Origin of the sequence: Vibrio sp. YT-16 (assembly GCF_033337405.1) — a bacterium.
Taxonomy (GTDB): Bacteria; Pseudomonadota; Gammaproteobacteria; order Enterobacterales; family Vibrionaceae; genus Vibrio; species Vibrio alginolyticus.
The window spans coordinates 288,358-403,700 of sequence record NZ_JAWOQQ010000004.1; the positions used below are offsets into that span (position 1 = coordinate 288,358).

At 44.4% G+C, this 115,343-nt stretch carries 101 protein-coding genes (2 of these 101 only partly in view); 47 read left to right on the forward strand and 54 right to left on the reverse strand.

All coding sequences use genetic code 11. From position 1 onward, the window contains the following. Together R7F07_RS09700 and R7F07_RS09705 are read right to left on the reverse strand one after the other, a co-directional pair. On the reverse strand, window positions 1–309 hold the beginning of the coding sequence (locus R7F07_RS09700; protein WP_005378028.1) for an aspartate:alanine antiporter. Its footprint begins 1,374 nt before the window's first position; the window shows 309 of its 1,683 coding nt (coding positions 1–309); its start codon is at window positions 307–309; its stop codon lies off the left edge, out of view. A gap of 175 nt (window positions 310–484) precedes the next feature. After that, window positions 485–751, reverse strand: coding sequence for a GrxA family glutaredoxin (locus R7F07_RS09705; RefSeq protein WP_005378026.1), 267 nt, complete (start codon window positions 749–751; stop codon window positions 485–487). Between the two features lie 377 nt (window positions 752–1,128). On the opposite strand from R7F07_RS09705, the gene R7F07_RS09710 reads away from it, so the two are divergent. Further along, complete coding sequence (locus R7F07_RS09710; RefSeq protein WP_054576427.1) at window positions 1,129–2,373, forward strand: iron-containing alcohol dehydrogenase; 1,245 nt, start codon at window positions 1,129–1,131, stop codon at window positions 2,371–2,373. A gap of 76 nt (window positions 2,374–2,449) precedes the next feature. On the opposite strand, the gene R7F07_RS09715 is transcribed toward R7F07_RS09710, so the two are convergent. From R7F07_RS09715 to R7F07_RS09735, 5 genes are all read right to left on the reverse strand, one after another. Beyond that, window positions 2,450–3,304, reverse strand: a complete 855-nt coding sequence (locus R7F07_RS09715) for a MurR/RpiR family transcriptional regulator (protein ID WP_005378021.1) — start codon at window positions 3,302–3,304, stop codon at window positions 2,450–2,452. A 311-nt stretch (window positions 3,305–3,615) separates the two neighbouring features. Beyond that, entirely contained in the window at window positions 3,616–5,262 is a 1,647-nt protein-coding gene (panP, locus tag R7F07_RS09720; RefSeq protein WP_033905124.1) for a pyridoxal-dependent aspartate 1-decarboxylase PanP, read from the reverse strand. Between the two features lie 211 nt (window positions 5,263–5,473). Further along, window positions 5,474–5,986, reverse strand: a complete 513-nt coding sequence (locus R7F07_RS09725) for a hypothetical protein (protein WP_025766848.1) — start codon at window positions 5,984–5,986, stop codon at window positions 5,474–5,476. Between the two features lie 208 nt (window positions 5,987–6,194). Further along, window positions 6,195–7,100 (reverse strand): lysine exporter LysO family protein, encoded by a 906-nt coding sequence (locus R7F07_RS09730; protein WP_005378011.1) that lies wholly within the window; start codon window positions 7,098–7,100, stop codon window positions 6,195–6,197. A 146-nt stretch (window positions 7,101–7,246) separates the two neighbouring features. Further along, window positions 7,247–8,167, reverse strand: coding sequence for an HDOD domain-containing protein (locus R7F07_RS09735; protein ID WP_025766846.1), 921 nt, complete (start codon window positions 8,165–8,167; stop codon window positions 7,247–7,249). 369 nt (window positions 8,168–8,536) lie between these two features. Between R7F07_RS09735 and R7F07_RS09740 the strand changes: the two genes are divergently transcribed. Next, window positions 8,537–9,124 (forward strand): TfoX/Sxy family DNA transformation protein, encoded by a 588-nt coding sequence (locus tag R7F07_RS09740; RefSeq protein WP_005378007.1) that lies wholly within the window; start codon window positions 8,537–8,539, stop codon window positions 9,122–9,124. A gap of 193 nt (window positions 9,125–9,317) precedes the next feature. Here R7F07_RS09740 and R7F07_RS09745 read toward each other — a convergent pair whose 3' ends face one another. The 3 genes from R7F07_RS09745 to R7F07_RS09755 all read right to left on the reverse strand — a co-directional run bounded on the left by R7F07_RS09745 (window position 9,318) and on the right by R7F07_RS09755 (window position 12,592). Then, window positions 9,318–9,866 (reverse strand): hypothetical protein, encoded by a 549-nt coding sequence (locus tag R7F07_RS09745; protein ID WP_005378006.1) that lies wholly within the window; start codon window positions 9,864–9,866, stop codon window positions 9,318–9,320. Window positions 9,867–10,157: 291 nt separating this feature from the next. Next, window positions 10,158–10,655, reverse strand: coding sequence for a response regulator (locus R7F07_RS09750; RefSeq protein WP_047100727.1), 498 nt, complete (start codon window positions 10,653–10,655; stop codon window positions 10,158–10,160). Continuing rightward, window positions 10,652–12,592, reverse strand: coding sequence for an ATP-binding protein (locus R7F07_RS09755; RefSeq protein ID WP_064376435.1), 1,941 nt, complete (start codon window positions 12,590–12,592; stop codon window positions 10,652–10,654). Before R7F07_RS09755 ends, R7F07_RS09750 begins: the two co-directional genes overlap by 4 nt. Before the next feature lie 186 nt (window positions 12,593–12,778). Between R7F07_RS09755 and R7F07_RS09760 the strand changes: the two genes are divergently transcribed. The 3 genes from R7F07_RS09760 (at window position 12,779) to R7F07_RS09770 (ending at window position 16,694) form a co-directional block, all read left to right on the forward strand. Beyond that, entirely contained in the window at window positions 12,779–14,047 is a 1,269-nt protein-coding gene (locus R7F07_RS09760; RefSeq protein ID WP_064376425.1) for a DUF945 family protein, read from the forward strand. Between the two features lie 137 nt (window positions 14,048–14,184). Beyond that, the gene (serC, locus tag R7F07_RS09765) at window positions 14,185–15,279 is read left to right on the forward strand and encodes a 3-phosphoserine/phosphohydroxythreonine transaminase (protein ID WP_005378000.1); all 1,095 of its coding nucleotides are present in this window, start codon (window positions 14,185–14,187) and stop codon (window positions 15,277–15,279) included. An 83-nt stretch (window positions 15,280–15,362) separates the two neighbouring features. Further along, window positions 15,363–16,694 (forward strand): D-serine ammonia-lyase, encoded by a 1,332-nt coding sequence (locus R7F07_RS09770; protein ID WP_171342720.1) that lies wholly within the window; start codon window positions 15,363–15,365, stop codon window positions 16,692–16,694. A gap of 98 nt (window positions 16,695–16,792) precedes the next feature. Here R7F07_RS09770 and cydC read toward each other — a convergent pair whose 3' ends face one another. From cydC to trxB, 3 genes are all read right to left on the reverse strand, one after another. Continuing rightward, window positions 16,793–18,514 (reverse strand): heme ABC transporter ATP-binding protein/permease CydC, encoded by a 1,722-nt coding sequence (gene cydC / locus R7F07_RS09775; RefSeq protein WP_171342719.1) that lies wholly within the window; start codon window positions 18,512–18,514, stop codon window positions 16,793–16,795. Further along, complete coding sequence (cydD, locus tag R7F07_RS09780; RefSeq protein ID WP_042521981.1) at window positions 18,507–20,294, reverse strand: heme ABC transporter permease/ATP-binding protein CydD; 1,788 nt, start codon at window positions 20,292–20,294, stop codon at window positions 18,507–18,509. Before cydD ends, cydC begins: the two co-directional genes overlap by 8 nt. A gap of 103 nt (window positions 20,295–20,397) precedes the next feature. Beyond that, the gene (gene trxB, locus R7F07_RS09785; RefSeq protein WP_005377991.1) at window positions 20,398–21,357 is read right to left on the reverse strand and encodes a thioredoxin-disulfide reductase; all 960 of its coding nucleotides are present in this window, start codon (window positions 21,355–21,357) and stop codon (window positions 20,398–20,400) included. 359 nt (window positions 21,358–21,716) lie between these two features. Here trxB and R7F07_RS09790 point away from each other — a divergent pair, with 359 nt between their 5' ends. Together R7F07_RS09790 and R7F07_RS09795 are read left to right on the forward strand one after the other, a co-directional pair. Continuing rightward, complete coding sequence (locus R7F07_RS09790; protein ID WP_318110488.1) at window positions 21,717–22,373, forward strand: 2OG-Fe dioxygenase family protein; 657 nt, start codon at window positions 21,717–21,719, stop codon at window positions 22,371–22,373. Beyond that, a complete protein-coding gene (locus R7F07_RS09795) occupies window positions 22,357–23,592 on the forward strand; it encodes a cysteine desulfurase-like protein (RefSeq protein ID WP_054576433.1) in 1,236 nt (411 codons plus the stop codon). The genes R7F07_RS09790 and R7F07_RS09795 overlap by 17 nt, the downstream gene beginning before the upstream one ends. Before the next feature lie 90 nt (window positions 23,593–23,682). On the opposite strand, the gene R7F07_RS09800 is transcribed toward R7F07_RS09795, so the two are convergent. Next, window positions 23,683–24,507, reverse strand: a complete 825-nt coding sequence (locus R7F07_RS09800; RefSeq protein ID WP_005377984.1) for a DUF2797 domain-containing protein — start codon at window positions 24,505–24,507, stop codon at window positions 23,683–23,685. Window positions 24,508–24,843: 336 nt separating this feature from the next. On the opposite strand from R7F07_RS09800, the gene R7F07_RS09805 reads away from it, so the two are divergent. Next, window positions 24,844–26,181, forward strand: coding sequence for a GGDEF domain-containing protein (locus tag R7F07_RS09805; RefSeq protein WP_047100723.1), 1,338 nt, complete (start codon window positions 24,844–24,846; stop codon window positions 26,179–26,181). A gap of 142 nt (window positions 26,182–26,323) precedes the next feature. Here R7F07_RS09805 and R7F07_RS09810 read toward each other — a convergent pair whose 3' ends face one another. From R7F07_RS09810 to R7F07_RS09820, 3 genes are all read right to left on the reverse strand, one after another. After that, complete coding sequence (locus tag R7F07_RS09810; protein WP_017634863.1) at window positions 26,324–27,694, reverse strand: SLC13 family permease; 1,371 nt, start codon at window positions 27,692–27,694, stop codon at window positions 26,324–26,326. Window positions 27,695–27,913: 219 nt separating this feature from the next. After that, window positions 27,914–28,648, reverse strand: coding sequence for a vancomycin high temperature exclusion protein (locus R7F07_RS09815; protein ID WP_047100722.1), 735 nt, complete (start codon window positions 28,646–28,648; stop codon window positions 27,914–27,916). A 154-nt stretch (window positions 28,649–28,802) separates the two neighbouring features. Next, a complete protein-coding gene (locus R7F07_RS09820) occupies window positions 28,803–30,491 on the reverse strand; it encodes an NAD-dependent malic enzyme (RefSeq protein WP_171342718.1) in 1,689 nt (562 codons plus the stop codon). A gap of 213 nt (window positions 30,492–30,704) precedes the next feature. On the opposite strand from R7F07_RS09820, the gene R7F07_RS09825 reads away from it, so the two are divergent. The 3 genes from R7F07_RS09825 to R7F07_RS09835 all read left to right on the forward strand — a co-directional run bounded on the left by R7F07_RS09825 (window position 30,705) and on the right by R7F07_RS09835 (window position 35,727). Then, window positions 30,705–33,059, forward strand: a complete 2,355-nt coding sequence (locus tag R7F07_RS09825) for a helicase-related protein (RefSeq protein ID WP_025766837.1) — start codon at window positions 30,705–30,707, stop codon at window positions 33,057–33,059. A 288-nt stretch (window positions 33,060–33,347) separates the two neighbouring features. Beyond that, window positions 33,348–33,725: a hypothetical protein gene (locus R7F07_RS09830; RefSeq protein ID WP_025766836.1), complete on the forward strand. Its 378-nt coding sequence runs from the start codon at window positions 33,348–33,350 to the stop codon at window positions 33,723–33,725. Window positions 33,726–34,053: 328 nt separating this feature from the next. Continuing rightward, a complete protein-coding gene (locus R7F07_RS09835) occupies window positions 34,054–35,727 on the forward strand; it encodes an alkaline phosphatase D family protein (RefSeq protein WP_171342717.1) in 1,674 nt (557 codons plus the stop codon). A gap of 78 nt (window positions 35,728–35,805) precedes the next feature. On the opposite strand, the gene R7F07_RS09840 is transcribed toward R7F07_RS09835, so the two are convergent. The 7 genes from R7F07_RS09840 to R7F07_RS09870 form a co-directional block, all read right to left on the reverse strand. Beyond that, window positions 35,806–36,909, reverse strand: a complete 1,104-nt coding sequence (locus R7F07_RS09840; RefSeq protein WP_025766834.1) for a phosphoribosylaminoimidazolesuccinocarboxamide synthase — start codon at window positions 36,907–36,909, stop codon at window positions 35,806–35,808. A 203-nt stretch (window positions 36,910–37,112) separates the two neighbouring features. Next, window positions 37,113–37,505, reverse strand: a complete 393-nt coding sequence (locus R7F07_RS09845; protein WP_171342716.1) for a SulA-like leucine-rich domain-containing protein — start codon at window positions 37,503–37,505, stop codon at window positions 37,113–37,115. A 411-nt stretch (window positions 37,506–37,916) separates the two neighbouring features. Next, window positions 37,917–38,099 carry a hypothetical protein gene (locus tag R7F07_RS09850; RefSeq protein WP_005377960.1) on the reverse strand — a complete coding sequence of 61 codons (183 nt, stop codon included), beginning with the start codon at window positions 38,097–38,099 and terminating at the stop codon, window positions 37,917–37,919. A 177-nt stretch (window positions 38,100–38,276) separates the two neighbouring features. Further along, window positions 38,277–39,251 (reverse strand): molecular chaperone DnaJ, encoded by a 975-nt coding sequence (locus tag R7F07_RS09855; RefSeq protein WP_017634859.1) that lies wholly within the window; start codon window positions 39,249–39,251, stop codon window positions 38,277–38,279. Between the two features lie 76 nt (window positions 39,252–39,327). Continuing rightward, the gene (locus tag R7F07_RS09860) at window positions 39,328–39,987 is read right to left on the reverse strand and encodes an OmpA family protein (protein ID WP_005377956.1); all 660 of its coding nucleotides are present in this window, start codon (window positions 39,985–39,987) and stop codon (window positions 39,328–39,330) included. A 217-nt stretch (window positions 39,988–40,204) separates the two neighbouring features. Further along, entirely contained in the window at window positions 40,205–40,900 is a 696-nt protein-coding gene (locus tag R7F07_RS09865) for a DUF2786 domain-containing protein (protein ID WP_005377954.1), read from the reverse strand. A 208-nt stretch (window positions 40,901–41,108) separates the two neighbouring features. Beyond that, a complete protein-coding gene (locus R7F07_RS09870) occupies window positions 41,109–41,789 on the reverse strand; it encodes a DUF3334 family protein (protein WP_005388843.1) in 681 nt (226 codons plus the stop codon). Between the two features lie 263 nt (window positions 41,790–42,052). On the opposite strand from R7F07_RS09870, the gene R7F07_RS09875 reads away from it, so the two are divergent. Together R7F07_RS09875 and R7F07_RS09880 are read left to right on the forward strand one after the other, a co-directional pair. Continuing rightward, a complete protein-coding gene (locus R7F07_RS09875; RefSeq protein WP_171342715.1) occupies window positions 42,053–45,088 on the forward strand; it encodes an FAD-binding and (Fe-S)-binding domain-containing protein in 3,036 nt (1,011 codons plus the stop codon). 73 nt (window positions 45,089–45,161) lie between these two features. Further along, on the forward strand, window positions 45,162–45,623 hold the full coding sequence (locus tag R7F07_RS09880; protein ID WP_053306949.1) for a methyltransferase family protein: 462 nt from the start codon (window positions 45,162–45,164) through the stop codon (window positions 45,621–45,623). A 110-nt stretch (window positions 45,624–45,733) separates the two neighbouring features. Here R7F07_RS09880 and R7F07_RS09885 read toward each other — a convergent pair whose 3' ends face one another. From R7F07_RS09885 to hutC, 6 genes are all read right to left on the reverse strand, one after another. Continuing rightward, entirely contained in the window at window positions 45,734–46,459 is a 726-nt protein-coding gene (locus R7F07_RS09885; protein WP_017821813.1) for a DUF3581 domain-containing protein, read from the reverse strand. A gap of 335 nt (window positions 46,460–46,794) precedes the next feature. Then, window positions 46,795–48,330, reverse strand: coding sequence for a histidine ammonia-lyase (gene hutH / locus R7F07_RS09890; RefSeq protein WP_171342714.1), 1,536 nt, complete (start codon window positions 48,328–48,330; stop codon window positions 46,795–46,797). Window positions 48,331–48,341: 11 nt separating this feature from the next. Next, window positions 48,342–50,039, reverse strand: coding sequence for a urocanate hydratase (gene hutU / locus R7F07_RS09895; RefSeq protein WP_054578031.1), 1,698 nt, complete (start codon window positions 50,037–50,039; stop codon window positions 48,342–48,344). Between the two features lie 73 nt (window positions 50,040–50,112). Then, on the reverse strand, window positions 50,113–51,123 hold the full coding sequence (gene hutG / locus R7F07_RS09900) for a formimidoylglutamase (protein WP_171342713.1): 1,011 nt from the start codon (window positions 51,121–51,123) through the stop codon (window positions 50,113–50,115). Window position 51,124: 1 nt separating this feature from the next. After that, window positions 51,125–52,375, reverse strand: coding sequence for an imidazolonepropionase (hutI, locus tag R7F07_RS09905; protein WP_005377945.1), 1,251 nt, complete (start codon window positions 52,373–52,375; stop codon window positions 51,125–51,127). Between the two features lie 129 nt (window positions 52,376–52,504). Continuing rightward, window positions 52,505–53,212, reverse strand: a complete 708-nt coding sequence (gene hutC, locus R7F07_RS09910) for a histidine utilization repressor (RefSeq protein ID WP_171342712.1) — start codon at window positions 53,210–53,212, stop codon at window positions 52,505–52,507. Window positions 53,213–53,459: 247 nt separating this feature from the next. On the opposite strand from hutC, the gene R7F07_RS09915 reads away from it, so the two are divergent. Next, window positions 53,460–54,203 carry a sporulation protein gene (locus R7F07_RS09915; RefSeq protein WP_171342711.1) on the forward strand — a complete coding sequence of 248 codons (744 nt, stop codon included), beginning with the start codon at window positions 53,460–53,462 and terminating at the stop codon, window positions 54,201–54,203. A gap of 6 nt (window positions 54,204–54,209) precedes the next feature. Here R7F07_RS09915 and R7F07_RS09920 read toward each other — a convergent pair whose 3' ends face one another. Continuing rightward, entirely contained in the window at window positions 54,210–55,187 is a 978-nt protein-coding gene (locus tag R7F07_RS09920) for a DUF3187 family protein (protein ID WP_171342710.1), read from the reverse strand. Window positions 55,188–55,589: 402 nt separating this feature from the next. Here R7F07_RS09920 and thrS point away from each other — a divergent pair, with 402 nt between their 5' ends. The 6 genes from thrS (at window position 55,590) to R7F07_RS09950 (ending at window position 60,466) form a co-directional block, all read left to right on the forward strand. Further along, window positions 55,590–57,518 (forward strand): threonine--tRNA ligase, encoded by a 1,929-nt coding sequence (gene thrS, locus R7F07_RS09925; protein ID WP_005395892.1) that lies wholly within the window; start codon window positions 55,590–55,592, stop codon window positions 57,516–57,518. Window positions 57,519–57,521: 3 nt separating this feature from the next. Continuing rightward, window positions 57,522–58,073 carry a translation initiation factor IF-3 gene (gene infC, locus R7F07_RS09930; protein WP_080276913.1) on the forward strand — a complete coding sequence of 184 codons (552 nt, stop codon included), beginning with the start codon at window positions 57,522–57,524 and terminating at the stop codon, window positions 58,071–58,073. Window positions 58,074–58,193: 120 nt separating this feature from the next. Next, window positions 58,194–58,388: a 50S ribosomal protein L35 gene (gene rpmI, locus R7F07_RS09935; protein ID WP_005377932.1), complete on the forward strand. Its 195-nt coding sequence runs from the start codon at window positions 58,194–58,196 to the stop codon at window positions 58,386–58,388. A 40-nt stretch (window positions 58,389–58,428) separates the two neighbouring features. After that, window positions 58,429–58,782, forward strand: coding sequence for a 50S ribosomal protein L20 (gene rplT, locus R7F07_RS09940; protein ID WP_004727974.1), 354 nt, complete (start codon window positions 58,429–58,431; stop codon window positions 58,780–58,782). Between the two features lie 189 nt (window positions 58,783–58,971). After that, window positions 58,972–59,289, forward strand: coding sequence for a heavy metal-binding domain-containing protein (locus R7F07_RS09945; protein ID WP_130546017.1), 318 nt, complete (start codon window positions 58,972–58,974; stop codon window positions 59,287–59,289). A 367-nt stretch (window positions 59,290–59,656) separates the two neighbouring features. Beyond that, entirely contained in the window at window positions 59,657–60,466 is an 810-nt protein-coding gene (locus tag R7F07_RS09950) for a helix-turn-helix domain-containing protein (RefSeq protein ID WP_005377917.1), read from the forward strand. Here R7F07_RS09950 and R7F07_RS09955 read toward each other — a convergent pair. Next, a complete protein-coding gene (locus tag R7F07_RS09955) occupies window positions 60,459–60,644 on the reverse strand; it encodes a hypothetical protein (protein ID WP_005377915.1) in 186 nt (61 codons plus the stop codon). The two genes, R7F07_RS09950 and R7F07_RS09955, sit on opposite strands and share 8 nt — an antisense overlap. A gap of 270 nt (window positions 60,645–60,914) precedes the next feature. Here R7F07_RS09955 and R7F07_RS09960 point away from each other — a divergent pair, with 270 nt between their 5' ends. From R7F07_RS09960 to pheT, 6 genes are all read left to right on the forward strand, one after another. Then, a complete protein-coding gene (locus R7F07_RS09960; RefSeq protein ID WP_005377913.1) occupies window positions 60,915–61,703 on the forward strand; it encodes a TetR/AcrR family transcriptional regulator in 789 nt (262 codons plus the stop codon). 249 nt (window positions 61,704–61,952) lie between these two features. Then, window positions 61,953–64,331 carry an efflux RND transporter permease subunit gene (locus R7F07_RS09965; protein ID WP_158173819.1) on the forward strand — a complete coding sequence of 793 codons (2,379 nt, stop codon included), beginning with the start codon at window positions 61,953–61,955 and terminating at the stop codon, window positions 64,329–64,331. Between the two features lie 18 nt (window positions 64,332–64,349). After that, complete coding sequence (locus tag R7F07_RS09970) at window positions 64,350–65,141, forward strand: outer membrane lipoprotein-sorting protein (RefSeq protein WP_025766823.1); 792 nt, start codon at window positions 64,350–64,352, stop codon at window positions 65,139–65,141. 10 nt (window positions 65,142–65,151) lie between these two features. Then, window positions 65,152–66,327, forward strand: coding sequence for a hypothetical protein (locus R7F07_RS09975; RefSeq protein WP_158173820.1), 1,176 nt, complete (start codon window positions 65,152–65,154; stop codon window positions 66,325–66,327). 191 nt (window positions 66,328–66,518) lie between these two features. After that, complete coding sequence (gene pheS / locus R7F07_RS09980) at window positions 66,519–67,502, forward strand: phenylalanine--tRNA ligase subunit alpha (RefSeq protein WP_005385470.1); 984 nt, start codon at window positions 66,519–66,521, stop codon at window positions 67,500–67,502. 18 nt (window positions 67,503–67,520) lie between these two features. Continuing rightward, a complete protein-coding gene (pheT, locus tag R7F07_RS09985) occupies window positions 67,521–69,926 on the forward strand; it encodes a phenylalanine--tRNA ligase subunit beta (RefSeq protein ID WP_158173821.1) in 2,406 nt (801 codons plus the stop codon). A gap of 213 nt (window positions 69,927–70,139) precedes the next feature. Here the strand turns inward: pheT and R7F07_RS09990 are convergent, their stop codons facing one another. Further along, the gene (locus R7F07_RS09990) at window positions 70,140–71,021 is read right to left on the reverse strand and encodes an AEC family transporter (protein ID WP_171342709.1); all 882 of its coding nucleotides are present in this window, start codon (window positions 71,019–71,021) and stop codon (window positions 70,140–70,142) included. A 534-nt stretch (window positions 71,022–71,555) separates the two neighbouring features. Between R7F07_RS09990 and ihfA the strand changes: the two genes are divergently transcribed. Next, on the forward strand, window positions 71,556–71,852 hold the full coding sequence (ihfA, locus tag R7F07_RS09995; RefSeq protein ID WP_005377899.1) for an integration host factor subunit alpha: 297 nt from the start codon (window positions 71,556–71,558) through the stop codon (window positions 71,850–71,852). Window positions 71,853–71,974: 122 nt separating this feature from the next. Here ihfA and R7F07_RS10000 read toward each other — a convergent pair whose 3' ends face one another. Further along, complete coding sequence (locus R7F07_RS10000; RefSeq protein WP_017821825.1) at window positions 71,975–72,754, reverse strand: phosphoribosylglycinamide formyltransferase; 780 nt, start codon at window positions 72,752–72,754, stop codon at window positions 71,975–71,977. Window positions 72,755–73,069: 315 nt separating this feature from the next. Between R7F07_RS10000 and R7F07_RS10005 the strand changes: the two genes are divergently transcribed. Next, a complete protein-coding gene (locus R7F07_RS10005; protein ID WP_021707633.1) occupies window positions 73,070–73,720 on the forward strand; it encodes a thiopurine S-methyltransferase in 651 nt (216 codons plus the stop codon). 72 nt (window positions 73,721–73,792) lie between these two features. Here R7F07_RS10005 and purT read toward each other — a convergent pair whose 3' ends face one another. The 7 genes from purT to R7F07_RS10040 form a co-directional block, all read right to left on the reverse strand. Then, window positions 73,793–74,968, reverse strand: coding sequence for a formate-dependent phosphoribosylglycinamide formyltransferase (gene purT / locus R7F07_RS10010; RefSeq protein WP_171342708.1), 1,176 nt, complete (start codon window positions 74,966–74,968; stop codon window positions 73,793–73,795). Window positions 74,969–75,111: 143 nt separating this feature from the next. Further along, entirely contained in the window at window positions 75,112–75,999 is an 888-nt protein-coding gene (cdd, locus tag R7F07_RS10015) for a cytidine deaminase (protein WP_017633940.1), read from the reverse strand. A gap of 430 nt (window positions 76,000–76,429) precedes the next feature. Continuing rightward, on the reverse strand, window positions 76,430–77,107 hold the full coding sequence (locus R7F07_RS10020) for an LrgB family protein (RefSeq protein ID WP_005377888.1): 678 nt from the start codon (window positions 77,105–77,107) through the stop codon (window positions 76,430–76,432). 1 nt (window position 77,108) lies between these two features. Beyond that, on the reverse strand, window positions 77,109–77,483 hold the full coding sequence (locus tag R7F07_RS10025) for a CidA/LrgA family protein (protein WP_171342707.1): 375 nt from the start codon (window positions 77,481–77,483) through the stop codon (window positions 77,109–77,111). 55 nt (window positions 77,484–77,538) lie between these two features. Further along, entirely contained in the window at window positions 77,539–78,960 is a 1,422-nt protein-coding gene (gene sbcB / locus R7F07_RS10030) for an exodeoxyribonuclease I (RefSeq protein ID WP_053303162.1), read from the reverse strand. 157 nt (window positions 78,961–79,117) lie between these two features. Then, window positions 79,118–80,491 (reverse strand): L-cystine transporter, encoded by a 1,374-nt coding sequence (locus R7F07_RS10035; protein ID WP_169628426.1) that lies wholly within the window; start codon window positions 80,489–80,491, stop codon window positions 79,118–79,120. 200 nt (window positions 80,492–80,691) lie between these two features. Next, window positions 80,692–81,381, reverse strand: a complete 690-nt coding sequence (locus R7F07_RS10040) for an NAD(P)H-binding protein (protein ID WP_025766774.1) — start codon at window positions 81,379–81,381, stop codon at window positions 80,692–80,694. A 248-nt stretch (window positions 81,382–81,629) separates the two neighbouring features. Between R7F07_RS10040 and cobT the strand changes: the two genes are divergently transcribed. The 8 genes from cobT (at window position 81,630) to btuD (ending at window position 89,695) form a co-directional block, all read left to right on the forward strand. After that, complete coding sequence (gene cobT, locus R7F07_RS10045) at window positions 81,630–82,673, forward strand: nicotinate-nucleotide--dimethylbenzimidazole phosphoribosyltransferase (protein ID WP_085569560.1); 1,044 nt, start codon at window positions 81,630–81,632, stop codon at window positions 82,671–82,673. Between the two features lie 29 nt (window positions 82,674–82,702). Beyond that, the gene (locus R7F07_RS10050; RefSeq protein ID WP_171342761.1) at window positions 82,703–83,479 is read left to right on the forward strand and encodes an adenosylcobinamide-GDP ribazoletransferase; all 777 of its coding nucleotides are present in this window, start codon (window positions 82,703–82,705) and stop codon (window positions 83,477–83,479) included. Then, window positions 83,476–84,009, forward strand: coding sequence for a bifunctional adenosylcobinamide kinase/adenosylcobinamide-phosphate guanylyltransferase (gene cobU / locus R7F07_RS10055; RefSeq protein ID WP_171342706.1), 534 nt, complete (start codon window positions 83,476–83,478; stop codon window positions 84,007–84,009). Before R7F07_RS10050 ends, cobU begins: the two co-directional genes overlap by 4 nt. Before the next feature lie 11 nt (window positions 84,010–84,020). Next, on the forward strand, window positions 84,021–84,635 hold the full coding sequence (gene cobC, locus R7F07_RS10060; protein ID WP_171342705.1) for an alpha-ribazole phosphatase: 615 nt from the start codon (window positions 84,021–84,023) through the stop codon (window positions 84,633–84,635). Window positions 84,636–84,763: 128 nt separating this feature from the next. After that, on the forward strand, window positions 84,764–86,560 hold the full coding sequence (locus R7F07_RS10065; protein WP_171342704.1) for a M3 family oligoendopeptidase: 1,797 nt from the start codon (window positions 84,764–84,766) through the stop codon (window positions 86,558–86,560). A gap of 274 nt (window positions 86,561–86,834) precedes the next feature. Then, window positions 86,835–87,863, forward strand: coding sequence for a succinylglutamate desuccinylase (locus R7F07_RS10070; RefSeq protein ID WP_171342703.1), 1,029 nt, complete (start codon window positions 86,835–86,837; stop codon window positions 87,861–87,863). A gap of 82 nt (window positions 87,864–87,945) precedes the next feature. Beyond that, window positions 87,946–88,941 carry a vitamin B12 ABC transporter permease BtuC gene (gene btuC / locus R7F07_RS10075; RefSeq protein WP_171342702.1) on the forward strand — a complete coding sequence of 332 codons (996 nt, stop codon included), beginning with the start codon at window positions 87,946–87,948 and terminating at the stop codon, window positions 88,939–88,941. After that, entirely contained in the window at window positions 88,928–89,695 is a 768-nt protein-coding gene (btuD, locus tag R7F07_RS10080) for a vitamin B12 ABC transporter ATP-binding protein BtuD (protein ID WP_017820884.1), read from the forward strand. The genes btuC and btuD overlap by 14 nt, the downstream gene beginning before the upstream one ends. Window positions 89,696–89,764: 69 nt before the next feature. Here btuD and R7F07_RS10085 read toward each other — a convergent pair whose 3' ends face one another. The 3 genes from R7F07_RS10085 to R7F07_RS10095 all read right to left on the reverse strand — a co-directional run bounded on the left by R7F07_RS10085 (window position 89,765) and on the right by R7F07_RS10095 (window position 92,335). Further along, a complete protein-coding gene (locus R7F07_RS10085) occupies window positions 89,765–90,340 on the reverse strand; it encodes a nucleoside triphosphate pyrophosphohydrolase family protein (RefSeq protein WP_005377875.1) in 576 nt (191 codons plus the stop codon). Between the two features lie 109 nt (window positions 90,341–90,449). Beyond that, window positions 90,450–91,022 (reverse strand): DUF1415 domain-containing protein, encoded by a 573-nt coding sequence (locus tag R7F07_RS10090; protein ID WP_053306933.1) that lies wholly within the window; start codon window positions 91,020–91,022, stop codon window positions 90,450–90,452. A gap of 89 nt (window positions 91,023–91,111) precedes the next feature. Next, a complete protein-coding gene (locus R7F07_RS10095) occupies window positions 91,112–92,335 on the reverse strand; it encodes an MFS transporter (protein WP_053306932.1) in 1,224 nt (407 codons plus the stop codon). A 106-nt stretch (window positions 92,336–92,441) separates the two neighbouring features. Between R7F07_RS10095 and R7F07_RS10100 the strand changes: the two genes are divergently transcribed. Then, window positions 92,442–93,311, forward strand: a complete 870-nt coding sequence (locus R7F07_RS10100; protein WP_005389786.1) for a LysR family transcriptional regulator — start codon at window positions 92,442–92,444, stop codon at window positions 93,309–93,311. Window positions 93,312–93,338: 27 nt separating this feature from the next. Here R7F07_RS10100 and R7F07_RS10105 read toward each other — a convergent pair whose 3' ends face one another. Beyond that, a complete protein-coding gene (locus R7F07_RS10105; RefSeq protein WP_005377871.1) occupies window positions 93,339–93,569 on the reverse strand; it encodes a glutaredoxin family protein in 231 nt (76 codons plus the stop codon). 138 nt (window positions 93,570–93,707) lie between these two features. On the opposite strand from R7F07_RS10105, the gene R7F07_RS10110 reads away from it, so the two are divergent. Next, window positions 93,708–94,223 (forward strand): M48 family metallopeptidase, encoded by a 516-nt coding sequence (locus tag R7F07_RS10110; RefSeq protein WP_047100699.1) that lies wholly within the window; start codon window positions 93,708–93,710, stop codon window positions 94,221–94,223. Then, window positions 94,210–95,337 (forward strand): 23S rRNA (adenine(1618)-N(6))-methyltransferase RlmF, encoded by a 1,128-nt coding sequence (rlmF, locus tag R7F07_RS10115; RefSeq protein ID WP_170893855.1) that lies wholly within the window; start codon window positions 94,210–94,212, stop codon window positions 95,335–95,337. Before R7F07_RS10110 ends, rlmF begins: the two co-directional genes overlap by 14 nt. A gap of 71 nt (window positions 95,338–95,408) precedes the next feature. Here the strand turns inward: rlmF and R7F07_RS10120 are convergent, their stop codons facing one another. The 6 genes from R7F07_RS10120 to R7F07_RS10145 form a co-directional block, all read right to left on the reverse strand. Next, window positions 95,409–95,729: a hypothetical protein gene (locus tag R7F07_RS10120; protein WP_052484232.1), complete on the reverse strand. Its 321-nt coding sequence runs from the start codon at window positions 95,727–95,729 to the stop codon at window positions 95,409–95,411. Between the two features lie 70 nt (window positions 95,730–95,799). After that, window positions 95,800–97,395, reverse strand: coding sequence for a S41 family peptidase (locus R7F07_RS10125; RefSeq protein WP_025766760.1), 1,596 nt, complete (start codon window positions 97,393–97,395; stop codon window positions 95,800–95,802). 365 nt (window positions 97,396–97,760) lie between these two features. Beyond that, on the reverse strand, window positions 97,761–98,525 hold the full coding sequence (locus tag R7F07_RS10130) for a hypothetical protein (protein ID WP_005377865.1): 765 nt from the start codon (window positions 98,523–98,525) through the stop codon (window positions 97,761–97,763). Between the two features lie 30 nt (window positions 98,526–98,555). Continuing rightward, window positions 98,556–99,230 carry a GntR family transcriptional regulator gene (locus R7F07_RS10135; RefSeq protein ID WP_005377862.1) on the reverse strand — a complete coding sequence of 225 codons (675 nt, stop codon included), beginning with the start codon at window positions 99,228–99,230 and terminating at the stop codon, window positions 98,556–98,558. A gap of 152 nt (window positions 99,231–99,382) precedes the next feature. Beyond that, window positions 99,383–100,915 carry an aldehyde dehydrogenase (NADP(+)) gene (locus tag R7F07_RS10140; protein WP_171342760.1) on the reverse strand — a complete coding sequence of 511 codons (1,533 nt, stop codon included), beginning with the start codon at window positions 100,913–100,915 and terminating at the stop codon, window positions 99,383–99,385. Between the two features lie 21 nt (window positions 100,916–100,936). Continuing rightward, a complete protein-coding gene (locus R7F07_RS10145; RefSeq protein ID WP_171342701.1) occupies window positions 100,937–101,938 on the reverse strand; it encodes a 4-hydroxyproline epimerase in 1,002 nt (333 codons plus the stop codon). 109 nt (window positions 101,939–102,047) lie between these two features. Between R7F07_RS10145 and R7F07_RS10150 the strand changes: the two genes are divergently transcribed. From R7F07_RS10150 to R7F07_RS10180, 7 genes are all read left to right on the forward strand, one after another. Beyond that, window positions 102,048–103,304: an NAD(P)/FAD-dependent oxidoreductase gene (locus R7F07_RS10150; RefSeq protein WP_171342700.1), complete on the forward strand. Its 1,257-nt coding sequence runs from the start codon at window positions 102,048–102,050 to the stop codon at window positions 103,302–103,304. A 123-nt stretch (window positions 103,305–103,427) separates the two neighbouring features. Beyond that, window positions 103,428–104,501 carry a polyamine ABC transporter substrate-binding protein gene (locus R7F07_RS10155; protein ID WP_005377854.1) on the forward strand — a complete coding sequence of 358 codons (1,074 nt, stop codon included), beginning with the start codon at window positions 103,428–103,430 and terminating at the stop codon, window positions 104,499–104,501. Window positions 104,502–104,588: 87 nt separating this feature from the next. Beyond that, entirely contained in the window at window positions 104,589–105,563 is a 975-nt protein-coding gene (locus tag R7F07_RS10160; RefSeq protein ID WP_054577903.1) for an ornithine cyclodeaminase family protein, read from the forward strand. 56 nt (window positions 105,564–105,619) lie between these two features. Beyond that, window positions 105,620–106,534, forward strand: a complete 915-nt coding sequence (locus R7F07_RS10165; RefSeq protein WP_318110489.1) for a dihydrodipicolinate synthase family protein — start codon at window positions 105,620–105,622, stop codon at window positions 106,532–106,534. A gap of 74 nt (window positions 106,535–106,608) precedes the next feature. Continuing rightward, entirely contained in the window at window positions 106,609–107,730 is a 1,122-nt protein-coding gene (locus R7F07_RS10170; RefSeq protein ID WP_054866064.1) for an ABC transporter ATP-binding protein, read from the forward strand. Then, entirely contained in the window at window positions 107,727–109,007 is a 1,281-nt protein-coding gene (locus R7F07_RS10175; protein ID WP_145474128.1) for an ABC transporter permease, read from the forward strand. Before R7F07_RS10170 ends, R7F07_RS10175 begins: the two co-directional genes overlap by 4 nt. A gap of 2 nt (window positions 109,008–109,009) precedes the next feature. Next, the gene (locus R7F07_RS10180) at window positions 109,010–109,858 is read left to right on the forward strand and encodes an ABC transporter permease (RefSeq protein ID WP_006741629.1); all 849 of its coding nucleotides are present in this window, start codon (window positions 109,010–109,012) and stop codon (window positions 109,856–109,858) included. Window positions 109,859–109,978: 120 nt separating this feature from the next. Here R7F07_RS10180 and R7F07_RS10185 read toward each other — a convergent pair whose 3' ends face one another. Next, on the reverse strand, window positions 109,979–110,413 hold the full coding sequence (locus tag R7F07_RS10185) for a hypothetical protein (protein ID WP_171342699.1): 435 nt from the start codon (window positions 110,411–110,413) through the stop codon (window positions 109,979–109,981). 302 nt (window positions 110,414–110,715) lie between these two features. Here R7F07_RS10185 and R7F07_RS10190 point away from each other — a divergent pair, with 302 nt between their 5' ends. Further along, window positions 110,716–113,160 carry a collagenase gene (locus tag R7F07_RS10190; RefSeq protein ID WP_171342698.1) on the forward strand — a complete coding sequence of 815 codons (2,445 nt, stop codon included), beginning with the start codon at window positions 110,716–110,718 and terminating at the stop codon, window positions 113,158–113,160. A 161-nt stretch (window positions 113,161–113,321) separates the two neighbouring features. On the opposite strand, the gene R7F07_RS10195 is transcribed toward R7F07_RS10190, so the two are convergent. Next, the gene (locus R7F07_RS10195) at window positions 113,322–115,118 is read right to left on the reverse strand and encodes an aminopeptidase P family protein (protein WP_151514720.1); all 1,797 of its coding nucleotides are present in this window, start codon (window positions 115,116–115,118) and stop codon (window positions 113,322–113,324) included. After that, window positions 115,118–115,343 carry the 3' end of an ABC transporter ATP-binding protein gene (locus R7F07_RS10200; RefSeq protein WP_171342697.1) on the reverse strand. Its footprint extends 767 nt past the window's final position, so 226 of the gene's 993 nt are visible here — the last part of the coding sequence; the start codon falls outside the window, past its right edge; its stop codon occupies window positions 115,118–115,120. Before R7F07_RS10200 ends, R7F07_RS10195 begins: the two co-directional genes overlap by 1 nt.

The window sequence follows — 115,343 nt, forward strand, 5'->3', positions numbered from 1 at the left end:
CGCAGACACGAGAACAGTCATGCTTAAAATAAAATAATGCTTACCATCTCTGAAGAATATACCAAAAAAGTTTGGTCCAGCTTCAATGCCAACGCAGTAGATAAACAGCATAAAGCCAATGGTTAAAGCTTCTGCATTAAATGAGAAACCAAGGTGGCCCATTACCAAAGAGGTAATAAGAACGCCAATAGAGTTGCCTAATTGTAATTTGCCAAATCGAATTTTTCCGATGGCAAGGCCAATGGCTAATACGACGAAGATTAGAAGGATAGGGTTTTGCTCAAGAAGGTATACGACGTCTATGTTCACTGTGTGGCTCGGTAGAGTGTGTGCCAAAAAAGATTAAGAACTGTGAATTGTAACTAAATATAGCAAAAAGATAAGTGAATTTTTTTAGGTTTTACCATTAGTTGACTTAACGTAATAACCAGCTGAAAAATAATAAAAAAGCCGCATGAAGCGGCTTTTTTGAAAACAGTCTTTATTACTCGTCAAATAGACCTAGGTGCTCTTTCGCGTATGCTTCGAATTCGTCGCAGCCACCGATGTGCTCTTGGTCGATAAAGATCTGGGGAACGGTTTCAACTGGTTTACCAACTGTTTTCTCAAGATCTGCTTTAGAAATACCCTCAGCGTGAATATCAACGTAACGGTAGTTGAAGTCATCACGTTTTGCTTTTAGCGTTTCTGCGTGCTCTTTTGCACGAACACAGAAAGGACATGCAGGGCGACCAAAGATAACAACGAACATAATCTTATTTCTCCTAAATCTATTCTTTTTTGAAAGCGTACAAAACATAGCGGCTGAGTGCGCTTTCTTTTGTTGGAGTAACTATGCCCGATCCAGATACGGAAATAAAGCGGCAATTACCTCTTGGTTCTATAGGTGAAATCTATCGAATAAAAACTAAACGCGCGTGCTTATTTTACGGCTCTGAAGTATGTGAAGTGACGCATAAAAAACATACATTCTAAAGGGTTAATGATGGCAAGGTGGAATTGGTCAATTTTTTTTGTTTAAAAAAATAGCAATCTATTTTGGCTATACGCAAATAACTTCAACTCTTACATAAGTGTTAAATCAGAGGGCGAGAGGTTATTTGGGTATATTCTTTTGGGAGGGTGTGTATGTTTCAGTTTATGACTGCAACAAGGATTATATTTGGTGAAGGTGCACTTCAATCTTCATTGTCCGTTATTAACCAATTTGGCTACAGTGTTTTGCTGGTTACTGGGCAGGATACCCAACGAGCCGCCCCCATTATCCAATATCTTAAAGCTCAAAATATGCGTTACCAGCACGTAGCTATCGTTGGTGAACCATACATCACGATGGTAGAAGAGACCGCAGTGCTCGGTAGAAAATTCCAACCTGATATGGTGGTTGCGATAGGTGGTGGCAGCGTCATCGATATGGGCAAAGCCTTAGCTGCCATTATTCCCAATCAAGGCAATGTTTACGATTACGTAGAAGTGGTAGGAAGAAGCGTCCCTTTAAAAGCAAAGCCTCTTCATTTTATTGCAATTCCTACGACAGCAAGCACCGGTTCAGAAGTGACCAGAAATGCTGTGCTGAAATCTGGACAAGATAAAGTGAAAGTGAGTCTTCGAAGCCCTGATATGCTCGCAGACGTTGCCATTGTAGACCCGACACTTACTTACGGGACCGACCAATACACATCTGGACGTGGCGCAATGGATGCGTTCACTCATTTAATGGAAGCGTATGTGTGTGGTGAGCCAAACCCTCTTACTGATATGGTCTGCGAAGAGGGGCTACGCCGTTTAAGCCGTTCAGTGATTGCCGCTTGTAAGCAAGATAATCATAAGGCGCGCTCTGATTTATCGTTCGCTGCATTGCTTGGTGGTATGGCGATTACTAATGCCAAATTAGGTGCTGCTCATGGGTTAGCATCGGCGTTAGGAGGCAAGTTAGACGCCCCCCATAGCGTTATTACGGCTCGCCTAGCTCCGCACGTGATGCAGGAGAACATTAACGCTGCTAAACTCGCGGGTAGGAATGATGTGATAAGTCGTTATCGTAAGCTGGCCCAATTAGTCACTGAGCGAGTAAATGCTAACGAACACGATGGAATTCTTTGGGTAAATATGGTGCTAGATAAGTTAGCGTTACCGCTACTGGCTCAATTTGGAGTATGCCAAACCTCTTTTGAGCAAGTGGCGAATGATGCGCTTAAATCAATGGCAATCAAAGGGAATCCTTTACCTCTTAATCAGGAACGTTTGATACACATATTGCAGCAAGTCTGTGATTGTAGTGGAGAGTGTGTAGCAGAGAGTGCACAACATGTCAGTTCTGTTGAAGTACTGGAATCAAGAACGGACTTATCGAGTGTCAACGACTTAGGGTGATTGCTCCCTTAGCAGCATTAAAACAAAAGGGGAGCCTTGAGCTCCCCTAGATAAAGTATTGACTAAGCTTTAGTGCTTAGTACTGGCTTAATTTGTCATAGCGACTGTCTTTCAACGCATCTTTTACGCGTTTTAGGTTCTCACGGAAACCTGTACCACGGCGAAGAGTGAAGCCAGTTGCTAGCACATCAATCACTGTCATTTGTACAACTCGGCTTGCCATTGGCATGTAAACGTCGGTATCTTCTGGAATATCGAGCGTGATGGCCAGCGAGCTTGCCTTTTCTAGAGGAGAATCCTTCGCTGTAATCGCAATAACCGTTGCGCCATTTTCACGAGCAAGGTTCGCTATTTCTACCTGACTCTTTGTTCGACCGGTATGAGAAATAAGAACCACAACATCATTATCACTGCAGTTGATACAACTCATGCGCTGCATAACAATATCTTCAAAACAAGTAATTGGAATATTAAAGCGAATAAACTTGTTTTGTGCGTCTCGGGCAACAGAAGATGATGCACCAAGGCCAAAGAATGAAATGCGCTTCGCTTGCGTTAGCAAATCGACCGCACGGTTCACTTGCATTGGATCTAGGCTATTTTTAGCGACATCTAAACACGCCATCGTCGATTCGAAAATCTTATGGGTGTACGCGTCTGGGCCATCGTCTTCTTCCACATTACGGTTAACGTAAGGGGTGCCGTTGGCTAGGCTCTGTGCCAAGTGAAGCTTAAAATCTGGAAAGCCCTTGGTGTCCAGACGACGACAGAAGCGGTTTACAGTGGGCTCACTAACGTCGGCCATTTTAGCCAGCGTTGCAATGCTTGAATGAATTGCAGTTTGTGGAGACGCCATAATTACTTCCGCAACTTTGCGCTCTGACTTACTGAAATTCTCCAGGTTTTTTTGAATTTTTTCTAATGTATTCATAGTGTTCACGAGGGTATAGAGAACAACTCGCTGGCTCTGCTAACGAAAGGAAACACGAAGATTCCGGAGTAGAGTGGGGCGTTAACGAAAACAACCAGCGCCATAGAATCAGTATAAACCTGATCTTCAATCAGTCTAAACCAATAACGGGTACTATTTAGTGAGAATTTGACAGGCCTCAAACAAAATGTTGTAAAAACTACAGAATTGGATGTGTAAACGAAGTTTTGTTGCGCTAGTCGCACGATAATGATGTTTGAGTTACATCAAAACGAAAAAAAATTTCAAATTGATGTAACTCGATCTGGCTGTTAAGACGATTGAATATCAACAACCAGCTGTTGAATTCTTTTCATCAAATTTGGTGCTTGCTTGGCGATTTCGCGTTGTTCATCAAGCACTGAGCTCAAAATTTCTTTTGTGGTCAGTGGATTTGCCAAAACCACTCTAAACACTATCGTATTCATGCGTTGCCATTGGTCTGGGTTCAGTCTTGTACGTGAAACGAACGATTTGCCCGTTTCGCGCTGACGCTTTTGAATAAACTGTGTTAACTCATTGATCAGCTCATTCAGTTGTTCTTTTTGTGAGCCTTCTGCTTGTGCTAATGCTTCACGGATGAATGGCGGCAAATAACGGTATGTGAGCAGACAAAGCTCTGGTTCAGAAACTAACTCGAAATCATCTTGCTGTTTGATTAAATCCGCAAAGTATCGAGCTTTTTCAATGCTTTGGTCAATCAGAAGCTCGTAACCTGGGCGACTTATGATGTGCATTGCGGCGTAGACCAACATCGCCATGCCCGAACGTGAGCCTTCTAATGTATGGCTGCCTAGGTCTTTTGAACCTTTTCGCAATATATATTGAGCGTGATGCTCTATGGATTTCATTGCGTCAGGGTCTTTGAACAGAACCATACCAGCGCCCATCGGGATATAGAGCTGCTTGTGTGCATCAATAGTTACTGAGTCTGCCATTTCCACACCTTTAAGAAGATGACGGTGATGGTTAGACATCAGTGTTGCGCCACCCCATGCGGCATCCACATGGAAGTGACAGCCGTGAGCTTGGCAGACTTCAGCGATTTCAGGCAATGGATCAACATTACCTGTCTCTGTTGTGCCAGCCACACCAATAACAGCAATAGGCTTGATATTTTGTTTTTCGAGCTCAACAATTTTCGCTTTAAGGTCGTCGATAATAATACGGTTGTTGGTATCGGTTTTAACCGCAACCAAGCCTTCTTGGCCTAGCCCTAATACATCGGCCGCTTTCTTAAGGGAGTAGTGACCACGCTCAGACACTAGCACCGCTAAGCCATCATAGCCATAGTGCTTCATGGCTTTAAAAAGGCCTTCCTTTTCCACGCCTTTAAATGAGCCATTGGCTCTTAACGCTTTGTTACGTGCTACCCAAAGCGCAGTGATATTGGCAATGGTGCCGCCGGAACAAAATGCGCCTAATGAGTGGTTTGCACTGTGCATCCACTGATTGTAAAAAGTATCATTCTGACCATATATCAAGCGATGCAGCATACCCAAAACTTGACGCTCAAGTGGCGTAAAGGCTTTGGAAGTCTCTATTTTTACCAGGTTTTGGTTTAAGGCGATCATGATCTTTGACAGTGGCATCAAGAAATAAGGCAGTGCCGATGTCATATGACCAATGAAGCTTGGTGAAGATGTGTGAACTGAGTGCGACACCAAAGTGTCGAGTAAGTGCTCTGTATGATCTGACACGAACTCTGGCTGCTCAGGAATCTGAGCAGAAGAAAAGTCTTTTTCGATTTCGCGTAAAGGCTTTTCTTCTGCCACGATGTGTTCACGAAGAAATTGATTTAGATTTCGCGAGAGGCTCTCGTCAATTTTAGTTAACGTTGAGTCCGGACCTTCTGGGACAGTGAAGATCTTTAGCAAGCTCTCAAAGCTAACATCAGCGGTTTTTTGTTCCTTAACCATAGCAAAGAATCTTTGTAGTTATTTTGGTAATGCGAGCGGCACAATCTAAACTAAAACGGGCGCAAAGTCCCGTTTTAATTGTTGAAACCCAAGTTGTAGAAATGAAAATTTTAGGTGAAGGTTACGATATTCACATTAAAAAATTCTAGATTGAGCACGTTAAAACATTCTAGTGTTTTCGAATGCTAATCAACGACTAATGCGAGCAACCTTAGTCACATTTCTGCTTTTCAATCTTTTCTATTGACTGATTGTACTTATTAAGTGCGGTATCAATTTGTTGGGGATGACTAAGCAGATCAGCGAATGCTGAACGAAGCTCGTAGTTTTTTGGGTGGTTAGTTGATTGACGGTCGCTAAATGTCTGTTTTGCAACTTCACCTAACTTATCGCTTCGGGTCGCTAACTGCTTAACGTCATGTTGCTCTAGTTTTAACCATGCTTCGATTGGCTGTTCCGTCGCAACGCGGCTAGGGTCGTTCTCTAGAAAGTAGTGAACCGCTTCGCGGTTTAATTCAAAGTGATGTTTACGTCCATCCAAGAACCATTGGCTAACTTCTTTCAGATCTGGATATTGGGTAACCGTCAAATCAACAAGATCTTGATACCACTGTAGTGAGGCATCGACGTAGCCATCGTATTTGCTAGCAAGACATTGTTGATCTGCGGCAATCGTAAAAGTTGAGCTTGTAGCGAGGAGCGCTGCAACGACAAAGCGTTTCATTCTTCTTCCTTCTGGTTGTTATCCCTTTATTAACGCAATGCACATCAGTTGATGTTTCTCCCTTCTTTCTATTTGGTCGTGACAAATCGTTGGGCTGAATGACGAAAAGAAAGAGGGGTCTTGCCAAAAAATATTGACCACTTTGACGTTAACTGGGTATTTAAATTTTTGCCGTATTGTAATGGATGTTAAAGCGAAAACCTGAGATCTAGCTAGCAAGTGATACAAAGAAAAGCATCATAACTGGTACCAATAAACTCAAAATAAAGCCGCTAACGATAGCAACAGGAACACAACGCACACCACCGGTAGTTTGAATAACGGGTAGGGTGAAGTCCATTGCTGTTGCACCGGCATAACCAATTGCGGTGCACGGATAGCTACGAATAAAGAGAGGAATGGCAACCAGTGCGACTAACTCTCTCATCAATTCAATCAAGAACGACGCGCCACCAAATACCGGACCAAAAGCGTCACCCATTAAAATACCTGCGAGTGAATACCAGCCAAAACCTGAAGCCATTGCGAGTGCTTGATAAAGAGGAAGATCCAAAAGCACCGCTGCAAGAACGCCACCAAGCATACATGTTGCGATGACAACAGCCGCAATGGCCATTCCTTGTTTATTTAATAGGATTTGACGCAGAGTAAGTCCACTATTGCGCAGCTGAATACCAATAAAAAATAGAAGTAGAAAGAGTATCCATTCGCTTGCTGTATCTACCCAACTCAAATCAATGGGTAACAGCAGGCCAACCACTAACCCTCCGCCAACGACCACGATAAGCTTAACAGACTCTAAAGCCATCGAAGATAACGGTAGTTTCTTTTGATTCTGATTGGTCTGGAGTGGAATAATTTTATCAATAATAGGCAGAGCCAACAGGTTGCAGGCACTTAGACACAAAAAAAACGTACTCGCATAGAGGAGAATACTTTGTAAGTTGCTACTTAAATTATCGAGCGCCGCTAAGCTAAGACCCATCAACGACAAAATGACGTAAATAAGGTAGGACGTTGACTGATTGATCTTCTCCAATAACGAAGATCGAGATATAGGAATTAGATACCCCACCACAAGCGGAGCGAAAATAAATAGCATCCCTGAAAACATAAAGCTCAATGATTCCTTTTTGAGATAACATCAACACGCATAAATCAAATTATCTATCGGTTGAAATTAAAGACATTTCACCACACACAGCTCAGCCTTGAGCGAATCGTTTTATCACGGATAAGGTATTATCAGAAAGCGATAAATTACAAACCGCTAGCATTGAGTACAGCACGGATTTGATCATTGAAGTCAGTATCACTCATGTTACTAAGTTCATACAAGACTTCTGCACCAGTTAAGTTGAATTCAACTTCATGTTCGTCAATGCGTTCATCGTGATTGCGGAACATCAATAAATGATGCGCAATTCTAGCGATGTCGAGATAACTCACTTCTGGTCGCGTTAACTCGTATTTTTCATTTGAGGATACTTCTCTGAAGTCGTTGTCAAACCCCCAACGCTCAAGTACCAGTTTACTTGTGGCAGAACAACGTGTTTGGAAGATCTGCAATGCAATATCTGGGTCTAAGTAATTACCCCTATCTAAGTACAAGTGGTACTCATTAATTAGGCAAAATAACCCTATATCGGCTAATAGACCGACCAATAACGCCTTTTCTTGCTCTAGATGACCATAAGTGCCTGGCTCGTGGCTACGAAACGATTGAACCAACATCACCATGACGGCACCGAGCTCACGAGATATCGCCGCACTCTTCACCAAGATGGCATTGCATTCTTTAGTGAGATTAACTGAGTGTTTAAGTTGCTCGATCGCTTGTGCGGTAACAATATCACGTACACGAAGTATTCCGAGACGAGATACCGCTGTAGTTAAGTCGTTGCAGGTGATATTTCTGCGATTGAAAATCACAGAGTTAGCGACTCGTAAAACGACCGCTGCTAATCCGGGATCTTCCAATAAACAGTTAGCAACATCGGCAATCGTGGTGTGTTCTTCGACACATAACTGCTGAATTTTAAGCACGACATCAGGAATAGGAGGTAACGAAATCTTACCCGTGGAGATGGACTGTTCTACCAGCTGAGCAAACTCGGATTCCAGTGCGTTTATAAGCTTATCTTTATTATTTGGCAGCCAAAAAAATGATAAATGTTCCATTGTGACGCTGTACTTGAGATCTTTCGTACAGTGTACCCTTACAGCGTATTCTTTATCAATTAAATGCGTATTATGTGCCCGTAATTGCCAGCGAGATCATAATGATGGCGCGTTTTAGGCATGCTATGCGTCAAAAAAATATCACCACACGAACAATAAGTGTGAAACTAATCACGTATGCAGAATTTATACTTTTTTATATGTGACCTATGTCCTAACTTATTTTTCAACGTTAAGTATGATTAAGCAAGTTGGTGAGCACAACTCACAAAAATATCGCCAACAAATCGACATTTATAATTCGCTATAAGCTGCTGTTTATCTGGTGACATCGCTAATCGGGGTAATTTATTCAGATTAAAGAGGTCAATGGACATGACAGACCAAGCTTTTTTTAAATATGTACGCACCTTCAGTGAGTACCAAAAACGTTCTATGTTCGGTGGTATTGGTTTATTCACCGATGATGCTATGTTTGCGCTTGTCAGCAATGATTGCTGCTACTTACGTGGTGGTAATGGGCTAGATGAAGTGTTTACTCAACTGAGCTGTGAGAAGTATAAGCACGTCAAAAAACAGACGACGGCAACCGTAAATTATTATGATGTAACCGATTTATTCGAATCCGGATATGTAGGGCTTGATGAACTGGTACAGAAATCAATTGAATACTCAATTAAGGAACGGAAATATCAAAAGTCCTCTGCCAGTAGACGCTTAAGAGACTTACCCAACATGCAACTAACCCTTGAACGTATGGTCAAGAAAGCCGGTGTTGATGACGTAGAAACCTTTTTAGAACTTGGACCTGTAAAAGTCTTCAACAAAGTTAAAACGGCTTACGGTAATGATGTTGATGTAAAGCTACTGTGGAAATTTGCTGGTGCAACTGATGGCGTACATTGGAAACTGATCCAAGAGCCGCGTAAAAAACAGTTATTGGCACTGTGTGACTAAGCGAAGCTGATCGCACAATGATTGACTCGTTTCGATGGAGTTAGCGGGTCGTAAAGGCAAGTGTGAAAAGCGGAAAAAGGACGTTGAAGTTTTTTACCACTTCATTGAGTTAGTCATTAAATTAGACAAAAAAACCGAGGCAGAGACCTCGGTTTTTGTTTTTTTAATTTGCTCTTTTCTTACAGCACAAATCTTAAAACTTAAAACGCGTAGTGAACATTACCTGATCACCGTAAAAATCGTTGATACGTGCTTCAGCACCCAAAGAGAAAAGCTCTGTTGAGTGGAATCGAGCGTAGGCAGAGCCAGTCCAATCGTCATCGTTATCGATAGAAACGTAGCCGACTTTGCCGCCTACTTCTAATTGAGGGCCCAACCATTGACGAACACCTAAGTTAAGCTCCATACCAACATCTGTGCTGCTCTCATTCGAAGGTTGCACAACGCGCATTAGCATTTCACCAGTAAGATCTGCCCAGTTGTTTAGCGGAGAATGGAAGCCAAAGCCTGCAGCTGAGTCAAAATCACTTTCAAACTCAGAGTCAATACGAGCAATCACATGCGCGTTCGGGTGAATTGATTTGCTGAATCCAGCACCAAATGTCACAGGACTTGCGCCAATACGTGCTTCGAAATAGTCGTAGCTAAAGTTGCTCATAGTTGCTGGCGCATTGCGATCGTTTGCAGCTAGGGCATGGCTTGATGCCACTAGTAAGGCAGCGGCTAATAGTGTTTTACGCATAACTAACGATAAACCTTGTTCATTATTTCCATGGATTCAAGCAACCACTTGAACCGTAATCTGATTTGTCCGACATCATAATAAAAAGGAAGGTCGACGACCAACAAAAATGTGTCGATGTTTTGTCAATTAACTTAATAGTTCCTTGGTTTAAGCAAAAACTACGCCATATACGTAGTGTCCGAGAATTTCACTCGGACAAGTAACGATGTTTTTCTAACCTCGTTCGACTATGCGAGGTTAGGTGGTGCAATGAGCATCGTTGAGTTCAAGTTAGAACCAAACACTTTATTACTCGCCAAAGCTTGCTCTTCTTTCTGCCATGGCGTTGAGGATTGCCTCAGAATCAAGGGTTTGAGTCCAGGATAGCAGGTTATCATCATTCTCAATCACAAACGCGGTAAGCTGAGACACGATTGCCTTTCTCAATGCTTCGCCTTTCCAAGGTTTGGCAATGTAATAATCGAGACTCGCGTTATTTACGGCTTCTACGGTGTCTTCCAAACCGGCTTGTCCTGTGAGTAAAACTTTGCGCGCTGCTTTTGTGTCACCATTTTGACTGAGTTCGATTAAGAAGCTGATCCCAGTTTGTTCCGGCATAATGTGGTCACATAAAATGAGCGCAAGCTGAACTTCTTCTTCCGCCATTTCCTCGATCACTTGCCTTGCTTCAGTGACTGATTCCGCTCCCTCGACAATAAAATGTTCCTCAAAGGGAGCGAGATCCTGGAGCACGCTATCCAAGACTTCTCGTTCGTCATCGACACATAAAATTAAATACTTGGTCATATTTCATCTCCTTTTTCGATGACTGGTAACCAGACTGTCATTCGTGTGAACTTGTCGAGCTCTGATTCGACGTCAATCCATCCCTTATGTGCTGTCACGATTTGCTGGCAGATGGACAGCCCAATGCCTAAGCCAAAATTACCTTCTTTTTTTGTGGTGAAGTTCAGCTCGAAAATGGCGTCTCTTTGCGACTCAGGAATACCATATCCATTATCTTCAAATGAGATAACGGCATAATGTGTATGCTCTTTTTCTACAAGGCGTGTTTGTATGTTTAACACACCTTTCTCAGGAAATGCGTCAATGGCGTTAGAGACCAAGTTCGTCCACACCTGTTGGAGTGCGATCGGTTGACAAAGGATGGAAGGCAAGTTTGCATAGTCGGTTGAAACTTGGTGCATTTTTAATTTGTTCTCGAAAATCACCAAGGTGTCTTCAATACCCTCATGAATATCGGCATAGTGCAGGGTTTCATCATTTGACCGAGCATATCCTTTCAGGCTTTTTACCATATCAGCAATTCGTGCTGCACAGACATTAATTGAGCGAAGTGTGGAACCTGCTTTGTGGTATTGCTCAAGTGTATTGAGGGCATGATAAGACGCTTGCTGCTTTCTCGTTAGTTGGGTAAGTAGCTCGTGATCGGATTCTAAACCAAGGCTCACCACTTTCTTAGCTAGTGCTCTGTCTGGAAGTGTATGGCTAAGCGCTTTTACGCGTGATCTGAGCTCGGCGGTTGAAGCGGGTTTTGAGGTTTGCGCTTTGCTCAGTAATTCAATGCCTTTGCTTTGTATATCGGAACTGGGCGCATCGTTAAGTAATCGTTCTAGCGTATGCGTTAAATTCTCTACGCCCCTTAATATCGCGGCTACTGGATTGTTTAGTTCGTGTGCCACTCCCGCAACCAATTGACCAAGCATCGCCATTTTTTCTCTTTCAATGAGCTGCTGGTGGGCTGATTCTAAAGATTCGAGCGTTTTTTGAAGTTGCAGTTTGGTGTTGATGCTTCTTTGCAATCGGCGGTTGAAGTGGCGTAAGAGCAAGTTTGTAAAAAGAGGCAGTAAGTTTGAGTCGCTTTGCATCACTTTATTGAATACGTTGCGATCGAGTTTGATAACTTCTGTTTTGGTTAGTGTCAGAGCTGTCGAGAAAGAACATTCCCCAGTAACAAACGACATGCCTCCGACAATATTCCCTTTGTTATGGCGTACAACCTCTCGCTGCATGCCTTGCTCATCGCGCTTGTACAGAGCCACTTCACCTTCGGTGATAAACCACAAAAAGCAATTTGGCTCGCCTTCCACGGTTAATAAGTGTTCAGGTGAGTATGTACGGCACGCTCTTGTTTCGTCATTATCTTTAAAAAATTGCTGGAGAGCGGAGATCACTTGCTCGGCTAACTCGGCATCAGACATCGAGTGGTAGTCGTGTAAGAATCCGGCTTGATAATGGCTCATCTGGTTATTGATGTGCGCTCGCAACAAGCTGTGATGATCCAATATCTGACTGTAACTTAGCAGGTCTTCTTTGCCATTTCGCAAGATAAATTGGGTCAGCTCTTTTTGCACTGTGTTAAATAAGACGTGATCTGGCAAAGGTTTAGTGAGGCAGTGGTCGAGCCTGCCCTCATTAACGGCAGTGAGAATTGCCTCTATATCAGACGAGCAGCTAATAAGAATTTTTCTTGCTTGCTCGGTATGTGGCATCCGGTCTAAACCAATAAGAAAATCCACGCCGTTAAAATGAGCGTGATGGCTCGCTATAACTAAAGCAACAGTCTGTTCTCTTTCTTCTAGATACTCTAAAGCGCTTTGAGCCTCTTCTATCGATTCGACAGAAAAAATATCAAACTTACTTGAGAAGGCAGACAGCTCCAATCGAAACTGTTCAGCACTGATTGGGTTGTTGTCGAGACACAACACAGCATAACGATTCACAGATGTTTTAGCTCCGGTTAAAACTTCGCCACGCAAACTTTAACAATAAAAGGACATGATGAGTGGGAGCCAAGTATGATTCCTGATTAATGGACTAGAATAAGCATCAATAGTCTGATTTGTCTCAATGTTTTCTCCGCAGGTGGTTTGGGGTAGACTGACCGAAAATATCTAATAAGTGACGTTATGCAAAATCTTAAAAAAATCGGCGCCATTGGTGGTGCTATCTCATTAGCACTGTGTTGGCCATTGGCTGTCGGACAAATTGGTCAGTCCATCATTGAAGATGGTATTACCAATATGAATGATGAAATGATTAAAGGCGAAGTGGTCGAGTATCAGCGTGGCTATTTGTCTTCAGTCGTGCTGACTCGTTATTCAGTTGTTGATCCTGAGCTTAAAACGCAGTTAGAGCGTGATGGTATGCCAACGACGTTTGACGTAACCAGTGATGTTAGCCACGGTCTAACAAGCCTAACAGCAGATTCAAAATTGGTGGACAATGACTTTTTGCCTCTCACGATGCATAGCCAGACTCAACTAAATGGCAATACAGCATTTATCCTCGACCTAAACAGTTGGCATTATCGTAACGAAGCGCAAGGTGTTTCTGTTTCTACAAGCCCTGCAAAAGTAACAGGTGATGTTACGGTATTGGGTGATCTCAATTACCAAGTTTCCGTTCCTTCTGTTCAAGTGGATTTTGAAAACGGTGAAGAGCTTCATCTGAATGCATTGACAGGGCAAGGTAAAGGAAAGCAAGCAAAAGGCTACTGGTTAGGCGAGCAATCTTTCTCTCTAGAGAAGCTAGATGTGGTTGATGCGAACTTAACGCCTGTCTTTTTGATTGAAAATGCGAGCTACCGTGGTAACACTACGATGAGTGAGTCTGGTGATAAGCTGAACAGTCAATTAAACCTAGATGCTAAGAAACTACGTTTAACTGATGGGACGGATGTCGATAACTTTAAGTTGGATTTCTCAATTGCAGATGTGGATAGCCAGTCTTTTGATCAAATTATGTCTATCTATCAAAGCTCTCCTATGTTAGATGAGCAGGAAATTGCGAATTTATTGCCGCATGTCGATACGCTGTTTAGCAAAGGTTTTGATTTATCCGTGAACGAGCTTTCACTCGCGTTCGGTGACGGCAAGTTCCACAACGAGTGGCAACTATCCATCCCTGAAGGTACTAAGCATATTACTCAAGATCCAATGAAGTTGGTGACGGCCACTACTGGTGAACTTAGCACTTACTTCTCTGATGAATTAGTAACGCATTACCCATTTATTCAAGAAGGGATTGATGAGCTCCTTATTATGGAGTTGATCGAAAAAGTAGAGGGCGGTTATCAATTAAAAGCAGAAATTGGTGAAGGCAAATTGAAGTTCGAAAATGGGCATGAGTTCCCATTGGTGGCTCTACTTATGCCTGCTTTGATGCAGCAACAGTAATTCGTGTTGTTGCGAATTTGTTCCAATTCAACGCTTAGTCTTTAAAAAGAGGTCGTAAGACCTCTTTTCTTGTTTTTATCACTGCAAAAACGTGATATTAATTTCGTAATATTTACATAGCAGGAGCAATGAGCATCATGGAACAAAATACGGACAACGTATTTAACTTCAGTGCAGGACCAGCAGGTCTGCCTAAAGCAGTTATGCAGCAAGCACAACAGGAACTAATCGATTGGCAAGGCCTTGGTACTTCGGTCATGGAAATCAGCCACCGAAGCAAAGAGTTCATCAAAGTTGCAGAAGAAGCCGAGCAGGATTTACGTGATCTTCTGAATATTCCGGACAACTATAAAGTGCTGTTCTGCCAAGGTGGTGCTCGTGCTCAGTTTGCTGCTGTTCCTCTAAACTTACTTGGTGATGCCGATACGGCAACTTACATCGATGGTGGTTATTGGGCTGAAAGCGCGGTAGCTGAAGCGAAAAAATACTGCGAACCAGACGTGTTTGATGCAAAAACAGAAATCAACGGGAAAGTCGCGGTTCTACCTGCAAGTGAATGGAAAATTGCTCCAGAAGCGGCTTACGTTCACTTCTGTCCAAATGAGACCATTGATGGTATTGAGATTAACGATCTTCCTATCACCGACAAACCGATTGTTGCTGACATGTCTTCGACAATTCTTTCTCGTGAAATCGATGTGTCTAAATACGGTGTGATTTACGCGGGCGCTCAGAAAAATATTGGTCCTTCCGGCATTGCTATTGCTATCGTGCGCGATGATTTATTAGGTATGGCGAAGCAGGTACTACCAAGTATTTTGGATTACACTGTTTTGGCAGAAAAAGAATCAATGTTCAACACGCCACCAACATTTGCATGGTACTTGTCTGGTCTTGTTTTCAAATGGCTGAAGGCACAGGGTGGAGTAAAAGCGATTGAGCAAGTGAACCGCGCTAAAGCCGCGCTACTGTATGATTACATCGATCAGTCTGATTTCTACCGTAATGGCGTGCACTCAGCAAACCGTTCTTTGATGAACGTGCCATTTCAACTTGCTAAGCCTGAACTGGATGCAACCTTCCTTGAGCTAGCAGACTCTAAAGGGCTGAAAGCGCTAAAAGGTCACCGAGCAGTTGGTGGTATGCGAGCATCCATTTATAACGCAATGCCGCTTGAAGGCGTTCAAGCGTTAGTAGACTTCATGCAAGAGTTTGAGAAAAACTACGCGTAAGCTCAAACTGATAGTTGTTCTCCAAAGCGTCGCTATTGCGGCGCTTTTGTTTATCTCAACTCACATCATTCCAGGAAGGTAAAATGACCAAGGCAAATATTGAAGCGCTGACTAAGCAGTTCCCACTCTTGGCAGCACTTATTGATCTTGAAGAGGTTTGTTGGTTTAACCCCCATATCACTTCCTTGGAGGAAGGCTTACCTCATGTCGGGTTAGATGAAAAAGATATTCAAGCGGCGAGTGAACGGCTAGCACGATTTGCGCCCTATTTGATGAAAGCGTTTCCCGAAACGGAAACGTCGCGTGGCGTTATTGAGTCCGCAGTGGTGGATATTCCCAATATGAAAGTGCGTTTGGAGCAGCAATACGACACACCAATATTGGGCCATTTAATGCTCAAAAAAGACAGTCATTTGCCAATTTCTGGTTCGATCAAAGCGAGAGGTGGTATTTATGAAGTGCTCACTCATGCAGAAAAGTTGGCGTTTGAAGCCGGCTTGCTCTGTGAAAGCGATGATTACAGCAAATTGTTCAGCAATGAGTTTCGGCAGTTTTTTAAGCAGTACAGTATTGCAGTTGGCTCAACCGGCAATCTTGGTATGTCCATCGGTATCATGAGTGCGAAGCTGGGTTTTTCAGTTTCAGTCCACATGTCTGCGGATGCGCGGGAATGGAAGAAAAATAAGCTCCGGTCACATGGTGTTAATGTCGTAGAGCACCAAGAAGATTATGGTATTGCTGTCGCGCAAGGTCGTAAAGAGGCAGAAAAAGATCCCAACTGTTTCTTTATCGATGATGAAAACTCACGGACGCTGTTTCTAGGTTACTCTGTTGCGGGTGAGCGTCTTAAGCAGCAATTTGATGACTTGGGAATCGTTGTTGATGAGCATCATCCATTGTTTGTTTATCTTCCTTGTGGTGTTGGCGGCGGGCCTGGTGGCGTGGCATTTGGCTTGAAGGTAGCGTTTGGCGAGCATGTCCATTGTATTTTCGCGGAGCCAACGCACTCCCCGTGCATGCTGTTGGGCGTACATACAGGCTTGCATGACGATATTTCGGTACAAGATTTGGGTATCGATAACATCACCGCCGCTGATGGCTTGGCAGTCGGGCGTGCCTCGGGATTTGTCGGAAGAGCGATGGAAAGGCTACTTGATGGTTTTTACACCATTGATGACGCTCGTATGTATCACCACTTGGGTGAGTTAAGTGAACTGGAAGGTATTAATCTAGAGCCTTCTGCATTAGCCGGTATGATTGGGGCAGTGCACGTCTCGAATAACCATGCTTATCAGTCTCAAATGAAATTTGACGAAGAAAAACTCAAAAACGTAACACATCTTGTTTGGGCAACTGGTGGGGGCATGGTTCCGGAAGATGAAATGGCGGCTTATCTCAAAAAATCTGGTCGGTAAATCAGCACTGTATACGTGCTTAATTAGGTAACTAATTAATACAGGAATAACAAAAGGGCTCATCGTTTGATGAGCCCTTCTCGTCACTGAAAATCGAATTATAGAGATTGTAATAGCTGGTAGTAACGACCTTTTTGAGCGAGTAGCGTTGGATGGTCGCCTTGTTCGATGATCTCACCTTGTTCCATCAAACAGATGCTATCCATACTTTCTAACTCTATCAGTCGGTGTGTAATGAATACTACTGTCTTATTAGCAAAGTGTTCATTGAAAAGCGCCATCACTTTTTGTTCCGTACGCTTATCGAGGCCTTCAGTCGGTTCATCTAAGAGTAGGATTGGGGCATCACGTAGCAATGCTCGAGCAATGCCGATTCGACGTTTCTCACCGCCAGATAACTGACGACCGCCGTCGCCTAACCAAGCGTCTAACCCCGGCTCTTCAAGAAGTCCGCCAAGCTCGACTTTTTGTAAAATAGTAGACAGTTGCTCATCACTTGCATCCGGAGCGGCCATGAGTAAGTTGTCACGTAGTGTCCCGTTTAGTACATCTACGCGTTGACTGATCACAGTCATTGCTGATCGCAGGTCCGACTCGCTCCAATCTTGCAGTTTTGTACCACCGATTCGAACTTCACCTTGGTTAACATCCCAGTAGCGGCAAAGAAGCTGAATCAGTGTTGATTTACCTGAACCTGTTTGACCTACAATTGCAGTTTTAGTGCCCAACGGTAGTGAGAGTGACAAGTCTTTCAGCACCTTTTGCTGACCGTCAGGGTAAGTAAAATCTATGTTGTCGAATTCAATGTCTAACGTTGTGTCTTTATGTTTCGACTGCTCAGGGAAGACAACGTCAGGTTCAGCCAAAATTACTTCATTTAAACGACGAGCAGAGGTCAACGTTTGACCGAGATACTGGAATGCGCCCGCGATAGGCATCAGAATCTCAAAGCTCGCCATGGTTGCAAACGCAAACAGCGCAATCCAAGGATCGGGAGCACGACCACCTACGCCGTCTGCAGCAAACCAAAGCATCACAACCAGTGTAATGCCGTTCACCAGCATAAGCAGGCCTGAAGCCATGCCCGTTAAGTTCGCGTTCACAAATTGGTTAGACAGCAACTGCTTCTGCTTCTCTAGAATGAGATTACGATAACGTTCTTCTGCTCCAAAGATACTCAGTTCGCTGTAGCCTTGAAGCCAGTCCAGTGTCGCCACTCGCAATTGCGCTTTATGATGAGTGAGATTCTCGCCATTGTTTTTACCCAGTTTATAGAACAGCACTGGCCATACAAACAACATGACGGTAAGAATCGAGCCAAGCAGTAGGGCGAGATGCCAATCAAAGAACGCTAGGACAGCCGTTAAACTCATTATGCCAAAAATACCAATCACGACAGGGCTGATAAGTCGAAGGTATACGTGATCCATCGCATCTACGTCCGCTACTAGACGGTTGAGCAGATCGGCATCACGCATCGTAGAAACACGACCCGGAATCAGTGGTGCAAGTTTCTTAAAGAAGAAGATACGTAGATCGGTAAGCAGCTTGAACGTTGCATTGTGGCTAACGACACGTTCTCCCCATCGACCTGCGGTTCGAGCCATTGCAGCGCCGCGTACCCCGGCACCTGGTAACATGTAGTTGAAGGTCTCACGAGCAACCGTCAAGCCTGCCACCGCTGCGGCTGAAATAAACCAACCTGATAGCGTTAATAAGCCAATAGATGCCGCTAAGGTCAGAAATGCCAGTAGCATACCTAGCGAAAGACCAAACCAGTGTTTCTTATAGAGTTTTAGATAAGGGAGTAAATCACGCATCTAAGTTCCCCTTGTCTGTTTCACGTTGTGCGAGGTTCGCTTCCAACATGTCTTTAAATAAGCCATCTTCTGTCGACAGTGTGGCGTAATCACCACGTTGAACAATCTGGCCGTCCTGCATAACAAGAATTTGCGATACGTTTTGTAAAGGCGCAAGTTGGTGAGTAATCATCAAATTCGTTGTGGCATGCGCATACTTGTTAATGCCTTCCATCACGAGTTTTTCACTGCGAGCATCTAAGCTTGCGGTTGGTTCATCTAATAACCAAAAACGACCATTTTGTAGCATGGCGCGAGCCAGTGCTAAACGCTGCGCTTGGCCGACAGATAAACCACCAGAACGATCAGATATCGGATAATCCAACCCATGCATTTCAACAAATTCAGCAGCGTGAGAGTCATTCAACACAGAATGTACGTCTGCATCCTGAACATTGTGCTTACCTAGTGTGATGTTATCTCGAATGCTACCGTGTAATAGCATCGGGTTTTGACCAATCCAGCTTACTGCCTCTCGCCATGTGGCTAGATCAAGTTGCGACAATTCACAACCATTAATCTTCAAGCTACCTTGATAAGGCATGAAACCGAGGATGGTGTTTACCAAGCTTGTTTTACCTGCGCCACTTGGTCCAACTAAAGCCGTACTTTTGTTGGCTTCAAGAGAGAAGGATAGGGGACCTGCGAGCTGCTTACCTTCCGGACTAAAAATGGTTAACTGGTTCGCTTCAATATGGATAGGGCTGTTTTTATCTAACGCTTGGGTACCATCTTTGATTTGATCGACTTCCAAATCCAGAAACTCGACAATGCTTTCTGCTGCCCCAACCGCTTGCTGTTTCGCATGATAGAACGTGCCCAAATCACGTAATGGCTGATAAAACTCTGGAGCAAGAATCAGAATGAACAAACCAGCAAAGAGCGTAACACCTGTGCCGTAGTAGCCGAAGTCCAGCTCCCCGATATAACTAAAGCCAAAGTAGACAGCGGTAATTGCGATAGAAATGGAAGTGAAAAACTCTAACACCGCAGAAGACAGAAACGCGATTTTCAGAACGTCCATGGTACGAGTACGAAAGACTTCTGAAGCACCCTTTAGCGTCTCAGTTTCAGATTTTGTTCTATCGAATAAGCGAATGGTTGTCATTGCTTGCAAGCGGTCATAAAAGTGACCCGACAAACGCTGCATCGCTTTAAAGTTTTTACGGTTTGCTTCTGCGGCTTTCATCCCAACCAGTGCCATGAAAATAGGCACTAGTGGTGCAGTGACCAGGAAGATCAAGCCTGCTGCCCAGTTTACTGGGAATACGACAACCAAAATGATGAAAGGCACTAGTACCGATAATGACATTTGAGGCAAGTAGCGTGAGAAGAAATCTTGCATATCTTCTACCTGCTCTAAGATGAGCGTTGCCCAACTGCCAGCAGGTTTGCCTTTGATGTAAGCTGGCCCAAGCTTATGAACTTTATCTAAAATGAGTTGGCGAATATAAACTCGAATTTGCTCCCCGCAACGGTAACCGGCAAGCTCTCGACCCCAGGTACAAGCAGCTCGACCGATAACCGTGCCACCGAGCCCAACAAAATGCCAAATGAGCTCGGCTTTGTCGACTTGGTCAATGATTAACTGGTGCAGAATGGAGGCGAGCAGGGCTGCTTGAGCCAATAAAAACACGCTTGAAAGTACGCCTAGGCCTATCGCAATCATAAGCCAGCGCTTGGCTAACTTACTTTGTTGCTTCAGCCACTTATTCAAGCTGCTTTGCTTTTTCTTATCCATCGTGAAGGCTTAATGATAATTGTTTTAATGAGGCGGTAGTATACAAAAGAAAACCCAGCGGGAATACCGCTGGGCTTTAAGGATATGACACAAATGTGAAAAGTTATTTGTCACCAAGTGAGTCTAAGAAACGTTCAGCATCTAATGCAGCCATACAACCTGTACCTGCAGAGGTGATCGCTTGACGGTAGTTGTGGTCCATTACGTCGCCAGCTGCAAATACACCTTCGATACTAGTTTGTGTTGCGTTGCCTTCAAGACCTGATTGAACGATGATGTAGCCATCTTTCATGTCTACTTGGCCTTCAAAGATTTGTGTGTTTGGCTGGTGACCAATTGCGATGAATGCACCCATTACATCGATATCTTCTGTCGCACCGCTGTTCACGTCTTTAATGCGGACGCCCGTTACGCCCATATCGTCACCCAGTACTTCATCGAGAGTGCGATCGGTATGAAGAACGATATTACCGCTTTCAACTTTATCCATCAGACGTTTCACAAGGATCTTCTCTGCGCGGAATGAATCGCGGCGGTGGATCAGGTGAACTTCTGACGCAATGTTAGATAGGTATAGCGCTTCTTCAACAGCCGTGTTACCACCGCCCACAACTGCAACTTTCTGATTACGGTAGAAGAAACCGTCACAGGTTGCACAAGCAGAAACGCCGCGACCTTTAAATGCTTCTTCAGACTCAAGGCCAAGGTATTTTGCTGATGCGCCGGTAGATATGATTAAGGCATCACAAGTGTACTCACCTGAGTCGCCTTTTAAACGAAATGGGCGTTGTGATAGCTCTACTTCATTGATGTGATCAAATACGATTTCAGTTTCGAAACGCTCGGCGTGTTCTTTCATGCGATCCATCAATGCTGGACCTGTCAGTCCCTCAGCATCGCCTGGCCAGTTTTCAACTTCAGTTGTGGTGGTTAGCTGACCACCTTGTTGCATTCCCGTCACAAGCACAGGGTTTAAGTTTGCACGCGCTGCGTAGACGGCAGCTGTGTATCCTGCAGGACCAGAACCAAGAATTAATAATTTACAGTGTTTTACGTCGCTCATTATGGCTCCAAAAAGGGCGTAACATTTCCCTCGATTGTATGGAAATTCTTAGTGCTTTAAAAGCATAAACAACGATTGTGATCGAATAATTGGTTATAGATTAGAACCCACTAAATATTGATAGAGAACGTTGACTTCTAGCATAAAATTCTATTCGTAGTAGAGAAGTCTAGTTTCAAATATTGTCAAAGCGTAAAACTGAAACATGACTCTGTTTTTGTGGTTTAATTTGGTTTTTTATGTTGTTTTAGTCGTTTTGTTGAAGCTATCAACGTTAAAAGCTGGTAATTGCAGAATATTTGCGTAACCTAGTGTGTAAATTAAATGTTAATTAATGTGCCTCATTAAAGGAGCAAATGATGTTACATTCACGTGAGAATACTCTACATTTAACACAGCTCAGCATGGCAGCAATTGAGCAGCTTTCCCCATCGTTTGAAGAACTGCCTCGTACCGAACATGCAGATGGTCAGTATCGACTACGACGTTATTCTGTGGTTGGTTTTGATAACGGCAAAGTCATCGACTTAAATAAAAATAGCTTTGTTCAATCCTCTGATATCAACCGATTTCAAGGTGATGTTGTAAGACAATTCGAGCCAATTGAGAAGGATATTCTTACCAGCGATGGCTTTCGAGAAATGTGTGAATTGTTTGTCAATGCGAATCATCTGCCAAACGGTCAAGAAATAGAAATTCACCAAATCCGTATCAGGGCACTGGAAGAAGAAACCCAAGTAGCACCTGAAGGTGTGCACCAAGACGGTTTTGATCACATTGCAATGGTTGGTGTGGGACGCCATAACATCATCGGTGGCGACATCATGCTGTACAGCTGCCATAACCAAGCCCCATTTTTCCGTAAAGTGCTAGAAACCGGAGAGGTCGCAATCTTGGCTGATAGCAAGCTGTGGCATAACGCGTGCCCAATCCGCTCTGTTATTGATGACGAAGCGGGCCATATGGATGTATTTGTACTCACTGCTACGGATAAGCGTAATGAACTTCAATCTTAATCAGATCAGAGAGCAATTTCCGGCGTTGGCTCAATACCACAACGACAAGCCCGTGACGTTTTTTGATGGTCCAGGTGGCTCACAAGTGCCTCAATCAGTACTAGACAGCATGGTAGGGTATTTAGGTCGTTTCAACGCTAACTTAGGCGGGCATTATTTTTCTAGCCAAGTGACCGTTGACGTAATGCAAAATGCGCGTGAGTCGGCTCAGGTTCTACTTAATGCCCCTTCATCTGGCAATATTGTCTTCGGTGCCAATATGACCTCACTAACCTTTCAGCTTAGTCGCGCGATTAGTCGAGATTGGCAAGCAGGAGATGAGATCATTGTTTCCGCTTTGGATCACTATTCAAATGTATCCAGCTGGCAGCAAGCGGCAGAAGATAAAGGCGTTACGGTTCATCAAGTTCGTATCAACGAAGAAGATTGTACGCTGGATATGGAGCATTTAAGCCGCCTTCTTTCTGATAAAACGCGCCTTGTCGCTGTGACTTATGCATCGAACACGACGGGCTCTATTGTGGATGTACAGCAAGTAGTCAGCATGGCGCACAATGTTGGGGCACAAGTTTATGTGGATGCCGTCCATTATGCGCCTCATCATTTGGTTGATGTTCAAGCGTTAGGTTGTGACTTTTTAGCTTGCTCAGCTTACAAGTTTTTCGGACCACACGTTGGTATTGCTTACATAGCCGATCAGTGGCTCCACAGTATTCGCCCTTACAAAGTCGAGCCTGCCACTAATATAGGCCCTGGTCGATTTGAAACAGGAACGCAAAGTTTTGAAGGTCTTGCTGGTGTCGTTTCTGCGGTTGAGTATCTGGCTCAATTTGGTGAAGTCGGTTTACCTCTTCGCCAACGATTGGAGCAAAGCTACCAACTGTATGAACAACATGAGCAGCGCTTGAGTGAGCGTTTCTTGCAGCGTTTGAATGCATTAGATGGTGTCAATCTATTCGGTATCGCAAAGGAAGATAGCCAACTCCGCACGCCAACTTTTGCGCTAACGTTTGACCGATATTCTCCAGAGTTCATCGCGAAAACACTGGGTGAACATAACATTTGTGTATGGAATGGTCACTTTTATGCGTTGGGCTTAGTTCGTCAACTTGGTTTAGAAGAATCGGGTGGTGTAGTGCGAATTGGTTGTATGCATTACAACACAATAGAAGAAGTCGATATGTTATTCGATGTGCTAGAAAGCATCCTTGACGCATAACTAACGATTTCTTCCTAATAGAAAAACAAAAGCTCGAGTCAAACTCGAGCTTTTTTCATTTTTATTTGAATCAACGCGTTCTGCAAGCGATTACTCACTAACTTCAACTTCATAGGAAGTGAATTTTCTTACATTAATAACGCCGGTATCAAAGATGAGGTATTGACCTTTGATGCCTTGCAAAGTGCCAGTAACAACCGGGTTTTTATCGAAGTTATGCGAAGTGATCTTCGTTGGGTGCTGTTGTACCGGGTAGCTAAGGTCGGTAATGCTTTCGTTTAATACTTCAATGGCATCTTCGCCGAATTGCTGTTTTATCTCGGCAATTTTCTCTTCGACTAAAGGCAATAGCTCAGCAAAACGGTCCTGCAATGCCATAGGTTCACCGTCACCTTTTAGCAGTGTGCGCCAATTGGTCTTGTCTGCGATATGTTTCGCCAGTTCAACTTCAATTAAACCGGAGATATGGCGAGTTTTTACTTTAAAAATTGGCAAGCCCTGAGTCGCGCCTTGGTCAATCCAACGAGTCGGGATTTGAGTATGACGAGTAATACCAACTTTTAAGCTGGATGTGTTGGACAGGTAGACAAAGTGATCCACCATGCAATTCTCTTCACCCCATTGTGGTTCGCGACAAGTCCCTTGATCGTAGTGGCAGGTCTCTGGCTTCATGATACACATGTCGCAGCTTGCTAGCTTTTTCATGCATACAAAACAGTGGCCTTGCGAATAACTCTTTTTCGTTTTCTTTCCACATGAGCAACAAAAAATATTGCCAGTGTGAGTCAGTGTGAGCGTTTTACCCAGAAACGGAGTTAAGTCGATCTCTTCCTCACCGACAGGAAGACGGTAGTTGACGGCACCGTCCAGAGAAGCACGCATTTTGTTTAGCGTGCCAGTTGCAATTAATGACATGACATTACTCATTATTGTGTTTTTGCACAGTATATACTGAAGTGGAGAAGAGATGCAGGGTTGACAGGAGCTTTAAAGTAAATGTCTTGCACTAAATTATTATGCATCGTGTTTTATTTTCTAAAAGTTATGGCTGTGAAATGCTTCGCAAATAGAAGTTGGGCTGCATTTTTTAGAAATTTTAAAACGTGATAACGGTTCAAAATCCGTTACTATGTGTCGAAACTAAGAATTGAATGAAAAAGTGATTTTATTTCTTGATAAATCACCTTTATTTCATTTTTTGAAATTATTGAACCTCACGTATTGTATATAATCTCAGCAGGTCACTTGCCCATGAAGTGGATCCATAACTTTATCTTTGCTCTTTCTATTTGCACTATCAGTTTGGTTGCCCTTTATAGTGTGCTTGGCGATACGCGAAAGCTGACCATTACACCTGAGCATTTCAATATCTATGCAACTAAAGATGTCAGTGAAGGAGGTGCGAGTGAGGCAGATATCACATACGATCGGCAAAGCCTAGTTCTTAGCTGTGAACTAAAGCAGAGCTCGTATGCTTGGCCTTATTGCGGAATCTCGGTTTATACCGATTCAGCAACGCCAACACAGGGTATTGACCTTTCCAACTACCATACGATTCGATTGAAGGTGCGATATGAAGAGGCAGGAATAGGGGCTAACCCTAGCCACGACCTACGTTTGTATCTTCGCAATTATAATTCTGAGTATTCCAAGCCGGACGACGAGTACACCATTAAATATAATGGCATGCAGTTTTCTCCGTCGGGTTCGAGCGATATTGTCGAAATTCCGATTAAAAATCTTCAGGTGATGACCTGGTGGTTAGCAGATAACGGAGTCGCGATTGAACACTCTGCACCTGAATTTTCAAACATCACACGTATTGATATTGCAACTGGGTCTGGTGCGGCACTTGGTAAACATAGAATTGTGATTGATAAAATTGAGTTTGAAGGCGCTTACCTTGCGCAAGAAACATTGTTGTATGCATTATTAATCTCTTGGATGGCGCTTGGACTGGCTTTTTCTCTGCATGAGTTACGAAAAAATAGAGTGGCTTATGAAAAAGCGCAAAAGCGTCACCGTCATTTGGAAAAGGTGAATAATACTTTGCGAGCTCAAAACTATGAGTTTGCAGAGTTAGCGCATCGAGATGCTTTGACGGGCGCGATGAACCGATATGCTGTGCAACACTGGCTGGAACAACAATCTCGTCAGGTTCGCTGGGGGCATAACACCTTCAGTATTCTCTATTTGGACTTGGATAAGTTTAAAAAGGTGAACGACAAATTTGGGCACCAAATGGGGGATGACATATTGCGCGAATTTGTCATGGTGGTAGCGACTTCTATTTACTCAGACGATCGACTCGTTCGTTGGGGCGGCGAAGAGTTTGTCGTATTTTGCCCTGATACCAATATTGAACAAGCGTTAGAGAAGGCAGAAATGATTCGCAAAAATGTGGAGGATCATTTGTGGGTGCACGGTGAATCATTAACTTGCAGTATTGGCGTTGCCCAAATGCAGAATGAACGCGTCTCAGAAACCATGGCGAGAGCTGACGAAGTGTTGTATCAGGCGAAGCGCAATGGTCGCAACCGAGTGGAAGCTCATTATGGTTTACTTGCTTGCGAAAAGAAGCAAGCCTGATAGCCGTTCACTAAAAGGAAAGAAAAAAGGTGGCCAACTGGCCACCAAGAGGGAAACTGCTGAACACCACTTAGGGGGGAAGTTTGGGTTATCGATACGATTACCGTGAGCAGCAGTGTAGTGCTAATCGAACTTGCTATTTTTACCAGAACAACCAAGCGAAAAGCGTTAGTGCAGCAATACAGGCAATGTTTAATACGAAACCAATTCGCATCATTTCTTTTTGCTTGATATGACCCGTACCGAACACAATCGCGTTTGGAGGTGTTGCAACAGGTAACATAAATGCACAAGATGCAGCGACGGCAATCAGTGCAGAGAGAATAACCGGAGACATGCCTAAGGCTTCTGCAATGGTCGCAAATACAGGGACAAGTAGCGCAGCACTGGCGGTGTTACTCGCAAACTCAGTTAAGAAGACAACAAAAGCAACCACTGCAAGAATCGTTAAGAGAATACCGGCTTGCTCAAGGAAGCCTGACAAGCTATGAGCTAAAAATACGCTTGTTCCGGTTGCTTTTAGGACGTTACTCAGACAGATACCACCACCAAATAGGATTAACACACCCCAGTCGGTTGTTTTCTCAATATCTTTCCACTCGACGGCGCGAGAAGCACCAAGTAGAAGGATGGCGCCAATAGCTACAAGAGTATCGAACTTCGCGAAGCCACCCAGCATAGCGTTAATAGGCTTACTGAATATCCACAACGTCACGGTCAGTAAGAAAATCGCCAACGTAATCATTTTGCCGTTTGTCCATTCGACTGGTTGATGGTCAAGGTCAAACTTGTGGCTAAGGTCAGGCTTAGTCATCGTGTACAATACGAGGATAGCGATTGGCATTAATACTAGGGAAATAGGTACACCAAACTTCATCCATTCAGTGAAGCTAAGGCCAACTTCAGCTGCTGCAATTGCGTTTGGTGGGCTACCAACCAGTGTTGCAATACCACCAATTGAAGCACTGTAAGCGATACCGAGTAGAACAAACAAAAAGGTGTTGTGGTTTTTCTTAGCGTCTAGCTTTGTCATCACACCCAGCACAAGCGGTAACATCATCGCGGCGGTGGCGGTGTTTGAAATCCACATTGACAGGCCAGCACTCACACCAAATAGCATGAATACAGCGACAGACATTTTTCCTCTTGCCAGCAATAGTACTTTATCTGCAATAGCTTGATCTAACTTTTGTTTATGTAGAGCCGCAGCTAGTGCAAAACCACCCAAAAATAGAAAAATGATGGAGTTGGAAAAGTTATTCAGTGCGGCTTGAGTGTTGAACACACCCAAAAATACCGCAAGTAGTGGTATGAGCAGCGCAGTAATGCTGACGTGAATCGCTTCGGTTAGCCACAAAATAGCAACAAAAACTAAGATGCTCAGGCCGGTTACTACTTGTGGCTCAAAGGGTAAGGTATTAAACAAGATAATGAACAATAGGATATTCGCGTTCAAAATCATGCTGTTGCGAGTGAAGAACCAATTCTTCAATGTCACAGCGAGTGCGGTCATGGGTAGTGCTCCTTTTGCATTGCCTTTTGTCGGTTTTTTTATGGCAAAGTAACTGACTTGTAGTTATTTATTGATGAAATGTTACTTTGAATGCGAAAAAGAGTTTTGCCTGAATCGTAGAGCAAATTAGAAAGTGTGATGTTGAGAATTGGAAATGGGTAGAAAACTACCCATTTGTTTTATAGAAATGTTACTAGGCTTGTGAGCCACGTTATTCCTCTATTCGACGGGGACTTGAAGAGGCTCGTTAGCTGCTTTATTTGGCTCTTTTACTGCGACGATAGGTTCTTGAGGGCCAAGAAACTTAGGCTGCGTATTGATAATATACAGGTCTAAAAACGCTTTCACACGGGCTAGCAGTTCTCGAACACGCATCGATGTTTTTTGCTTGTTGGCCGTCGGCCCTGCTACCGCGAGACACTGCGCATCAATGCTGTAAGCATTAGCGATGAACAGTGCGCGTTCACAGTGAAAGCGCTGAGTCACAATCAGAAATCGCTCCGAAGCAAAAATTTTTTTCGCTCGTACAATCGAATCTAAGGTACGAAAGCCAGCATAATCAAGGTGAATCACTTCTTCAGGCACGCCTGCTTTAAGTAAGTCGCGTTTCATTGTCCACGGTTCGTTGTATGAACGGTGGGCGTTATCACCACTCAATAAAAACTGTTTTACTTTGCCTTGGTTGTAAAGCTCAATCGCCGCATTAATGCGATGAGTGTAGTAAGTGTTGAGGATCTTTCCGATGTATTTACTGGTACCAAGAACTACGGCAACCTCATGTTGAGGGATTTGCTCGTATTCAGTGAAAATGCTCTCTTTGGCTTGTAAAACCACCCATCGGTCGATGGCAATAACAGAAACAAGCAGACTAAGTGCAGAGATCGACAAAATCAAAGCAAATCGCTTCCAGGAAAATTTCAGCTTCCACTTTGATCTTATGCGAGAAAACAACAAAACGTTTTATATCCTTAACTAAAAATGTAGTTCTCATCATATCTGATAGAAACAAAAAGAGAGAAGCCCATTTATGCCAAAATCTGGTTAGGATGATAAAAAAATAAAAGCCCCTACATGGTAGGGGCTAATTATTAAACGAATTGTCTCAAGCTTAGAACGCAGTGCGTTTGTAGCGGCGGTAAACAGGTTGCCAGAACGACTGTTCAATCGCCACGTTCAATGCTTCATCAGTAATTTCTAATGCGACACCTTGTTCAATTGCCTTTTTACCAACGGCAAATGCGATTTTTTTCGATACTAAGTGGATCTCTTCCAGTGGTGGAAGTAGTGCCCCACGACCGTTGATTGCTAGAGGAGAACATGTTGCTAGCGCGCGGCTTGATTCCATTAGCATCTCGTCAGTGACACGTTTTGCATTGACAGCAAGTACACCAAGGCCAATGCCTGGGAAGATGTAGCTGTTGTTACATTGTGCAATAGGGTAAGTGCGACCTTCATGAACCACTGGCTCAAATGGGCTACCTGTTGCAACCAGTGCTTCACCATTTGTCCAACGAATGATGTCGTTCGGTGTCGCTTCCACGCGGCTTGTTGGGTTCGACAGTGGGAAGACAATCGGACGCTTACAGTGTTTATGCATTTCTTCGATGATTTCTTGGCTAAATAGGCCAGGCGCACCAGAAACACCAATTAATACCGTTGGCTTGGCGTTACGCATAACATCGAGTAGTGAGAAGCCATTTCCTTCATTTTCCCACTCTTTCGTATTGGTATGCTTTTGCACCAAGCGTTGTTGGAAATCAAGAAGGTTAGGCATGCCTTCTTGTAACAGACCCCAACGGTCAACCATGTAAACTTGTGAGCGAGCTTGCTCGTCAGAAATTCCTTCCGATACCATTTGTGCGATGATCGCTTCTGCGATACCACAACCAGCAGACCCTGCGCCTAGGAAGGTAATACGTTGTTTAGAAAGCTGAGTTCCTGCTGCTTTACAAGCTGCAAGTAGGGAACCAACAGTAACAGCTGCAGTACCCTGAATATCATCATTGAAGCAACACACGCGGTCTTTGTAACGCTCTAGAAGAGGCATCGCATTTTTCTGAGCAAAGTCTTCGAACTGGATCAAAGCATCAGGCCAACGGCGCTGTACCGCTTGGATAAACTCTTCTACAAATGCATCGTATTCTGCACCCGTAATACGAGGATGACGCCAACCCATGTACATCGGATCAGCTAAGCGTTGCGGGTTATTGGTACCCACATCAAGAACGATTGGTAGCGTGTAAGCAGGGCTGATACCACCACACGCGGTATATAGTGACAGTTTACCGATTGGAATACCCATGCCGCCGATACCTTGGTCACCCAAGCCAAGGATACGTTCGCCATCTGTCACAACAATCACTTTAACGTTGTGGTTTGCTGCGTTGTTCAGCAAGTCGTCAATACGGTCACGGTTCGGGTATGAAATGAACAGACCGCGACCACGACGGTAAATGTTAGAGAAGTTTTCACATGCTGCGCCAACAGTCGGCGTGTAGATGATAGGCATCATCTCAGAAATGTGATTTTGCACTAGGCGGTAATACAATGTTTCGTTGGTGTCTTGGATGTTACGCAGATAAATGTGCTTATCCATATCGCTTTCGAAACTTTTGTATTGCTGGTAGGCACGTTCCACCTGCTCTTGGATAGTTTCGGTCGACTCTGGAAGCAGACCTTCTAAGTTGAATGAACTACGTTCTTCAGCAGAGAATGCACTGCCTTTGTTCAAAAGAGGGGTTGCTAAAAGAGCCGGACCCGCATATGGAATATATAGTGGGCGTTTATCGTTGTTCATTGGGTGCCTTATGTAGGGTTGAAGGATGCGCACCAAATTTTAACGGGTTCACTATTTAGTTGTAAACATGCGTTGATGCACATCAATGTAATGTCGCAAAAAAATTCAGATACCGACGAAAATATCGGCAATATTGGTTGTTTAGAGACACCTAAAGCAGGATTTTTTTACTTGGGTATAATGTTTTGCATCATCAAATCAAATCCAATTTCTATGTTTCAACTACCTATCGACAGCCTGCAAGCCGAGTTTGACCATCATGTAAGCCTTAACCATCTTGTGGTGGAAGCCGAAACCGGGTCGGGTAAATCTACCCGCTTGCCCATGTGGGCGGCAAAACACGGACGCGTTCTGGTTATTGAACCACGTCGAATTGCTTGTACCTCGCTGGCTGAATTTCTTGCGGAGCAATCTGGAGGGCCAATAGGTCGCAAAGTCGGTTACGCGATCAAGCTTCATGCCTACTTTGATGAAAAAACCGAAGTTGTATTTGTGACTCCGGGGGTTGCACTGCGTTGGTTTTCGGAAAACAAGCTAGCAGACTTTGATGTCGTGATAGTGGACGAATTTCACGAGCGACGCTGGGATATTGATCTATTAACCGCCATTTTGAAGCAAGAAAATCAACATCGATTGATCGTCACTTCCGCTACCTTAGAAGGCGAAAAGCTTGCTCGTTACCTGAATGCTAAGCGCCTGAGTTCGGAGGGACGTTGCTTTCCAGTCACGGTGACACATCGTTCCACAGACAGCCGCTATTTACCGAACAAAAAGGGATGTGAACAGGAAGTTGTCGGAGCGGTAAAAGAAGCACTGGAAGATGAAGATGGCGATATTCTTGTTTTTCTCCCAGGACGTAAAGAGATCGCCCAATGCGCGCAGATGCTACAAAGTAGCAGTGATGTCATGGTGGTTAAACTTCATGCCTCGGTCAGTGATGAAGAACGACATCGTGCGCTGACGGTACAAAAGCAACGGAAAGTCGTATTGGCAACCAACGTCGCGGAAACCTCTCTGACCATTCCTAATATCCGTGTGGTAATCGATAGTGGTTTAGAGCGCAGAACTGTACAACGAAATGGACGTACGGCACTGACATTAACCAACATTTCTAAGGCCAGTGCCGCGCAGCGAATGGGGCGAGCAGGTCGCGTTACCGAAGGGGCTTGTATTCGTCTATATGGTGAGCACGCGCCTTTAGAGTTGGTGACACCTCCAGAATTACACAGAGAAGAGCTCGTCGAGCCCATGCTGGCAGCGGCTTGTTGTGGGTACCGTCTTTCAACACTCGATTTTCTCGACTCAATTCCTCCAAAGTCGCTAGAGGCATCTCATTCGACGTTGTTATCTATGGAAGCGATTGATGAGGATGGCAATGTCACGCAGCATGGTAGAAAAGTATATCCACTACCCATTGATGCACTGTTTGCCGATCTCGTTACCAGAATTCAAGCGAAGCCAGAGAAGGAAGCAATGATTGATTTGGCTGCCGCTTTATCTGTGCCTGCGCAGCTCTATCAGCGACAAAGTGGTGAAGTTGCTGAGCTTCTATCTCAAGAGGAGCCATACGGATGTGATGTCTCTTTGTTGATCCGTTTGGTTCGGGGGGAGCGACTTCCGGGCATTGTCATTGATGCCAGCGCACTCGAAGAGGCACAAGGTTTAGCGAAACAAATGCGAGAAGTATTTGAATTACCGGAACTTGACGTTGCCTCTCGATATAAACGTGAAGCGCTCTTTTTCTCCATCGCCTCATTGCACCCTGAGCTTGTGTTTGTCCGACGAGCTCGTCGAAGGGATGCTCTAGGAAATGGCGTAGTCGAGATGCTGGTTGGGCGTAACAGCCGCTTTCCTGACAAAGAAGAAGCGGCAATCGTGCTAGATAGCCATAGCGTGCCAGGACGAGGCGTTAAGCAAACACTGAACCTCGCATCGGTTATGATGCCTATCCCGCTGACATTATTACGCGAACTTGAATTTGGGGAGTGGCAACAAGGTGAGACGAATTATGAAGAAGAGACGCCAAGAGCAACAATGCACTTGGTCTACGCCGGGCGAACAATCTGTACTGAACATCAAGCGTTAAAAGGTGATGTTGCTGTTCAGTCTATTGTCGAAATGATAGAAGACGAGACACTGTTACCAGGTTTTGCTTCTCAAAGAAAACAGCAAATCCAACACTGGAAACTCTACAACGCATTGGGCCTTAATGTCGAAGGAGAAGAGGTTAACGACTTGGCCTCCTTGACATTTTCTAGCTGGTTAAAGGATCAGTTGGAAACATTAGGCGTTGAAAACATCGATGATATGGCGTTGTTTGAACCAGAAGACTTAACATTTAACGGTGTTCCAGAATGGGAATACGACGATTTCGCGGAGCAGTACCCTTTAGAACTTTCGCTGCCAGAACTCCAACTAGATGTCGAGTATTACGCGTCTCGCAAGCTGGTACAGGTCGTTTATCGAGAGGGAAACCGAAAGGGAGACCCGAAGCGTTGGGAGCTGCCACGTTGGGCGGGTTGGAAGATACAGTATAAAAAGGCCAGTCGAGTGATTGATGTGAAGTAGGTCGGCGGATGACGTTGTGACAAGAATTGATATTTTCTTGGTGAATCTATAATGATTTCATATTGATAGCGTTACTTGCGTGTTGTTTTTAGTTTCTTAATTGAAATATTAATCAATTGAATGCTTATATATGGCGAAGCTGTACATCAGTTGTTACAAAGCTGGTTTTAATATTTCCTTTTGTATGTAAATTAGGGCATAAAAGACGAATGTTTTATATCCCATTGCTATATCAAAACAGTTGAACGATATTTGGTATATCTCATTTTCGAGTGTCGGGGGCATAGAATGGATCAACAAGGAAAGACGTGCATTGAATTCGACTACACTAGCTTTTTAGGAGCGACAGGTAGTAAAAAATGGACCTTTTTAGAGGCATTTGCCACCATAGCGCCTATTTTCGGTTTGATGTGGAAGCAGAACATTGCGGAATTGAGCAAGCCTGAAGATCGGTTGTGGGATGCCGCATTAAAATCGATGTCTTCTCGTAAAAGTGATGAATCCAATTTGCTCCGCTTAACTCAGCTAGCTAAACATGAAGGGATCAATGAATTGCGAGTCGTTATGCCATATTCGCTCGATGTTCAGCAAATCGAGTACATAGAATCTCGCAGTCAGTTGAAGGTGGATACGTCAGAACAAGATGTCCTTAACATCAAGTTTTAGGCTGAGCATTTCCACTTCATCGATGTACCACTTAACAATAGTGCAATGAAAAGCGACCTCAAAGTAGGTCGCTTTTTTATTTTGAGGTTTTTGTCACAGGTCTTGGAAGTGTGATGAATATAGAGTATTTGCACTTAAATTAACAAAAATGTAACGTTTGGAAATGCAATTGTCATAACTAGCTTCTAACTTTGTGTTTTTAGGACAAATTACCGACTAAGTGGTTGGTCTGTAAGTTCGAATTAACGTCCCTTATTGGCACACAAGGATGATTGAGTCACCACGTCATTTGGGCATAAAAACAAACACAATAAGAAAGGAAGTCAATATGTCTTTGTCTCGTCGAGACTTTATGAAAGCTGCCTCTTCAACGGCGATTGTTACCGGGCTGGTGGGCTGTGGTAGCGATGCTAGTGAATCTGTTGCGGTTACCTTTGAGCACGGAGTGGCGAGTGGAGATCCTACTCAAACACAAGTAATCATTTGGACTCGTGTTACAACCTCAGCGAGCTACGCAGATGTAAGCTGGCAAGTTTCTTCTAATGAAAATTTTACTGATATCGTACAAAGTGGCACTTTTGCCACGGACACGAGCCGAGATTTCACGGTAAAAGTCGATGTTCAAAATCTCAACGCAAATTCTCACTATTACTATCGATTCATGGTTGGAGATGTCACTAGTGAAGTCGGGCAAACTCAAACATTACCAGAGGGTGGTGTAGAAAAGGCATCCATGGCGGTTGTTTCTTGCGCAAACTATCCTGCTGGTTACTTCCATGTGTATCGAGAGATCTTAAATCAACATGAGCAAGAACCGTTTGATGTGGTACTTCATCTCGGTGATTACATTTATGAGTATGGGGCTGGTGGCTACGCTAGTGAAGATGCTGAGGCACTAGGGCGAGAGCCAAGCAAAGGCACTGAATGCATTACCTTAGATGATTACCGAAAACGGTATGCGCAATATCGCCAAGATGCTGATCTGCAAGCGTTACATGCGAGCCTACCAATGATTGCAGTCTGGGATGACCATGAGCTTGCAAATGATAGTTGGAAAAAGGGTGCGGAAAACCATCAAGAAGAGGAAGGCAGCTTTAATGATCGTCGTGCAGCTGCGGCTGCCGCGTGGACAGAATGGTTGCCCGTTCGTGAAAACACTTTCTCAAACATGCTGATTTACCGTCAGTTTTCGTTTGGAAGTTTAGTCAATTTGATGATGCTCGACACGCGACTTGTGGGGCGTGATAAACCGTTGGATTATTTCTCGCTCAGCTCACCAACGATGGAAGCTATTGGCGGTTTAGTTGCTCAGTCGCGCAGTCAAGACCGAGAGCTGTTAGGCGGTGACCAACTCGCTTGGCTGATGGATGCGTTCAGTACGCACGACGCAACTTGGAATGTGCTAGGGCAACAAGTGTTAATGTCTCGTATGGAGTTGCCAAGTTCGGTTATGACAGCGATGTTTCAATTGTTTACTGCCACTGAAGAACAAAAAACAGAGGCGTTATTAGCGGTAAACTCTGCGATTACGGGTTATCTCTCTGACCCAAGTTTAGATACCATTGCTTTGCCATATAACCTAGATGCATGGGATGGTTACTACGTTGAGCGAGAGAACGTTTATCAACTGGCCAAAGCCAGCAGTGGTAACTTTGTCTGTTTGGCAGGAGATACGCACAATGCATGGGCAAGTGAGCTTAAAGACGTATCTAAGCATCCTATCGGGGTAGAGTTTGCGACAAGCTCTGTGAGTTCCCCTGGGTTAGAAGCCTACCTCGCGTTAGACCCTGTTGCGATCACTCAAATGGAATACACGTTGCCTCACTTAGTGTCAGAATTACAGTGGGCAGACATCAAACAGCGTGGCTTTATGCGCGTTACTTTTACGCCCGACAAGGCAGAGTCGACCTGGTATTTCGTATCAACGATTAAAGACAAAACATATCAGGTGACGGCCAAGTCAGCCTCTACAACAGATGGCACTACGTTAAATATCGGCTAAGGTGAGCCTAATACGAAAAAAGTCCGCAGGCTAGTGCGGACTTTTTATTGGAAAGCGTTTAGCAATCTAGCGACAGTGCTAGTCAATCAATCCGTATTCTTTGCTCAGAACCTCGATGATTTCCGCTTTCGGATTCTCACTCAAATGAATCGGCTTGCCTGTAATCTTCTCGGCAATACCAATGTAAGTGCTCGAAATCGCCATCAAAGATTCGACGGGCAAAGCATTATCACGAGCGAGAGCTTCGCGCTCAGGCATACGTTCTTTGTTTAGCAAGATATCTGGGTCAGGGAAGTGGTTAAGTAGGAACTGGCGGAAACCTTCTTTTGAGTTCTCTACGATGTGACCTGCTTGGTACTCTTTAGCATCCCATATACGAGACGAGTCTGGTGTACCCACTTCATCCATGTAAATCAGCTTTTCATTGCCAGCAGCATCATGAACATAACCAAATTCGAATTTGGTATCGACAAAGATTTGGTCGATTTCTTCTAACGCTTGGCTGATAACGTTAAAGCCTTCTTTCAGCAATTTTTCGTAGAGTGCGATATCGTCAGCGCTTGAGAAGTTAAATGCTTCGTAGTTGTCTACGATGTTTTGACGAGTAATATTCACGTCATCCGCTTCTGGCACACCGGGAATGCCTTTTAGAATGCCTTTTGTGGATGGGGTCATTAGCAACTCTGGCAGTGCTTTGTCTTTTTCTAACCCTTCAGGAAGTTGGATTCCACAAAACTCGCGCTCGCCATTTGCGTAAGCGCGCCACATCGAACCCGTGATGTATTTGCGGCAGATGGCTTCGATTTTTGCCGGTTTGGCTTTTTGTACAATCCAAACAAATGGGTGAGGAATGTCTAGAATATGGCTATCTGCTAAGCCATTTTCTTTGAACAGTTTGAACCAGTGGTTAGAAATCGCATTAAGCGCAGCCCCTTTACCCGGGACACCATTAAGACCACCTTCAGCATGCCAAATACAATCGAACGCAGAGATTCGGTCGCTAATCACCATGATAGCCAAAGGCGCATCTGGCGCGACATTGTATCCTTTTTCTTTGATCAGTCGGGCGCTGTCTTCATCAGTTAACCAGTAAACTGAACGAACTTTTCCACTATGAACGGGTTTATGGGTGCGAATTGGCAGGTCGTCATTGACGGCAAGTACTTGATTAGCAAGGCTCATTGCGACATTCCTATCATCTTAATCAAACGTCAGAAAGAGAAGATATTCAGCAAAATGTGGGCGCTGAATAAATCGAATGTGGGCATCATACCAGAACTATTTTAACTCGCTAGAGAAAAAGCAAACGTTTGCCTATTTTCTTTAATACAAAAAAAGCCCCCTTAAAAAGGAGGCGAGATGCAGGATGGATAACGTCGAACTTATTAGTGGTACTTATTAACTCTGCCTTCGACGAAAAAGACTTCACACTGATAGCGCTGCGCCATGTCGCGCAACATCGATTGATTCATAAGTGCAATTTTATTGGATGCGACAACAGCACTGGCATTGCCTGAGTGGATGGCTTTTATCACGATCTCGACTTCTGAAAGCTGTTGAGAGGGCTTCATTTGAATAACGTTTTTACAGCAAATATTAGAAGCAGTGAGTTGTTCAAAGTCTGGACGAGGGCAGTCTGCTGTAAACAAAATCCATTGTTTCTGCTGCGATAAAACAGCCAGCTTAGATAGAAGCTGATCCGAAACGGCCATGGGCTTAGTTGCTTGTGCCAATACGTTGTAACGAGAGTATGTATGAGATTGACTTTGTAACTGCATCTTACTGTTCCTTTATACATGCTGTATGTGTATACAGTAGTTTGTTTTGGTGACCTGATCAACCAGTTTCTCAAAAGTTATTTGCGGTTTTTTGAGAAGGAAATAAAAGGATTTGATTCTAAGTAATTGAATTTATGTGGTTGTTTTTCATTTTTGATATGTCTAACATCAATTTAAAAATGTGAGGTGAGTAGAAAACTGGACGAGATACATACAGGGGTTTACTACTGTATATACAGGTGTTGTTTCATGGACAGTGGTTTGTATACAGTAAGAGAGGGCTGATAACCGATGCGACGTGCTATGTAGGATAGGAGGGAATACGAGATAGAAATTGGAAATAGTCTTGGCCGATCAAAAAAGCGCCTTAAAAGGCGCCTTTGAAAATCAGTTCCATTGATTCCGTCTTGCTTAGCTCGCTCGTTGCAAGCGTTCGCGCATTTGCAATTCGCCTTGGTTAAATAGGCGCACGTCGATTTTTGCCATGTCGTAACAAGCTTTACATGAGTAATGGTGCTTGCCATCTAAATAATCGTGACGAGTTACAAGACTAGGTTTTTTACACCAATCACAGGTGCCTTCTTCAGTGAACATTGATTTTCTCCCCACCTAGATTAATTTGAGTCGTTAGGTGTTATTTTGCGCCGGGCATTATGGCATAAAAGCGCGACTTAAGTTAAATGTCTGTTAATTTGTTTGAGAGGGAGATCGATTGCGGCGCTTGATTATATAGGTCTAAAAGCATGCTAGCCAAAGTATCCTGACCTATTTTTACTGTTTTGTAACATTTTGTGAGACGAGCTTAAAGGCATGATTGAGTCGCTTCATTTCTTCTTCACTGCCTCTTGTGTCAGGATGATAAAGCTTTGATAGCTGTCTATAGCGTAGCTTGATTGCTTGTAAATCAGGGATGTGTTGTGGTGTGTAGCCAAACATAGCACACGCGACGCTTAGCTTATGGTTCTCTGCCTGGGTTTTGGATTTCTTAAATTCTTTGAATACTTTCTCTAGCTGGCGTTTCAGTTGCTTGTTCGTAAACTCTAGCTCTTTTATTTTTTTCGCCATTCGTTGATTTTGGCTTTCCTCTTTGGCTTCAAGCGCTTTTCTATTCTGCTTAAGTTTCTTGATTACGAGAAAACTTAAGCCGCTGATGATGAGTATCGCCGCTAGCCAGATCAGCCATAAAAACTGCGAGTGTTCTACTTTGGGGTTTGCAACTGTGCTTTTCTCTTCCTGTGCTTGCTCAGCCTTTTTATCGAGCGACTTTATTTGCGAGACTTGTTTAGCTCGCAGTTGGTTGAAGCGCTGCTCTAACAGTTGATTATAAGCTTGTTCTGCTGCTGGATTATGCTGAGAAGCCATTTGATACAAGGCTTCAGTCAATTGAGAAGTTGTGACCTTATCTGGATTGCGCTGAATAAAATCGGCGAGAAGAAAGCCACGATCGGTTGGGTCATTGAGTGCGATAGAGGTTAGCCAATATAACGCTTGTGTTTCATTTTTTTCGCCATTTATCCCTTTAGCAAAGTCGTTCGCGAGCTGTTTTTGTGCAGGGAGGTAACCTTGGTTGGCGGATTGCTCTAGCCAGTAGCGCGTTTCTGGTGAGGCTTCAGCTTCGTTTGATGCCAATAATTGTTGTGCGTACTCGTATTGTTCGATGGGGTCATTTGGAGCTTGAGAGGCAAGTGAGTAGCCAGAAAAGCTGAGGCTAAATAAGCAGAGTAGGGCAGACGTTTTGACAGACATTAATATGTCAGGCCTAACGATAATGGTTAGGCCTGCTCCGGTAATTTTTTATTATTACCGTTATGGTGCAACCAAATTACTTCAGTGGCAAGATCTGGATTTCAACACGACGGTTGCACGCACGACCTTCAGAAGTTTGGTTTGAGCAAATTGGGTTACGTTCGCCGTAGCCGCGTGCAATTGCACGACCAGGTGCAACGTTTTGAGATACTAGGAATTGACGTACGGACTCTGCACGGCGCTCTGACAACGTTTGGTTGTATGACTCACTACCTGTGCTATCCGTGTAACCGTCAATAACGAGACTGGTATCTGGGTACTCAACTAGGATGCGAGCAACACCGCGTAGAGTATTATGGATACTAGCATCAAGCTGGTAAGAGCTTGAAGAGAAGCCGATACCATTTTCCATACGCAGTAAAAGCTGGTTCTCACCAACACGCTGAACTTGTACACCAGAGTTTAGCAAAGCGCGACGCAATTCTGCTTCTTGTTGGTCAAAGTAGTAACCAACGCCAGCGCCAGTCGCTCCGCCTGCGGCCGCACCAATGAGTGCATGCTGACGACGTTCTTTAGCGTCATCGCCCGTTGCTAGACCGATTGCTGCACCAGCGATAGCACCAATAAGCGCGCCTTGCGTGGTTGAGTTAGTTTCGTATTCACCCGTTGTTGCATTTTGGCGTTGAGTGGCTTGACAGCCAGTAAGAGCTAGCACTAGAGCTAGTGCAATAGGCATCTTTTTCAAGGGAAAATCTCCGTATAAAACTGAGGCGAAACCATGCCTCATAATGGGATGCGAATTATGAATAAGTAAGCATTGATATTTGTTATGAGAAAGTAAGATTGATAAGAGTTTCTGTAAGAAAATTCCTATCAATACTGCCAAAGCTCTCAAAGTAAGCCCCATCGACATCGAAGTCATTGCTGCTTATGTGAATCCTTTACTATTCTGGCTATTTCGATGAATCGCCCAACATTTTGCGTGCTTGTTCGCCGCCCACTCCACGATTAACTGAAACCTTTCTACCTTTCTTTAAGCCCACTTCGTAGTCTTCAGTTAGGTTTTTCATCGCTTCTTTCAATTGCTTCTTGAACGTTTCGCGGTCAATGTTTTGGAATTCTTTATCAATATAGTCATTAATTTTATTGGCCGACTCTTCATCTGGAGAAATAATTGGCAATTTTTCAATCGCGCCTTCCACCCAGCCAGATACAAATGAGTTCACACGGCGAGTCACTTCCTGAGAAGAGGTGCCGGTGCCAGCAAAGCTGTTTCGGAATTGTCCGGTACTTTCGTTCATCTCGCGATAAACAATATCGAAAGCAAATGCAGCAAAAATAGCGCGATCTGCTTCACCGATAAATTCGACACGTTTGAGCCCTTTGTGATTCAACAATACTGCTTCGACACCGAATTTTGTGTTAATGCCGCGAATCACTCGCAATATGGTAGAACTGATGTTCGCTGGTAGCAGATGAGAAGATTGTGTTTTTCCCATTCTGATGAACTCAATATCGTCTTTATCGAGACCATATTTAAGCATGAGGCGATGTGCCATTTTGATAGCATTGGCAGCCTCATTAACATTAGCGGAATTGCCCAGTTCTAAGCACTTGGCGATTTTTTTCAGAGCTTTTTGTTTATCCATCGACAACCAGTAACGAAAGCAGAAAATTTATGAAGTCAGACATATTACCTTTTTTGACATAAAAACGAAATACAAGGTGGGACTGAAGATAATTTCTGCACATAAAAATAAGCCTCGCATTAAGCGAGGCTGGCGTTTTAGTTCGTCGTAATCAGTATGAAGTCGTACTTGTGTCTAAGAAGCCATTCTTCATTAAGATTCGTTAGAATTACAACCCGAGCTGGTTGAGCAAGTCATCGGCATCATCGTTTGATCCCGACGATTTAGATTCTTTCTCAGCCAACTGTTTACGTGTTGCCTCTAAAATGTCGTCTGGGTTTTCGTCTTCAGCAACTTCAAACTCTTCCAGTTGGATGAACTCAGTTTTATCCATTGCTAGTTCGAGATAGAAAATATTGTTGTTTTCGGTGGAGAACGTCACTCTGCGCGCTTGAGGGCGGTCAAGGTTGGTATCAACTTGTAAGATAACTTGCTTATTCAGCGCTAGCATTTTTGGTTGGTTTTGTGTGATGTTCGTTTGCAGGTCTTTACGAATTTTATTAGTGAAGTCTCCGACCAGTTGATTCATGAGTTCACCCAGAACATCGCCTACCTCGTCAGAAGTATGAGATATTGCCAGTTCTTCTTCTGGCATGCCCATATTACGCATGTAGTTGGTGTAGATCTCCAGTGCGGCTTTTGCCGTAAAATTAATCACAACTAGCCCGGTAAATCCGCCATCAAACAGAACAAAACAACCAAAATCTGGTTTGAGGCTAGTCTTGTGGATTTTTTGCACCATTGCTGAATAATTTACTTGAGAAGATGTCGCCGAAGTAAGTACGCCAGAAACAGACTGGCAAAGTTTGAGAAGGATATCTTCAGTGGTCACAATTTTATTTTTTTTCATTCTGAAAACTCATCTAGAAACGCGATTCGTTCCCCAATGTAAGGCATCAAGCGTGAAAAAATAAAGCATAAGTTTAATTATTGTATCGAGATTCTGATTTGCTCGTCTTTTTAAATGTTGTAAAGTGACGAAATTCAAAGAATATTACTTCACTAACTCTTTTGTGGTGTTTTTTTTCGCTTAGCGCCAATTTGTATGAGAAGTGAGCAAATAATTACACAACCCGCAGCTGATCGGATCAGCGTCGTAGGGGCAGGAAGCAAATGTTACCAAGATTACACTCGCAAACTGATGTCGATCCTCTTGTTCTTAGTTTTCTGAAAGAGCTTGAGCACGCCGGATTCACTGGTGATATCGAAAGCCAATATTCAAGCCGACTAGCGGTTGCCACTGACAACAGTGTTTACCAGCAACTTCCTCAGTCTGTCGTTCATCCCAAAACGACAGAAGATGTTTCTCTCCTCGGGAAACTGAGCAATAAAGAAAAGTACGAACGAATTACCTTTTCACCTCGTGGTGGCGGCACAGGGACCAATGGTCAGTCGCTAACCAAAGGTATTGTGGTGGATATGTCTCGTCACATGAACAAAGTGCTTGAGATTAATGAGGAAGAAGGCTGGGTTCGTGTACAAACTGGTGTAGTGAAAGACCAGTTAAATGACGCAGTTCGCCCTTATGGCTACTTCTTCTCTCCAGACTTATCTACCAGTAACCGTGCAACGATTGGCGGCATGGTCAACACCGATGCTTCTGGTCAAGGTTCTCTGAAATACGGAAAAACATCCGATCATGTTTTGTCGCTACAAGCGGTGTTTGCTGATGGCTCAGTTTTAGAATCAGACCTGTCCAACGGCTACCCAAAAGAAGACGAGTTTGCTGCCAAGGCGCTACGTGTAACGGAATCCGTATGTCGTGAAAAACGCCAGCAGATCGTAGATAAGTTTCCTCCTCTTAACCGCTTTTTAACGGGCTACGATTTAAAAAATGCCTTGAATGAAGACGGTGACCGTTTCGATATCACACGAGTACTGTGCGGCGCGGAAGGTTCATTGGCATTTATTACCGAAGCAAAGCTGAACCTGACGCCAATTCCGAAAGCACGTACTTTGGTTAACGTTAAATACAACAGCTTTGATTCTGCACTGCGTAATGCACCGTTTATGGTAGAGGCGAAAGCGCTGTCTGTAGAAACCGTTGACTCAAAAGTGCTTAATCTCGCGAAGCAAGATATCGTTTGGCACACCGTGAGCGATTTACTTACCGATGTTCCAAATAAAGAGATGCTTGGCATCAATATGGTGGAATACGCAGGTCTGGACGAAGAGGAAGTTGCTGCTCAGGTTGCAGCGTTGACCGCCAAGCTCGATACCATGTTGGAAACAGAAGAAGCGGGCATTATCGGCTACCAAGTTTGTAACGATGTAGCGAGCATTGGGCGTATTTACAACATGCGTAAAAAAGCGGTGGGTTTGTTAGGCGCAGCAAAAGGTCGTGCTAAACCGGTCGCATTCGCTGAAGATACCTGTGTGCCACCAGAAAACCTGGCGGACTTCATTGTAGAGTTTCGAGAACTGTTAGACAGCAAGTCTCTGAATTATGGCATGTTTGGTCACGTCGATGCCGGGGTGCTTCACGTACGTCCTGCGTTGGATTTGTGTGACCCGCATCAAGAAGCATTGATGCACGAAGTTTCTGATGAAGTGGTCAAGCTGGTGGCGAAATACGGCGGTTTGATGTGGGGTGAACACGGCAAAGGTTTCCGTTCAGAATATGGCCCTGAGTTTTTCGGCGACGAGTTGTTTACTGAACTGAGACGTGTGAAAGCGGCATTCGATCCACACAACAAAATGAACCCGGGCAAAATCTGTACACCGCTGGATAGTGATGCAGAGCTTGTCAAAGTTACCGATACCAAACGTGGTTACTATGACCGTCAGATTGACGTTCAAGTACGTGACAGCTTTAAACAAGCGATGGAATGTAACGGTAACGGTTTGTGTTTTAACTACGATACTAGCTCGCCAATGTGTCCATCGATGAAAGTAACAGCCGATCGTCGTCATTCACCAAAAGGTCGTGCAGGTTTGGTTCGTGAGTGGTTGCGTCAGCTTACTGAGCAAGGCATTGATATTCTTGACTTAGAAAAGCAAACACTAGAAAACAAAACATCAATCAAAACCATGATTGACCGCGTACGTCATTCTATCAATCGTCGTCACGAGTATGACTTCTCTCACGAAGTGTATGAAGCGATGAATGGTTGTTTGGCGTGTAAAGCGTGTGCGAGTCAGTGTCCGATTAAAGTCGATGTTCCGAGCTTTCGCTCACGCTTTTTAAACATCTATCACTCTCGTTATCAACGTCCTGCAAAAGACTATCTGGTTGCGAACATTGAAACTATGCTGCCGATGATGGCAAAAGCGCCAGGTGTCGTAAATGGTGTTTTGAAGCAGTCGTGGGTGAAAAATTTAACGGCATCTACGGTCGGGTATGTCGATGCGCCGTTGTTATCAGTACCCACCTTGAAACAACGAGTAGAGTCGCTGACAACGCCTTATGATCTGCAAGCGCTCAGTGGTTTGTCTTCGTCTGAAAAGAGCAAGCATGTTTTAATTGTTCAAGACCCATTCACTAGCTACTACGACGCTGATGTCGTTGAAGACTTCGTTAAGTTATTGAAAAAGCTGGGTATGAATCCGGTACTTCTGCCGTTTAAGCCGAATGGTAAAGCACAACACATTAAAGGGTTTTTACGTCAGTTTAAGGACACAGCAGCCGACACTGCGAAGTTCTTGGCGATGGTAGCGGATTTGGATATCCCATTAGTTGGCGTCGATCCTGCTTTGGTGCTGTGTTATCGAGATGAATACGCTGAAGTGCTTGGCAGTAAGCGAGGTAATTTCGATGTACTAACAGCCCACGAATGGCTTTACCCAAGACTAGAAGCGTTTGAAAGCGGAGAGCATAAGGCGCAGGAACCTTGGTATCTGTTTGCGCACTGTACTGAAAAAACCAAAATGCCAAATGCGGAAAAAGAGTGGGGCGCTATTTTTGCTCACTTTGGTGCAGTTTTGAATACGGTACCTGTTGGTTGTTGTGGTATGGCGGGTACGTTTGGTCATGAGGTTGATAAGTTGTCGATGTCGAAAGATATTTACAATTTAAGCTGGAAGCCAAGCTTAGATAAGTTGGATAACGAGAGATGTTTGATTACAGGCTATTCTTGCCGCAGCCAAGTTAAACGCTTTGAAGGAACGAAGCCCAAGCATCCCGTTCAGGCATTGTTAACTTTGTTGTAATCGGACTAAATCAAGCCCAGTTTTACTGGGCTTTTTAGAAACCGTATTTAGACCCTTTCAAAGGATATGAATCTTGAAAAAACTTGAACTCAAAGTCCCACCTGTTGTGGTGTTTTTGTTGGTCATACTTTTGATGTACGGACTTAAAGTTTTGACGCCGAGCATGAACATTCGAGTACCCTTTGTTGAATTTGTAGTAGGTGTATTAACTTTGTTGTCTGGCTACATGGGCATTGCTGGCGTGTATGAATTTCGCAAGGTAAAAACCACAGTGAACCCAGTGAAACCTGAAGCGGCATCTTCTGTTGTAAGAACTGGTGTGTTTGCCTTTTCACGCAACCCTATGTACACGGCATTATTGCTTCTAATCATAGCAACTGGTTTGTGGTGGCAGCACTTGAGTGTGGTGCTTTGTGGCGTGATATTTGTCAGTTATATGAATCGGTTTCAAATCAAGCCTGAGGAACGCGTTTTAGAGCGATTGTTTGGTGAAGAGTATGTGGATTATAAAAACCATGTTCGTCGTTGGCTCTAAGCATTGCGTTTAGTTTTGTTTGGATGAGACATAAAAAGAAAGCCCAACGGTCGACGTTGGGCTTTCTTTTAGTAAACACTTTTTTTGTGCGCTTCTGATAGGGCAGTCGACTAGGCTGCCTTAACGAACTTTGCTAGGAATGCATCCTTACGTTCATTAAAGCGGCGTACAAGGTCGTCAACCGCTTCTTGGTCATATGGCTTCAAGCCACTTGCAACCATGCGCTTAATACCTTTACCAACGACTTCACCGTCTTCTTTAAACGCAAAGTTTAAGGTGACTACACCTCGTTTTCCTTCTACGTCGAATGTTGCGCCAGTGAAATCCACCTCTGGATGCGTAAGGTCTAAGCGTGAAAATTCGACTTCCATGCTTTCATAAATAACTAATGGACGCTGGCAGTTAATCATCATTTGCTTCTCTTCCATAAGAGGAACCATGATGTGAGGGAAGTTCATACCAGAAAATTGCACGTAATTTGTCACTACATGCTCAATAAATGCCGGATCGTGGTTAGTTTCACCTTCACGGGACATGTGTAAGTATTCTTTACCTGCCTCGTCAACAACAGCGCTTTCTTTGTCACACTTATTTTCAATATGAAGTGCTACACCATCGTTTACCATGCCAGAGAAGTTAAAACGCATCTTTTGGCTAACGCCTTCTTTACTAAGAAGCACAGCGAAAAGTAAATCTCCAGGGACACAAAAGCGTTTGTTGTCTTCATCATGAATTGGGTTGTAGTCACCTGCGACACGTTTTGCAAAGTGGCTTGCTTGTTCGCGAGTGAACTGAAACTGGTGATTAGTGTTTGAAAAATAAGGTGTTAGAAACATAATTTTTACGTAGTAACCAAAACTGTGTGGGATTATATGCGAATATCTGCGTAGCAATGGTCCATCCAGTGAAAACTTCACCGTATCCTAACAATAAGACACTATTTCGGCGGATAAACCGTTAAAAACGCATACTTTAGCAACGCTTTTATTTGTGAAAACAATAAACAACGACCTTTTCGCTCGCCTATCTTTTAAAGTATAGCCATCAAAGTAGACAGGCGTTCATAAATAGTGCCATCAACATGTTTAATCGTATGTAAAAAGGCTCCACGCTGAACGTAGAGCCTTCAAGTCATTATCTGTTTATTCGATGAAATGCCAGTTATGCTTGGTTATTGAACACTTGGTAACAAGCTCTCTGGCATGAGCGTGTTGTGGATAGCCAGCTTAAGCAGAGTATTTGCCTGTTCAATGTCTGGAGCAAAGTAGCGATCTTTATCGTAGAACGATACTTTTTCACGCAACATTTGTTTCGCAATCTCAATACGCTCAGAGGACTTGTTTGGTGCTCTAAAGTCTAGGCCTTGTGCTGCTGAGAGGTATTCTACCGCCAGAATACCGCGAGTGTTTTCGCCCATTTCTTTCAATCTGCGAGCCGCGAATGTTGCCATTGACACGTGATCTTCTTGGTTTGCAGATGTTGGCAAGCTGTCTACTGACGCTGGGTGAGCGAGTGTTTTGTTTTCACTTGCTAACGCAGCAGAGGTAACCTGAGCAATCATGAAACCAGAGTTCACACCACCATTGTCGACTAAGAACGGTGGTAGTTTTGATAGCGCGCTATCGATAAGTAATGCCATACGACGTTCAGACAAGCTACCGATCTCGGCAATCGCAAGTGCTAGGTTGTCGGCTGCCATTGCAACAGGCTCCGCGTGGAAGTTACCGCCAGAGATGATGTCACCATCTTCAGCAAACACCAACGGATTATCTGATACGGAGTTCGCTTCTACTTGTAATACTTCCGCCGCATTGCGGATTTGCTGTAAACACGCGCCCATCACTTGAGGCTGACAGCGCAAAGAATACGGGTCTTGTACTTTTTCACAGTTAGTGTGCGAATCACCTATTTCACTCGATGTGTCTAACAAATGACGGTATGCGAGTGCTGCGTCCATTTGGCTGCGATGACCACGTACACGGTGAATGCGCGGATCGAATGGACGTCGGCTGCCGAGAGCGGCTTCAACAGACATTGCACCACAAACGGTTGCTGACGCGAAAAGGTCTTCCGCGATAAACAGGCCTTCCAATGCGAACGCTGTGGATGCCTGAGTCCCATTTAGTAGCGCTAAGCCTTCTTTTGGCGCCAGAGTGATAGGCTCTAGACCTGCGATTTTTAATGCTTCTTGCCCGGAAATGATTTTACCGTTGTGGCGAGCTTGTCCTTCTCCCAGTAATACAGTGCTCATATGGGCTAGAGGAGCTAAGTCACCTGATGCGCCAACAGAGCCCTTTTTAGGTACACAAGGGTAAACTTGTGCGTTGACTAGGTCGGTCAGCATATTAATGACTTTTAGGCGAATCCCAGAAAAGCCACGAGACAGACTATTGATTTTTAATACCATCATCAGACGAACCGTTTCATCTGACATAAACTCACCGATACCTGCCGCATGAGAAAGAACGATACTGCGTTGCAGTGTTTCTAAATCTTCTGGTGCTATTCGTGTGTTAGCCAATAGCCCAAAACCAGTGTTAATTCCGTAAACCGTTCGATCTTCCGCGATGACTCGGTCTACGACCTGTGTGCTTTCTTCAATGGCCGGAATGGCTTCAGGATCCAAAATAAGGTTGACTGGTGAACGGCTCACTTGGCGTAGTTCGTTTAAGCTAATATGACCTGGCTTTAGCGTTAAATTTAACATCTCTTTCATCCTTACTTGAGCTTCTTCAGTTCTTCGTTGAGCATTGGCAAATCTAGCCCTTGCTCTGCTGCACATTGTTTAGCGATATCGTATCCCGCATCAGCATGACGCATCACGCCTGTTGCTGGGTCGTTATGCAGCACGCGGGCAATACGTTGTGAGGCATCTTCACTGCCGTCACAGCAGATAACCATACCTGAGTGTTGCGAGAAGCCCATACCTACGCCACCGCCGTGGTGCAGTGAAACCCAAGTTGCGCCGCCCGCCGTGTTGAGTAGCGCGTTTAATAATGGCCAGTCTGATACGGCGTCAGAACCGTCCATCATACCTTCGGTTTCACGGTTCGGGCTTGCTACAGAGCCAGAGTCTAAGTGATCTCGACCAATGACAACGGGCGCTTTAAGTTCGCCATTTTTCACCATTTCGTTGAATGCTTGACCAAGACGCTCACGATCTTTAAGACCAACCCAGCAAATACGCGCAGGTAAACCTTGGAACTGGATGCGTTCGCGAGCCATATCTAGCCAGTTATGTAAGTGCGGATTATCTGGAATTAGCTCTTTTACTTTTTGGTCGGTTTTATAAATGTCCTCAGGATCGCCAGAGAGAGCAGCCCAACGGAAAGGACCGATACCTTCACAGAATAGAGGACGAATGTAGGCTGGAACGAAGCCAGGGAAATCAAATGCGTTTTCTACGCCTTCTTCCAAGGCCATCTGGCGGATGTTGTTACCGTAGTCGAGTGTTGCGGCGCCGCGATTTTGCAGCTCTAACATCGCTTGAACTTGCACAGCCATGGATTTTTTCGCTGCTTTTACGACCATTGCTTCATCTTGCAAACGCATTTCTGCTGCGTGAGACATGCTCCAGCCTTGTGGTAAATAGCCATTGAGCGGGTCGTGTGCAGACGTTTGGTCTGTTACTACATCAGGCGTGATATTACGTTCTACCAGCTCAGAGAAAACGTCTGCTGCATTACCTAGTAGACCAACCGATACTGGTGTGTCTGACTCTTTAATGATAGCTAGCGCTTCATCTAAAGAAGTCGCTTTCTTATCGACATAGCCTGTACGTAGGCGGTAATCGATACGTGACTCATCACACTCTACTGCAATCATGGAGAAGCCCGCCATTGTACCAGCGAGAGGTTGAGCACCACCCATGCCACCGAGACCACCTGTTAGAATCCAACGGCCCTTTGCTTCACCGTCAAAGTGTTTTTTTGCAACAGATACGAACGTTTCGTATGTGCCTTGTACGATACCTTGCGAGCCAATGTATATCCAGCTGCCAGCGGTCATTTGGCCGTACATCATCAAGCCTTGTTTATCGAGCTCGTTGAAGTGTTCCCAGTTTGCCCAATGCGGAACAAGGTTTGAGTTTGCGATAAGCACGCGTGGAGCATTTTTATGAGTAGGGAAAACACCAACAGGCTTGCCTGATTGAACTAAAAGCGTTTGGTCATCTTCGAGTCTTTCAAGTACTTCAACAATCTTGTCGTAACATTCCCAGTTTCGCGCTGCTCGGCCAATGCCGCCATATACAACCAGTGAATGTGGATGTTCTGCAACATCAGGATCAAGGTTGTTCATCAGCATACGAAGAGGGGCTTCGGTTAGCCAAGATTTTGCGCGCAGTTTATCTCCGTGAGGTGCACGAATTGTTCTGCTTGTATCAAGTCGTGGATCTTGTCCCTGGCGCTGTGTCATTTCAGACTCCTTTAGTTTCTCGTGATGACCAAGTACTTGCTTGGTCGTAATAATCAGTGGCATCTGGGATGCATTATGGTTTGTGCTGTTTTTCCGCCATCGCGTTGGCGATATCCCAACACAAACGGGCAGCTAATCGTGCAGTTTGACTATCGACGTCATAATTTGGGTTGTATTCGGCGATATCAGCCAGCATTAGCTTATTTTTGTAATGAAGAATTCGATCTAAAAAGGGTGCAATAGTGTCGTAACTCACTCCCCGAGCAGCTGGTGCGCTGACTCCAGGTGCGGTTGCAGCAGGGAATACATCCAGATCAATAGTCAAATAGAGGTAGTCACAGTCGTCAATAAAATGCTGAAGCTGAGTTAAGTGATAACTGTGGTTTAAGTAGCAGAGCTGATTGTCCTCTACATACCAAACATTTAGCGCATCTGCTTTTTCAAATAGCGCTTTAGTGTTGCTACTACGGCTTACACCAATACAAGCGTAATGAAAGTCCCAATCGTTACGTTGGCAAAAATGATGAATTTGGTTGAAGGGGGTGCCAGAGCTTGGTCTTATGTCGGTGAGGTTGCTCTCAAATGCGCGCAAATCGAAATGCGCATCGAAATTAATAATGCCGATTTTAGGCTTCTTCTCTGGATGGTGCGCTTTAAAATATTCCGCTAAGCCGGAAAACGAGGCCCACGCAATCTCATGCCCACCACCTAGCACGATGACTGGCGTATGGGGCAGTGCGCTTGAAATGGTTGCTGCACATAGAGCTTGGCTCTCTTCCAGTAAGTCGTCTTCACACGCCACAGTACCTAAGTCATATAGTGGGGCGTCTTGGTGCCATGCTAAATTAGCGAGTGCTCGTCGGATTAAGTCTGGCGCTTTTTTCGCGCCAATGCGTCCTTTGTTTCTCGCAACGCCAGCGTCGGTAGCAAAACCGAGTAATGAGACGCCATGCGCAACGGCACGCAACTCATCTGCTTTTTGGCGTTGAACAACGTGATGAATTCGCTGACCAAGCTTGCCGTCCTCGGCATCATGACGGCCTTGCCAATGAAATAGGGGAGAGTGTAGGTCGAATTGAGACATATTATTGGCCTCCGTGTGAAATGTATTCACCATTTACTATACGACCTACCAGACGTTTTGCTCCGACTTGATAGCTTAAATCCGCAGGGCTTTCGATATCCCAGATAGAGAAGTCCGCATCAAACCCTACTTTGATTTCGCCACGTGAGTTTTGATAACCCAGAGCTTTGGCTGCATGTTGCGTTACACCACGCAGTGCTTCTTGCGGTGTAAGGCGAAATAGCGTGCACGCCATATTCAGCATGAGTGTGAGATCAGAAAATGGTGATGTACCTGGGTTGACGTCCGTAGCAATTGCCATCGGCACGTTATGCTCTCTCAACAACTCAATCGGTGGTAACTGAGTTTCTCTTAGAAAATAAAAAGCGCCAGGCAATAGAGTGGCGACGGTGTTTGATCGAGCAAGTGCTTTAACACCTTGCTCATCTAAAAACTCGATGTGATCCGCTGACAGACCGTTGTATTGCGCAGTGAGGGCTGTACCACCGAGATTAGAAAGTTGCTCAGTATGCCCTTTAACCTTTAAGCCGTGGCGTTTTGCAGCTACAAACACTTTTTCTGTTTGTTCAAGATTGAAACCAATCGATTCACAAAAAACATCGACACTCGTAGCTAATTCTTCCTTTGCGACAACAGGGATTATGTCCTGACAAATGTGCTCAATATAATCATCTGCACGACCTTGGAACTCTGGCGGAATGGCGTGAGCGGCGAGAAGTGTAGTGGTGATTTTAACTTTGCGCTCTTGTTCAAGCATTTTGGCTGCACGGAGCATTTTTACTTCATCATTCAGTGTCAATCCGTAGCCTGATTTCACTTCGACAGAAGTGACGCCGCTCGCGAGTAGCCCGTCTAAACGTGGCAACGCTAACTCAACTAATTGCGCTTCGGTTGCTGAACGCGTCGCATGCACCGTTGAAAGTATCCCACCGCCTTGTTTGGAAATTTCTTGATATGGCACGCCGTTTAAGCGCATTTCAAATTCGTTGGCACGATTGCCCGCGTAAATAAGATGAGTGTGGCAGTCGATCAAACCTGGCAGAACTAACTTGCCTTGAAGGTCGATACTCTGAGCGTAATGTTGGGCAGACAGCAGAGACTCGGTTTGCGGTGCGTCTTCACCAATGGCACAAGTACTGATCGCAACGATTTTTCCAGATTGAATACCAATGCGCGCTGGAGGCGTTGGAAGGTATCCGCATTCTCCCGATTGCATGGTAACTAGACGTGCGTTTTCAATCAGCAAATCCATGTTTGTGTCCCTGTGTTTATTTGTATCATTAAATGTATATACAAATAAATAGAGCAAAATAAGAACACTGACAAGATTGATGTTGCTAAAATGTGATCAAAACGTAGATCTAGAGGACAAATCTTGTCCTTAAATGAGCACTTTTGAGCTCAGCTTATATTTGTTACCAGGGTGATAAAGTAGGGCGGTACTGACTAACTTATCTTGGCTCCACGTTCTGCGATTCAAGAGAAGGCAAGGTTCATTGGCTTGCATTTTTAAGTCTTGCTTAATACGGCTTTCAGGCACAATTGCCTCTACAGTATGTTCTATCGCGCTGAGTGGGCAATTATCTGACAGGTATTGATTTGGAGTGATTTGTGTGAAGTCTTGATTTAAATAACTCGGGGCATATTGGCTATTCACCCAGCGGAGCTCCAATTGAATCGGCGTTTGGTCTTCATAGTGAATAATTTCACTGTAAAACACCGTTGTGCCAAGCATGACGCCGAGTTTTGTCGCAATGCTGTCATCTGCTTTTATGGCAACTTGTTTGAGCACTTTACTGCTATATTGTCGCCCTCGGTCGCTGACTTCTTCGGCAATGTTTCGAATGTCTAACAGAGGAGATTCTGACTTTTCACCAGGATCACACACAAACGTACCTAAGCGTGGGCGACGTTGTAATCGGCCCTCATTAACTAAGTCCCGAATTGCTTTGTTCACTGTCATTCTACTGACACCAAATTGCTCGGTAAGCTCAATCTCTGTGGCGATACGATGACCAACTATCCACTCTCCAGCATCAATTTTATCGAGGATAAATTGTTTGATTTGAATGTAGAGTGGTGCAGACATAATGATTCCCTTTTATTTGACTATACAAATACTGCTTAATTTAGGTACAAATTGCAAACATTTCTCGACAAATGCAGCACTTAGTGACAGAACAATCCTATTGTGGGGCTGAATGATTCTTGCTGTTGAGCATTATTTGGATTGATGATGGAATTCGAACATTTTCTTGTGGTCTATTGCTTGCAGAGTATAAAACAATTGTGTAAACAAACGATTATGAGAAGAAAAGTCGCTAAAAAGGAAAAACATGTTTAAAAAATTGAAAGCATCACTGGGGATCGGTTCTGCAAAAGTAGATACGATTTTAAACGAAATGAGCGTGTTTCAAGGAGCGACGCTGAAAGGGCATGTTCATATCAAAGGCGGAGACGTCGAACAACAAATTGATGCTATTACGATTAAATTGAACACAGAGATGAAAGTCGAAGTGGATGATAGCGTAAGTTACCAAACGTTCACTATTGATCAGCTGAAGGCGGTAGACCCCTTTGTGATTCAACCGAATGAAGAGAAGCAGGTTCCGTTTGAGCTAAAACTGCATGATGAAACGCCAATTACTGCGGTTAGCGCACTTAAGAATCAATGCCATGTTTGGGTTGAAACGACGTTAGACATTGATTTTGCGATTGACCCGCGTGACCGTGACTATATTGAAGTGAAACCACTACCAGTAGCATCTCGCGTTATTCAAGCGATCGAGCAAGCTGGTTTCACTATGGTTAAAGCCGATGTTGAAAAAGGCTTTTTGCGCGGTGGCTCGTTTGCTTCTCGCTCTGGAATTTATCAAGAGCTAGAGTTCCGAAATAACGGCTTTATCTCATCAAAAGAAATTGAGCTTTCTTTTATTCTGGAAGGGCAGGTCATGCATTGTTTGGCGGAGATTGACCGTTCGCTCAGCTTGGTTGGTGACCAATATCGCTCGTTTACGTTGCCGATCAATGCAACTGATGCTCAAGTCGCTGCCGCGGTTGCACCAACGCTAAATCTATAGTTCTCATCAACTTGATGAGAATATGTACCGATATCCTATTGTGAAAGCGATATCGGTACTGTTATCCATGTTTCGTGCGTTCTCTACGGCTAAAAACTCAAGCGCGGAGTTTTCCATTAGATATCGATAGCCTAATACCAGTTCATTAGAGGCATCAGCAAACTCTGCGGGTCCTTCTGTCGATCCTTGATACCAATGGTATTCAAACATCAGGTGGTGGTTATCTTCCAATGCATAACGGTACCCAGCTGCAACGGCAATCGTATTATGCCGATAGGGTAGATCCAGCAAGGCGCGATCATCTGAGCGAAAAGTCATGCCAACCGTCGAGTAAAATGCATGGGCGTCACTCAAATAACTGTAATTTATTTGGAAGCCTTGCTCGAAATTACTGCCTTGAAAAGTCCCGTGAGCAACATCATTAAAATATAAGCTGCCACCAATAGATAGGCCGTGATGTTCATTCTGAAACACTTGATATTGCAAATAAGTAGATAAGTTGTTGGCAAGCGTTTGTCCTTCGAAATCATCTTCTAGCACATCATATTGCGGCATTGAAATGTAAAAACGATCTCTGTCTACTTTGTCTCGGCCATTCTGTCCGATACCGAAAAGGTTATGGAAGCTTTTAGTCAGTCCATCTAAATGGTTATCAGCGGCAAAAACCCACCGATAATTGAGTTCCCATTGCCAACTGCTATTGATTTGCCACTTGCTGCCAATTTCGATTTGGTTGTGGTAATAATCCAGTGCGTATTCATCAGTATGAGCCCAAACACTTGCCACGGTTCCCGAACCATAGGCTTCGACAAAACCAGAGGGCAGACTGTGTCCTGAACGTAGTATGTTGGTGTGACTAACCACTTGCATTGGGGATTGTGCGTAAGAACGCAGCGGGCCATATAAGTCATTTGATGCGAAGGCTTGCAAAGAACATATCGAGGTGCTTAGAAGCACCATAAAGCGCGATTTGAAATAGACCATGATGAATACCTACATACAAACTACTCTATAAAACAACTATATACCTAAATCGCACGTTGAGCTCTCGCCCAGCGTGTTAGGCTTTGTATCGGTTCACACGTAATAGGGGATATTGTAATTTGTTGTGTAAGTTCATTGAGGGGCAATTCCATTCATCAGCTATGCGGTCTCTTAAAAAAGCATGATCAGTTGTCGTGATGGGTCTGCGGTTAAGTTCTTATGACAAAACAAAATCGCGCTTTGCATTCTAAATGTGAGCTAGGTACAATCCCATTTTCGATAACGGTCCGGTATTCGTGTTACCGAGAGGCCTTTATTGACTCTCAACTATTTTCAACAAATAGCTTCTAATTTGAATAACATGTGTTGCTTGGTGTGCAACACCACTGTAAAGGACATAGCATGCCTATTATTACTCTTCCTGACGGCAGTCAGCGTCAATTTGACAACCCAGTATCTACTATGGAAGTTGCGCAATCGATCGGTCCCGGTCTTGCAAAAGCAACTATCGCTGGTCGTGTAAACGGTAACCGCGTTGATGCGTGTGACCTAATTGAAGAAGACGCAAGCCTTGAAATCATCACAGTTAAAGATGAAGTAGACGGTCTAGAAATCGTTCGTCACTCTTGTGCTCACCTTCTTGGTCACGCTCTTAAGCAGCTTTACCCTCAAGCTAAAATGGCGATCGGTCCAACCATCGACAATGGCTTCTACTACGATATCGACTTAGACGAATCTCTAACGCAAGAAGATCTTGAAAAGATTGAAAAGCGTATGAAAGAGCTAGCGAAAACCAAGTACGAAGTGGTTAAGAAAAAAGTAAGCTGGCAGGAAGCGCGTGATACGTTTGAATCACGTGGCGAACCATACAAAGTGGAAATCCTAGACGAAAACGTATCTCGTGATGATCGTCCAGGCCTTTACCACCATGAAGAATACATCGACATGTGTCGTGGTCCTCACGTTCCTAACATGAGCTTCTGTCAACACTTCACTTTGCTGAATGTTGCAGGTGCTTACTGGCGTGGTAACAGCGACAACAAAATGCTTCAACGTATCTACGGTACGGCTTTCCACGACAAGAAAGCACTGAAAGCGCACCTAACTCGCCTAGAAGAAGCGGCGAAGCGTGATCACCGTAAGATTGGTAAGCAACTAGACCTATTCCACATGCAGCAAGAAGCACCGGGTATGGTGTTCTGGCATCACAATGGTTGGTCTATCTTCCGTGATCTAGAAGTATTCATCCGCGCTAAGCTAGATGAGTACGGTTACCAAGAAGTGAAAGGTCCACTTATGATGGACCGTGTTCTTTGGGAGCGCTCAGGTCACTGGGATAAATACGCTGATGCAATGTTCACAACTTCTTCTGAGAACCGTGAATACGCAATTAAGCCAATGAACTGTCCAGGTCACGTACAGATCTTCAACCAAGGTCTAAAATCGTACCGCGACCTACCGCTACGTATGGCTGAGTTTGGCTCATGTCACCGTAACGAACCATCTGGTGCATTACACGGTATTATGCGTGTACGTGGCTTTACTCAGGATGACGCTCACATTTTCTGTACTGAGAGCCAAATTCAAGAAGAAGTAACAAACTGTATCAAGATGGTGTACGATACGTACCAAACATTTGGTTTCGACAACATCGTAGTGAAACTGTCTACTCGTCCAGAGAAACGTGTAGGTTCAGATGAAATCTGGGATCAATCTGAAGAAGCATTGAAGCAGTCTCTTGAATCGATGGATATCCCATACGAAATTCAAGAAGGCGAGGGTGCGTTCTACGGTCCTAAGATTGAATTCACACTATACGATTGTCTAGACCGTGCGTGGCAGTGTGGTACTGTCCAGCTAGACTTCAACCTACCAGGTCGCTTGGGTGCAACTTATGTAGGTGAAAACAATGAACGTCTTGTACCGGTAATGATTCACCGTGCGATTCTAGGTTCACTAGAGCGCTTCATCGGTATCCTTATCGAAGAATATGCTGGTTTCTTCCCAACTTGGTTGGCGCCAGAACAAGCAGTTCTTATGAACATTACTGATAAACAGTCAGGTTATGTTCAAGAAATAGTACAAAAACTACAAAAAAGTGGAATTAGAGCTAAAGCGGACTTGAGAAATGAGAAGATTGGCTTTAAAATCCGCGAACATACTTTGAAGCGTGTACCGTATATGCTTGTTGTTGGTGACCAAGAAATGGAAGCTGGCGAAATTGCAGTGCGTACTCGTAAAGGTAAAGATCTTGGTAAATTTAAAGTGGATGATTTTATTGCATACATCCAAGACGAGATCTCTAGCCGTAAGCTCAATCTGGAGGAATAAGCTATTAAAGGCGGAAGACGTGGCCAACAGCCGGTAAAACAAAACCCGCACCGTATCAACGGTGAAATTCGTGGTATTCGTGAAGTTCGACTAACAGGCGCTGACGGTGAATCAGTTGGTGTTGTATCGATTCAAGAAGCCATTGCAGCTGCTGAAGAAGCTGGTATGGATCTCGTTGAGATCAGTCCTAACGCCGAGCCACCTGTTTGTCGTGTGATGGACTATGGTAAGTTCCTCTTCGAGAAGAGCAAAACTGCTAAAGAGCAGAAGAAGAAGCAAAAGCAGGTCCAGATCAAGGAAGTAAAATTCCGTCCTGGAACTGATATTGGAGACTATCAGGTAAAACTACGCAACCTGACGCGTTTCCTTGAAGAAGGCAACAAAGTGAAAGTAACAATTCGCTTCCGTGGCCGAGAGATGGCACACCAAGACATCGGTGTTGACGTTCTAAATCGTCTTAAGGAAGATACTGCAGAAATTGCTGTAGTTGAATCTTTCCCTAAGAAGATTGAAGGTCGCCAGATGATCATGGTGCTAGCCCCTAAAAAGAAGTAATTAACGGCTCATCAAGTAATTAAAACCTAGCCGCTTTCCTTTATATAAAGGCATATGGCTGGGTTTTGTTCGCCCTAATTACGTTGTTTATTAAACCTACTCAATGCGGAGTTATTCATCATGCCTAAGATGAAAACCAACAAAGGTGCTGCTAAGCGTTTTAAGAAAACTGCTGGTGGTATTAAGTACAAGCACGCTACAAAACGTCACATCCTGACTAAGCGTACTACTAAGAACAAGCGTCAACTACGTCCGAATGCAATCCTTCCAAAATGTGAAGTGGCTGCAGTAATCCGTATGTTGCCATACGCTTAATTCTTTTTAGTTATCAATCGTTTAGTTTAGGAGAAGCATAATGCCTCGCGTAAAACGTGGTGTACAAGCTCGTGCACGTCATAAGAAAGTTCTAAAACAAGCTAAAGGTTACTACGGTGCGCGTTCACGCGTTTACCGCGTAGCTTTCCAAGCAGTTACTAAAGCTGGTCAATACGCTTACCGTGACCGTCGCGCTAAGAAACGTCAATTCCGTCAACTATGGATTGCACGTATCAATGCGGCATCTCGTCAAAATGGTCTATCTTACAGCCGTTTCATCAACGGTCTTAAGAAAGCATCTATCGAGATCGACCGTAAGATCCTTGCGGACATCGCAGTATTCGACAAAGCTGCATTTGCAGTTCTAGTTGAAAAAGCGAAAGCTGCTCTTTAATTAGCAGTTTAGGATTAAGAGAAGGAGAGCATTAGCTCTCCTTTTTTATTGCTAAAATTTATACCCAAATGACTTTTAGCTTGGCTATTTAGAGTATTGTTTATCAGTCTTCTCAATTTATTGGTTAGCATCTTATGTTAGTTATAAGGTAGCTTGGGTATAAATTTTTACGTTTATAAGGGATTAAAAATGATCTACACAACGACCGAAAGCATTCCTGGCAAGCAGATCTCTGAAATCAGAGGGGTTGTAACTGGTAATGTTGTTCAATCAAAACATATTGGCCGTGACCTCATGGCGGGTATCAAGAGCATTGTTGGCGGCGAAATTCGAGGTTACACGGAAATGATGACCGACGCGCGTGATATTGCTATACAACGCATGGTGGCGGACGCTGAGTCTAAAGGTGCCGATGCAATTGTAGGGATTCGATTTACCACAAGCTCAATCGTAGATGGTTCTTCGGAAATTTTGGCATTTGGTACTGCGGTGAAATTAGCGAACTAGTCTACTTGAATAGCATTGCAAAAATGCCAATAGAGAGCGGTGAATTATTATGCATTTACCGTTCTGTTCCTTTTAGGTTAATTATTCTAGATTTTTGTAGAGCGAATAGGTTTATATTCTCAACTTTACGTTACTATTAAAATTAATCACGACAATTTAGAGTGATTGCTTTACTTTTGTTTTGCATATTATTTTTATATCTATAATGAAATTGAATTCATATTGAATTTTTCATTTGTTGTGTGAATTCTCCTTTCAGTATATTAATTCATGTTTTTCTTATAAAAATATGAACTTATACCTTGCCAAGCGTTTCTAAATTGTTACAAATACTATACAGCTGTAACATTGCCAAAAGGAATTGTAGATGAGAGATCTGACTCCCGAATACTTGCTAGCCGCATTACGCCAAGCGATTAAAACAAAAGGGCTAACATATCGAGAGCTATCTGAGAAAATGGGTATGCCACTGTCTACCTTTAAGAGACATCTTACAAGCACGAATCTCGCTTTAGATAAGTTGCTGGAATATTGTAGAGCGGTTGATTGCACGTTAGATGAACTACAAAAGCTCGCAAATCAATTGCAAGGTGAAGACGAGGATTACTTTAGTCGTACGCAGGATGAGGTATTCTTTCAATTCCCTCACCTTTACGACTTTTATCGTGAATTGAGAATGTTACGAGGTAAAGACGGCTATTCTATTTTAAAGAAAAAGTATGACTTGTCTGAGCAGAGCATGTCCGATTACTTAAAAGCATTAGAGTTGTTGGATCTCGTTTACGTTGATGAAGATAAAAATATAACGCTGCACGGACCTTTATATTATAGCTATGCAGAAAACTCCAAGCTCAACGACAAATATACAGAAATCATAAAAGAGCAGACGACTACCCACGATAAGTGTGTTCGCGTTGCTTTGGCGCGTATGAAAATTACCGAAGAACAGCTTTTGTTACTGGAAGATCAAGTCGCAAAGACCGTCATCGATTTTCATTCCAAAAATGTTGTAGCAGAGAACTTTAATGTTTCTGATTTTACTAATATTGTTCTACTTGCTGGGCCACATCAGCCAGTCACATTCTCTGACGGCATTATTGAGACAGAGGGGCGATTTATTGATGATATTCGTTATGCCATCGCATCTGCAGGTGATAAGCCAAGCCTATCTATATAGATTTTGAGCCTTTTTTGAAGAGAGTTTCTGAAAGGGCGTTGCAAAAGAAAAAGCCTAAGACAGCAAATACTTTGTAAGTAGGGCATTCAGCGGTGTTTGCTCTTAATTCAGATTTAAAGTGTTTTGGGCTTATTTCGAATAATACCTGTTCAGCATCTACTTTCGTTATTTTTAACATGCTGATTTCCTTCGTTGTTCCTCCCAAAGCCTCTCTCGCTTCCTATACAAAGAAACCATTCTCGTTGAACCAAGCATCCTGTAGCTACTTGGGTATGAATAATTGGTAGCTATTTATCTTCTAATTATAAATTTATACTTGAAATGTTTGTTTTTTGATCTATTATGACGAAGTGTCATTTATGACGGTTCGTCAACTTTAGTTGCGTTCCTGTATTAAAGAATCGTGTTACAATTATTGGGAGTGTGTTGGTATACGGATCAAAGGATTATGTTTAACTTTCGCTGTAAAAAATATAGCAAGCAAGACGGATGTCGTGTGTCTTCAGGGCTAACAAAAAAGCAACAGGCGATTGCTGATCGTGAGATAGAGCTTATTCAATTGGCTAAGTCTTTAGTTCAAGAGCAAGGCTTTGCCAACTTAACGATGGACAAGCTTACAGCGTCAAGCCCTTATTCTAAAGGGACGATCTACAATCATTTTTGCAGCAAAGAAGATGTGATTCTTGCGCTTTGTATTCATTCGCTGAAAAGCGAAGCAATATTTTTCGAACGTACCGCCAAATTTAATGGCAATACCAGAGAAAAAATCATTGCGATGCATGTAGGTTATCGTATTTACGCTCGTATGGAGCCAGTACTATCAACTTGTGCGATTGTTGCAAAGACGCCTTGGGTTCTAGAGAAGGCTTCGCCTAAACGTGTGAATGAACTGAATAACTTGGAAGAACAAGTAATAGATGGTGCTGATGCGCTGGTGAACAATGCGGTAGAATGTGGTGATCTTAAGTTTTCTCCCGCAATTGGTTCTGATGCTATTGTATTCGCCAACTGGTCTATTGCATTCGGTTCAAACGCTTTGGCGCAAAATGCATCGAACAGTCGATGTATTCAGCGAATTCAAGACCCATTCTCAGTACTGCACAACGCGAATATGTTACTTGATGGTTTAGGTTGGTCGCCTTTATCTACAGAATGGGACTACCGTAAAACCTGGCGTCGAGTGGAGCAGGAGTTATTTAGTGAAGAGCTTGCTTATTTAGAGTCAGTGAATCGCTAATAAACTGGAAAGGCCAATCTGACGTTATGGTTGGCTTTTTTATCGCACTATTGTGACGAATCGTCATTAAATCTCGAAGGTTGGCGTTCAGCCAATGATCACGAGAAGCATAGGAAGTTACTAAAAACTAACTTATGTAGCCAAATTCATTCGATCTAAAGTTTGCATGTCGAGTTTGTCTGGTTATTTACAGCATTTGCTGTTTTTTTAGTTTTTAAATTTGACGAAACGTCACAAAAGGAGAGTGTGATGCCACATCACAACGTTCAACAATACGCCCGTTCAGGGTGGGGTAAGCTACCAACGAATTACAGTGTATTGGTGATGCTTGCTACCGTTTTATTGATTGTCATAGCAACTATTGGAGGAAAAAATCTTTACTTTAGAGGAGATTACGACATCTTCTTTGATGGAACAAATGAGCAGTTACTTGCGTTTGATGAAATTCAAACCACCTTTGCAAAATCTGACAGTCTTGCTTTGGTTATAGCGCCAAAGAGCGGCACTGTTTTTACTCCTAGCACATTATCTCTTATTCAGCAGATCACTGACGAGGCGTGGCAAGTTCCATACTCGACCCGCGTTGATTCCCTCGCCAACTACCAGCATACCGAAGCGTTTGAAGATGATCTTCTTGTCGAAGATTTACTGTATAGCGAATATGAATTGACACCTCAACGAATAGAGAAAGTCAAAAGTATTGCGTTGAGTGAGCCGGTTTTGAAAAGTTCACTGATTTCTGAAAAAGGAGATGTCACGGTCGTAAACATTACGGTCCAACTCCCTGAAATAGATAAAACTGCTGAAGTACGAGAGGTGGTTGCTTACATAAACGGAATGATTGAGCGTTATCAGCAAGTGTACCCAGACACGGAATTCCACAAGGCTGGTATTATTGCAATGAACTACGCGTTTATGACCGCAGCCCAAGATGATAGCGCAACATTAGTGCCTACTATGTTACTAGTGATATTGGTGTTTCTGACCATCATGTTGCGCTCATTGCTTAGCGTCATCGCGACGCTCATCGTTATTATCGGCTCGGTTATGGTGACAATGGGCTTGTCAGGATGGGCTGGTATGTTCTTAAGCACGGCGACCGTTAATGTGCCTACCTTGGTGATGACGCTTGCCGTCGCAGACTGTGTACACATCATCGCGACAATGCGTCAGTCTATGCAAAACGGCTTTAGTAAAGCCCACTCTATTGAGCGAAGTATTGCGCTCAATTTCATGCCTATCTTGATTACCTCCATTACCACCGCGATCGGCTTTTTAATGATGAATATGTCGGATTCTCCAATCCTGCGAGATTTCGGCAACCTATCAGCTCTTGGCGTCATGGTTGCTTGTTTCCTTTCCATCACGTTACTTCCCGCCTTGCTTAATATCCTTCCGGTTACGGTGAAGTCGGATACTTCTGATGAAAGAAAGCACTTTATGGATCATTTAGGAGATTTCGTGGTGTCAAAGCGACATGCTTTATTGCCGTTGTCGGTGCTTGTTATTGTCGCGAGTGCGAGCTTGATTCCGCTGAACAAAGTCAATGATGAATCCGTCGAGTACTTTGGCCATAGCAATGAATTTCGCCGAGCGGCTGATTTTATGGAAGAGCGAATCAGTGGCATGGCGAACATCAGTATCGCGATAAAAACCAACGAATCGCAGGGCATTGCCGATCCTAATTTTCTCAATTCCGTGGGTAAATTTACTGACTGGCTAAGGTTGCAGCCAGAAACGGACCATGTTGCGACCTTGAGCGATGTTTATAAGCGCCTAAACAAGAACATGCATGGAGATGATCAGGCTTATTACTCGCTCCCTCAAGACAGAGAATTAGCGGCTCAATATCTGCTGCTTTATGAAATGTCACTACCGTATGGTTTAGATTTGAACAACCAAATCAATGTAGATAAGTCGTCGATCAAGATGGTTCTCACCGTGGAGAACTTGGGCAGCGTCGAGCTTGTTGATTTGGAAAATCGCATTTACCAATGGTTTAACGAAAACGCGCCTCAATATGATGTTGTTGCTTCTAGTCCTTCATTGATGTTTGCGCATATTGGTGAAACGAATATGGCCAGCATGCTGTCAACCTTGCCCATTACTCTTGTCTTAATCTCTGCATTACTGATCTTTGCCTTGCGTTCGTTCAAGCTTGGCTTAATTAGTCTTGTCCCGAATATTGCTCCTGCGCTTATTGGTTTTGGTATTTGGGCGCTGGTTTCTGGCGAGATTAACTTGGGATTGTCTGTCGTTGTGACATTAACGCTTGGTGTTGTTGTTGATGACGCCGTTCACTTTCTTTCTAAATATCAACACGCTCGTAAAGATGGCCACAGTGCGGAGCAAGCGGTTCGCTACGCCTTTCGTACCGTGGGGCGCGCACTTTGGATTACGACGGTCGTGCTTGTTGCTGGTTTCTCTGTTCTGGCGATGTCGAGCTTCCGCTTAAATGCCGATATGGGACAGCTGAGTGCCATTGTCATCTTTATTGCCCTTGTTGTGGATTTCATCTTCCTACCGACTCTACTGATGTTGTTTGACAAAGGCGTTTACGACGAGGTGGAGCGCCGAAATAAGCTTAAATCAACTGACTCTCAAACCAAGACTGTTACTCAGTCATAACGAATTAAAGGATCGAACATGAATTTAGTAAAAAATGCCTTAAAAGTATCAGTACTTTCTGTCTCGCTTATTATGAGTCATGCGGTGTTGGCGGATGAAGCCAAAGGACTAGAAATTGCCCAAGAGCGCAAAGCCCGTGATGAAGGGTGGGGGGATTCTGTTGCTACGATGCAAATGATTCTGCGAAACGCGCAAGGAGAAAGCAGCACACGTTTAATGCGCTTACAATCACTCGAAGTTGATGGCGATGGTGACAAAGGGCTCACGATATTTGATGAACCGAGAGATGTAAAAGGCACGGCGTTTCTTAACCATTCTCATACGGTGGGTGCCGATGACCAATGGCTTTACCTTCCTGCACTGAAACGTGTGAAACGTATTTCCTCGCGTAACAAATCAGGTCCTTTTATGGGCAGTGAATTCGCGTATGAGGATCTCAGTTCCTTTGAGATTGAAAAATACCGTTTCAACTACCTAAAAGATGACAGCATAAACGGGCAAGATGTTTTCGTCGTAGAGCAAATTCCGACCGATAAGAACTCAGGTTATACCAAGCAAACGGTATGGTTAGATAAAGCGCATTATCGTCCACTTAAAGTTGAGTTTTACGACCGCAAAGGCTCTTTGTTAAAAACGCTTTCTTTTTCCGATTACAAGCAATATCTCAACCAATATTGGCGAGCGCACACTATGGCGATGACAAATCATCAAACAGGAAAAAGTACTGAGCTAACGACTAGCGAAATGCGTTTTAACACTGGATTGCAAGACAATGACTTTCATAAGAATGTGTTGAAGCGAGTGAGGTAGTGGAGGAAAAATGAAGCGATTAAATGCTGGGTTGTTGCTTAGTGCAGCAGCCTTTTTTTACTCGATGCCTCTGACTGCCGTCGAGCTTGCAGGACAAGTCAATATTGAGCATCGTCAGTTTTTTAAAACGGGCTCTCAGGGTCAGAGCAAAGCGCAAACGTCATTGGTTTTGCAGCCAGAATTTTACTGGGAGATGCAAAATGGTGATGCAAACTTTACTTTCACACCTTTCTATCGTCTGGATGGTCTAGACGATGAGCGAAGTCATGGTGACATACGAGAGGCACTTTATCTGACTTATTGGGATGATTATGAGCTTCGAGTTGGGATTAGTAAGGTCTTTTGGGGAGTGACTGAATCAGCCCATTTAGTTGATGTAGTAAACCAAACAGATGCCATTGAAGCCGTCGATGGTGAAGATAAACTCGGTCAGCCGATGTTACATTTTACCTCTTTCAAAGACTGGGGCACCGTCCACGCAATGTTGTTACCTTACTTTAGGGAACGAACGTTTGCGGGTACAGATGGCCGCTTGCGAACCGACCCCGTTGTCTCTGATGATGCTATCTATGAATCAAGCAGAGAAGAGAAGCACGTAGATGTGGCTTTTCGATATTCGAAAATGCTTGGCGATTGGGACGTAGGCCTGAGCTATTTATATGGAACAAACCGGGATCCTTACTTTCGTTTTGAATACGGAGAATTAAAGTCTTACTACGCTCTGATGAGTCATGTCGGTCTGGATGTGCAAGGAACCGTTGGCGATTGGTTATGGAAACTGGAAAGTATTTATCGAGATAGTGCTGATAATCATGTCGGTCTTGTGACGGGTTTTGAGTATACCTTCGTCGGTGCATTTGACACGGTTTGGGATGTGGGGGTTATTGGTGAGTACCTCTATGACAGTCGTGGGAACAACGCACAAACTATCGGTCAAAATGATGTGTTTGCAGGTATTCGTTGGGCGCTCAATGATGAGGACGGAACGGAAGTATTGACGGGAATTACGAAGGATTTAGATAACGATGATGTTTACAATGCTAAGTTAGAAGCATCGAGCCGAATATCGAATCACGTTAAGTGGCAAATTGATGCTTGGTTGTTTAAAAATGAAACACCAAATGATTTGCTCTACTTCGCTAGAGATGACGATTTTATCGAGCTATCTATTCAATACTATTTCTAAAACAAAAGGGCACAACTAAACGGCAGATTAACTAAAGATGACATTTTTGACGTTTTTGTGCTCTTTTTATTCAATAACCTCTTCTTTTCGTAATTCAATTTGGCATTGGTGCCCGGTTTGGCTACTATGTACAGCTATCAAAAAACCAATCACTCCCTTATGGACACTACCTACAGGTAGATGAGGAAACGATGCAACATCTAGAAGAGATCATTGCTAGCGCGAGCACTGCAATTGAAGCTGCCGAATCGCTAGTCGCACTTGATGAAGTGCGTGTTCAGTATCTGGGTAAAAAAGGTGAGCTAACTGCTCAACTTCAAAGCCTAGGCAAACTACCACCAGAAGAACGCCGTGAAGCTGGTCAAGAGATCAACAAAGCGAAAGGCGTAGTTCAGCAAGCTATCGCAGCTCGTAAAGATGCACTACAACGTGCTGAGCTTGAAGCGAAACTAGCAGCAGAAACAATCGACGTAACACTACCAGGTCGTCGTATTGAAAACGGTGGTTTACACCCAGTAACTCGTACTGTAGAGCGTATTGAGAAGTTCTTTGGCGAACTTGGTTTTAACACCGAGGCTGGCCCAGAGATCGAAGATGCATTCCACAACTTCGATGCGCTAAACATCGCAGCTGATCACCCAGCGCGTACTGACCACGATACTTTCTTCTTCAACCCAGACTTGATGCTTCGTACTCATACGTCAGGCGTACAGATCCGTACGATGGAAAATGGTAAACCACCATTCCGTTTCATCGCACCAGGCCGTGTATACCGTAACGACTACGACCAAACGCACACGCCAATGTTCCACCAAGTGGAAGGCATGCTGGTTGATGAGAACGTAAACTTTGCTCAGCTGAAAGGCATCCTGCACGATTTCCTATGTAACTTCTTCGAAGAAGAAGTAGAAGTACGTTTCCGTCCATCTTACTTCCCATTCACTGAGCCTTCAGCTGAAGTAGACGTGAAAGGCAAAAACGGTAAATGGTTAGAAGTACTAGGCTGCGGTATGGTTCACCCGAACGTGCTACGTAGCGTAGGTATCGATCCTGAAAAATACTCTGGTTTCGCATTCGGTATGGGTGTTGAGCGTCTAACAATGCTTCGTTACGGCGTGAACGACCTACGTGCGTTCTTCGAGAACGATCTTCGTTTCCTAAAACAGTTCAAGTAATCCAGAGGGTTCATCAACATGAAATTCAGCGAATCATGGCTTCGTGAGTGGGTAAACCCTGCGGTTACTACTGACGAGCTAACTCACCAAATTACAATGGCCGGCCTAGAGGTAGACGACGTTCTTCCTGTTGCTGGTTCTTTTACTGGCGTTAAAGTCGGTCACGTTGTTGAATGTGGCCAACACCCAGATGCAGACAAACTGCGCGTAACTAAAGTTGACGTGGGTGAAGAAGAGCTTCTAGACATTGTTTGTGGCGCACCTAACTGTCGCCAAGGTCTGAAAGTAGCAGTCGCAACAGTTGGTGCTGTTCTTCCAGGTGATTTCAAAATCAAAAAAGCGAAACTACGTGGCCAGCCATCTCACGGCATGCTTTGTTCGTTCACTGAACTAGGTATCGACGTTGAGTCAGACGGCATCATGGAACTAGCAGAAGACGCAGTAATCGGTACTGATTTCCGTGAATTCCTAGGTCTAGACGACGTAACAGTAGACGTAGACCTAACAGCAAACCGCGCTGACTGTTTCAGCATTCGTGGTCTAGCTCGTGAAGTTGGCGTACTAAACCGTGCTGACGTGACAGAGCCATTAGTAGAAGCAGTTGCCCCTTCAATCGACGATAAAGTGTCTATCGAAGTGAAAGCGCCAGCTGCGTGTCCACGTTACCTAGGTCGTGTAGTTAAGAACGTAAACGTTCAAGCTGAAACGCCACTATGGATGCAAGAGAAACTGCGTCGTTGTGGTATTCGCTCTATCGACCCTGTGGTAGATATCACTAACTACGTTCTTCTAGAGCAAGGCCAACCAATGCACGCATTCGATCTAGCGAAGATCGAAGGTGGCATCGTAGTTCGTATGGCTGAGCAAGGTGAGAAGCTAACACTTCTTGACGGCAGCGAAGCAGAACTAAACGCAGATACACTAGTAGTAGCGGACCACAACAAAGCACTTGCAATCGCAGGTATCTTTGGTGGTGAAGAGTCAGGTGTAACAACTGAGACTAAAGACGTTTTACTAGAGTGTGCATTCTTTGCACCTGACCACATCCGTGGTCGCGCTCGTAGCTACGGTCTGCACACTGATTCTTCAATGCGTTTCGAGCGTGGTGTGGATTACGCACTACAAGTGAGCGCAATGGAGCGTGCAACTCAGCTTCTAGTTGAGATCTGTGGTGGTGAAGTAGCACCTGTTGTTGCAGTAGAGTCTGAAGCAGACCTACCTAAGCCAAACAAAGTTGCTCTACGTCGTACTAAACTAGACAACCTACTAGGTCACCACATCGCTGATGCTGACGTAGTAGAAATCCTAGAGCGCCTAGGTTTGACTGTTGAAGCTTCTGAAGAAGGTTGGGTGGCAGTAGCGCCAACATGGCGTTTCGATATCGCTATCGAGCAAGACCTGATTGAAGAAGTTGGCCGTATCTACGGTTATGACAACATTCCTAACCAACACCCAGCAGCAGCACTTAAGATGCACAACCACGTTGAAGCGGATCTTCCACTGAAACGCGTTCGTGATCTTCTTGTTGACCGTGGTTACCACGAAGCAATTACATACAGCTTCGTTGAGCCTGAGCAGCAAAAGCTAGTTGTACCTGGTGTTGAGCCTCTCGTACTTCCAAACCCAATTTCTGCAGACATGTCAGCAATGCGTCTTGGTCTTATCCAAGGTCTGTTGAACACGGTTGTTCACAACCAGAAGCGTCAACAGCCACGCGTTCGTCTATTCGAATATGGCCTACGTTTCATCCCATGTGAATCTGCAGAAAACGGCATGCGTCAAGAGCCTATGCTTGCAGGTGTTATTGCTGGTACTCGTGGTGAAGAGCACTGGGATATCGAAACCAACACTGTTGATTTCTTCGACCTTAAGGGCGATCTAGAAGCGATTCTAGAGCTATCTGCGAACGAAAAAGCGTACTCTTTCGCTGCACTGTCACCTGAAAGCAAAAAAGCTAACCCAGCACTTCACCCAGGTCAATCTGCGGCAATCATCGTAGACGGCAAAGAAGTGGGCGTGATCGGTACAGTTCACCCTGAGCTTGAGCGTAAGTTCGGTCTAAACGGTCGTACTATCGTATTCGAAATCGAATGGTCTGCAATCAACAGCAAAGTGATCCCAGAAGCGGTAGCACTTTCTAAATTCCCTTCAAACCGTCGTGATATCGCGGTAGTAGTGGATGAAGCTGTTGCATCTGGTGACATTGTTAACGCTTGTCTAGAGCAAGGTGGCGAGTTCCTTAAAGATGCGAAACTGTTCGACGTTTACGTAGGTAAAGGCGTTGAAGATGGTAAGAAGAGCCTAGCAATCGCTCTGACTCTACAGTCACTTGAGCGTACGCTTGAAGATGCAGATATCGCTGGTGCGGTTGACGCTATCGTTGCTCACGTTTCTGAGAAGTTTGGTGCGTCTCTGCGTGACTAATCTCGCGTAACGTATCTTCTTAAGAAATGAAAACCCTGCCAGTTTGGCAGGGTTTTTTATTTTTAGGATTACCTTATCGTTGTTCAAGTTCCTTACTGCTCGCACCATCCCTCATTACTTTAAAATACTAGACCAAACTAGGGATGGCCCTTACCCGAGATTAGGAACGTATTGTTTTTCAGCTAATACACGCTAACGATAGCTTGTTGGCGGTTAGGCAGCGAGTGAGAGGGTATAGCTAAGCAGAAGAGGTAGCGTAAGAATGCTGAAAAAGTTGCCAAATAGTACCATTGACGCCACTTTCATGGGTTCTATATTCAGCCTTTCCGCAAATAGGTAATTCATGACGGCTGGCGGCAGCATTGTGAAGAGCACCATCATTTGCAATTGCATCGTTGGAAGGGGAATTAACCAATAAATAAGTGCAAAAGCGACAGCACCAGTTGCCAGTGACTGCACGGTACACAACACACCAATCTTTAAACCGTCCAACCTTAAATGACACATTTGTGCCCCCAGAGATAAAAGCATCACGGGTACGGCCGCTTGCCCAAGTAGAGCCGTGGCTTCGTATAAAGGCGCCCATGCACCCACATTTGACACGTTGAGAAACAGAGCCAGCGACGCTGCTAAAAAGATTGGCATCTTGACTATTTGCTTAAAAGGGTTGCCATGACTAAGCAGCATTACGCCTAAGCTGATATGCAAGCATGCTGACACGACAAATAAAAGCACTGCTGACGACAGCGCAATTTCTCCAAACGTATAGGTAAACAAAGGAATAGCTAGATTTCCGCTATTGCGAAACATATGTGGTGGCGCCCAGGCTTTAAACGAGAGTGACGTCCATCGACATACCGGGATCATGAGTAGTGCGGGAATTAAAACCGCGACAATTGCCGCCAAAAGAAGCGGCCCCTGATTTGAATCGAGCGGCATGCTAACGAGTGACGAAAATACCAGTGCTGGCGTAAATACCTCAATATTAATGCGGTTTATTGGGCGAAAGTCAGGCTTGATGTAACGACCGACCAAATAGCCAACTCCGACAAGAGCAAAAACAGGGAAAAGAATATTTATGATTTGATTAATCATGGTCGCCTAGAAGCAGTGTAAGAAGCTAATGAGGAAATACACGAACTTCCACATTATCAATCTTTATATATGGCGTCATCGTTAAACAGCGAGAAGCGTGGGTTTAATCAAGCTTTCTAAGCACAGTTGCAAAGTACAGGTGGTCATACCTTTTAATCTAATTGTTACGTATCGAGTTACATACAAATCACTGAATTTACGACAAGTTCTATGTCAAGTGTCTGTTAAATAACCAATATCTGATATTTTTATTAAATAGTGTTTAATGTTGATATTTAAACTACTTTTAGTTTTATAATCTGGATGTTTTTCCTGATAAAGATGAAACAAAAACAAAAATATCAAATTCCTGGCGTTTAACAATAATTTACGTAGTGCTATTCCTTTTGTTCGCCAAGAAAAAAGTTGGCGAAAATCATAAGCTTGTCATACACTTCCTGATGTAACCCCGATATGTTGTTGAATTGGTAGGGTAAAACTGCTCTGGCGCTACACTAACGTAGCATTGTTTAACATAGCTTTGAGGAAAGTTTTATGGCGCTCACAAAAGCCGAACTGGCAGAAAACCTGTTTGATAAATTAGGATTTAGTAAGCGGGACGCCAAGGAAACGGTGGAAGTGTTCTTTGAAGAGATTCGTAAGGCACTGGAAAGTGGCGAACAGGTAAAACTGTCAGGTTTTGGTAACTTTGATCTTCGTGACAAGAATGAACGACCTGGTCGTAACCCGAAAACTGGTGAAGATATTCCAATTACTGCTCGACGTGTAGTGACTTTTCGCCCGGGTCAGAAGTTAAAAGCTCGTGTAGAAAACCTGAAGAAAGTACAGTAAGCCGAATAAATGGATCACGCTAAGGCGTGGTCTTTTTTTTGCGTAAAATTCGTGTGCATACAAATGAAAACCACCGCAATGCGGTGGTTTTTCTGTTTATGAGAGACGCCTAATGATATCGGTTACGCCGCTTCTAGATGCGTTGTTAAGTATGGTTGCCATGCTTGTTGGTACAAGTTCTTAGACTGTGTACGCATGTTGCGAATAGAAGCAAGCTCTATTTCGCTTAGCTCACGTTTTTCCAACATCGCTTGACGTTCTAGTTTCTGGATTTTTTCGTATAGGTCGTGTTCGGGACCGCTTTTTACATCTGCGATTGCTTTCAAGTGCAGTTGAACTTCGGCTACTAGGTTTGTTTTTGGTAAACGAACGAGCAAGTTCAAGTCTCTATATCCTGAAGGGCCAGGTTTTTTGAATCGATTTTTTACTTTCACAATCGTTGTTTCACGCTCTAACGTTTCATAAATGGAGACTAAGCTGGCGACGTCTTCAGCTACAATCGTTGCACGTGCTAGGTCAGTAATACGTTCAACTTTCCCACCTAATTCTAAAGCTATCTTTTCTTCTGCTCGTTGTTTGGATTTTACACCTGCGAAGTATGGCTGAGCGTCATTAAGAAGTGCGGTACTTTTACAGATAGTTTCAAGTTCAAATTGTGCTTGGTGTGCTTTGCTGTAAAGAATGTCGAAGTCAGAATATGGCTGAGTTGGCGTGGTGTCGATTGACTGAATGCCGTATAAACCGCTAAGGCTGTGTTTAAAAAGTTTCGAACAAACTTCGTTTTGGCTGGTTGAACGATTTTGTTCGCCACTAGGTGCAGGGGTAATTGGAAGTGCGGCAAATGCCGGTGCACGGCTAAGTACCAAAAGCATCAATGCTGTAGTACGAAGAAATAAGCTCATTCACTCTCCTTAACTTGCTTGTACTTAGAAAATAGGGAACATAAAGGTCGCTAAGTTCGGCAAATCAGGTACTAACTTATAAATGGGGCCATTACGAAAGATTCCAAGGTTTCAGTTTTATCTTGAAGTAGAATCGTGCGTTAGATCACCATTTCTCTTTTCTTTATTCTGATTATCAGATAAAGGCGCGTCTCCTATGAGACCGATTACATCCTATCACCGCAGTATTAACCAAAGATGAACGGCATAGACAAATTGAAAAAAAACGTTAGTCTTACCTCTCAAAATGAAAACAGCCGACAAGTAGAAAGTAAAATGAGAGACCAAGAATTTTGGCATAACAAATGGGCCAGCAATCAAATCGGATTTCACTTGGAAGATGTAAACCCGCTATTACCAGTATATTGGAAACACACTAATCCAAAGCGTGAAGATAAAGTGTTAGTTCCTTTATGTGGAAAGTCAGAAGACTTGATTTGGCTAGCGATGAAGCATGATTCGGTTGAAGGTGTTGAGCTAAGCCATATTGCTGTGCGTGCCTTTTTTGCTGAACATTTTTACACGCCAACGGTAACGCCTCTTAATGGCATGCACGAGCTTTATCAATTTGATGAGCTCTCTATTTATACTGGGGACTTTTTCACTGCACCAGTATCTCAAGCCGATATCATTTATGATCGCGCCGCGTTGGTTGCTTTACCGCAAGATATGCGAGAGGAGTATGTAGAGCGTCTCAAGCAACTGCTGAACCCAGGCGGTCGTATTTTGCTTGTCACACTCAACTATCCTCAAGAAGAGATGGCGGGGCCTCCATTTAGCGTGCCGGTCGAAGAGATAGAGCAGTTATTTTCAGGTTACAAAGTTACTTGTTTGAACGTAGATGAAGCTGACGAGAATCATCCTAAAATTGCGAAAAAAGGCTTAAGTCGCTTCTCTGAAGAAGTGTACTTAATCGAGAGTGAATAGGCTCTCTTCGGTTTGGAACACGAAATAGCGCAGCAATTTGAGCTGCGCTATTTTTGTATGAGTGGTTCGTATTTAATAAATGATATTCACTTTTGAAGCACTTTCAACAGCATCTTGAACGGCTTCTTCGGTGGTTTTTCGTCGCGTAAGGACAACACCTAAACGGCGGCGACCATCGATTTCTGGCTTACCGAATAGACGAACTTGTGTTTGAGGTTGAGCTAAAGCTTTGCTTAGGTTTTCAAAGCGAATGTTTGTGGAAGTCCCTTGTCCAAGAATAACAGCAGACGCAGATGGGCCATATTGCACAATATTATTAATTGGCATTCCGGTAAACGCGCGCACGTGGAGAGCAAACTCAGACATTTCCTGTGAAATCATTGTAACCATACCCGTATCGTGAGGGCGAGGAGAGACCTCATTGAAAATGACTTTATCGCCTTTAACAAATAGCTCTACACCAAAGATGCCGTAGCCACCGAGCGCGTTTACCACTTTCTCAGCCGTGTATTCAGCTGCTTTTACTGCGTTTTCTGACATAGTTTGCGGTTGCCATGATTCGCGGTAGTCGCCATCTTCCTGACGATGACCAATTGGAGCACAGAAATGCACACCGTCAACGGTTCTGATGGTCAATAAAGTGATTTCGTAATCGAAGTCGATAAAACCTTCCACGATAACGCGACCTGCACCCGTACGCCCGCCTTCCTGAGCGTAATCCCATGCTTTTGTAACGTCGTCTTCGGTCTTGATAACACTTTGCCCTTTACCTGAAGAGCTCATCACAGGCTTCACCACGCACGGAATACCCACATGCTCAACCGCGGCTTTGAAGTCTTCAAAGTTATCTGCAAAACGATAAGGTGAAGTCGTCAATTCCAGTTCTTCTGCTGCCAAACGTCGGATACCTTCACGATTCATTGTTAGCCTGGTTGCCTTAGCGGTTGGAACAACATTCAGTCCTTTCTCTTCAAGCTCTACCAGTTTGCCGGTTGCGATGGCTTCAATTTCTGGTACGACGTAAGTAGGTTGTTCCTTCGTAATAACTTCTTCTAAGGCGTTCCCATCTAACATGTCGATAACATAACTACGGTGAGCGACTTGCATCGCTGGAGCATTGGCATAGCGATCACAAGCAATCACTTCTAAACCAAGTCTCTGGCATTCAATGGCGACTTCTTTACCGAGTTCGCCAGAGCCTAAAAGTAATACACGGGTAGCATTTGCGCTAGTTGCAGTGCCAAACATAGTGTTCCCTTACAAAATAGAGTGATGAGACAGAAATTGCAGGAGATCATACTGAAGTTTTATGACAAAGCAAACGTTTGCTTTTGGTTTTTAGGTAATAAAAAAGCTCTACATGTTGTAGAGCTCTTTGTTGAATTTGTCGTTTATACGTTGACAAAACTAAGCGGAATATCTGGATTCAACGCTTCCAACGTTGATTGCGTATCGGCTAAATGACTGATCTTACCTTCTGAGTTCTCTACCAATGCAGCGGCTTTGATGCTGTCAAAGGTTTCACCCGCAAGTAAAACTTGGATTAGCGCAACTTGTAACGGCGGCAAGCTAGGATTGAACGCTGCATTTTCTGCATAAGCGCCTTGGAATACACGGCCGCTAGTCATCTCTAATGCTAAACCACTCAAGTTGTTGGTGTATGGTGAGTGGCTCATGTTCATCGCTTCAACTGCACTTTGGATGAGTGCGCCTTCATCATCACATGAGAACTGGTGTTTAACTTCTGCCATTAAGCCGGACTCGATACCGAGATCGTTTGGTCCAAAGGCTTCAGGCAGGTATTCATGAAGTGACTTTTCTTCGCGTTCTGGGAGCTGGATTTTAAGCTCGTTTGCGGTAGATAACTCATTCATGAACTGGCGGCAGTGACCACATGGGCTGAAGTTGATAGTGATATCCTTAACACCACGTTCGCCTTTCATCCAAGCATGGCTAATCGCAGACTGCTCTGCGTGAACCGTTTGACCCAACTGTACACCAAAGAATTCCATGTTGGCACCGAAGTAAAGGCGACCTGAAAGACCACGAACGATAGCGCCGACATAAAAGTCAGAAAGGGGAGCATAGGAGTACGCTGCGGCAAAAGGAAGTAGCGCAACACGAAGCTCTTTGTCTGATAGACCGGTAGCTGAAAGCAACTGCTCAAATTGTTGAACTGAAAGCGTAGCATCAAAATCATCAGCTTGGATGATAGGAGCAAGTTGTTTGGAAAGTGCTTCTGGAGCGCCTGCTAGCGCCTGTTCAATGCGACTTTTCATGTTGAATCCTTGTTATTGCATGGACAGTTATTCTATGTGAAAGATAGAAATGTTCCGTGCGTTAGATCACGATAAATAATGCAATTGATAATTCTGTTACATAATTAGAGTGAGCTCACACATGTATTCGATTGCACAGGTGTGAAGCGTTATCTCCGTCTCACAATTAACCATATCAGTATATATTCATATGACCAAGGAGCAGGAGTATGTTACTAACGCGACTTTTACCGCTATGCTATTTTATACCTACGTAATCTAGAGCGAGTGGTAGCACCTAGAATGCTAACGCTATGAATGTATATCTCGATCAAGTCCCTTCACGATATTACTGGGTGAGGTTGATAGATAAGATAGGGTTTTGAAAAGGGTAAGGAAGAAGCGGAAAGGCTACGGCCTGCCGGAAGGAGGGCAGACCGAGAGCGCTTAACTATTGATATAGCCAGACAGCCAAAGCAAAAAAGCTTGGAGCCAAAATAGAAGTTATGATCCCACATAAAACCAATGCGAGTGATGAGAACGCGGCATCTATGGGCTGTTTCTCTGCACAAGTAGCGGTGCCTAAGGCATGAGAGACTGTACCCATTGTCAGACCACGTGCAATCGGGTGTTTAATTCCAATCAAATTGTAAATTGGGTATGCCAAAATTGCGCCCAATAAACCGACAATCAGAACCAAGATCGCTGCAACGGCGGCTTCACCACCGAGGTGACTCGATATTTCCATCGCTATTGGTGTAGTGACGGACTTACCCACTAGACTCGCGATTAAACTGATATCCGCTTTGAAAGCGACTGCGATCAAGGTGGTTGTCATCATCGACATCACACTGCCTACTGTGCAAGCAAAAGTGATGATTCGCCAGTTTGCTTTAATTTGTGGTAGTTGTTCATATAGTGGATAAGCCAGAGCAACTACGGCTGGTTGAAGTAAAAAACTGATCCCTTCGTTATCCGCATAATACGTTTCAAACGGTACATTTAAGTAAGTAAGCAAAGGAATGAGCACTGCAATACTGATCAGCAAAGGATTTGCTAGAGGATTATTCACTTTGATTGCAATTTGGCGCGCGACAAGAAAAACCGCAATGGTAACAACTAACCACATATCAGTGCTTCTCCTTTAAAAAGTAGTCCAGCAGCCAAGCGAGGCTGACTAGTACAATGAGTGAGCCTCCAACTGCGCTAGCAATGATAGGGAGGGCATTAGCGAGTAGCATATCGAAATGTTGCATTAATCCCACGCTAATAGGAACGAACAATAAGATCATATAGCGGATAAATAGCGTGGCGCCCGGTTTGACCCAGTCGACTTTTACAAGCCCAAGAGTCATGGAGAAAAACAGTACGAGCATACCGATGACACTTCCTGGAACGGAAACGCCAGTGAACTTTTGAATGGTAATTCCGATGCCAAGTGCTCCCATGATGAGGAAGATTGAAATGAGCAGTTGGATCAGTTGTAAGAATCGTTCTTTAATCATTTTGACAGTATATAAACAACAAGCACACCATAAGGTGCGCTTGTATTAGGAGGAGTTAGGAAGCTAAGCTCTCTACATAACGGTACACGGATTTTAATATCGCAATCTTCTTTTCGTCACTTTCATGTTCGTGAACTAAGTTTTCTAAATTCAGCATGTACTCTTCAATTTGGCTTTCAAACACTTCTCGACAGTGTAATGCCCAGCGTCTTTGTTCTTGCTCGTCTAATGTGCCTGGGAAGTTACGCGCACGATAGCGGAACAATAGAGGTTTAATGCGCTTGTCATCAAATTCAATGTCCAATGCGGCAAGATTGTTCGGGTCGGTTTCCCGAATGATATCCATGGCTGCGCGATCGGCCGGAGAGAAGAATCCGTCGTAAAGTTGAGTGTCCACATCATCGCTTTTTTCAAATTGACGTTCGATAGAGAACAAGCCGATTAGTTTTTCTCGAATCTCAGGGTGCTGGCGAAGTAGTGCCAAATTATCGAGACACTTCTGACGATCAATGCCGATGTTTTCTGCGTTTTCCGCCGTTAACGTTTTTGCAGGGGCGAGAATAGGGCATTTGTTCAAATGAACTAGTTTAACTGGCACTGGTAGCAATTCACCAAGATCTTCGCGCTTAGTGTAGAGTCTTTCGTGCAGCTCTTCTGCGGATAGCTCAAGAATAGGTTGAGGGTCTTTCGCTAAATCGATGGTGATAACAGCGTTATTATTGGTTGGATGCCAAGCAACAGGCACAATCCAGCTAGTGTACTGACATTCGCGCCCTAGCATGCCTGAAACGTGCATCAACGGTGTCATGTTGACGATGTCGACTAAATCATTGAGCTTGCGCTTTTGGCGCATAGAAAAAAAGTAATCAAACAATTTTGGTTGCGCTGCTTTTACTTTCTTTGCCATTTCGATAGTCGCAACCACATCTGCCATGGCATCGTGCGCGTTACTATGTTCTATGCCGTTAGCCACGGACAAATGTTCTAATTTAAAGCTAGTGAAGCCATCTTCGTTCTCTGGCCATTCTACGCCTTCTGGGCGAAGGGCATGGCACGCGCGTAGTACATCGAGTAAATCCCAACGTGAGTTACCGTTTTGCCAACTCCATGCGTATGGATCGATAAAGTTGCGATAACAAGTATAACGGGTCACTTCGTCATCAAAGCGAATGCTGTTGTAGCCTAAACTGGTGGTATTTGGTCTCGCGAGTTCAGTGTGAATCTTAGCGATAAACTCTGGCTCAGAAAGGCCTTCTTGAACCGTTTTTTGCGGAGTAATACCAGTAATAAGCGCAGCTTCAGGAGACGGAAGATAATCAGCCGGTGGTTGACAGTACATGACTAAAGGCTCGCCGATGATATTAAAGTTTTCATCTGTACGAACACCAGCAAACTGGCTTGGGCGATCTTTCGCGGGGTTGGTTCCCCATGTCTCATAGTCAAAGAAGAAAAAAGTGGGCTGATTATCTTGGTGCATTCTGCTTACCGTTTACAAAACCGATGGCAGTATTAGACCATTCAACGCCTTGACTAGCAACGAAAGATGCAAGTTGAATTTTTGAAAATGAAAAAAGCCGATGGCGAACCATCGGCTTGATATTTTACGTTTTATCGCTTTGGAAGGAATTTGAGTTCTATGCTCGTGTTTCTTCCAATGTTGCTTCACTTCCTGGTGACTTCAGCACTCGGCTAGCAATTGTACCCGCAGTCATTGAACCTGAAACGTTTAGTGCGGTACGTGCCATGTCAATCAGTGGTTCAATAGAGATAAGCAGTGCCGCGATGGTTACAGGCAAGCCCATTGCAGGAAGAACAATCAAGGCTGCAAACGTCGCACCGCCGCCGACACCTGCAATACCAAATGAGCTGATGGTGATAATCGCAATCAATGACAGGATAAAGTGAAGATCCAGAGGGTTGATACCCATTGTCGGAGCTACCATCACTGCAAGCATTGCAGGATAGATACCCGCACAGCCGTTTTGGCCGATAGTGGCACCAAACGATGCTGATAGGTTTGCAATCGCTGGTGGAACGTTAAGCTTGGTGATTTGCGCTTCTACGTTTAGTGGGATCGTTGCTGCTGAGCTACGAGATGTAAACGCGAAGGTCAGTACAGGCCAGATTTTCTTAAAGTATTCCGCAGGGCTAACGCCGACAAAAGAGACTAATACGCCATGAACAACAAACATCAGTGCGATAGCAACATAAGACGCCACAATAAAGCCAAGTAGGTTTAGGATGTCGCCTGCGCTTGATGTCGCTACCACTTTTGCCATCAGTGCTGCGATGCCGTATGGCGTTAGGGCCATGATCATCTTCACTAATCGCATAACGATAGATTGAGCTGCTTCTACGAAAGTACGAATCGGTGATTCCAACTCTGCTTTTTCCATCATCACTTTACGAGCGGCGATACCAGTTAACACGCCGAAAATCACAACAGCGATAATTGATGTCGAACGAGCACCTGTTAGATCAGCAAATGGGTTGGTTGGAATGAAGCTAACTAGCATTTGAGGAATAGTTAAGTCACTTACTGTACCGGCACGGCTTTCTAAAACGGCGATACGAGCGGTTTCACGCGCACCTTCAGTTAACCCTTCTGCTGACAGGCCAAATGTCGTTGTCACCAAAATACCGATAAGTGCAGCAATTGCAGTCGTTACTAGAAGAACAGAGATGGTCAGGCCAGAAATTTTACCTAATGATCCACCTTTCTCCAATTTAACAACTGCAGAGATCATCGATACCAACACCAGTGGCATGATGACCATTTTCAGTAGACCAACGTAGCCACTGCCTACAATGCCTACCCATTCAAGTGTTTGAGCAATAGCGCTGTTGCCTTCACCGTGAATGAGTTGCAAAGCAAGACCAAAAAGAGAACCGGTAACAAGACCGATCAAAACGAGACGTGAAAGAGTGTGTTTCTTTTGTTGTTGGTTAAATAGAAAGAACAATATGCCAACAAAGACGGCTAGAGAGGCTATCACTGCAAAATTCATAATTTGACCTTATCAACCAGCCGAAGTGGCGGTTGTTTTTTATACGGGGTTTTATACGGATTTATTTATGGAGCGTAAGATAACGCTCGTGATATAACTTTAAAAATGACAAACGGGTATTAGCTAGATCTAAAATGAATATAAAAACGAGATCTAAGTCGCGTGAGAGTGTGAATTAGCACGTTAATTGTACAAAATGGTTATTCGTAGTGATGCAGTAAGTCACGCATTTCTTTCCTTTGTAAGTAAACCACCGAGTCTTCTTGATAACTGAAAAGTTGATAAATCATCGCTTTGGCGACATCTTCTGCTCGAATCGGTAAAAAGTTGGACAGTTTGCCTAGCATAAGTGGGCGAATTACCTTAAACAGAGTTTGTACTAACTTCTCGTCCATTCTTGGGTTTTGACGTTGACCAACAAGCGGGCCTGGGCGAACAAATACGATTTCCTCAAAATCCATAGCTTCGATTCGTTGTTCCATTTGTCCTTTACAAGCTAAGTAATGGGATGGCGATTTACTATTTGCACCGAGGCTAGAAACAACCGCAAGGCGTTTGACTCCGATTGTTTTCATTTGTTGGGCGACTTTGCACACCAGATCAACATCTACTCTACGCAAATTATCCTTACTGCCTGCTTGCTTAAGGGTCGTGCCTAAACAGATAAAGCCGATGGTTGGTGTTGGTTGGTTCTCATCCCATTGGTGGATAGAAAGGTCTGCATCAATGAGAGGAATAAGCTTGTTGTCCACATCTAGGACGCCATCGAGTGTGCGGCGAGAAAGATAATATAATGTTCCAACACCTGATTGATTTATGAGGTTTGCAATGACTTTTGAGCCTACTAAGCCAGTTGCACCGGCGATGATTGCGCAGGTGTTGTTATCCATATCTTTTCTCCTATATGGGAACATAGTCTAAGCTATTGTAGCGGATTTCAACGAGTTACTTATAATCTCGTGCAAGAAAGGTGAGACGCTCTGCGAACTCGGCAGACTATCCTGAGATAAACTTGATTAGCGCTGCCCCAATTGGATGCAAGTGTATACAATAGTGGGCGCGCAAAAACTGTCGCTGAACAAGACCTCTTGAACAACAGAACACCTCTCACCCAGACAACATCAAAGGAACGTAAAAAATGGATGACTCTTTTGCTGCGGAGATACAAGCACGCATAGATAACAAAACCAAACCCGTCGGTTCTTTAGGCTTATTGGAAAAGGTGGCACTGCAGTTAGCTCTTATTCAAAGTCAGGATAAACCTCAGCCAGTTGATTCCATCGCTATCTGCAAACCGAGCATGCTGGTATTTGCTGGAGATCACGGCGTTGCAGAGGAGGGTGTGAGCATTGCGCCAAGCGAAGTCACTCAGCAAATGGTGGCTAACTTTCTCGCTGGCGGCGCAGCCATCAACTGTTTTTGCGACATTAATGGCATTCAACTCAAAGTAATAGATTGCGGCATGTTGGCTCCTATTGATGTGCTGGTTCCAGAATTTAAATCCCATCCCAACTTGGTTGAACAACGGTTGGGTAACGGTACGGCTAATTTTTCTAAACAATCCGCGATGTCCCCAGAACAAGTGGCGTTAGGTTTAGAATATGGTGCGAAGATTGCTGAGCATACCATTTTGCATGGTTCAAACCTCTTAATGTTCGGCGAGATGGGCATCGGTAATACCAGTTCGGCCTCAGCACTGTTATCGGCGCTGAGCTCATTAGATATTGATTATTGTGTTGGCGTTGGCACCGGAATCAATCAACAGCAGTTGAGCCGCAAATATAAACTGGTAGCACAGGGGGTAAACCGATGTCGAGGTCTTGATACCAAAGCGATTCTCGCACAGGTTGGGGGCTTTGAAATCGTACAAATGGTGGGCGCTTTTTTAGAAGCCAAGCGGCTTAAAACTCCAGTTTTAGTGGATGGGTTTATCGTATCGGTAGCGGCTTATATTGCGACGTTGTTAGACGAAGAAACGCGTGAATACATGTTGTTTGCCCATCGCTCTGAAGAAAATGGACATAAATTTGTATTGGAACATCTAAAAGCAGAACCTCTGCTCGACCTTGGTTTACGGCTAGGGGAGGGAACAGGAGCCGCTCTTGCCTTGCCTCTGTTAAAAGCTGCTGCCCAGTTTTACAACAAAATGGCGAGCTTTGAGAGTGCAGGAGTTACAGTTTAGTGTCAGTCCCTGATAATTCTGAGAAAGTCATGCCGTCATCGTTAAGATACCAGTGGGAGTTATTTCTATTAGCTACCAGTTTTTTTAGCCGCTTACCCGTGCCCCAAGCGTTGCCTTACAGTGAAGAACGCATGAATCAGGCAGGCCGTTACTTCGCGTTAGTTGGTCTCGTGCTTGGAGCGCTTTGCGCTTTGGTATTCTCGCTCACCTCAATTCTTTTCCCTGAGTCGGTTGCCATAGTATTAACGATGGTGTTTAGCTTATTGTTAACTGGGGCTTTTCACGAAGACGGCTTGACCGATATGGCGGATGGCATTGGCGGTGGCATGACCGTAGAGCGACGCCTCTCTATTATGAAAGACAGTCGTATTGGCACTTATGGTGCCGCCACTCTCATTATGGCGTTATTGGCTAAGTATGTTTTTTGGAGTGAACTGGCTAACTTGCCGCACTTTTGGTTGGTCATTGTCGTCGCTTACACCGTAAGCCGAGCACTAGCTGCGACGCTTATTTATGACATGCCTTATGTCAGTGACAGTGATACGTCGAAAAGTAAACCGCTAGCAAGTCGCCAGTCTTCTCTAGAAGTCTCCATTTTGTTGTTTACTGGTGGCGTAACATTGCTTGTGCTTGGTATCGCGGATGCGATCTTGATATCGCTTGTTCTCGTGGTATTTCGTTTGATGTTCAAACGTTGGTTAACCAAGAGAATTGGCGGCTTTACGGGGGATTGCCTTGGCGCAGCGCAACAGTTGTCGGAACTGCTTATTTATCTCACTATGATTGGGTTGTATCACTCCTCATGAAGCAATTGATACTCGGTGGCGCGCGCTCTGGGAAGTCGCATTTGGCAGAAAAAACAGCTAAGCAATTATCGGTCGCTTCTCATCGATCATTACACTATGTTGCAACCGCGCTGCCATTTGACCAAGAAATGCGAGAGCGAATAGCGCATCATCAAAAGCAACGCGGGGGCGAGTGGCAAGAGCATGAATGCCCCCTTCATTTATCTGAGTTACTGACAAATTTCGCTACCACCGATGTTGTATTGGTCGACTGTTTAACCTTGTGGCTCAACAATTGGATATTTGAGTTAGGTGATGAATGTTCCAATGAGAAGCTAGAAGCAGAAATTGAAAAGCTTATAAAGATGGTACGTGGCTCAGATGCGACGTTAATATTCGTCTCTAACGAGGTTGGAATGGGCATTGTACCTTTGGGGGCGGTTAGTCGTTATTTTGTGGATAATGCAGGACGGATGAATCAAAAACTAGCCAGTGTTTGCCATCGCGTTACCTTTGTTGCTGCTGGTTTGCCGTTGGTTCTTAAAGAGTAGGATGGAACAAAATGAAAACACTCAATATCTATCTTGTGCGTCATGGAAAAGTAGACGCTCCACTAGGACTCCATGGCCAAACAGATGTAAAAGTTACGCCTGCTGATCAAGAGAGTATTGCTCGGGCTTGGGCCGAGAGTGGACGAGGTGTGGGTGGAATAATTTCTTCTCCGCTTTCACGCTGTCAAGAACTGGCAAACATCATTGCTGAACAGCAATTATTACCAGTAATGACGGATGAGTCTTTACAAGAGATGGCATTTGGTGATTTTGATGGTATGCCTTTTGATATGCTCACTAAGCAGTGGAAAAAGCTAGATGCTTTTTGGCAATCGCCAGCACAACATACGTTGCCGAATGCTGAGAGCTTAAGCACATTTTCTGAGCGCATATGTCGCGTTTGGTCTCAAATCATCAACGATATCAATGACAATCTACTTATCGTCACGCATGGTGGCGTCATTCGTATGATTCTTGCTCATGTATTGGAGTTAGATTGGCGTAACCCAAAGTGGTATTCGACGTTGTCGATAGGAAACGCTTCTGTCACGCATGTAACAATTACCATAGATGAGCAAATTTACGCCTCGGTGCGTTCGATTGGCGTACCTCTTTTAACTCGTTAATTTATAAATATTAAAATGCCCAGAACGATATTGCTTACGGGCATAGTCACGGAAGATGTCAGTGGAAGCCCATCTGCTAGGTGCAGGAAGCGAAAATTGACTCAGTTACATAAAAAGGAAATATAGAAATGACAACGCCGAGTTGGGATTTGTCCATCGTTTATAACGACCTTTCTGACCCACGAATTCAAGACGATATTGCTCTTGTGGAACAATGTATTGATCTTTTGAATAAACAATCAGCAGATTGTGGCAACGTAGAGATCATGCAAAATGCGATTTTGACCAATGAAGCCGCGAGTCGTTTAGCGGGTACAGTTGCAAATTTTGCGAGTTGTTATGCTTCTGTTGATGCAACAAACGCCGAAGCGAAATCGTTACTTGGTAAAATGACCCGCATCTTTTCGGAGCTTTCCCAAGCGTTCAGTCCCTTTGATTTGACACTAACGCATGCCGACGAAGAGTTTATCTTGCGCGTGTTAGACCATGAGAATCCTGATATCAGTGGGCAAGCTTTTTCTATCTTGAATTCTAGAAAGTTGGCGGATACTCGTCTTAGCAACGCAGAAGAACAGTTACTGGCTGCGATGAGTGTGGATGGCAAATCGGCTTGGGGTAACCTATACGATAACCTGACTGGCTCATTGAAAGTGAAGCTTGAGTACACAGATGGTAATAGTGAAGAGCTTGGGTTTTCTCAAGCGGCAAGCATTCTTTATGGTTCTGAATTCGAGCGTCAAGAAGCCGCGTGGCGAGGCGTACAAGATGCAATGCAAACGCACCAAGAATCATTCGCTGCGATTTTGAATGCGTTAGCAGGATGGCGCTTAACTGAAAACAAAAAGCGTTCTACGAAGTGTGAAGTTCACTTCCTAGAGCCGAGTTTGCATGGTAGCCGAATCCAAGCTGAAACTTTAAATGCGATGATGACAGTCGCCAAAGACAGTCGAGCTATTGGTCAGAAAGCAGGTTTATTGATGGCGCAAGTACATGGTCTGGATGAGATGAAACCTTGGAATCATCTGGCGGCTATGCCTGCTTTGAGCGGTGAAGCGAAGGTTTACGACTTTGATGAAGCGATTGATGTTATTTGTGAAGCATTTGAAACAGTAAACCCTGAGATGTCGGAATTTGTCCGTTTGATGGTACAAAATGGTTGGATTGATGCCGCGCCAAATGCTAACAAGCGTCTTGGCGCATACTGCACCAAACTGCCAGCAACGCGAACACCACTTGTGTTTATGACTTGGAGTGGCAGCCGTTCAGACCTTATGACTCTGGCACATGAACTTGGCCATGCGTTCCATAACTGGGTTATTCGTGATTTGCCACTTTGCCAAACTTACTACCCAATGACGTTAGCAGAAACCGCCTCTATCTTTGCAGAAAACATCGTTCGTGATCATTTGATTTCGAAAGCTGAGAGCGTTGATGAAAAGCTCGAGATGTTGTGGGAAGAGTTGTCATCTGCGCTAGCTTTAATGATCAACATTCCGGTTCGCTACGAGTTTGAAAAATCGTTTTATGAACGCCGCCAGGATGGAGAGTTAACCGCAGATGAATTCTGTGAGTTGATGTCAGAAACTTGGAAAGAATGGTATGGCGACGTAATGAGCGAACCGGATCCGTACTTCTGGGCAAGCAAGCTGCACTTTTCTATTGATAGCGTGAGCTTTTATAACTACCCATACCTATTTGGTTTCTTGTTTAGCAAGGGTATCTATGCACAGCGAGAAACCAAAGGCGAAGCGTTTTACACCGATTACATCAATTTGCTGCGCGATACAGGCTGCATGATGGCGGAAGATGTCGTCGAAAAGCATCTGTCGATGGATTTAACCCAGCCAACGTTTTGGCAGCAGAGTGTTGAGCTAGTGCGTGAAAAAGTCGATGAGTTTGAGCGTTTGCTCGCACAGCGCGGCTAAGTTTTTCGCAGTGTTGATGCATAATCTGCTTTATAGCTACAAAAATTTGATCAAATCATAATGATCTTAATCAGGGCTGTGGTAAAGTTCACAGCCCTAACACTTTGTAATTGTTTGAAAATTAAACGCCTCAATGCTTGATTTGAGTGCCTGGCGCGAAAAGGCATCGGATTTTCGAGGGAAATAGTGATTTCTACTCATAAGTGAGATCGCAGCAACAAAAATCCTTTGTACAATTTATTAACATATCCGCCGTGCTATTAAGGAGTAACGCATGACGAAGTCTCTCTTTCGCCAATCGTTTTTAACTGACACGTTAGATGTTCATATTGATGTTGCACCAGCGGAGCAGGTGCTTTCTAGCGGTGTAAAACTTAAACTCTATCAGCGTGGTGTATTAGAAGTAATCCCTGCGAATTATACTCAGGATACGAAGAACATCATCATCTCTTGTGGGGTTCACGGAGATGAAACCGCACCGATGGAGCTGGTGGATTCCATTATTCAAGACATAGAATCTGGGTTCCAGACGGTCGATACCCGTTGTCTGTTCATTATCGCTCACCCAGAATCCACTCTGGCGCACACGCGATTCCTTGAAGAAAACCTCAACCGTCTGTTTGACGAAAAAGAACACAAACAGACAAAAGAGCTTGTTATCGCCGATACGCTTAAGCTGCTTGTTCGAGATTTTTATCAGGATACCGACCCGATAACACGCTGGCACCTTGATTTACACTGCGCGATTAGAGGCTCGAAGCACTATACGTTTGCAGTAAGTCCTAAGACTCGTCATCCTGTGCGCAGCAAGGCATTGATCGATTTCTTGGACAGTGCACACATTGAAGCTGTGCTCCTGTCAAACTCACCATCGAGTACGTTTAGCTGGTACAGTGCCGAGAACTTTGGTGCGCAGGCTCTCACGATGGAGCTTGGACGCGTGGCTCGTATTGGTGAAAATGACCTCGATAAACTGACCGCGTTTGATTTGTCTTTACGTAATTTGATTGCGGAAACGAAGCCAGAACACCTACCAAAACCATGCATTAAGTATCGCGTAAGTCGCACAATCGTTCGTTTGAACGAAGACTTTGGCTTTATGTTCGACGACAATGTTGAAAACTTCACCTCATTTGTTCACGGCGAAGTGTTTGGTCATGATGGCGACAAACCATTAATGGCGAAGAATGAAAACGAAGCGATTGTCTTCCCGAACCGCCACGTCGCAATAGGTCAACGTGCAGCTCTGATGGTTTGTGAAGTGAAAACCCGTTTTGAAGAGGGTGAGTTGGTTTACGATTAATCCAACATTGCTTTGAGAAGTTAATTGCAATTTACCGAGGCTTAACTGTAAGGTTAAGCCTCGTTTGTTTTTATCGGTCGCTATGGATTTTCAACAACTTATCCTGAACAAGGAACGACGCTGGCAACGTAACCTGATGGTTATGTCGATCGTCCTCGCTGTACTCTCTGCCATTCACTTGATGGTCGGAGAAATTTTCCTTTCTCCTTTTCAATCCTTATCTGCATTTGAACAGAAGCTATTGGTGGACTTGCGTTTACCGAGGTTAGTGTCCGCGGCAATTATTGGTGCTGCGTTAGCGGTATCTGGCGCGACGTTACAAGTGTTGCTTGGGAACGTGTTGGCTGAACCTGGCGTGCTCGGTATATCTGGTGGTGCAAGCTTAGCAATGGTCTTAATCATGTTCGCGTCACCTGTTCTTCCTACCCCGATTGTTTTTATGTTGGCAGCGATTGCAGGCTCGATGGTCTTCACGTTTGTTTTGGTGGCGATAGCAAGGGCAATGCACCTGACGACGGCTCGATTGCTTTTGGTTGGGGTCGCATTGGGTATTTTATCGAGCGCGATTGTGACGTGGGCTTTTTACTTTAGTGATGATCTTAGCTTACGCCAACTGATGTATTGGTTAATGGGCAGTATTGGCGGTGCGAGTTGGTATCAACATACCGTTACCTTGGTGATGTTACCGGTGCTTACCTGGTTATGTTGTAAAGGCAAATCGCTTGATAGATTGATGCTGGGTGAGATTCATGCGACCCAATTGGGTGTCGATGTGCATCAAATGCGTTGGAAACTGATCCTCGCCATTTCTGTTTTGGTGGGTAGTTCAGTCGCTTTGGGTGGCATCATCAGTTTTGTTGGTTTGGTGGTGCCGCACTTGTTGCGTTTGGCTTTTGGTACGGAAAACCGTTATTTATTGCCACTTTCTGCAATATCTGGTGCTGCGTTGCTTGTATTTGCTGACATCGGCGCAAGACTGTTATTGGACTCCGCAGAGTTACCTTTAGGTGTCATGACAACATCGATTGGCGCACCTATTTTCATCTGGATGCTGGTGAAGAGTCATGATGCACGTTAAACATATGTCGGTTGGTAGTCGATTATTGCCTCTTTCTTTTGAATGCAAAGCTGGCGAAATCGTACATATCGTTGGGCCTAATGGTTCCGGTAAGAGTACTTTATTGGCTGCGATTTCTGGTACGTTAAGTCACCGAGACGGTATGAGTGGTGAAGTGTACGTTGGCAACAAAAACTTGCTTACTTTACCGTTGTCAGAGCAAGCTCATGTTCGAGGTTATTTGTGTCAGCAATCGCGCCCAGCGTTTAATGTTGATGTGTTTCAGTATCTCGCTTTATCTCTGCCAAGTGGTGCTGAGATTGCGGATATCAAAGTGCGTGATGCCGTCAATATGGTGGTGGAGCTGGTACAACTGCAAGATAAGCTTCATCGCAGTATTCAAACATTATCCGGTGGTGAGTGGCAGCGTGTCCGATTAGCAGGTGTATGTTTGCAGGTGTGGCGTACCATTAATCCTTTTTCGCAGTTTTTAATTTTGGATGAGCCAGCAGCACCGTTAGATATTGCGCAAGAGGGTCTGCTCTATCAATTGATTAACGCTATGGCGGCGCAGGGAATTGGAGTATTGGTTGCTAATCACGATCTCAATCGCACATTAAAGCACGCAGATAAAGTATTGCTGCTTAACAACGGTGTGCTGCACTCATCAGGAAGTGCCGATACTGTGCTAACGGAAGAAGCTCTCGGGGAAGTGTTCAATACTCAAGTCAAAAAGGTCATCGTAGATGAGCAACCTTATTTAATCTTTGATTAGTATTTAGGGACAATAAAAAAACGACCTACTTGAGGTCGTTTTTTTAATCGAGAAAGCCAAACTCAACGCTTACTGAGTTAGCGGTTTTAGATCTGCTGGGCGGTAGTAAACAGATTTGAGTACTTTGCCTTTACGAATGGTTTTACCTTCCGATACGAAATCTTCGGCGCATTTCGCGATGATGTATTCACCTTTCTGCACCGCCATCAACTTGATGCCTTGTTCCGCGTAGAATGCTTCTGTTTCTGAGTACTCTTGCTCGTTACGGCATACTTTGCTCATGTTGCTTGAATGTACTTCATCCCAGCAAGGAATAAACTCGATACCACGGTTTACCGCAACGTTTAATAGAAGATCAATTAAGTAGCTGATCGCCAGGTTGTCTTCTACTTTGCTGTGGCCAAGATGAACGAGACGGCCCATTAATACATACACGCTGTCTACGATGGCATCTGCTTGCTCAGTTTTACAATCTGCTTCTGCTAGCTCTGTTAGCTCTTCGATCGCCAAAGAGGTGTGTAGTGTGTCTGCTTGCGTATCAAGGCTTGCAGCGTCTGCGACTGGTAAGTCGAACGTACTACGGAACTCGGTGATATCACGGTATAAGTGATCAAAAATCTCTTGGGTTAGCTTTGACAGTTGCATTCTAATTTCCATTGAATCGATTGAAGCGGCAATGATACCAAACCGCACTTTGAACCCCAAGGGCATTGCATCTAACTGGTGATAAATCTGCCTTTGGGAATGGTGGTGCTTAACGAAATAGGTAAGGGAACAGCTTTTTACGTTCTTCCTCTGAAAGGGAGGAAACACGAGCGATGTTTGTATCGGGAATGGATTCAGGATCAGGATAGTGTTTTAGTACCTTTTCCATACTCTCTTCGCGAATCAAATGGAAGATTGGGTAAGGAGAACGATTGGTCAGGTTTTCGTCGTCTTCAGGCCTTGCGCCGCCAAAACAGTAATCCGGATGGAAAGTCGCTACTTGGAAAATGCCTTCCCAGTTTTGCTGCTTAATTAATCCTTCAACCCAATCGATACAAAAGTTGTAGTCCCAGAAATCTTGTAGCATGTTGGGAACCACAACCAACGTGGTCTCAAGTTGTTCGGGCTCTGTGTTACTCAGCTCAATCAGTTGCAATAAAATATCTTCAAGAAGCGCTTCTTCTTGAGTCGCTTCACTAACAAAGATTTTGATTTGTTTATTACGTTGCGGTTTGGCAGCAAACGGACAAAGGTTGAGTCCGATTACCACATCGTTGAGCCATTGATCGACCTGTTGAGTGATCGCTTCGATATCTGTGTTTTGTGTTGAACGCGTTGACATACGACTTTCTGGTTTTTATTAAAGTAGCCCAAGCATAGCAGAGTTGGTTATCTAAGTAACCAGAGAGGTATTACGCAAATGAGCGTACCTTAGCTACTCTTTAAACTCGCCGCGTCAGGTGTTTGGTCAGTGTGCTTTCTTTCGGCAATGTGTTTCAGATACGCAATTGCAGCAAACATTGCTAGGTAGACTGCGCTTCCCCCCATAAGAACACTCGACCAACCACCATGTTGCCAACAATAAAGAAGTAAGAATCCTCCCAAACTACCGCCTACATAGTAGTGTACTAAGTAGAGCGCTGTCGCGGTGGCTTTGGCGCGAGTGGCATTCTGACCGACCCAACCGTAGGCGAGGGTATGAGTAAAGAAGGCACCAAAACTTATCAGCAACAATCCAACTAGCATTGCAGTCAAGCTTTCAACCGCCGCAATCCACATCCCCGTCATGCTCACTATCGCGCCTAAGAACATACCGAGGATTGATGAATAACGTTTACTCCAGTGGCCTGCGCAACGAGAGGAGAAAGTCCCTCCCAAGTAACAAATAAATATCAGTGAGGCCAACCCGACGGGCACATTGTGAGGTTCACTCACCAGACGGAAACCCATGACGGAGTATAGGTTGACGAACAAAGCAAAGTTAAGTCCTCCTATCAGCATCGCGAACCACACGCGTTGGTTTTTAAAATGACCAATAAGCGCACGATTTTGATGGCGTAAGCTGTTTGATGACGGAGTGAAGTTGCGCTGTGTTGGCAATAAATAGTGAACGCCAATGACACCAAGAAGAGTGAACACCATCATAACTTCAATGGCGACATCAACACTGAAATTGTCCGCCAATAAGCCGCCGCTAATACGCCCTGCAATACCGCCTAATGAGTTAGCCGCAATGTACGTTCCAATTGCCATCGAGAAAGCGTGCTTGTCGAGCTCTTCTGCCATGTAAGCCACGGCGACCGCAGCAAAAGCGGCGAGCGCGACACCGATCAGTGCTCGACATACCACCAAAAACAGGAATGAGTCACCAAACAGCATCAAAGCGGAAAGGGTAGGAATCGAAAACAGACCGGCCATCATGACTGGTTTTCGTCCCACTGATTCTGATAACACAGCCATTGGAACGAGGCTAAAAGAGAGAGCGAGTGTTGAGGCCGCAAATAACCAGTTCACTTGCGTTTCTGAGATCGTAAAAATTTGGGCAAAAGTGGGCAGCATTGGCTGTAGTAGGTATAAATTTGAAAAAACCAAGAAGGAACCAAGCGCTAGCGAGAGCGTAATGCGTTTGTATTCCGGTGTGCCAAAACTGACCATGAATCCTGCCTAATGTGAGCAAATGGAGAGACTGTGATCAATCTATCAGTTCGTTATAAATTAAAAAAATATATTAAAAATATGGACACCATATATTTTTGATCTAATGGAATCGAAACAACTTAAACATTTTCTGGCGGTCGCTGAACACGGAAACATTACCCATGCGGCGAAAGCCCTGCATATTGCCCAGCCCGCATTAAGCATTTCTATCAAAAAGTTTGAGCAGTCTTTGGGCGTTACCCTATTTCGCCGTGATGATAAAAAAATCAGCTTAACGAAAGAGGGCGAAACGTTATTTGTACATGCTAAGCGGGTGATTCAACAGTTGCACGACGCGCAGCTCGCGATTGATGAGTTGAAAGGTTTAGCGAAAGGCGAAGTAAGACTAGGGACGCCATCAATGATGGGCAGTTATTTCTTTCCACGAATTGTGATGGCGTTTAAAAGCCAATTCCCTGAGTTAAAATTGACCTTGGTCGAAGCTGGAACTCAATCGATTCGTCGTATGCTGCTCAATGGTCAACTCGATATTGGTGTGATCAGTTGTGATAATGTGCCTGATGATCTAGAAACTGACCATTTGTTTACTAGCCAAATGGTCGCAGTTGTTTCACCTGAGCATGAGTTAGCCCAGCGACACGCTCTTACTTTTGATGAGTTCTTTGAACACGATTTGGTTATGTTTCAGCATGGCTATTTTCACCGCGAATTTTTGGATCAGGTGAGTGAGGAGCATGGGTTTACCATGAAGTCATCATTCGAGACCAACTTACTGCCTTTGATTTTGAGTATTGTAAAACAAGAGTTTGCGATTACCGCGTTACTGGAATTGGTGACTCAACATGAGTCGGGCGTTGTTGGCTTACCGTTTGAACCACCAGTGACGCTGGATCTGGCACTTGCTTGGCGCAAGCAGGGGTATTTATCAATAGCAGATCGAACGTTTATCGACTTTATCAAGCGCTACGTTTAAACGCAGCGCAGATTCATCGTCCGAGCACTAGTCGCCTTTGTACATCTTCTCGAAGTTCTTTGGGTTCCAGCCAATCATTACCCGATCACCAATTTTTAAAACTGGCACTGAACGAGCACCAAGCGCATCAAGTTCTTTGCGACCGCGTTGCATCTTAGCATTGCACAAACGATAGTTAATATTTTTCGAATCCAGATAACGTTGAGCATCTTTGCAGTGAGGGCATTTGTCTTTGACGTAAAGGACGACACGTTTCATTGAGTTTCTCTCCATTATCATTGGGAGGCGAAGTTTAACGGCCTTTCACCATAAATGAAAGGCGAAAGCTAAGGTGAAACTGTCCTTTATCTCAGGTATATTGAGCGCCTTTATTTTGTCATAACAGACGTTAACTCTATGCATCCGTCACTTCGATACATTCAAGGCTACCCACAAAACATCGTAGAGCAGGTGAGCTCATTGATAGCGAGTGGCAAGTTTGTTCCTTGGTTCGAAAAGCGTTATCCCGATAGGCACCAAATCAAAAGCGAAAGGGCGCTCTATGAGTACGCCATGGCAATCAAAAATCGCTACATGAAGAAAGCCGCGCCAATCAGTAAAGTTGTCTACGATAAGAAAATTCACGCGGTAAACAATGCGCTTGGTTTGCACAGTGTAATCAGTAGAAACCATGGTGGTAAGCTTAAGTCGAAAAACGAGATTCGCATTGCCAATGTATTTAAAGATGCGCCCGAGCCACTATTAAGAATGCTGGTGGTACATGAGTTGGCACATACTCGTGAGAAAAACCACGACAAGGCGTTCTATCAGTTATGTTGCTGCATGGAGCCTGAGTATCACCAACTCGAATTTGATGCTCGTTTGTTTATGATTTACCTCGATTTAAAAGCGAATTTGAATGAAGAACAATAATCACAACGCGAAGCAAGCAAAGCCAAAGGCTTCAAAGGCGGCTCAGAATACAGACGCGAATAAAGCCAAGCCGAAGCGTGTTAAAGACAAAGTTGCGCGCAAATCCTCGCAGCCTGCAGGAAAGAGCGAAGTCGAGTTCATAAAAATAGCGAAGAATGGTTTGCATGAGCGTAATGTTCATCGAGGTCGTTACGATTTTAAAAAACTCGTGGAAAGTGAACCACAGTTAAAGCCATTCGTTATCAAAAATCCGAAAGGGGAAGACTCCATAAACTTCTCTGATCCTAATGCTGTTAAAATGCTCAATAAAGCATTGCTTGCTGCGTATTATGGTATCGAGTTCTGGGACATTCCCGACACCTACCTTTGCCCACCGATTCCGGGCCGCGCTGATTACATTCACCGAGTGGCAGAACTACTTGATGGTGAAGTAAAAGGTCAGTACGCGCACCAAAAAGTGAAAGCGTTGGACATTGGCGTGGGAGCAAACTGTATTTATCCGATTGTTGGTGTAACAAAATACGGTTGGCACTATACGGGCAGCGATGTCGATCCAAAATCCATCCAATCGGCTCAAACGATCGTAGAGCACAATCGTGTTTTGACGGGAAAAATTGCACTGGTACAGCAATACAATGATGCCAATATTTATCGAGGTATCATTCAACCGAATGATCGTTATGATGTGACGACATGTAATCCGCCATTCCACCGTTCGGCGGAAGATGCCGCTATGGGCAGCCAGCGTAAAATCGATAATCTAAAAGCAAACCAGCGCAAGAAAGGGCTAAAACCTCAAACCGCACAAGTAAAGACAAGTAAACCTGCGTTGAATTTTGGCGGTCAAAACGCTGAATTGTGGTGTGAAGGCGGAGAAGCGGCGTTTATCCGAAAAATGGCGAATGAAAGCCAAGCTTTTGCCGCGCAGGTCTTGTGGTTTACAACACTTATATCCAAAAAAGACAACGTTCGCCCGATGCGTAAGCAGCTTGAAAAATTGGGTGTGAAAGCCGTTCGTGTGGTTGAAATGAGTCAAGGGCAGAAAGTGAGCCGCTTTGTAGCTTGGTCATACATGGATAAGCAACAGCGCAGAGCATGGATTGAACTCAAGTAACGTTGACCGTTTCACACTGAACAATAAAGTAGGAAGCCCGCTGATATCAGCGGGCTTCTATTTTGGGAGATCTAAAACTTAATGATGGGCTCACAATCTAGTGAACTGAGAGAGACAAAAGTATCTGTTTTGGCATAGTACAAGCCACAGGTTTCACCTCTTATCTGCAACGTATATTGGTCTGGAAGATCCGCATAGCTGCCATCCAACAGTTGATTGTTGTTCCCTTTTACTCGTCCTTTTTCAATCAACAAATGCGGTGAGGATTCAAATACGTTATTTGCGATTCTAGGTGCTGGTGTCCCTTGGATTTCTGCGATCGCGTTTTGAATCTCTATGACTGTTTCCGGAGAGTTCTTTTTACTCAATGCTTCAACGGGTTCTTGTGACATAGCTTGGCATCCTATCAAAGAAATCGAAGTGCCTAAGAAAAGCGCAACCCGAATCAGCATTCGTAAAAAGTTAGTTGATCTCAACATGAATTGCCTCTGTTCGTAGCGGAGAGCGAAGATCGCTTAACTCCGGAGATGAAATGTTACGCGGCATGGCGTTGAAACTTGAAGGGGATACTGGCGGACAGGTTCCAGTTTCCATGTAGTTTAGTGCCGCAGAAAGCATACCTTCAGATGGATCGCCTAATGGTTTTGTTAGGTCGTCATTGACCCAGCAACCTTCCACTCTGTTGTTTAAGCCTAACTCGGTATTGATTTGGCTCTTTGGAGTAGGAATAAAACCATCAGCGAAGTCGCCAAATTTTTTCTCGTTCGCCGACTTGAACTGAATAGTGTAGTACATAGTGCCGCAGTTTTGTTCTGGTGAGAACCCATACGGTTTACCTGTGGTTGTTGAGCCTATTTGGATAACCTCCACATCAATGCCGCGCAAAGCGTTGATCAACAGTTCACTTGAGGAAGCCGTGCCTCCTGAAGTCAGTACATATACGCGCTTTTTGTTCAGTGTCGGAAGCACTTGGTCCGAATATTTCTGTGCTGCCCAGTCTATTGCTAGATTCGTAAAGCGATAGATGTTATCCCCATCTTTAATGGTACGCATCACTTTGTCATTATGAATCAACTCACTGAAGACTCGGTTCTGACCAGCACCGCTTAGCATGTAGCCTACTTGCGAGGACTGAAGGACTAAGCCACCGCCGTTGTAACGTAAATCAACGACGATCTCGTCAACATTCTCTGCTGAGAGCGTACTGAACGCCTCAATAAGCGGGGCTTGAGCGCTTGGTTCAAAGGAGTTGTATTGCAGATAGCCGATCCGCATACCATTTTGTGTAATCACTTTGGCATTTTTAACTGGAGAGGTCATGACATCAGAGGCGGTAAGCGTCACGGTTTTCTCTAGACCGCCAACACTCTCAAATGTGAAGGTGTAATCTTGATTGATGTCAGGGTTAAAGAGCGTTTTATTAATAAAATCAATGTCGGACTGACTACCGGTGTTAACCACATCAATATTATTGATTTTCAGAAGCTTATCACCACGAGCAATGCCGCTTCTATCAGCTGGCGAGGCTTCTTCAGTGTAGGAAATACGAACGTCTCGAGGTTGTACGCCACGTAGGAATGCCCAGTTAAAACCAAATCCAGCAACTAAACCGGATTGCGATGATTTCATATCATCCTCATAAGGGACGGTAAAATGGAAGCGATCTTTTGGTTTACCCGTCGCGGTAGTAGCAGAGGTGACCAGCGTATTGAAGTAATCAGTAACAGTTTTGTAGTTTGCTGGATTATTATCAGGAACCTCGTCATACCATAGATACGTTTCGTTAGTAAAAGCTCTTAAAAAGAGTTTTTCGTGTAATGCAGAGCCCAATTTATCTGGATAGGCGGCATAGTTGTCATATGGGTCCAGTCCGACGCGGGGCGTTTCACATTGGTTGATAAACGTTTTCGACGGTTGGCTAAAATCATGAACTTTCCACGTTGGACCGTTTGCACTGCTAGTGGACGGAGTAGGTGATGAGCTATCACCGCCACCACCGCCACAGCCTTGTAATAATGCGAGAGTGACTGCCGTTGCTAAAGAATACTTAAATTTCACTTTTCTATGTCCTTATAAATAATAGAATTATAATTATGTGTTTTGCTTTTGTTTTTATTAGCTAGGTGAATGTATTAATTTAATTTGTTCGTCTGCAAATTTATAGTTAAATAGTGTGAGGTAAATAACGTAAAAAAGTTGTCTTTTATACTTAAGCTAAATTAGTCATTACTTAAGTTTTCTGTCTATTTCAAAAGAGCTAACAAGACAATTAATAAGTGTGAAATTAAGACAAGTTCTTAGTTGACTAAGCGACGCTTGCTAAATAAAAAATCAGAATTAGATTCAGGAAACGCTTTGAATCAATAGTTTGGTAGGGATATATGATGTTATCTCGGGGGTGTTTGATTTATTTATCTGATGCTTTAACTTAATTTAGTGAGTTGAGCGACGTGCTTTAATAAGCTTCCGTCAATGTTAGGTAAATCATCAGCGAAAAATATCTGAGCACCGGGAGTGCAGCGCATTAATATATTTGTTAGTTCACCTTCATTGTTGGAAGTGTTAACTGCGTTAAGTTTCGCTAATTTATTACAAAGCTCGTCCTCTATTTGCACTTTCTGCTCTTCGGTGAGCCTAATGCGACCTATACATACGCCTGGGTTGATATCATGAGAAAGCGAATCTTGTTGAAATCGCTCTTTGAATAAGGTGTCTAATGCCGTACCTTCTTCCATAATAAATCGACGACCAGAACGGTAAAACAAGCCGTCTCCGAAGTTTTCGACATATCCTAGAATTTCCGCGATACGCAAATAGAATCGTAAGCTTGTATCAGAAAGTCCGTAAGTTTGGGCTATCTCTTGCGGTTTAATATCACGAGAAGTCAGCATATAAATAAAATCAAGTAAATAAGGATGCTCAACGAAAAGGGCGCTCTCTTCATCTGTTAGCATTTGCTCGTTTTGGTGCTGAAGCTCGTTGGCTAAGGTTGCGAGTTCGATGAGATCGGTATTCAGGTAGTTCAGATAAATAAGTACTTTATCCAAACCTAAAGCTGGATTATGTAGGTGGCGTTTAATACTAGATAAAGGGATGCCACTTTTCTCTGACAAGGAATTGTAGCAAAGCCCTTCTTCTTTAATCTTTTGTCGTAGCGCTGCAAGTAAAAACTTTGGTCCAACATTCATCCTTGAATATCACCTTATTCGTTATTCCGTTTACTGGCTGATATTTTGCCTTTCAAGCAGCAGGTTTCGAATCGCTGTGCCTGCTTCTAGAATGTGCTTTTTCAGTAGGTACTTGGCGCCTTCGATATCGCGATTTTGGCACATTTCAAACAAGCTTAAGTGCTCTTCTTCTGCCTTTTTAATGCCTGTAGTAAACAATAGCTGCATGCGTATGTATCGGTCACACTTTGTGTTCAGGTTGTAAATGACGTCCATAGTTTCAGGCATGTTGGCTGGCGCATATAGGGCTTTGTGGAACTCGTAGTTGTAGTTGCTCCATTCTTCTACTTCGTCGCCACTGTTCACTACTGACTCGAAACGTTCGCGAACTTCGCGCGCGCGTTCAAGGTCAGCGTCTGTCATATTTTGAATCGCGCGCTCTAAAATGTGGCATTCCACGACAGCGCGCAGTTCAAATAGCTCATTGATTTTCTCTGGAGATAGCTCAGTGACCGTCGCACCTTTGTGAGGTTCAAAGCTAACGAGTCCTTGTGCTTCCAATTGAACTAACGCTTCACGCACAGGAATTCGGCTAACATTAAACTCTTTTGCTAACGCATCTTGACGTAAAGGTTGACCAGTTTTTAACTCGCCCTTCAAGATCTGAGTTCGAATTGCTTCCTCAACGAGCTGAGTGCGCGTTTTAAAAACAGGTTTCTGTGACATTGAAGTCTCCCGTGAAATTAATATTGTATCCAATCCATTTTACTTTAGTAGTTTATTGTTTTTCTGGCACAAACCAACTAGGAAAGAAGGTTTTGAGAAGTAGAGTGAAATAAAAGGCATCAGTTGATGCCTTTTTGAGCCATTTGGTGGGCTTATTGGGACACACTGCCATCTATGGCGCGTTGGATACCCAGTGGGTTCGACGCTTTTAATGAATCCGGCAATAAAGATTCTGGCAAAGCTTGATAAGAGACCGGACGCAACCAACGATGAATAGCCTCCGCACCGACAGATGTTGAGGCAGAATTGGTTGAAGCCGGATACGGTCCACCATGAACCATAGCGTAACCAACCTCGACGCCAGTTGGCCAACCGTTGAATACAAGGCGTCCGGCGATTTCTTCCAAACTTGGAAGCAGTTGCTTGGCTTGTTCTTCGTCTTCAGCGGTAGCGTGAAGGGTTGCGGTGAGCGATCCAGTCAGTGAATCACTCAGTTTCAACATGTCATCGAAATCTTCACAGATTACGATTAACGATTGAGGACCAAATATTTCTTCCTCCCATTGCGGGTTTTCACGCCAGTTTTTACTGTCCGTCACGAACAGTGCTGGTGAGACATTGGTCGCTTCTGCTTGTTCAGAACGAGTGACGTTAATGCCTGTTTCGGAAGCTCGCTTATCCACTTCGGATTCATACGTTTCTCGGATTCCTTGCGTTAGCAAAGTGGCCGTTGATTGTTGTCGAATTAACCCTTGAGCGATTTCGATAAAGGCTTGCGTTTCTGGGCTATTCAAGACAAATACAACGCCTGGTTTTGTACAAAATTGTCCACAGCCCAAAGTCATAGAAGCCACAAATTCTTCAGCCAATGATGCGTTTGCCCGTATGGCTGAAGGGAGAATAAATGTTGGATTAATCGCCCCTAGTTCGCCATAGAAGGGGATTGGCTCTGGTCTTTGCTGGGCTAGATTGAACAGCGCACGGCCACCACCGACTGAACCTGTAAACCCAACCCCTTTAATTTTTGGATGGGTAACGAGTGCTTGGCCAAGTGCACGTTTGTTACCTTGCAATAGCGTGAAGATGGCTTGCGGTAAGCACTCTTTCTCAAGTGCAGCCTCAATACACTCAGCAACAAGTTGACTGGTGCCAGGGTGGGCGGTATGGCCTTTTACAATCACAGGACAGCCAGCTGCCAGTGCCGAAGCCGTATCACCACCTGCCGTAGAAAATGCGAGCGGAAAATTAGACGCACCAAACACGGCGACAGGGCCAATTGCGATTTGTTGACGGCGAATATCTGGTTTTGGCAGTGGTTGACGGTTTGGGTTTGGCGTATCGAAAATTGCTTGATGGTGATTACCCGATCTCACAACCTCGGCAAATAGTCTTAATTGGCTCGCGGTACGTCCTATTTCACCGCTTAAACGTGCTTCGGGAAGGGCAGTTTCTAAATGAGCACGAGCAACGATTTCTTCACTCTTCACTTCCAATTCAGAGGCGATAGAGCAAAGTAAGCTCGCTCGCTTTGCATTGCTTAGTTGGCGAAACTCACGCGCAACGCTTTGGGCGGCTGAGGAGGCTTGATTAACTTCTTGCTCTCCATGTACCGGAAACGCTATAGGTAGAGGCTCACCAGTAAAGGCGTTGACGGCGTAAAAAGTGGTTGGTTCTTGTGGGGTCATCATTCTTCCTTACTATCCTTATTACTTCACTTCAAATCCGTACGCATATGGGTCTTCATCGTCTACCCATATCGTGTTGTGACCGTATATTTGTGCCCATCCTTCAATGCTTGGCAAAATAGCGGCTTTGCCATTCACTTCGGTGATGCCTTCTATACGTCCTTGAAATAGGCTGCCGATGATACTTTCGTGAACAAAGTCTTCCCCTTGATTGAGTTTGCCTCTTGCATGCCATTGCGCCATACGTGCACTTGTTCCCGTACCACATGGCGAACGATCCAACGCTTTGTCGCCGTAAAACACAGCATTTCGGGCGGTGGCGTTTTCTTGAGTGGGCTCTCCGGTCCATAGCACGTGAGAAACACCGCACACTGTTGGATCTTTTGGATGTACGCACTCAACCGCTCGAGATACCGCTTCGCGAACTTTTGGTGAAAGCATCAAAATTTCATCTGGAGAGTAGTGTTCAAGTCCGGCGTAGTTTTCTTGAGGATCGACGATTACGTAATAGTTTCCGCCATAAGCAACATCGACAGTGAGCTCACCTAAGCCCTCTATGTCCACGGTTACGTCTTGGTGGGCAAGGTAAGCTGGTACGTTAAATATCTTCACCGACGTGACCTTGTCACCTTTTGTTTGGTAGTGCACTTCGATTTGTCCTGCTGGGACATCAAGTATCAAACGGCCTTCTTTTTTGGGAGTGATAAGGCGATTCTCGATAGCGGTAGTGACGGTTCCAATGGTGCCGTGGCCACACATTGGTAAGCAGCCACTGGTTTCAATAAACAGAATTGAAGCGTCTGCGTTATCGCTGCAAGGAGGCAAGACAACGGACCCCGACATCATTGAGTGTCCGCGAGGCTCAAACATGAGTGCCTGACGAATCCAATCATAATGCTCAAGAAAGTATTGGCGCTTTTCGCTCATGGTATTGCCTTCGAGTGGAGGCACACCGCCTGCTACCAGCCTAACTGGGTTGCCGCAGGTGTGGGCATCAATACAGAAAAAAGTTCCTTGTCTCATTTTTCGCTCCTTGCTGAAAAAATGGTTGAATTAAACAATAGTGATGTTAACGTAATGTAAAATATATTGTATACAATCTACGTTTTCAAGTGTGACTCGGAGCATATTTATGTTGGTCAAGGATGAAACTAAAAAGGAAAGGATCGCTGTGATAGGTGCGGGGATTATTGGCTTATCAATTGGCTTGAAATTGCAGCAGCAAGGTTATCAAGTCACGATTTTTGATCCCAATGGCGTGGGGAATGGATGCTCTAAGGGAAATGCAGGCCATATCGCGACTGAGCAAATCTTCCCTCTTGCAACGCCAGCGCTGCTTCCACAATTACCTAAAATGCTGCTAGATCCCAAAAGTCCGGTTTCGATCCGTTGGCAAGATATTCCAAACACAATCGGGTGGATGATTCGTTTTCTATTACAAACCAAGCCATCAGCCGCGGAGCGGGCAAAAAACGCGATTAAGAGTCTTAACGAGCGGTCAGTGGCAAGTTGGCGTGGCGTGCTTGATTCAATCGGAAAAGCGCATCTAATAAAAATGAATGGTTCATTGCTCACTTTTGAAAACGAGAAACTGTTTCAGAATTATCAAAGCACGCTTAACTCACTGGCTAAAAACGGTGTGGCGTATCAAGTTTGGACACAAGAGGAGATTCGAGAGCGGATACCTGATCTCAGCCATAAGGTTCGTGTCGGCGTCTTTTTTCCCGATACAGGTCATACGCTAGACCCCTATCAGCTCTGTGTTGAGCTAAGTGAAGCTTTTGAAGTTATTGGCGGTAAGGTTTTACAAAAAGATGTATCTGCGTTGGCGAAAAATGGCGAGGTGCTGGTTGAGTCTCAAACGTATTCATTTGACCGAATCATTGTTGCTGCTGGTGTACATTCTAAGCCTTTGATACGGCAGCTAACCGGAGTCAAAGTGCCTATTCAAGCCGAGCGTGGTTATCACCTAATGGTGGATGACAAGCGTGATGTACTGCCATTTCCTATTAGCTCTGCAGATAGAAAATTCATCATGACTCCGATGTCTGGCGGGCTACGCTTGGCAGGCACTGTTGAGTATGCCGATGTAGAATCACTACCCAATATGAAACGTTCAGAAATGCTTTTTCAGTTAGGTGATGAGATGTTTGAATCGGAGTTAAATCCACTCAAGCAAGGAGAAAAGTGGATGGGTAATCGGCCTTCAACAGTCGACTCGTTACCGGTTATTGATAGCATTTGGGATGGAAATGTATTACTGGCATTTGGCCACCAACACCTTGGATTAACTCAAGCGGCGATTACGGCAGATCTCCTTTTAGAGCTTATCGAAGGAAAGCCGACATCGATTGATCTATCACCTTTTTCATTACAACGATTCGCCTGAAAAATTTAATATTAAATATTGTATAAAATATATTAAATGCTAATGTTAACTTAATTTTAACAAAAATGGTGTCCAACAGCCGTACTCGGATGCCTCCAGAAAAACAACCAAAAGGAGTAAAACATGTCACGAATGACCAAAGCACCATTGGCGCTGTTGATTTCAGGAATGCTGTTGGGGGCCTCTGCTTATGCTGAAGACAAATTGACGGTCGTATCTTGGGGTGGTGCATTCACCAAGAGCCAAGTGGAGGCATATCATAAGCCTTTCATTAAAAAAACAGGTGTTGAGATCGTATCCGAGGATTTCAGCGGCGGATTAGCTGAAATTAAAGCACAGGTGGAAGCGAACAACGTGCGCTGGGATTTGGTTTCTCTCGACAAGCCAGACATTGTTCGTGGTTGCGCCGAAGGGTTACTAGAACCAGTGAGCCCAAGTATTTTGCCTCCGGGCGCAGATGGAACACCAGCACAAGAGGATTTCATTGATGGTGCGATTCACGAATGCGCAATCAATACCATCGTTGTGTCCACAGTATTAGCGGTGAACGAAGACGCGTTTAAAGGTAAGGCTTTGCCTAGCAAGTTGACCGATCTTTTTGACCTAAAAACTTTTCCAGGTCGACGTGCATTGCAAAAACAACCTCAGGGCAATCTTGAGTGGGCACTATTGGCTGATGGTGTAAAGCCAGAAGAGGTCTACAGCCTGCTCGAAACCGAAGCGGGGCGTGAGCGTGCTTTTGCTAAGTTGGATACGATCAAATCAGAAGTGCTGTGGTGGACAACAGGTGCCCAGCCACCTCAAATGCTTGCAGATAAAGAAGTGGTGATCGCCTCGGCGTTTAACGGCCGAATCCACAATGCCCGTAAAGATGAAGGTCAACCATTTCGGATTATATGGGACCGTCAAATGGGTTACATGAATGGATGGGCGATACCTAAAGGGAGTGAGAACACAAAGCTTGCATTGGACTTCATTGCTTTTTCTTCAGGAACAAAACCATTAGCTGATCAAGCTAAGTACGTTGCCTATGGGCCTACGCGTAAGTCGTCTTCGGCGGAGGTGAACCCAGACATTTTAGCGAACCTTCCTACCGCACCTCAAAACTTCCAAACCGCCTTCCTGATTAACGATGAATGGTGGTCAGACTACGCTGATGAACTCAATGAAGAGTTCAACACCTGGCTGCTTAACTAGGCGTTAATTTTTGTATGGGGCCGAGTTTTCATCCATAAGCGAGGTTCCGTACTTTTCCTCAACTGTATTTATGTTTTCGGAGAAATGATGAAAGTCATCGAAGCACAGCAAGTCGCGCAATGTTTAACAATGAAGTCTCTTATTGAAACGATGCGTGAAATGTACTCGCGGCCAGCAACAATACCTCAACGCCGAGTCATGCCCTTAGAAGAGGGAGAATACGAGGCGTTTGCGCTACTTCCAGCTTGGAACCAGGAGTTAATTGCGGTGAAAGCCTTTACGTATTTCCCGCATAACCCTGAGCAAGGCAAAGATACGCTTGCATCTAAGCTGCTTGTTTTTAGACGAAACGATGGTGAGCCGCTCGCACTCGTGGACGGTAAAGTTTTAACGTTTTGGCGCACCGCCGCAGCTTCTGCGTTGGCAGCGGACTATTTGGCGCGTCCCGATGCTGATCGTCTGTTGATCTGCGGAACGGGCAATCTTGCGCCTTATTTTGCGTGGGCATACGCTGCGGTTCGCCCACTTAAGCAGGTTTATATTTGGGGGCGTAACTCAGATAAAGCCGAGGCGACGGTAGATGCCATTGTGTCATCTTCAGAGTATCAGTCGCTTCCTGATGAGCGTCGGTTTCGCGTTTCAGTCGTAGAAAAAGTGGACCACGTTATCAAACACGTTGACATCATCAGCTGTATTACTGCATCAGCAGAGCCTTTGTTTAATGGCGCAGACGTGCAGCCGGGCACCCATATTGATTTGGTCGGTAATCATGACTTGGACAAGCGTGAATGCGACTCTAAAGCAGTGCAACGAGCACAGGTGTATGTTGATAGCCGTATTAATGTATTAGCCGAAGCGGGCGATCTTCTCATTCCAATTCAAGAGGGCGTATTCACGTCAGACGATATCAAAGGGGAATTACCGCAGCTTTGCGCCCAACAAATCTCAGTACGTCAAAACGATGAGGTCATTACTTTATACAAATCAGTTGGCAGTGCTTTGGCTGATTTGGCCGCTGTAAAGGCGGTGTTGTTAGAAAATGGCATAGATAGCCATGTCTGAGCATTTTCGCTCGTTCATTTAAATTGCATACAATATACATATAAGGAAAGTAGTTCATGAAAATTGATTGGAAAGGTGTTTATCCGGCGGTCAGTACGCAATTTCGTCAAGATCAGTCAATCGACTTAGACGCAACGCAAACTGTTATAGATAACCAAATTAAAGATGGTGTGAATGGCATTATCTGCTTGGGTACCGTCGGTGAGAACTGCGCGTTGTACCCGGAGGAGAAACGCCAGGTCTTGCAAGCGGCAAAAGAAGTCGTAAATGGCCGTGTGCCTTTGATTGCTGGTACAGCAGAGTCTATTACCACAGCAGCTGTTGATTACATGCAGGATGCGTACAAAATTGGTATCGATGGTTGTATGGTGATGCCTGCCATGGTTTACCGCACGTCTGAGAGCGAAACGTTCGAATATTACCGCACGCTAGCAGAAGCAACGCCAGAAATGCCAATCATGATTTACAACAACCCGGTTGCTTATGGTGTCGATGTAAACCTCGATATCATGGCGAAACTGGCTGAGTTTGAAAGTATTGTAGCTATCAAAGAGTCGACCACTGATACTCGTCGTATCACCGAGCTTTACAATAAATTTGATGGCCGCTTTACCGTGTTCAGTGGTGTTGATGACATCGCTCTTGAATCATTGATGCTAGGTGCGACCGGCTGGATTTCTGGTTTAACCAACGCACTCCCAGAAGAGTCCGTTGCGATTTATAAACTGGCAAGCCAAGGTCGTTATGCTGAAGCGTTAGAGATCTACCGTTGGTTCTTACCCCTACTGCGTTTAGACACCATTCCTACGCTGGTTCAGTGCATAAAATTGGCCGAGCAAGTCTGCGGACGTGGCTCTGAACAAGTTCGTGCGCCACGCCAACTCTTACAAGGTGAAGAGCGTCAACAAGTCATTCAAATGGTTGAACATGCGTTAGAAACCCGCTTAGACCTATCCAAATACAATCTGTAATTGTGCTGTTTAGTAGAGCGTTAACTGACGCTCTACTCATTCGTAATATTCAAAAAAATGAGAAGAGGGAAGTCATGAGCACGGAAAACAAGGACTATGTCAGCTTTCAACACGTTAAGAAAACCTACGATGGCACGAATTTGGTGGTGAAAGACTTCAACTTAGATATTGCTCCTGGAGAGTTCGTTACTATGTTGGGGCCGTCAGGATCGGGCAAGACCACTTGCTTGATGATGCTAGCAGGCTTTGAAACTGCGACCGGTGGAGACATTTATATTGATGGCGTTCCTGTCAATCATCTCGCGCCGCACAAGCGCGATATTGGTATGGTGTTTCAAAACTATGCGTTGTTTCCACATATGACCATTGCTGAGAATCTTGCGTTTCCTTTAAAGGTGCGAAAACTCGACAGTGACACGATTCAAAGCAAAGTTCAGAGTGTATTAGAAATGGTCGAGCTTGAGCATGTTGCGACTCGATACCCGAAGCAGTTATCAGGTGGTCAACAACAGCGTGTTGCGTTAGCGCGAGCATTAGTGTTTGAGCCTAAACTCGTTTTGATGGATGAACCACTAGGCGCGTTAGATAAGCAGCTGCGTGAGCAAATGCAGATGGAAATTAAACATTTGCATGAAAAGCTTGGTATCACCATTTTGTATGTGACGCACGATCAAGACGAAGCTCTCACTATGTCCGACCGTATTGCGGTTTTTAATCACGGCGAAGTGCAACAACTCGCGACACCAACCGAGCTTTATGAATCTCCGAGTAATACGTTTGTTGCGCAGTTTATCGGAGAAAACAACCAACTCTCAGGTTTAGTCAAAGAGTGGGACGGAAAGTATTGCCAAGTGCTCGTTGGGAAAGAGTTATTTACTGCGAAACCTGTCAGAGTCTCTGAGCAAGGGCAGAGAACAACACTTTCCATTCGACCAGAAAAGATTGTTATTCAACCAGAGAAAGCGTCTTGTGAGAACCAAGTCTCGGGCGTCCTACGAGAATTGATTTATCACGGTGATCATTATCGTCTGGTCGTCGAAGTAGAGAGCGTTGGTCACTTCATCGTTAAAGTACCTAACGATAATCGTAAACACTTGCAGTTAACGCCTGGCTCAATTTGTCGTATTGGTTGGCAAAGTGACGATTGCCATGCTCTTGATGGGACACAAACTCAAAGTAGCGAGGTAGCAGCATGAGTCGAGAGCTAACCGCATTAGATTCTGTATTGGAAATCGAACGCCAAGTTCATGAGCAAGAAACCAATTTGAAAGCGCAGTTGCAAAAGGCGGAGCGCCGAAAAAAGCTTCGCTCCATTATGCTCACAACGCCATTGGTGTGTTTTATTCTGCTTACGTTTGCTTTTCCTATCCTCGACATGCTTTATCGAAGCGTGGATAACCGAGAAATATCCCAGTCACTACCACAAACTATTCAAGCCTTAGAAAGTTGGGATTATCAAGGTCAGCCTCATCAAGAAGTCATTGAGGCATTCTCTGTTGAAGTACTTGCGCTTTATCAAAGCAAAGAGCTACCGAAAATAGCCAACCGGATGAATATTGAAGAGTCTGGTATGCGCAGTTTACTCATGAAAACCGGCAGAAAGTTGTCTCGTTTGACGTCGCTGCCGAGCTCGGTGACACAGCTAGCTAAGCTGGATAAGCGTTGGGCTAATCCTAAATATTGGGCGGCGTTTAAGAATCTTAGTGGCGCATTCACATTCAGTCATTATCTTGCAGCGCTAGACTTGCAAGTGAATGAGTTTGGAGACATTGAGCCCCAACCAGAAAAACGCCAAATATACGTCGACCTTTTCTTTAAAACTTTTTGGATGTCTATTTCAATCACCTTAATTTGTTTGGTGATGGCGTACCCCGTTGCTTACCTGCTTGCCAATTTACCTGATAAGCGCGCGAACTTACTTTTAATTATTGTGCTGCTGCCATTTTGGACATCATTGTTAGTCAGAACCACGTCTTGGATTGTTCTGCTGCAAAACCAAGGGGTCATTAATGATCTCCTTATTTGGTCGGGTTTTACTTCTGAGCGAATTCAGATGATTCACAATACCTTCGGAACGGTGGTGTCTATGGTGCACATTCTGTTGCCTTTTATGATCCTGCCTCTGTATAGCGTAATGAAAGGAATTAGCCCAACTTATTTCCGTGCCGCTCGTTCTCTAGGCGCGACGCCTTTCATTGCGTTCATCAAAGTTTATATGCCGCTTACGTTACCGGGGATAGGTGCGGGGGCTTTGCTTACTTTCATTCTTTCTATTGGTTTCTACATTACACCCGCTTTGGTTGGTGGAAGAAGCGGACAGATGATCTCCAATATGATTGCCTATCATATGCAGACATCACTGAACTGGGGGATGGCTGGCGCATTGGGTGGACTGCTTTTGTTCGTTGTACTGGTTCTGTTTTATATGTTCAACCGTGTGGTTGGCATTAACAACCTTAAGGTAGGGGGATAACCATGGCATTACCAAACTATGCATCAAAAGTAGAGCGAGTTGCTTACGCAGGTTACTTAGCTTTTTGTGGGGTGGTGCTGTTCTTTTTAATCGCTCCAATTCTGACCATCATCCCGTTATCGTTTAATGCAACGCCTTACTTTACTTTTACCGAGGGGATGTTAAACCTTGACTCGGCAGCGTATTCTACTCGCTGGTATCAAGAAATGTTTACTAGTGATCAGTGGCTGTTGGCGCTGAAAAACAGCACGTTTATTGCTTTTATGGCGACACTCGTTGCAACAGGGCTAGGAACTCTGGCGGCGTTGGGTTTAGCAAGTAGTAATTTGCCTTTTCGCAATACGATTATGGCGCTGTTGATCTCACCCATGATCGTACCAGTCATTATCTCTGCTGCTGCGATGTACTTTTTCTACACACGCCTTGGCTTATCACAAACTTATTTAGGCGTCATTTTGGCACACGCTGCGTTAGGTACGCCTTTTGTCGTCATTACCGTTACTGCGACGTTAAGCGGCTTTGACCATAGCTTGGTAAAAGCGGCGGCTAGCTTAGGAGCAAACCCTGTTTATACTTTCAGACACATTACCTTTCCTCTGATTCGTCCGGGGATGATTTCTGGCGGCTTGTTTGCTTTTGGCACTTCGTTCGACGAGGTTGTGGTGGCGTTATTCCTGACTGGGGCAGAACAAAAAACCGTTCCTAGGCAGATGTGGTCAGGAATTCGAGAGCAAATTAGTCCGACCATATTGGCGGTCGCTACGTTGTTGATTTTTATGTCGGTGTGTTTGCTCGTGACATTAGAAGTTTTACGTAGACGTAATGTACGCATTCGAGGCATTCAAGAATAACCAAACTTTTGCTTTGTTGGTCACTTTGCACTTTTGTTTAGGGGCACCTCAATTTTTGACCAAATGCGCCTCATTGTAGGCGCTTGTCTTTTGTGTTTATCTTCAGCGATGACTGACATATCACTCTGGTAGATTAATGCCAGCCTCCTCGAAACGTGCCAAAGGCGACTTGTTTGATCGCTGATACCAACTAGCTGGCATGTTTGATTTAAGTCGCGCTTTTTCTTCCTTGCTAATCACAACATAATGCAAAAACGTATCAAGTGTGGTTCCCATCACGTCGAATGTCATTTCCCCATCTTTGCTGATGGCTTTCAATAACCCAGCGACGGTTTCCTCAGAAACTAACGGTTCAACCACCGCGTTTTTTCGCTCTTTTATTGACGTTGAAGCGGGCAGGTTTGCACGTGCCGTCTCCCAGCAAACTTTGTTGGTTTTACTGATAAGGTTGTGCTTGTAGCAGTAGTAACTGAATAAAAAGCGTGGCAGGTTTTGCCAGCGTTCGGCTTGGACTTCTAACCAAAGGTGTTGTAGCTCAATATCAGCGTCGGTCATAGGAGTTGTTTAGCAAAAAGAAAAGAAACCATTTTATAGCTTTTGTGAGGAGCAATAAAAGATATTTGAATGGAAAGATAAACAACTAGTTGATCAATATTACTAAAGCAAATCGATTTCTGGCAAGCCCGTGTAACGGCAACTCGAGTACCAAAAACTGATACCGCCACATCTAGTTGTTAACAAAATGTTTCTTCTTGTCTTGCGAGTAGATTATATGGTGATGCTCTTGCAGTAATAAGGGCAGTGGCGATGCAAAAGACGTAATGCATCTAAGGAAAACTCAATATAGAAGAAATTAGATGGAACTGAAGACTTTGAGTGTCGCGATTGCGACAACATTAACCAGCACTGGCGTATTTGCGTTAAGCGAGCCAGTTTCTCAAGTTACAGAGCAACATGCACATTCGGCTCATACACACGGTGTTGAATCCAATCGAGTTGAATACCAACCAACCGCAACTCTCCCTATTCAGCCCTCCAAGGCAACTCGAGTACAGTCACTTGAAAGCCTTGATGAGTCGAGCACTGCTTGTGATTTGGAAGCATTGGTTACCGAAAGCAGTAACCAATTGATCGGCGAAATTTTAAGTCAGGGCGCGACGTGTGTGAACCAGCTATTCTCTGCTGAAAGTCGGATTCAAGAGTCGGTATTTAGCTCCGATCATATGTACAACATTGCGAAGCGTACTACGACATTGGCGAAGGGGTATACAGGTGGCGGGAGCGATGAACTAGAAACGTTGTTCTTATACTTGCGCGCGGGTTATTACGCCGAGTTTTACAATGACAACATCTCATTTATTGAATGGGTTACACCAGCGGTGAAAGAATCAGTGGATGCGTTTGTTAACAACGCAAACTTCTACGAGAACAGCGATCGTCACGGCAAAGTGCTTAGTGAAGTCATCATCACTATGGATAGTGCGGGCTTGCAGCACGCGTACTTACCACAAGTGACCCAGTGGCTTACTCGTTGGAATGATCAATACGCCCAGCACTGGTATATGCGCAATGCGGTTAACGGTGTTTTTACTATTTTGTTTGGTGGGCAGTGGAACGAGCAATTTGTGCAAATAATTGGCAACCAAACGGACCTTGCCAAAGCTTTAGGCGATTTCGCTCTAAGGGCGTCATCAATCGGTGCTGAAGATGAGTTTATGGCCGCGAATGCGGGGCGAGAGCTCGGGCGTCTGACCAAGTATACGGGTAACGCGAGTTCTGTTGTGAAGAGTCAGCTGAGTCGAATCTTTGAACAGTATGAAATGTATGGTCGGGGTGACGCGGTTTGGCTTGCGGCGGCGGACACCGCCTCATATTACGCAGATTGTAGTGAGTTCGGAATTTGTAATTTCGAAACTGAGCTAAAAGGCTTGGTGCTATCGCAAACTTATACCTGTAGTCCGACAATTCGAATATTGTCCCAGAATATGACGCAAGAGCAACACGCGGCCGCATGTTCTAAAATGGGTTACGAAGAGGGTTACTTTCATCAGTCTTTAGAAACGGGTGAACAGCCAGTAAAAGATGACCACAACACTCAGCTCCAAGTCAATATCTTCGATTCAAGCACTGATTATGGTAAGTACGCAGGGCCAATTTTCGATATTAGTACTGACAATGGCGGTATGTACTTGGAGGGCGACCCTTCCCAGCCGGGGAATATTCCCAACTTTATTGCTTATGAAGCCTCTTATGCGAACGCGGATCACTTTGTCTGGAACTTAGAGCACGAATACGTGCATTACTTAGATGGTCGATTTGATCTCTATGGAGGGTTTAGTCATCCAACTGAAAAAATAGTGTGGTGGAGTGAAGGCATTGCAGAGTATGTCGCTCAAGAAAATGACAACCAAGCAGCACTTGAGACGATTCTAGACGGCTCGACATATACCTTAAGTGAGATTTTCGAGACTACTTATGATGGGTTTGATGTCGATCGAATTTATCGTTGGGGGTACTTAGCTGTACGTTTTATGTTTGAAAATCATAAAGATGACGTAAACCAAATGCTGGTGGAAACGCGCCAAGGGAATTGGAGCAATTACAAGGCCACGATCACCCAATGGGCGAATTTGTATCAAAGTGAGTTTGAGCAGTGGCAGCAAGCCCTTGTCTCAAATGGTGCACCTAATGCAGTCATAACCGCAAACAGTAAGGGGAAAGTCGGTGAAAGCATTACATTTAGCAGTGAAAACAGTACAGACCCAAACGGGAAGATCGTCAGCGTCTTATGGGACTTCGGTGATGGCTCGACAAGTACACAAACCAAGCCGACGCACCAATATGGGAGTGAAGGGGAGTATTCGGTCAGTCTAAGTGTGACAGACAGTGAAGGCTTGACGGCAACCGCCACTCATAGTGTTGTTATCTCAACGTTGGGCGGTAATGACACATTGCCACAAGACTGCGCGGTGCAAAGTAAAGTAAGCGGTGGGCGCCTAACAGCAGGAGAGCCCGTTTGCTTGGCAAATCAACAAACCATTTGGCTAAGCGTGCCAGCGGTGAATGAGAGCTCAAATCTGGCGATAACGACGGGGAATGGTACGGGCAACCTAAAGCTTGAATACAGTAACTCTGGTTGGCCGGATGGTGCTAATCTTCACGGGTGGTCAGATAATATTGGTAATGGAGAGTGTATTACGTTGTCAAATCAGAGTAACTACTGGGGCTATGTTAAAGTATCTGGTGACTTTGAGAATGCCGCCATCGTCGTTGATTTTGATGCTCAGAAGTGTCGTCAGTAGGGCATTTTAACTGCATCATTTTAATTTAATTGATCGCCTCGCTAACATTGCGGGGCGTTTTTGTTTTTCACGCCGTTATCTCTATAAAAAAAACCAGCCCGAAGGCTGGCAAACAAGGAGTTTGAGATGAAAATGAAAACGTTATAAAGCTTGCTGATATCCTATTTCTCAATAAGTTGGGTTGTGCGTTGAAGCCAGTTTTTATCTTGCGTATCAAGAAAAGGGCTAAGTGCTTGATAGACTCGTGAATGGTAATGATTGAGCCAGTCTAGCTCTGCTTGATCTAGCATTGATAAATCAAGGGCGTTGGTCGCAATTGGAGCAAGAGTGATGGTCTCAAAACCGTAGAACGTGCCGAACTCATTTTGTTCTACTTCTACAACTTTAAGAATGTTCTCTATTCTTACCCCGTACTCACCTTCGCGATAAACGCCTGGTTCATTAGTAATGACCATACCCGGTTTTAGCTCAACCTCATGGTGGCTTTGCGAGAAATTTTGTGGGCCTTCGTGAACATTCAAGCAAATGCCCACGCCGTGTCCAGTGCCGCACTTGTAATCAATACCATGTTGCCATAAGACGCCACGCGCCATTATATCAAGATTGGCACCCGTAGAGCCTTTCATGAATCGAGTCTGAGTCAGTCGGATGACCGCTTTGAGCACCAAGGTATAATCTTTGCGCTGCTTAATGGTCGGTGACCCGAAGTGGAAAGTACGGGTGATGTCTGTTGTCCCGCCAAGGTATTGGCCACCAGAATCGACGAGAAAGAAGTTGCTTTCATTGACTGCCGCATTGCTTTCTTCATCGGCGGCATAATGCATTTTTGCACCGTGAGCTGCGAAGCCTGCGATAGTGCGGAAACTGTCACTCACATAATGTCGGGTTTGACGGCGATAGTGATTCAGTTGTGCCTCAGCAGACAATTCTGTAACGAGTCCGCTTGGAACTTGCTCTTCGAGCCAGTTCATAAACCTTACGATTGCCACACCATCATCTGTTAATACCTGTTCTAGGCTAGTTAGCTCGGTCGCATTTTTTATGGCCTTCATTGCCGTTACAGGGCAAGCCATTGGCTTTAGATTCACATTCTGTTCAATCGAACTCACCAATAAGCTGTCTGTGTGGGTCGGGTTAAAAGCGAGCGATAATCCCTCACATTGCTGATTCAAATACTGACTTACGTAGTTGTAATGGCGAATGTGTACACTCTGCTCGGTCAGCGCTCTTTCAACGTCTTGAGGCAGTTTGGCTTTATCAATAAACAGTGTCGCAAGTGATTGCTCTACGACTAGATAGGCTTCAGAAACTGGGCAGTAATTCGTATCACCACCTCGAATATTCATTGTCCACATGACATCATCTAGCGTTGACACTAATAAGCTATCTACTTGGTTCTCGGTTAACCAAGAACGGATTCTCGCTAACTTATTTTCAGTGTCAACGCCAGCAAAAGCGGTGGGGTGCTCGAATACGGGTGCACTTGGGCGAGGTGGTCTTTCAAGCCAAATCGGTGTGAGTAAATCCAGGTCGACAATGATCTTAATGTTTTTCGTTTCAAAGGCTTGTTTGAGGCCTTGATAAAAAGCGTAACTGATGGCGCGCCCGTCAACCGCGACAATACTGTTTTCTGGGAGCGTGGTAGCCAGCCATTTGGCAATTGTCGGTGTTTCTGGTTGTTTGGCTTTAAACAGTTCAAGTCCTGTGCCGTGTAACTGTTCTTCAGCTTGAATATAGTAACGACCATCAGTCCACAGGCCACCACCTTGTTGGGTAATGACGACATCGCCTGCTGAGCCGGTAAAACCTGAAATCCAGCTTCGCGCTAACCAATGATCCGCTGAGTATTCACTGTTATGTGGGTCATTGTTGGTCACGATATATGCAGACACGTTGTGAAAGGACATTGCCTCACGCAATAACGTAAGGCGTTGGTTTACTGAGTTAGTATTGTTCATTAAATGGTTCCTAAAGTCATATTTGAGCAATAGATATGATGCTGCTCCGAGCCTGTTTTTATTGGGTTCTGTTGCCCGCATACTTCGGTGGCTTCTGGGCATCGAGTACGAAAAACGCAACCGCTCGGTGGGTTAAGTGGAGAAGGAAGATCGCCGGGCAATAGTTGTATTTCACGGTCACGTGCTAATTGCGGATTAGCTATCGGGACAGCAGATAACAGTGCT

Coding starts and splice junctions, on each gene's coding strand:
- R7F07_RS10065 (WP_171342704.1), top strand. CDS start 84,764: ATGACAACGCCGAGTTGGGATTTGTCCATCGTTTATAACGACCTTTCT.
- rlmF (WP_170893855.1), top strand. CDS start 94,210: ATGAAGAACAATAATCACAACGCGAAGCAAGCAAAGCCAAAGGCTTCA.
- R7F07_RS10170 (WP_054866064.1), top strand. CDS start 106,609: ATGAGCACGGAAAACAAGGACTATGTCAGCTTTCAACACGTTAAGAAA.
- R7F07_RS10135 (WP_005377862.1), bottom strand. CDS start 99,230: ATGTCACAGAAACCTGTTTTTAAAACGCGCACTCAGCTCGTTGAGGAA.
- R7F07_RS09960 (WP_005377913.1), top strand. CDS start 60,915: ATGTTTAACTTTCGCTGTAAAAAATATAGCAAGCAAGACGGATGTCGT.
- R7F07_RS09820 (WP_171342718.1), bottom strand. CDS start 30,491: ATGAACAACGATAAACGCCCACTATATATTCCATATGCGGGTCCGGCT.
- ihfA (WP_005377899.1), top strand. CDS start 71,556: ATGGCGCTCACAAAAGCCGAACTGGCAGAAAACCTGTTTGATAAATTA.
- R7F07_RS09840 (WP_025766834.1), bottom strand. CDS start 36,909: ATGAGCCTTGCTAATCAAGTACTTGCCGTCAATGACGACCTGCCAATT.
- R7F07_RS10035 (WP_169628426.1), bottom strand. CDS start 80,491: ATGAATTTTGCAGTGATAGCCTCTCTAGCCGTCTTTGTTGGCATATTG.
- R7F07_RS10025 (WP_171342707.1), bottom strand. CDS start 77,483: ATGATTAAAGAACGATTCTTACAACTGATCCAACTGCTCATTTCAATC.
- sbcB (WP_053303162.1), bottom strand. CDS start 78,960: ATGCACCAAGATAATCAGCCCACTTTTTTCTTCTTTGACTATGAGACA.
- R7F07_RS09870 (WP_005388843.1), bottom strand. CDS start 41,789: ATGAAAAAAAATAAAATTGTGACCACTGAAGATATCCTTCTCAAACTT.
- rplT (WP_004727974.1), top strand. CDS start 58,429: ATGCCTCGCGTAAAACGTGGTGTACAAGCTCGTGCACGTCATAAGAAA.
- R7F07_RS09770 (WP_171342720.1), top strand. CDS start 15,363: ATGACCAAGGCAAATATTGAAGCGCTGACTAAGCAGTTCCCACTCTTG.
- thrS (WP_005395892.1), top strand. CDS start 55,590: ATGCCTATTATTACTCTTCCTGACGGCAGTCAGCGTCAATTTGACAAC.
- R7F07_RS10005 (WP_021707633.1), top strand. CDS start 73,070: ATGAGAGACCAAGAATTTTGGCATAACAAATGGGCCAGCAATCAAATC.
- R7F07_RS09760 (WP_064376425.1), top strand. CDS start 12,779: ATGCAAAATCTTAAAAAAATCGGCGCCATTGGTGGTGCTATCTCATTA.
- R7F07_RS09915 (WP_171342711.1), top strand. CDS start 53,460: ATGTTTAAAAAATTGAAAGCATCACTGGGGATCGGTTCTGCAAAAGTA.
- cydC (WP_171342719.1), bottom strand. CDS start 18,514: ATGCGTGATTTACTCCCTTATCTAAAACTCTATAAGAAACACTGGTTT.
- R7F07_RS09730 (WP_005378011.1), bottom strand. CDS start 7,100: ATGTTTTCAGGGATGCTATTTATTTTCGCTCCGCTTGTGGTGGGGTAT.
- R7F07_RS10190 (WP_171342698.1), top strand. CDS start 110,716: ATGGAACTGAAGACTTTGAGTGTCGCGATTGCGACAACATTAACCAGC.
- R7F07_RS09810 (WP_017634863.1), bottom strand. CDS start 27,694: ATGACCGCACTCGCTGTGACATTGAAGAATTGGTTCTTCACTCGCAAC.
- purT (WP_171342708.1), bottom strand. CDS start 74,968: ATGTTTGGCACTGCAACTAGCGCAAATGCTACCCGTGTATTACTTTTA.
- R7F07_RS09950 (WP_005377917.1), top strand. CDS start 59,657: ATGAGAGATCTGACTCCCGAATACTTGCTAGCCGCATTACGCCAAGCG.
- R7F07_RS10040 (WP_025766774.1), bottom strand. CDS start 81,381: ATGGATAACAACACCTGCGCAATCATCGCCGGTGCAACTGGCTTAGTA.
- R7F07_RS09750 (WP_047100727.1), bottom strand. CDS start 10,655: ATGACCAAGTATTTAATTTTATGTGTCGATGACGAACGAGAAGTCTTG.
- R7F07_RS10020 (WP_005377888.1), bottom strand. CDS start 77,107: ATGTGGTTAGTTGTTACCATTGCGGTTTTTCTTGTCGCGCGCCAAATT.
- R7F07_RS09970 (WP_025766823.1), top strand. CDS start 64,350: ATGAATTTAGTAAAAAATGCCTTAAAAGTATCAGTACTTTCTGTCTCG.
- R7F07_RS09965 (WP_158173819.1), top strand. CDS start 61,953: ATGCCACATCACAACGTTCAACAATACGCCCGTTCAGGGTGGGGTAAG.
- R7F07_RS09845 (WP_171342716.1), bottom strand. CDS start 37,505: ATGCAGTTACAAAGTCAATCTCATACATACTCTCGTTACAACGTATTG.
- R7F07_RS09955 (WP_005377915.1), bottom strand. CDS start 60,644: ATGTTAAAAATAACGAAAGTAGATGCTGAACAGGTATTATTCGAAATA.
- R7F07_RS10140 (WP_171342760.1), bottom strand. CDS start 100,915: ATGACCCCACAAGAACCAACCACTTTTTACGCCGTCAACGCCTTTACT.
- panP (WP_033905124.1), bottom strand. CDS start 5,262: ATGGTTAAGGAACAAAAAACCGCTGATGTTAGCTTTGAGAGCTTGCTA.
- cobT (WP_085569560.1), top strand. CDS start 81,630: ATGGATGACTCTTTTGCTGCGGAGATACAAGCACGCATAGATAACAAA.
- R7F07_RS10165 (WP_318110489.1), top strand. CDS start 105,620: ATGAAAATTGATTGGAAAGGTGTTTATCCGGCGGTCAGTACGCAATTT.
- R7F07_RS10070 (WP_171342703.1), top strand. CDS start 86,835: ATGACGAAGTCTCTCTTTCGCCAATCGTTTTTAACTGACACGTTAGAT.
- rpmI (WP_005377932.1), top strand. CDS start 58,194: ATGCCTAAGATGAAAACCAACAAAGGTGCTGCTAAGCGTTTTAAGAAA.
- R7F07_RS09825 (WP_025766837.1), top strand. CDS start 30,705: ATGTTTCAACTACCTATCGACAGCCTGCAAGCCGAGTTTGACCATCAT.
- R7F07_RS10085 (WP_005377875.1), bottom strand. CDS start 90,340: ATGCAACTGTCAAAGCTAACCCAAGAGATTTTTGATCACTTATACCGT.
- R7F07_RS09725 (WP_025766848.1), bottom strand. CDS start 5,986: ATGAAACGCTTTGTCGTTGCAGCGCTCCTCGCTACAAGCTCAACTTTT.
- R7F07_RS10130 (WP_005377865.1), bottom strand. CDS start 98,525: ATGAATGTTGGACCAAAGTTTTTACTTGCAGCGCTACGACAAAAGATT.
- R7F07_RS10180 (WP_006741629.1), top strand. CDS start 109,010: ATGGCATTACCAAACTATGCATCAAAAGTAGAGCGAGTTGCTTACGCA.
- R7F07_RS10150 (WP_171342700.1), top strand. CDS start 102,048: ATGTTGGTCAAGGATGAAACTAAAAAGGAAAGGATCGCTGTGATAGGT.
- R7F07_RS10105 (WP_005377871.1), bottom strand. CDS start 93,569: ATGAAACGTGTCGTCCTTTACGTCAAAGACAAATGCCCTCACTGCAAA.
- R7F07_RS09835 (WP_171342717.1), top strand. CDS start 34,054: ATGTCTTTGTCTCGTCGAGACTTTATGAAAGCTGCCTCTTCAACGGCG.
- R7F07_RS10110 (WP_047100699.1), top strand. CDS start 93,708: ATGCATCCGTCACTTCGATACATTCAAGGCTACCCACAAAACATCGTA.
- R7F07_RS09790 (WP_318110488.1), top strand. CDS start 21,717: ATGTTACATTCACGTGAGAATACTCTACATTTAACACAGCTCAGCATG.
- R7F07_RS10160 (WP_054577903.1), top strand. CDS start 104,589: ATGAAAGTCATCGAAGCACAGCAAGTCGCGCAATGTTTAACAATGAAG.
- R7F07_RS09715 (WP_005378021.1), bottom strand. CDS start 3,304: ATGAATACATTAGAAAAAATTCAAAAAAACCTGGAGAATTTCAGTAAG.
- hutH (WP_171342714.1), bottom strand. CDS start 48,330: ATGTTAAATTTAACGCTAAAGCCAGGTCATATTAGCTTAAACGAACTA.
- R7F07_RS10155 (WP_005377854.1), top strand. CDS start 103,428: ATGTCACGAATGACCAAAGCACCATTGGCGCTGTTGATTTCAGGAATG.
- R7F07_RS09735 (WP_025766846.1), bottom strand. CDS start 8,167: ATGGAACATTTATCATTTTTTTGGCTGCCAAATAATAAAGATAAGCTT.
- R7F07_RS10120 (WP_052484232.1), bottom strand. CDS start 95,729: ATGTCACAAGAACCCGTTGAAGCATTGAGTAAAAAGAACTCTCCGGAA.
- R7F07_RS09705 (WP_005378026.1), bottom strand. CDS start 751: ATGTTCGTTGTTATCTTTGGTCGCCCTGCATGTCCTTTCTGTGTTCGT.
- R7F07_RS09920 (WP_171342710.1), bottom strand. CDS start 55,187: ATGGTCTATTTCAAATCGCGCTTTATGGTGCTTCTAAGCACCTCGATA.
- R7F07_RS10195 (WP_151514720.1), bottom strand. CDS start 115,118: ATGAACAATACTAACTCAGTAAACCAACGCCTTACGTTATTGCGTGAG.
- cdd (WP_017633940.1), bottom strand. CDS start 75,999: ATGAAAAGTCGCATTGAACAGGCGCTAGCAGGCGCTCCAGAAGCACTT.
- hutU (WP_054578031.1), bottom strand. CDS start 50,039: ATGACACAGCGCCAGGGACAAGATCCACGACTTGATACAAGCAGAACA.
- cobC (WP_171342705.1), top strand. CDS start 84,021: ATGAAAACACTCAATATCTATCTTGTGCGTCATGGAAAAGTAGACGCT.
- R7F07_RS09975 (WP_158173820.1), top strand. CDS start 65,152: ATGAAGCGATTAAATGCTGGGTTGTTGCTTAGTGCAGCAGCCTTTTTT.
- R7F07_RS09865 (WP_005377954.1), bottom strand. CDS start 40,900: ATGGATAAACAAAAAGCTCTGAAAAAAATCGCCAAGTGCTTAGAACTG.
- R7F07_RS09885 (WP_017821813.1), bottom strand. CDS start 46,459: ATGTTTCTAACACCTTATTTTTCAAACACTAATCACCAGTTTCAGTTC.
- R7F07_RS10095 (WP_053306932.1), bottom strand. CDS start 92,335: ATGGTCAGTTTTGGCACACCGGAATACAAACGCATTACGCTCTCGCTA.
- R7F07_RS09800 (WP_005377984.1), bottom strand. CDS start 24,507: ATGTCATTAATTGCAACTGGCACGCTAAACAAAATGCGTGCTTCTCTG.
- R7F07_RS10000 (WP_017821825.1), bottom strand. CDS start 72,754: ATGAGCTTATTTCTTCGTACTACAGCATTGATGCTTTTGGTACTTAGC.
- btuC (WP_171342702.1), top strand. CDS start 87,946: ATGGATTTTCAACAACTTATCCTGAACAAGGAACGACGCTGGCAACGT.
- cydD (WP_042521981.1), bottom strand. CDS start 20,294: ATGGATAAGAAAAAGCAAAGCAGCTTGAATAAGTGGCTGAAGCAACAA.
- R7F07_RS09740 (WP_005378007.1), top strand. CDS start 8,537: ATGGACATGACAGACCAAGCTTTTTTTAAATATGTACGCACCTTCAGT.
- R7F07_RS10175 (WP_145474128.1), top strand. CDS start 107,727: ATGAGTCGAGAGCTAACCGCATTAGATTCTGTATTGGAAATCGAACGC.
- R7F07_RS09850 (WP_005377960.1), bottom strand. CDS start 38,099: ATGTTCACTGAAGAAGGCACCTGTGATTGGTGTAAAAAACCTAGTCTT.
- R7F07_RS10100 (WP_005389786.1), top strand. CDS start 92,442: ATGGAATCGAAACAACTTAAACATTTTCTGGCGGTCGCTGAACACGGA.
- R7F07_RS10185 (WP_171342699.1), bottom strand. CDS start 110,413: ATGACCGACGCTGATATTGAGCTACAACACCTTTGGTTAGAAGTCCAA.
- hutG (WP_171342713.1), bottom strand. CDS start 51,123: ATGTCTCAATTCGACCTACACTCTCCCCTATTTCATTGGCAAGGCCGT.
- R7F07_RS09875 (WP_171342715.1), top strand. CDS start 42,053: ATGTTACCAAGATTACACTCGCAAACTGATGTCGATCCTCTTGTTCTT.
- R7F07_RS09710 (WP_054576427.1), top strand. CDS start 1,129: ATGTTTCAGTTTATGACTGCAACAAGGATTATATTTGGTGAAGGTGCA.
- R7F07_RS09945 (WP_130546017.1), top strand. CDS start 58,972: ATGATCTACACAACGACCGAAAGCATTCCTGGCAAGCAGATCTCTGAA.
- trxB (WP_005377991.1), bottom strand. CDS start 21,357: ATGAGCGACGTAAAACACTGTAAATTATTAATTCTTGGTTCTGGTCCT.
- serC (WP_005378000.1), top strand. CDS start 14,185: ATGGAACAAAATACGGACAACGTATTTAACTTCAGTGCAGGACCAGCA.
- R7F07_RS10090 (WP_053306933.1), bottom strand. CDS start 91,022: ATGTCAACGCGTTCAACACAAAACACAGATATCGAAGCGATCACTCAA.
- R7F07_RS09860 (WP_005377956.1), bottom strand. CDS start 39,987: ATGCCTATTGCACTAGCTCTAGTGCTAGCTCTTACTGGCTGTCAAGCC.
- hutI (WP_005377945.1), bottom strand. CDS start 52,375: ATGGATTTGCTGATTGAAAACGCACGTCTAGTTACCATGCAATCGGGA.
- R7F07_RS09745 (WP_005378006.1), bottom strand. CDS start 9,866: ATGCGTAAAACACTATTAGCCGCTGCCTTACTAGTGGCATCAAGCCAT.
- pheT (WP_158173821.1), top strand. CDS start 67,521: ATGAAATTCAGCGAATCATGGCTTCGTGAGTGGGTAAACCCTGCGGTT.
- R7F07_RS09990 (WP_171342709.1), bottom strand. CDS start 71,021: ATGATTAATCAAATCATAAATATTCTTTTCCCTGTTTTTGCTCTTGTC.
- R7F07_RS09795 (WP_054576433.1), top strand. CDS start 22,357: ATGAACTTCAATCTTAATCAGATCAGAGAGCAATTTCCGGCGTTGGCT.
- btuD (WP_017820884.1), top strand. CDS start 88,928: ATGATGCACGTTAAACATATGTCGGTTGGTAGTCGATTATTGCCTCTT.
- R7F07_RS10145 (WP_171342701.1), bottom strand. CDS start 101,938: ATGAGACAAGGAACTTTTTTCTGTATTGATGCCCACACCTGCGGCAAC.
- pheS (WP_005385470.1), top strand. CDS start 66,519: ATGCAACATCTAGAAGAGATCATTGCTAGCGCGAGCACTGCAATTGAA.
- R7F07_RS09830 (WP_025766836.1), top strand. CDS start 33,348: ATGGATCAACAAGGAAAGACGTGCATTGAATTCGACTACACTAGCTTT.
- R7F07_RS09855 (WP_017634859.1), bottom strand. CDS start 39,251: ATGTCTGTCAAAACGTCTGCCCTACTCTGCTTATTTAGCCTCAGCTTT.
- hutC (WP_171342712.1), bottom strand. CDS start 53,212: ATGTCTGCACCACTCTACATTCAAATCAAACAATTTATCCTCGATAAA.
- R7F07_RS10050 (WP_171342761.1), top strand. CDS start 82,703: ATGCCGTCATCGTTAAGATACCAGTGGGAGTTATTTCTATTAGCTACC.
- R7F07_RS09805 (WP_047100723.1), top strand. CDS start 24,844: ATGAAGTGGATCCATAACTTTATCTTTGCTCTTTCTATTTGCACTATC.
- cobU (WP_171342706.1), top strand. CDS start 83,476: ATGAAGCAATTGATACTCGGTGGCGCGCGCTCTGGGAAGTCGCATTTG.